General features: G+C 66.5%; 98 protein-coding genes, 1 tRNA gene and 4 pseudogenes (2 of these 103 cut by a window edge). 70 read left to right on the top strand and 33 right to left on the bottom strand.

Features of this window, described 5'->3' with window-relative positions; all coding sequences use genetic code 11:
• Positions 1 to 1317: the 3' portion of a DNA polymerase I gene (gene polA / locus RZR99_RS11460; protein WP_323119871.1), read on the top strand. The gene continues 1455 nt to the left of window position 1, outside the view; 1317 of the gene's 2772 nt are visible here — the last part of the coding sequence; the start codon falls outside the window, past its left edge; its stop codon occupies positions 1315 to 1317.
• Positions 1318 to 1580: 263 nt separating this feature from the next.
• Positions 1581 to 2921, top strand: a complete 1341-nt coding sequence (locus RZR99_RS11455; protein ID WP_323119870.1) for an NAD(P)/FAD-dependent oxidoreductase — start codon at positions 1581 to 1583, stop codon at positions 2919 to 2921.
• A 93-nt stretch (positions 2922 to 3014) separates the two neighbouring features.
• Here RZR99_RS11455 and RZR99_RS11450 read toward each other — a convergent pair whose 3' ends face one another.
• The 5 genes from RZR99_RS11450 to RZR99_RS11430 form a co-directional block, all read right to left on the bottom strand.
• Positions 3015 to 3257 (bottom strand): DUF4148 domain-containing protein, encoded by a 243-nt coding sequence (locus RZR99_RS11450; protein WP_323119869.1) that lies wholly within the window; start codon positions 3255 to 3257, stop codon positions 3015 to 3017.
• A gap of 123 nt (positions 3258 to 3380) precedes the next feature.
• A complete protein-coding gene (locus tag RZR99_RS11445) occupies positions 3381 to 3797 on the bottom strand; it encodes a hypothetical protein (protein ID WP_323119868.1) in 417 nt (138 codons plus the stop codon).
• Positions 3794 to 5593 (bottom strand): TadG family pilus assembly protein, encoded by a 1800-nt coding sequence (locus tag RZR99_RS11440; protein ID WP_323119867.1) that lies wholly within the window; start codon positions 5591 to 5593, stop codon positions 3794 to 3796. Before RZR99_RS11440 ends, RZR99_RS11445 begins: the two co-directional genes overlap by 4 nt.
• A 428-nt stretch (positions 5594 to 6021) precedes the next feature.
• Entirely contained in the window at positions 6022 to 6861 is an 840-nt protein-coding gene (locus RZR99_RS11435; RefSeq protein WP_323119866.1) for a hypothetical protein, read from the bottom strand.
• Positions 6862 to 7148: 287 nt separating this feature from the next.
• Positions 7149 to 7622 carry a PALP domain-containing protein gene (locus RZR99_RS11430; RefSeq protein ID WP_323119865.1) on the bottom strand — a complete coding sequence of 158 codons (474 nt, stop codon included), beginning with the start codon at positions 7620 to 7622 and terminating at the stop codon, positions 7149 to 7151.
• A 151-nt stretch (positions 7623 to 7773) separates the two neighbouring features.
• On the opposite strand from RZR99_RS11430, the gene RZR99_RS11425 reads away from it, so the two are divergent.
• Complete coding sequence (locus RZR99_RS11425) at positions 7774 to 8649, top strand: dienelactone hydrolase family protein (RefSeq protein WP_323119864.1); 876 nt, start codon at positions 7774 to 7776, stop codon at positions 8647 to 8649.
• A 33-nt stretch (positions 8650 to 8682) separates the two neighbouring features.
• Here RZR99_RS11425 and RZR99_RS11420 read toward each other — a convergent pair whose 3' ends face one another.
• Both RZR99_RS11420 and RZR99_RS11415 read right to left on the bottom strand, forming a co-directional pair.
• Entirely contained in the window at positions 8683 to 9552 is an 870-nt protein-coding gene (locus tag RZR99_RS11420; protein ID WP_323119863.1) for a sulfurtransferase, read from the bottom strand.
• Between the two features lie 104 nt (positions 9553 to 9656).
• On the bottom strand, positions 9657 to 10763 hold the full coding sequence (locus tag RZR99_RS11415; protein ID WP_323119862.1) for an aromatic ring-hydroxylating oxygenase subunit alpha: 1107 nt from the start codon (positions 10761 to 10763) through the stop codon (positions 9657 to 9659).
• 258 nt (positions 10764 to 11021) lie between these two features.
• Here RZR99_RS11415 and RZR99_RS11410 point away from each other — a divergent pair, with 258 nt between their 5' ends.
• From RZR99_RS11410 to folE2, 4 genes are all read left to right on the top strand, one after another.
• The gene (locus RZR99_RS11410; RefSeq protein ID WP_323119861.1) at positions 11022 to 11315 is read left to right on the top strand and encodes an exodeoxyribonuclease VII small subunit; all 294 of its coding nucleotides are present in this window, start codon (positions 11022 to 11024) and stop codon (positions 11313 to 11315) included.
• Entirely contained in the window at positions 11312 to 12196 is an 885-nt protein-coding gene (locus RZR99_RS11405; protein WP_323119860.1) for a polyprenyl synthetase family protein, read from the top strand. The genes RZR99_RS11410 and RZR99_RS11405 overlap by 4 nt, the downstream gene beginning before the upstream one ends.
• An 86-nt stretch (positions 12197 to 12282) precedes the next feature.
• A complete protein-coding gene (gene dxs / locus RZR99_RS11400) occupies positions 12283 to 14187 on the top strand; it encodes a 1-deoxy-D-xylulose-5-phosphate synthase (RefSeq protein ID WP_323119859.1) in 1905 nt (634 codons plus the stop codon).
• A 126-nt stretch (positions 14188 to 14313) separates the two neighbouring features.
• The gene (gene folE2 / locus RZR99_RS11395; RefSeq protein WP_323119858.1) at positions 14314 to 15123 is read left to right on the top strand and encodes a GTP cyclohydrolase FolE2; all 810 of its coding nucleotides are present in this window, start codon (positions 14314 to 14316) and stop codon (positions 15121 to 15123) included.
• A 96-nt stretch (positions 15124 to 15219) separates the two neighbouring features.
• Here the strand turns inward: folE2 and tsaD are convergent, their stop codons facing one another.
• Complete coding sequence (gene tsaD / locus RZR99_RS11390; protein ID WP_323119857.1) at positions 15220 to 16260, bottom strand: tRNA (adenosine(37)-N6)-threonylcarbamoyltransferase complex transferase subunit TsaD; 1041 nt, start codon at positions 16258 to 16260, stop codon at positions 15220 to 15222.
• A 129-nt stretch (positions 16261 to 16389) separates the two neighbouring features.
• On the opposite strand from tsaD, the gene RZR99_RS11385 reads away from it, so the two are divergent.
• From RZR99_RS11385 to RZR99_RS11355, 7 genes are all read left to right on the top strand, one after another.
• Complete coding sequence (locus RZR99_RS11385) at positions 16390 to 17607, top strand: BaiN/RdsA family NAD(P)/FAD-dependent oxidoreductase (protein ID WP_323119856.1); 1218 nt, start codon at positions 16390 to 16392, stop codon at positions 17605 to 17607.
• Between the two features lie 80 nt (positions 17608 to 17687).
• Complete coding sequence (gene rpsU / locus RZR99_RS11380; RefSeq protein ID WP_323119855.1) at positions 17688 to 17900, top strand: 30S ribosomal protein S21; 213 nt, start codon at positions 17688 to 17690, stop codon at positions 17898 to 17900.
• 164 nt (positions 17901 to 18064) lie between these two features.
• Positions 18065 to 18511 carry a GatB/YqeY domain-containing protein gene (locus RZR99_RS11375; protein WP_323119854.1) on the top strand — a complete coding sequence of 149 codons (447 nt, stop codon included), beginning with the start codon at positions 18065 to 18067 and terminating at the stop codon, positions 18509 to 18511.
• 76 nt (positions 18512 to 18587) lie between these two features.
• The gene (dnaG, locus tag RZR99_RS11370) at positions 18588 to 20468 is read left to right on the top strand and encodes a DNA primase (protein ID WP_323119853.1); all 1881 of its coding nucleotides are present in this window, start codon (positions 18588 to 18590) and stop codon (positions 20466 to 20468) included.
• Between the two features lie 79 nt (positions 20469 to 20547).
• Entirely contained in the window at positions 20548 to 22977 is a 2430-nt protein-coding gene (rpoD, locus tag RZR99_RS11365) for an RNA polymerase sigma factor RpoD (protein ID WP_323119852.1), read from the top strand.
• A gap of 125 nt (positions 22978 to 23102) precedes the next feature.
• Positions 23103 to 23178 (top strand) — tRNA-Ile (locus RZR99_RS11360).
• A gap of 930 nt (positions 23179 to 24108) precedes the next feature.
• Positions 24109 to 25164, top strand: a complete 1056-nt coding sequence (locus tag RZR99_RS11355) for a glycoside hydrolase family 18 protein (protein ID WP_323119851.1) — start codon at positions 24109 to 24111, stop codon at positions 25162 to 25164.
• Positions 25165 to 25406: 242 nt separating this feature from the next.
• On the opposite strand, the gene RZR99_RS11350 is transcribed toward RZR99_RS11355, so the two are convergent.
• Together RZR99_RS11350 and RZR99_RS11345 are read right to left on the bottom strand one after the other, a co-directional pair.
• Positions 25407 to 26048 (bottom strand): TetR/AcrR family transcriptional regulator, encoded by a 642-nt coding sequence (locus RZR99_RS11350; RefSeq protein ID WP_323119850.1) that lies wholly within the window; start codon positions 26046 to 26048, stop codon positions 25407 to 25409.
• Positions 26049 to 26112: 64 nt separating this feature from the next.
• Entirely contained in the window at positions 26113 to 26352 is a 240-nt protein-coding gene (locus RZR99_RS11345; RefSeq protein WP_323119849.1) for a hypothetical protein, read from the bottom strand.
• Positions 26353 to 26374: 22 nt separating this feature from the next.
• Here RZR99_RS11345 and RZR99_RS11340 point away from each other — a divergent pair, with 22 nt between their 5' ends.
• From RZR99_RS11340 to RZR99_RS11305, 8 genes are all read left to right on the top strand, one after another.
• On the top strand, positions 26375 to 27499 hold the full coding sequence (locus RZR99_RS11340; protein ID WP_323119961.1) for an acyl-CoA dehydrogenase family protein: 1125 nt from the start codon (positions 26375 to 26377) through the stop codon (positions 27497 to 27499).
• Between the two features lie 48 nt (positions 27500 to 27547).
• Positions 27548 to 28753, top strand: coding sequence for an acetyl-CoA C-acetyltransferase (locus RZR99_RS11335; RefSeq protein ID WP_323119848.1), 1206 nt, complete (start codon positions 27548 to 27550; stop codon positions 28751 to 28753).
• A 14-nt stretch (positions 28754 to 28767) separates the two neighbouring features.
• Complete coding sequence (locus RZR99_RS11330) at positions 28768 to 30918, top strand: 3-hydroxyacyl-CoA dehydrogenase NAD-binding domain-containing protein (protein ID WP_323119847.1); 2151 nt, start codon at positions 28768 to 28770, stop codon at positions 30916 to 30918.
• Positions 30915 to 31961 carry a CaiB/BaiF CoA transferase family protein gene (locus RZR99_RS11325; protein WP_323119846.1) on the top strand — a complete coding sequence of 349 codons (1047 nt, stop codon included), beginning with the start codon at positions 30915 to 30917 and terminating at the stop codon, positions 31959 to 31961. Before RZR99_RS11330 ends, RZR99_RS11325 begins: the two co-directional genes overlap by 4 nt.
• A gap of 32 nt (positions 31962 to 31993) precedes the next feature.
• Positions 31994 to 32311, top strand: coding sequence for an SCP2 sterol-binding domain-containing protein (locus tag RZR99_RS11320; protein ID WP_323119845.1), 318 nt, complete (start codon positions 31994 to 31996; stop codon positions 32309 to 32311).
• A 31-nt stretch (positions 32312 to 32342) separates the two neighbouring features.
• Positions 32343 to 32567: a hypothetical protein gene (locus RZR99_RS11315; RefSeq protein ID WP_323119844.1), complete on the top strand. Its 225-nt coding sequence runs from the start codon at positions 32343 to 32345 to the stop codon at positions 32565 to 32567.
• A 639-nt stretch (positions 32568 to 33206) separates the two neighbouring features.
• Positions 33207 to 33551, top strand: coding sequence for a hypothetical protein (locus tag RZR99_RS11310; protein ID WP_323119843.1), 345 nt, complete (start codon positions 33207 to 33209; stop codon positions 33549 to 33551).
• 655 nt (positions 33552 to 34206) lie between these two features.
• Positions 34207 to 34974, top strand: a complete 768-nt coding sequence (locus RZR99_RS11305) for a curculin (mannose-binding) lectin (RefSeq protein WP_323119842.1) — start codon at positions 34207 to 34209, stop codon at positions 34972 to 34974.
• Between the two features lie 546 nt (positions 34975 to 35520).
• Here the strand turns inward: RZR99_RS11305 and RZR99_RS11300 are convergent.
• Positions 35521 to 35781, bottom strand: a complete 261-nt coding sequence (locus RZR99_RS11300; RefSeq protein WP_323119960.1) for a hypothetical protein — start codon at positions 35779 to 35781, stop codon at positions 35521 to 35523.
• 74 nt (positions 35782 to 35855) lie between these two features.
• Positions 35856 to 37076 carry a lanthionine synthetase C family protein gene (locus RZR99_RS11295; RefSeq protein WP_323119841.1) on the bottom strand — a complete coding sequence of 407 codons (1221 nt, stop codon included), beginning with the start codon at positions 37074 to 37076 and terminating at the stop codon, positions 35856 to 35858.
• Between the two features lie 350 nt (positions 37077 to 37426).
• Between RZR99_RS11295 and RZR99_RS11290 the strand changes: the two genes are divergently transcribed.
• Genes RZR99_RS11290 through RZR99_RS11280 form a run of 3 tightly spaced genes read left to right on the top strand, consistent with a single transcriptional unit; the run spans position 37427 to position 40386 of the window.
• Positions 37427 to 38842 (top strand): purine-cytosine permease family protein, encoded by a 1416-nt coding sequence (locus RZR99_RS11290; RefSeq protein ID WP_323119840.1) that lies wholly within the window; start codon positions 37427 to 37429, stop codon positions 38840 to 38842.
• On the top strand, positions 38839 to 39738 hold the full coding sequence (locus RZR99_RS11285; protein ID WP_323119839.1) for an NAD-dependent protein deacetylase: 900 nt from the start codon (positions 38839 to 38841) through the stop codon (positions 39736 to 39738). The genes RZR99_RS11290 and RZR99_RS11285 overlap by 4 nt, the downstream gene beginning before the upstream one ends.
• 18 nt (positions 39739 to 39756) lie before the next feature.
• Positions 39757 to 40386 (top strand): DUF938 domain-containing protein, encoded by a 630-nt coding sequence (locus tag RZR99_RS11280; protein WP_323119838.1) that lies wholly within the window; start codon positions 39757 to 39759, stop codon positions 40384 to 40386.
• A gap of 11 nt (positions 40387 to 40397) precedes the next feature.
• Here the strand turns inward: RZR99_RS11280 and RZR99_RS11275 are convergent.
• Positions 40398 to 40494, bottom strand: a pseudogene (locus tag RZR99_RS11275) (6-phosphogluconate dehydrogenase); the annotation flags it as partial.
• Here RZR99_RS11275 and gndA point away from each other — a divergent pair.
• Positions 40483 to 41895, top strand: a complete 1413-nt coding sequence (gndA, locus tag RZR99_RS11270; RefSeq protein WP_323119837.1) for an NADP-dependent phosphogluconate dehydrogenase — start codon at positions 40483 to 40485, stop codon at positions 41893 to 41895. The pseudogene RZR99_RS11275 and the gene gndA overlap by 12 nt on opposite strands.
• A gap of 200 nt (positions 41896 to 42095) precedes the next feature.
• A complete protein-coding gene (locus tag RZR99_RS11265) occupies positions 42096 to 42425 on the top strand; it encodes a DUF4148 domain-containing protein (protein WP_323119836.1) in 330 nt (109 codons plus the stop codon).
• A gap of 302 nt (positions 42426 to 42727) precedes the next feature.
• On the opposite strand, the gene RZR99_RS11260 is transcribed toward RZR99_RS11265, so the two are convergent.
• Positions 42728 to 43048 carry a hypothetical protein gene (locus RZR99_RS11260; protein WP_323119835.1) on the bottom strand — a complete coding sequence of 107 codons (321 nt, stop codon included), beginning with the start codon at positions 43046 to 43048 and terminating at the stop codon, positions 42728 to 42730.
• A 551-nt stretch (positions 43049 to 43599) separates the two neighbouring features.
• On the opposite strand from RZR99_RS11260, the gene RZR99_RS11255 reads away from it, so the two are divergent.
• On the top strand, positions 43600 to 44331 hold the full coding sequence (locus RZR99_RS11255) for a peptidoglycan DD-metalloendopeptidase family protein (RefSeq protein WP_407655435.1): 732 nt from the start codon (positions 43600 to 43602) through the stop codon (positions 44329 to 44331).
• 33 nt (positions 44332 to 44364) lie between these two features.
• Here RZR99_RS11255 and RZR99_RS11250 read toward each other — a convergent pair whose 3' ends face one another.
• Positions 44365 to 45000: a Pr6Pr family membrane protein gene (locus RZR99_RS11250; RefSeq protein ID WP_323119834.1), complete on the bottom strand. Its 636-nt coding sequence runs from the start codon at positions 44998 to 45000 to the stop codon at positions 44365 to 44367.
• Positions 45001 to 45240: 240 nt separating this feature from the next.
• Here RZR99_RS11250 and RZR99_RS11245 point away from each other — a divergent pair, with 240 nt between their 5' ends.
• From RZR99_RS11245 to RZR99_RS11225, 5 genes are all read left to right on the top strand, one after another.
• Positions 45241 to 45774 carry a cytochrome b gene (locus tag RZR99_RS11245; protein WP_323119833.1) on the top strand — a complete coding sequence of 178 codons (534 nt, stop codon included), beginning with the start codon at positions 45241 to 45243 and terminating at the stop codon, positions 45772 to 45774.
• Positions 45775 to 45920: 146 nt separating this feature from the next.
• Entirely contained in the window at positions 45921 to 46280 is a 360-nt protein-coding gene (locus RZR99_RS11240) for a DUF2946 domain-containing protein (RefSeq protein ID WP_323119832.1), read from the top strand.
• A gap of 87 nt (positions 46281 to 46367) precedes the next feature.
• Complete coding sequence (locus RZR99_RS11235) at positions 46368 to 48512, top strand: TonB-dependent copper receptor (protein WP_323119831.1); 2145 nt, start codon at positions 46368 to 46370, stop codon at positions 48510 to 48512.
• Positions 48513 to 48732: 220 nt separating this feature from the next.
• Positions 48733 to 49827: an esterase/lipase family protein gene (locus RZR99_RS11230; RefSeq protein ID WP_323119830.1), complete on the top strand. Its 1095-nt coding sequence runs from the start codon at positions 48733 to 48735 to the stop codon at positions 49825 to 49827.
• 3 nt (positions 49828 to 49830) lie between these two features.
• Complete coding sequence (locus RZR99_RS11225) at positions 49831 to 50868, top strand: lipase secretion chaperone (RefSeq protein ID WP_323119829.1); 1038 nt, start codon at positions 49831 to 49833, stop codon at positions 50866 to 50868.
• A 32-nt stretch (positions 50869 to 50900) separates the two neighbouring features.
• On the opposite strand, the gene pdxR is transcribed toward RZR99_RS11225, so the two are convergent.
• On the bottom strand, positions 50901 to 52424 hold the full coding sequence (gene pdxR, locus RZR99_RS11220) for a MocR-like pyridoxine biosynthesis transcription factor PdxR (RefSeq protein ID WP_323119828.1): 1524 nt from the start codon (positions 52422 to 52424) through the stop codon (positions 50901 to 50903).
• Between the two features lie 107 nt (positions 52425 to 52531).
• On the opposite strand from pdxR, the gene RZR99_RS11215 reads away from it, so the two are divergent.
• The 4 genes from RZR99_RS11215 (at position 52532) to RZR99_RS11200 (ending at position 56944) form a co-directional block, all read left to right on the top strand.
• Complete coding sequence (locus RZR99_RS11215; protein ID WP_323119827.1) at positions 52532 to 53632, top strand: ABC transporter ATP-binding protein; 1101 nt, start codon at positions 52532 to 52534, stop codon at positions 53630 to 53632.
• 70 nt (positions 53633 to 53702) lie between these two features.
• Complete coding sequence (locus tag RZR99_RS11210; protein ID WP_323119826.1) at positions 53703 to 54749, top strand: ABC transporter substrate-binding protein; 1047 nt, start codon at positions 53703 to 53705, stop codon at positions 54747 to 54749.
• 67 nt (positions 54750 to 54816) lie between these two features.
• Entirely contained in the window at positions 54817 to 56076 is a 1260-nt protein-coding gene (locus RZR99_RS11205; protein ID WP_323119825.1) for an ABC transporter permease, read from the top strand.
• Positions 56077 to 56104: 28 nt separating this feature from the next.
• Complete coding sequence (locus tag RZR99_RS11200) at positions 56105 to 56944, top strand: ABC transporter permease (RefSeq protein ID WP_323119824.1); 840 nt, start codon at positions 56105 to 56107, stop codon at positions 56942 to 56944.
• A gap of 71 nt (positions 56945 to 57015) precedes the next feature.
• Here the strand turns inward: RZR99_RS11200 and RZR99_RS11195 are convergent, their stop codons facing one another.
• Positions 57016 to 58764, bottom strand: a complete 1749-nt coding sequence (locus RZR99_RS11195) for a S53 family peptidase (protein ID WP_323119823.1) — start codon at positions 58762 to 58764, stop codon at positions 57016 to 57018.
• A gap of 810 nt (positions 58765 to 59574) precedes the next feature.
• Between RZR99_RS11195 and RZR99_RS11190 the strand changes: the two genes are divergently transcribed.
• Both RZR99_RS11190 and RZR99_RS11185 read left to right on the top strand, forming a co-directional pair.
• Positions 59575 to 60981 carry an MFS transporter gene (locus RZR99_RS11190; protein WP_323119822.1) on the top strand — a complete coding sequence of 469 codons (1407 nt, stop codon included), beginning with the start codon at positions 59575 to 59577 and terminating at the stop codon, positions 60979 to 60981.
• 232 nt (positions 60982 to 61213) lie between these two features.
• Entirely contained in the window at positions 61214 to 61462 is a 249-nt protein-coding gene (locus RZR99_RS11185) for a hypothetical protein (protein ID WP_323119821.1), read from the top strand.
• Between the two features lie 185 nt (positions 61463 to 61647).
• Here RZR99_RS11185 and mdtD read toward each other — a convergent pair whose 3' ends face one another.
• From mdtD to RZR99_RS11150, 7 genes and pseudogenes are all read right to left on the bottom strand, one after another.
• Positions 61648 to 63057: a multidrug transporter subunit MdtD gene (mdtD, locus tag RZR99_RS11180; RefSeq protein ID WP_407655434.1), complete on the bottom strand. Its 1410-nt coding sequence runs from the start codon at positions 63055 to 63057 to the stop codon at positions 61648 to 61650.
• A gap of 222 nt (positions 63058 to 63279) precedes the next feature.
• A complete protein-coding gene (locus tag RZR99_RS11175; protein WP_323119819.1) occupies positions 63280 to 63852 on the bottom strand; it encodes a chloramphenicol phosphotransferase CPT family protein in 573 nt (190 codons plus the stop codon).
• Positions 63853 to 64152: 300 nt separating this feature from the next.
• Positions 64153 to 66870, bottom strand: a complete 2718-nt coding sequence (gene acnA / locus RZR99_RS11170; protein ID WP_323119818.1) for an aconitate hydratase AcnA — start codon at positions 66868 to 66870, stop codon at positions 64153 to 64155.
• 48 nt (positions 66871 to 66918) lie between these two features.
• Positions 66919 to 68370, bottom strand: coding sequence for a bifunctional 2-methylcitrate dehydratase/aconitate hydratase (locus tag RZR99_RS11165; RefSeq protein WP_323119817.1), 1452 nt, complete (start codon positions 68368 to 68370; stop codon positions 66919 to 66921).
• Positions 68371 to 68392: 22 nt separating this feature from the next.
• Entirely contained in the window at positions 68393 to 68902 is a 510-nt protein-coding gene (locus RZR99_RS11160; RefSeq protein WP_323119816.1) for a hypothetical protein, read from the bottom strand.
• A 376-nt stretch (positions 68903 to 69278) separates the two neighbouring features.
• A pseudogene (locus RZR99_RS11155) lies at positions 69279 to 70274 on the bottom strand (HpcH/HpaI aldolase/citrate lyase family protein); the annotation flags it as partial.
• 160 nt (positions 70275 to 70434) lie between these two features.
• A complete protein-coding gene (locus RZR99_RS11150; RefSeq protein ID WP_323119815.1) occupies positions 70435 to 71418 on the bottom strand; it encodes a malate dehydrogenase in 984 nt (327 codons plus the stop codon).
• Between the two features lie 297 nt (positions 71419 to 71715).
• On the opposite strand from RZR99_RS11150, the gene RZR99_RS11145 reads away from it, so the two are divergent.
• The 7 genes from RZR99_RS11145 to gltA all read left to right on the top strand — a co-directional run bounded on the left by RZR99_RS11145 (position 71716) and on the right by gltA (position 77743).
• On the top strand, positions 71716 to 72546 hold the full coding sequence (locus tag RZR99_RS11145; RefSeq protein WP_323119814.1) for a GntR family transcriptional regulator: 831 nt from the start codon (positions 71716 to 71718) through the stop codon (positions 72544 to 72546).
• Positions 72547 to 72710: 164 nt separating this feature from the next.
• Positions 72711 to 73127: a succinate dehydrogenase, cytochrome b556 subunit gene (gene sdhC, locus RZR99_RS11140; RefSeq protein WP_323119813.1), complete on the top strand. Its 417-nt coding sequence runs from the start codon at positions 72711 to 72713 to the stop codon at positions 73125 to 73127.
• Positions 73128 to 73131: 4 nt separating this feature from the next.
• Entirely contained in the window at positions 73132 to 73500 is a 369-nt protein-coding gene (gene sdhD, locus RZR99_RS11135) for a succinate dehydrogenase, hydrophobic membrane anchor protein (RefSeq protein WP_323119812.1), read from the top strand.
• A gap of 4 nt (positions 73501 to 73504) precedes the next feature.
• The gene (gene sdhA / locus RZR99_RS11130) at positions 73505 to 75280 is read left to right on the top strand and encodes a succinate dehydrogenase flavoprotein subunit (protein WP_323119811.1); all 1776 of its coding nucleotides are present in this window, start codon (positions 73505 to 73507) and stop codon (positions 75278 to 75280) included.
• Between the two features lie 24 nt (positions 75281 to 75304).
• Entirely contained in the window at positions 75305 to 76006 is a 702-nt protein-coding gene (locus tag RZR99_RS11125; protein WP_323119810.1) for a succinate dehydrogenase iron-sulfur subunit, read from the top strand.
• A 108-nt stretch (positions 76007 to 76114) separates the two neighbouring features.
• Positions 76115 to 76387, top strand: coding sequence for an FAD assembly factor SdhE (locus RZR99_RS11120; RefSeq protein ID WP_323119809.1), 273 nt, complete (start codon positions 76115 to 76117; stop codon positions 76385 to 76387).
• Positions 76388 to 76441: 54 nt separating this feature from the next.
• On the top strand, positions 76442 to 77743 hold the full coding sequence (gltA, locus tag RZR99_RS11115) for a citrate synthase (RefSeq protein ID WP_323119808.1): 1302 nt from the start codon (positions 76442 to 76444) through the stop codon (positions 77741 to 77743).
• 67 nt (positions 77744 to 77810) lie between these two features.
• On the opposite strand, the gene RZR99_RS11110 is transcribed toward gltA, so the two are convergent.
• Positions 77811 to 78785: an AraC family transcriptional regulator gene (locus tag RZR99_RS11110; RefSeq protein WP_323119807.1), complete on the bottom strand. Its 975-nt coding sequence runs from the start codon at positions 78783 to 78785 to the stop codon at positions 77811 to 77813.
• Positions 78786 to 78842: 57 nt separating this feature from the next.
• Here RZR99_RS11110 and RZR99_RS11105 point away from each other — a divergent pair.
• The 3 genes and pseudogenes from RZR99_RS11105 to RZR99_RS11095 all read left to right on the top strand — a co-directional run bounded on the left by RZR99_RS11105 (position 78843) and on the right by RZR99_RS11095 (position 81178).
• Positions 78843 to 79231, top strand: a pseudogene (locus RZR99_RS11105) (VOC family protein).
• A gap of 135 nt (positions 79232 to 79366) precedes the next feature.
• Positions 79367 to 79747 carry a VOC family protein gene (locus RZR99_RS11100; protein WP_323119806.1) on the top strand — a complete coding sequence of 127 codons (381 nt, stop codon included), beginning with the start codon at positions 79367 to 79369 and terminating at the stop codon, positions 79745 to 79747.
• Positions 79748 to 79915: 168 nt separating this feature from the next.
• Complete coding sequence (locus tag RZR99_RS11095) at positions 79916 to 81178, top strand: DUF1479 domain-containing protein (RefSeq protein ID WP_323119805.1); 1263 nt, start codon at positions 79916 to 79918, stop codon at positions 81176 to 81178.
• 263 nt (positions 81179 to 81441) lie between these two features.
• Here the strand turns inward: RZR99_RS11095 and RZR99_RS11090 are convergent, their stop codons facing one another.
• From RZR99_RS11090 to RZR99_RS11080, 3 genes are all read right to left on the bottom strand, one after another.
• Entirely contained in the window at positions 81442 to 81822 is a 381-nt protein-coding gene (locus tag RZR99_RS11090; RefSeq protein ID WP_323119804.1) for a copper resistance CopC family protein, read from the bottom strand.
• A 13-nt stretch (positions 81823 to 81835) separates the two neighbouring features.
• Entirely contained in the window at positions 81836 to 82729 is an 894-nt protein-coding gene (locus tag RZR99_RS11085) for a hypothetical protein (RefSeq protein WP_323119803.1), read from the bottom strand.
• Between the two features lie 98 nt (positions 82730 to 82827).
• The gene (locus tag RZR99_RS11080) at positions 82828 to 83211 is read right to left on the bottom strand and encodes a DUF2946 domain-containing protein (protein ID WP_323119802.1); all 384 of its coding nucleotides are present in this window, start codon (positions 83209 to 83211) and stop codon (positions 82828 to 82830) included.
• Positions 83212 to 83567: 356 nt separating this feature from the next.
• Here RZR99_RS11080 and leuC point away from each other — a divergent pair, with 356 nt between their 5' ends.
• The 4 genes from leuC to leuB all read left to right on the top strand — a co-directional run bounded on the left by leuC (position 83568) and on the right by leuB (position 87004).
• Positions 83568 to 84977: a 3-isopropylmalate dehydratase large subunit gene (gene leuC, locus RZR99_RS11075; RefSeq protein WP_323119801.1), complete on the top strand. Its 1410-nt coding sequence runs from the start codon at positions 83568 to 83570 to the stop codon at positions 84975 to 84977.
• A gap of 4 nt (positions 84978 to 84981) precedes the next feature.
• Positions 84982 to 85125: an entericidin A/B family lipoprotein gene (locus RZR99_RS11070; protein WP_407655433.1), complete on the top strand. Its 144-nt coding sequence runs from the start codon at positions 84982 to 84984 to the stop codon at positions 85123 to 85125.
• Positions 85126 to 85193: 68 nt separating this feature from the next.
• Entirely contained in the window at positions 85194 to 85844 is a 651-nt protein-coding gene (leuD, locus tag RZR99_RS11065; RefSeq protein WP_323119800.1) for a 3-isopropylmalate dehydratase small subunit, read from the top strand.
• A 92-nt stretch (positions 85845 to 85936) separates the two neighbouring features.
• Positions 85937 to 87004, top strand: a complete 1068-nt coding sequence (gene leuB / locus RZR99_RS11060; RefSeq protein WP_323119799.1) for a 3-isopropylmalate dehydrogenase — start codon at positions 85937 to 85939, stop codon at positions 87002 to 87004.
• A 145-nt stretch (positions 87005 to 87149) separates the two neighbouring features.
• Here leuB and RZR99_RS33315 read toward each other — a convergent pair.
• Positions 87150 to 87302 (bottom strand): annotated as a pseudogene (locus RZR99_RS33315) (3-isopropylmalate dehydrogenase); the annotation flags it as partial.
• Here RZR99_RS33315 and asd point away from each other — a divergent pair.
• On the top strand, positions 87301 to 88422 hold the full coding sequence (gene asd / locus RZR99_RS11055) for an aspartate-semialdehyde dehydrogenase (RefSeq protein ID WP_323119798.1): 1122 nt from the start codon (positions 87301 to 87303) through the stop codon (positions 88420 to 88422). The pseudogene RZR99_RS33315 and the gene asd overlap by 2 nt on opposite strands.
• A gap of 148 nt (positions 88423 to 88570) precedes the next feature.
• Here asd and flgE read toward each other — a convergent pair whose 3' ends face one another.
• Entirely contained in the window at positions 88571 to 89821 is a 1251-nt protein-coding gene (gene flgE / locus RZR99_RS11050; protein ID WP_323119797.1) for a flagellar hook protein FlgE, read from the bottom strand.
• A gap of 960 nt (positions 89822 to 90781) precedes the next feature.
• Here flgE and RZR99_RS11045 point away from each other — a divergent pair.
• From RZR99_RS11045 to RZR99_RS10985, 13 genes are all read left to right on the top strand, one after another.
• Positions 90782 to 92974, top strand: coding sequence for a FimV/HubP family polar landmark protein (locus RZR99_RS11045; RefSeq protein WP_323119796.1), 2193 nt, complete (start codon positions 90782 to 90784; stop codon positions 92972 to 92974).
• Positions 92974 to 93816, top strand: coding sequence for a tRNA pseudouridine(38-40) synthase TruA (truA, locus tag RZR99_RS11040; protein WP_323119795.1), 843 nt, complete (start codon positions 92974 to 92976; stop codon positions 93814 to 93816). Before RZR99_RS11045 ends, truA begins: the two co-directional genes overlap by 1 nt.
• An 8-nt stretch (positions 93817 to 93824) precedes the next feature.
• Positions 93825 to 94526 (top strand): phosphoribosylanthranilate isomerase, encoded by a 702-nt coding sequence (locus RZR99_RS11035; protein WP_323119957.1) that lies wholly within the window; start codon positions 93825 to 93827, stop codon positions 94524 to 94526.
• A gap of 67 nt (positions 94527 to 94593) precedes the next feature.
• The gene (gene trpB / locus RZR99_RS11030; protein WP_323119794.1) at positions 94594 to 95787 is read left to right on the top strand and encodes a tryptophan synthase subunit beta; all 1194 of its coding nucleotides are present in this window, start codon (positions 94594 to 94596) and stop codon (positions 95785 to 95787) included.
• 12 nt (positions 95788 to 95799) lie between these two features.
• Positions 95800 to 96651, top strand: coding sequence for a DNA-methyltransferase (locus tag RZR99_RS11025; RefSeq protein WP_323119793.1), 852 nt, complete (start codon positions 95800 to 95802; stop codon positions 96649 to 96651).
• A 46-nt stretch (positions 96652 to 96697) separates the two neighbouring features.
• Complete coding sequence (trpA, locus tag RZR99_RS11020) at positions 96698 to 97504, top strand: tryptophan synthase subunit alpha (RefSeq protein ID WP_323119792.1); 807 nt, start codon at positions 96698 to 96700, stop codon at positions 97502 to 97504.
• 77 nt (positions 97505 to 97581) lie between these two features.
• Positions 97582 to 98454 (top strand): acetyl-CoA carboxylase, carboxyltransferase subunit beta, encoded by an 873-nt coding sequence (gene accD / locus RZR99_RS11015; RefSeq protein WP_323119791.1) that lies wholly within the window; start codon positions 97582 to 97584, stop codon positions 98452 to 98454.
• Between the two features lie 97 nt (positions 98455 to 98551).
• Positions 98552 to 99862, top strand: a complete 1311-nt coding sequence (folC, locus tag RZR99_RS11010; protein ID WP_323119790.1) for a bifunctional tetrahydrofolate synthase/dihydrofolate synthase — start codon at positions 98552 to 98554, stop codon at positions 99860 to 99862.
• 27 nt (positions 99863 to 99889) lie between these two features.
• Positions 99890 to 100699: an SPOR domain-containing protein gene (locus RZR99_RS11005; RefSeq protein ID WP_323119789.1), complete on the top strand. Its 810-nt coding sequence runs from the start codon at positions 99890 to 99892 to the stop codon at positions 100697 to 100699.
• Between the two features lie 6 nt (positions 100700 to 100705).
• A complete protein-coding gene (locus tag RZR99_RS11000) occupies positions 100706 to 101200 on the top strand; it encodes a CvpA family protein (protein ID WP_323119788.1) in 495 nt (164 codons plus the stop codon).
• A gap of 56 nt (positions 101201 to 101256) precedes the next feature.
• Complete coding sequence (gene purF / locus RZR99_RS10995) at positions 101257 to 102789, top strand: amidophosphoribosyltransferase (RefSeq protein ID WP_323119787.1); 1533 nt, start codon at positions 101257 to 101259, stop codon at positions 102787 to 102789.
• A 240-nt stretch (positions 102790 to 103029) separates the two neighbouring features.
• The gene (locus tag RZR99_RS10990; RefSeq protein ID WP_323119786.1) at positions 103030 to 104220 is read left to right on the top strand and encodes an O-succinylhomoserine sulfhydrylase; all 1191 of its coding nucleotides are present in this window, start codon (positions 103030 to 103032) and stop codon (positions 104218 to 104220) included.
• A 68-nt stretch (positions 104221 to 104288) separates the two neighbouring features.
• The gene (locus RZR99_RS10985) at positions 104289 to 104669 is read left to right on the top strand and encodes a cupin domain-containing protein (RefSeq protein WP_323119785.1); all 381 of its coding nucleotides are present in this window, start codon (positions 104289 to 104291) and stop codon (positions 104667 to 104669) included.
• Here RZR99_RS10985 and RZR99_RS10980 read toward each other — a convergent pair.
• The 3 genes from RZR99_RS10980 to RZR99_RS10970 are packed head-to-tail and all read right to left on the bottom strand — an operon-like array spanning position 104666 to position 107785.
• The gene (locus RZR99_RS10980; RefSeq protein ID WP_323119784.1) at positions 104666 to 105667 is read right to left on the bottom strand and encodes an NAD-dependent epimerase/dehydratase family protein; all 1002 of its coding nucleotides are present in this window, start codon (positions 105665 to 105667) and stop codon (positions 104666 to 104668) included. The genes RZR99_RS10985 and RZR99_RS10980 overlap by 4 nt on opposite strands.
• On the bottom strand, positions 105654 to 106697 hold the full coding sequence (gene gmd, locus RZR99_RS10975; RefSeq protein WP_323119783.1) for a GDP-mannose 4,6-dehydratase: 1044 nt from the start codon (positions 106695 to 106697) through the stop codon (positions 105654 to 105656). Before gmd ends, RZR99_RS10980 begins: the two co-directional genes overlap by 14 nt.
• Before the next feature lie 29 nt (positions 106698 to 106726).
• Positions 106727 to 107785, bottom strand: coding sequence for an acyltransferase family protein (locus RZR99_RS10970; protein ID WP_323119782.1), 1059 nt, complete (start codon positions 107783 to 107785; stop codon positions 106727 to 106729).
• Positions 107786 to 108310: 525 nt separating this feature from the next.
• On the opposite strand from RZR99_RS10970, the gene RZR99_RS10965 reads away from it, so the two are divergent.
• The 3 genes in view from RZR99_RS10965 to RZR99_RS10955 are tightly spaced (at most 60 nt apart) and all read left to right on the top strand, a layout consistent with a single transcriptional unit that may run on beyond the window.
• Entirely contained in the window at positions 108311 to 110461 is a 2151-nt protein-coding gene (locus RZR99_RS10965) for a hypothetical protein (protein ID WP_323119956.1), read from the top strand.
• Positions 110462 to 110521: 60 nt separating this feature from the next.
• Positions 110522 to 111988, top strand: coding sequence for an oligosaccharide flippase family protein (locus RZR99_RS10960; protein ID WP_323119781.1), 1467 nt, complete (start codon positions 110522 to 110524; stop codon positions 111986 to 111988).
• Positions 111985 to 113330, top strand: partial view of a glycosyltransferase family 4 protein gene (locus RZR99_RS10955; RefSeq protein WP_323119780.1) — the 5' portion only. Its footprint extends 1117 nt past the window's final position; 1346 of the gene's 2463 nt are visible here — the first part of the coding sequence; it begins with the start codon at positions 111985 to 111987; its stop codon lies off the right edge, out of view. Before RZR99_RS10960 ends, RZR99_RS10955 begins: the two co-directional genes overlap by 4 nt.

Raw genomic sequence — 113330 nt, 5'->3', positions numbered from 1 at the left:
CTCGAGATCGCCGCCGAATACGCGGCGGAAGACGCCGACATCACGCTGCAGCTGCATCACGCGCTTTATCCGCAGATCGCGCGCGACCCGGGGCTCGAGTACGTGTATCGCGACATCGAGATGCCGGTATCGGTGGTCCTGCGCAAGATGGAGCGCACGGGCGTGCTGATCGACAGCGCGCGCCTCACCGCGCAGAGCCATGAGATCGCCGCGCGCCTGATCGAGCTTGAGCAGGGCGCGTACGAGCTGGCCGGCGGCGAATTCAATCTCGGCTCGCCGAAGCAGATCGGACAGATTTTCTTCGAGAAACTGCAACTGCCGGTCGTGAAGAAAACGCCGAGCGGCGCGCCGTCGACCGACGAAGAAGTGCTGCAGAAGCTCGCGGAGGATTATCCGCTGCCGAAGCTGCTGCTCGAATATCGCGGCCTGTCGAAGCTGAAGTCGACGTACACCGACAAACTGCCGCGGATGGTCAACGCGGACACGGGGCGCGTGCACACCAACTACGCACAGGCGGTGGCGGTCACGGGCCGGCTCGCGTCGAACGATCCGAACCTGCAGAACATTCCCGTGCGCACGGCCGAGGGCCGGCGCATCCGCGAGGCATTCGTCGCGTCGCCGGGCTGCAAGATCGTGTCGGCCGACTATTCGCAGATCGAGCTGCGCATCATGGCGCACATCTCGGGCGACGAATCGCTGCTGCGCGCGTTCGCCCAGGGCGAGGACATCCACCGCGCGACCGCCGCCGAGGTGTTCGGCGTGACGCCGCTCGAGGTCAGCGCCGACCAGCGGCGCATCGCGAAGGTGATCAACTTCGGGCTGATCTACGGGATGAGCGCGTTCGGCCTCGCGTCGAATCTCGGCATCACGCGCGACGCGGCGAAGCTCTATATCGACCGCTACTTCGCGCGTTATCCCGGCGTGGCCCGCTATATGGAAGACACCCGAGCCAGCGCGAAGGAAAAGGGTTACGTCGAAACCGTGTTCGGCCGGCGGCTGTGGCTGCCCGAGATCAACGGCGGCAACGGTCCGCGCCGTCAGGCGGCGGAGCGCGCGGCGATCAACGCGCCGATGCAGGGCACGGCAGCGGATCTGATCAAGCTGTCGATGATCGCGGTCGAGGGCTGGCTCGAAGCCGACCGGCTCGGTTCGCGGATGATCATGCAGGTGCACGATGAACTGGTGCTCGAAGTGCCGGACGCCGAACTATCGCTGGTTCGCAAGAAGCTGCCGGAAATGATGTGCGGCGTCGCGCAGCTGAAAGTGTCGCTCGTCGCCGAGGTCGGCGCGGGCGACAACTGGGAGGAAGCGCACTGATGCGACATGCCGGGTGCTGCCCGGCGGCGCGCGGCATATCGTCACGTGCATGGCACTTATGTATATTGGTTGCTTGTCGTCAAGGTGCCTGCTCCGGGACAATGCCGGTCAGCGCGCCATCGCGCCCGGGTGGTCGGCGCGCGGCGTCGGAACGGGCGCCGCGCGGCCTGTCGCTGTCCGAACCCGTTCGGACGTCGGCCTGAGGGGGCGATCTTCCGTTTCCCGGGGCCGACGGCAGTCTTGAATCGCATAGGGGGAATCGGATGCATCGCTTCATTATTGTCGGCGGCGGCGCGGGGGGGCTGGAACTGGCCACGCGCCTGGGCGACCGCTACGGCGCCAGCGGCAAGCGCGCCGCGCAGGCACAGGTCACGCTGGTCGACCGTTATCCGACGCATATCTGGAAGCCCCTGCTGCACGAAGTCGCGGCGGGCAGCATGGACCCGTTCACGCAGGAGCTCGAATACGCGGCGCAGGCGCGCTGGCACGGCTTCGAATTCCAGCAGGGCGAGCTGACTGCGCTCGACCGCTCGGCGAAGCGGATCACGCTCGGCCCCGTCAAGGACAGCGACGGCGAGGAACTGCTGCCGCAGCGAGAACTCGACTATGACACGCTCGTGATCGCGATCGGCAGCACCACGCATTTCTTCGGCGTGCAGGGCGCGCCGGAGAATGCGATTGCGCTCGATACCGTCGGCGAGGCGGAACGGTTCCGCAAGCGCCTGATCGCCGCGTGCATGCGCGCCGAGCATCAGGCGCCCGCCGAGCCGCAGCGCGACGCGGCCGGCCAGGCGGAGCCGCGCATCCAGGTGGCGATCGTCGGCGGCGGCGCGACGGGGGTCGAATTGTCGGCGGAATTGCGCAACACCGCGCAGGTGCTGTCCGCATACGGGCTGCACAAGCTCGATCCGCGCCACGATGTCGGCATCGTGCTGATCGAATCCGGGCCGCGCATCCTGCCCGCATTGCAGGATCGCGTCTCGACGGCCACCGCCGAATTACTCGAAAAGCTCGGCGTGCGCCTGATGCTGAACGAACGCGTCACCGAAGTGGCGCCGGGTGTCGTGCGCACGGCGAGCGGCAAGAGCGTGCGCGCCGATCTCACGGTGTGGGCGGCGGGCATCAAGGCGCCCGCCGTGTTGTCGCAGCTCGACGGGCTCTCGGTCAACAAGCTCGGCCAGCTGGAAGTGCGTCGCACGCTGCAGTCCGTGACCGACGACAACGTCTTCGCGCTCGGCGACTGCGCCGCGTGCGAATGGCCCGGCAACGAGCGCAACGTGCCGCCGCGCGCACAGGCGGCGCACCAGCAGGCCAGTTTTCTGCTGAAGGCGCTGGCGGCCCGGCTCGACAACCGGCCGCTGCCGGAATTCACCTACCGGGACTTCGGCTCCCTGGTGTCGCTCGGGCACTTCAGCGCGGTCGGCAACCTGATGGGCGGGTTGATCGGCGGCAACATGCTGATCGAAGGCCTGTTCGCGCGCTTCATGTACATGTCGCTGTACCGTCTGCATATCGCGGCGCTGCACGGCTATCCGCGCATGGTGCTCGATACCGTCGCGCACTGGCTGCGCCGCTCGACCCTGCCGCGGGTGAAACTGCACTGACGCCGCCGGCGGGCGCACCGGCGCCCGCCTCTGTCTCCCGCATCGCGGCGCCGCGGCCGGCGCCGATCGCATGCTCATCCCCGCTCATCTTTCTCATTGCTCCCGCAGCCACGACGGATTGGCCGCCTGCAGGATTTCGCGGTTGCGCGCGCGCGTCGCGGGGCTCGGCGGATAGTCGGTGTCCTTGGTCGGCAGGAAGCCGTCGCGATATGCCTGGATCAGTTCCCGCCGCACTTCCTCGCGGGTTTTGCCCGGCTCGGGCGCGTGCGTCGAAGCGAAGGACGAGGTGGCTGCGACAGCGGCAAGCAGCATGACGACTAGAGGGCGGACTTTCATGAGGACTCCAGGGTAGCGCGGCGTCGAACCATTTCGACGGCCGGTATCGCTATCCTGCCCGGCGCCCGGTGAGCGGACGCTGATCGGCGCATGACAATTTGGACACGCACCGCGTGCCGTCGGTCAGCGCACCGCGGGCCGCCGCACGATGACGCCGTACCAGCCGGGCCCGCGATAGGTTTCATAGCCGGGCGTTTCCGCGAACGACACGATGCTGCCGTCGCCGGCGTGGGAGAAGCCGCTCGTCCGCAGTGCGAAGCGTTCTTCGAGCACGCCCTGGCCGTCCGAACTCGCTATGACGCGAAACGACGCATCGACGATCAGGCAGCGGGTCCGCGTCCACTCGTCGTCGGTCAGCCGCACGCCTTTCACGACGGCCGCGGCTTGCGCGGTCCAGTCTACGGAAGATCGGGGAGCGGCGGGCGCGGACGGTGCCGCCGCCACCAAGGCGGTGCGGCGGCGCGTTCCCGCGCACCGTTCGACGGCATCGGCATCGGCATCGGCGCGGGCGGCGTGCTGCCCGCCGTCGGTGCCGGTCAATAGACGAGCTGCGACGCGCCGCAGGTCAGCGAGATGTCGTGGATCGTGCTTTCGCCGATCTGCACGCCGAGTACCTGCAGCAGCGGGTCGACCACGCCGTCGAGCCCGCCGAGCAGCGGCGGCAGGGCGGTGCCGAGGAATGCGCCGAGTGCCGACTCGACCGGCGTGAGCGGGAGACTCAGGCCGCCGAGCAACACGACCTGCGTTTGCTGGAGCGATGCGCCGAGCCCGTTGAGGGCATTGCCGAGCACGTTGCCGACGCCGTTCGAATTGGTGCTCTGGTAGCCGCCGGTGGTGCCATAGAAGGTCAGCGCCGGGGCGTCGGCGGCCGGCACGACCGCCGGGAACGCGGCCAGCGCGGTGATCTTCACGAGATTGACGATATTGACGAGCGTGGCGGGGGTCGAGCAACTGAACGCTTGCGAGCCGGACAGGTTGGCGGGCGCATTGCCGACACACAGATTCGCGATTCCGGTCTGCGCACCGATCACCGACGCGCAGGTCGAGGTCGATGCCGTGCACGTCGCCGATTGCAGCCATGCGGTTCCCGGCGCGACCTGCAGCGACAGCGGCAGATTGACCTGCACCGGTACGAGCGTGCCGAGCAGGCCGAGCGGCAGGCTGGCCGTGCCGAGTCCGATGCCCAGATAGAGTCGCACCTGGGCGGTGCTGGCGACGGTGCGCCAGGTCTTGGTCAACGGATCGATCCCGGCTTCGCCGACCGCGATCACGGGCGGCTGGATGATCTGCACCTGCAGGCTGCTGGTGAGCCCGGCGATGCTGAGGCCGCCCGCGATCGTCACGGCGGACTGCCCGTTCGCGATCTCGGCCGCGGCCATCAGCGCGTCGAACGGGCTGATCGTCGCGTTGAGCGCGGCCTGCGGATCGGACAGCCCGATCGACAGCAGGCCGGGCGTGCCCGTCGTGTTGTTGAGCGACACGCTCTGGCTGTTCGTGTAGTTCGCGTTGGCGATCGAGTTCATCGCGCTGATATCCGTCTGCACGTTGGCGTTGGCGACCGTTGTCGTCGACAGCGCGGTCGCCAGCCAGCCGGCGAGCGTCGGCACGGTGGCGTTCATGCTCAGCAGCTGGCTGACCGTGCCGGCCCCCGCGGCGGCCATCAGATCGCTGACCTTGATGTGCGCGGTTGCCAGCCCCTGGTACGACACCAGCGACAGGTTCAGATTCGTACCCAGCATCGCGTTGAGGAGCGAGTTGACGAGGCCGCCTTGCAGCTGCGCGAGCGTGGTCCCGATCGAGTAGACGCCGATATTGGTCGCCTGCGCGGTGCTGGTGGCCGTCACGGTGCGCTGCGGGCCGAAAAAATAATACGGCACGCTGCGCGTGACCGTCACCTGCACGGCGTTGAGCTGGGCGTCGTCACCCGCCGTATAGCTGGGGCTGGAGCTTGCGTAGAAGCTGGGGCCGCTGTTGTCCTTCAGATCCCAGCGTCCGCAGGTCGCGCTCAAGGTCTGGCCGGAAACCGTGCTGTCGAAGCCGTTCGCGAGCGCGACGGACTGCGCGATCGTCGGCGGCTGCACGCAACCGTCGTCCATCGTCTCGGCGGCCGCGAGCGCGGACATGTCGGCGACGCTCTGCAGCAGGCGGCGCTGGAAGAAGACGTTGCCGATATCGATCGCGCCGAGCATGACCATCACGATGCCGATCGTCAGCGCGGCCAGGATCGCGACCGAGCCGCGCTGACGCGTGCGCGAACGGATCGAACGGCGCGGCTCGGGATGCGCGGGCAACGGCGGAACGGGCCCATCGGGCAAATGACGGAGCAGCTTGTCCATTCCGGCCTCGTTAAGCATCAGCGTTGGCGCGATTCCCGGATCGGCGACGTGGCGGGCGGTCGCATCGATCGGGTGCATGGACGCATCCGATGCGGCGCCAGTGAAATACCGCGCGATTCGTGATGCGTCGTCATGCCTCGTAATGCATCGAAATAAGAACGAGGCAATGTGTTTAAAGCGTAGGGGATAGGCGCTTGATTGAATCATGTCGCGCTACGCGAATGTTTTGCAATCCGATGTTTTCCCTGTACGCAGCGTGGATGCGTGAAAACCCCGAAGGATGGACGTTTCGGATGTGCGGCTTGAACATTGGCATACAGCGGGAATACGGCTGTATGAATGTGACCGGAAGCGGTGAGCATTTAAGGCCGCGCTGATTTCGACCGTGGCTTGTCGCCGAAGTCGGGAGCGGGGTTTTGGCAATGTGTTTAATTCAATTCTTGGGGCTTACGCTGTATCGACGCCGTGGACGCATTCGCGCGATGCGTCGCCCGCGGCTCATGTCGATGTCGCCGATACTGGTGCGTTGAAGGTGCACGTGGCGTTCGTCGACGGGCGGCGATGGCGCGGCCTGCCGAAATCGGGTGCAGCCGCTTCACTCCCGACGCGCGCGCGCCGGCCGGCCGATGCGCGGTCCGAATCCCGAGAACTGGATCGCGCACAGCAGCGCGACGCTCGATAGATGCCGCGTATAGCTGCCGAGGTCCGGCTCGAACAGCATCGACACCGCGACATGGCCGACGACGACGCATGCGAGCAGGTCGCGCGCCGGATGCGCGTCGCGCGGCGGGCGGCGCCATACGGACGAAGATCTGCATTGCGATCTCTTTCGGTCCCGGCCAGAACGGGACGGGCAGATTGACGCGCACCACGGCGTACAGATAGTTCGTACAAAAGGCGGTGAACGAGTCCGGCGCGACCGGATTGTGGAAGCTCGTGCGCGCGCCGAATGGCGAGCTGTGCGCAAGGTAGTCCGCCGCCATGTCGCGCGGATGCAGCAGCAGGTAGTACGCTTCCTGCGGGAGCAGCACGAGCGCGATGGGCGCGGCGGCCCCGCGCCACGACGCGCACCGGAACGGGAAGGCGGTGCATGCGATCGCGAGGATCGGCGCGAAGTAACTGCGCACGAAGGCGGCGTAGCCGAGGTAGCGCACCGCGACCGCGACGAACGTGAACAGGGCGGAGCGACGCTGAGCAATACCGGCCAGCACGATCGCCATCAGCACGACGAGCGTGTCCTTGCTCGCGACGAACAGGTTGAAGAACACGCACGGCGCAAGGCCGCTCGACACCTGAGATGCATTGCGCTCAACTCGACCCGATCAATTTTCAATAACCGGGCCAGTGATTTAAATAGAGCGCCTGCTAAATGAGGCTTCGTTTATTTGGTACGAATACGAACGGAATGGGCGCGATTCGACGCCGAGGTGTTGCCGCAGGAAGGAAACGGGAATCGCGGCAGTCTTCGGACACTGGGGACGTGCGCAGGTGGCGTGATCCGGGGAGGCGCAAGTCGAGACATCCCGTGCCGGGGAGCCGAGCCTGGCGCGGGCGGCTATCGAAACGCCATCGCGACCTGTCGCGGCGTCGGCGTGGACGAGCGACGCCTGCCCCGGTCGATGCGCGTCACGGGCTGGAAAGGATGCGTCGCCGAGAGGCCACATGGTTTCTCGCAACCGGCCTGCGTTCGTTCTCTCGTATCCGCTCGGCATGTGCCGTTCGTCGATCGACTCCCGGGGCCGGGATCGATCGGTGCGCCTTCGATCCCGCCGCACCGGCGGAACGCCTCGAGCGGGTTTTTTCGTGCGAAGGGCTCGTACGAGAGATCGCCGTTGCATTCGTTTAGGCCCACGTCGGCGACGTATCGGCCGGGGCCGATTCGTTCGATCTCGCGGCGGACAAACCGGCGGATCCGTTCGTGCACGCGTTCGCATTCGGCGCAGGCATCGACAAAAATGGGGAAATCCCGGCCGGACGCTTCACCTCGCGACCCGACAAAAAGTTGACGCGGGCGCCGGTTCTTGTGCATCGTGTGCGGGTTCCGTCCGACTGGAACCGGCGGCGACGCTCCGCCATTCCCCGACATCGCGACAGCCGCGGCCGGGGGCGCCGCCGTCCGAACGAATCGATGCTACCGCCGCATGTGCCATGCGGCGGGCGTCACGCAGAGGAGTACTTCCATGTTGAAACCCGAGGTCGACAGTCTGGTCCCGCACGTTCCCTTCACCCGCAGGAAGTTCGTTCAGGCGGCGCTCGGCGGCAGTTTCGCGGCGGCCGTGCTGCCCGTGTCGGCGCAGACGGTCACGACCGACAGCACCGGGCTCGACGCCGGGACGGTCGAGATCCGCTCGGGCGATGCGAGCGTGCCTGCCTATCGTGCGCAGCCGGACGGCAAGACCAACCTGCCCGTCATCATCGTGATCCACGAGGTGTTCGGCGTGCATGCGCACATCGCGGATGTCTGCCGGCGCTTCGCGAAGCTCGGCTACCTGGCGATCGCGCCGAATCTGTATGCCCGGCAGGGCGACCCGTCCAAGTACCCTTCGATCCAGGGGCTGATTGATGGCGTGGTGAGCAAGGTGCCCGACCGGCAGGTGAGCGAGGATCTCGACGCGACGGTCGACTGGGCGGGCAGGAACGGCGGCGATCTGAGCCGGCTGGGCGTGACGGGATTCTGCTGGGGCGGCCGCCAGACCTGGCTGTTCGCCGAGCACAATCCGCACGTGCGGGCGGCGGTGGCCTGGTATGGCAAGGTCGTGGGCGACCAGACCGAGATGACGCCGTTCAATCCGGTCGATCACGCCGCGCAGCTGAAGGCGCCGGTGCTGGGCCTGTACGGAGCGAAGGACGACAGCATTCCGCAAAGCTCGCTCGCGCAGATGCGCACCCGCCTCGCCGACAGCGATACGAAGGCCGGCCGTGAATCGGAGATTCTCGTCTACCCCGACGCGGGGCACGCGTTCTTCGCCGACTACCGGCCGAGCTATGTGAAGTCCGACGCCGACGACGGCTGGACGCGCGCGCTTGCGTGGTTCAGGAAATACGGCGTCATGTGAGGATGCGCATGACGCCGTGATGCGGGCCGCCGGTTACGGATTCGGCCCGGTTGCGACCGGGCGGGCCGGGTCGGCGCACCATTCGCTCCAGGAGCCGCCGTAGAGGGCGGCGTCGTGCAGCCCGGCGATTTCCATCGCGAGCGCATTGTGGCAGGCGGTCACGCCCGAGCCGCATTGCAGGATCACCTGGTCGGACGGGGTGCTGCCGAGCAGCGCCGTGAAGGCGTCGCGCAGGTCGTGGCCGCTCTTGAAGCGGCCGTCGGCGGACAGATTGTCCTTGAAGCAATGATTGAGCGCGCCCGGGATGTGTCCGCCGACCGGGTCGATCGTTTCGTTTTCGCCGCGATAACGGTCGGCCGCGCGGGCGTCGATCACCACGCGCTCCTTCGTCGTCAGATTCGCGAGCACGGCCTGCACATCGACCACAGCCGCAAGCGGCGATTGGGCGCGGAAGGTGCCCGCGGCTGCCGCGGGGCGCTCCGGCGTCACCGCGTGCCCGGCGGCCTGCCAGGCTTGCAGCCCGCCGTCGAGCACCGCCACCGAATCGTGGCCGAGCCAGCGCAGCAGCCACCACAGGCGTGCGGCGTAGGCGCCGCCCTGTGCGTCGTAGGCAACGACCTGCTGATTCTGTCCGAGGCCGCTGGCGGCCAGCGAGGCCGCCAGCGCGTCGCGCGCGGGCAGCGGATGGCGGCCGTTCGTGCCGGTCTTGACGCCCGAGAGGTCGCGGTCGAGATGCAGGTAGTGCGCACCGGGGATGTGGTTTGCGGCATAAGCCTGTTCGCCCGCGTCGGGATTCGCGAGATCGAAGCGGCAATCGAAGACCAGCACGCTGCCCGGCGCGGCGGCGAGGCGCTCGGCGAGATTGTCGGCCGAGATGAGCGTGGTGTAGTGAGAGTGGGGCATGACGGCTCCTGATGGTGAAACGGGCCAGATGCTCTAAGTCTAAACAAAAAAAGACGGGCCGAAGCCCGTCTTTTCATTTCGATCCGGCACAGGACCGGTGTGGCTCAGAGCGCGCCGAGCTGGCGGCGCAGGAATTCGTGGAAGTGCTGCATGCCGTCTTCCATCGGGCTCTGATACGGGCCGACCTGCGATTCGCCGCGCTGCATCAGCGCGCGGCGCCCGGCGTCCATCCGCATCGCGATTTCGTCGTCCTCGACGGCCGTCTCCATATAGGCGGCGCGTTCGGCTTCGACGAATTCGCGCTCGAACAGTGCGATTTCCTCGGGGTAATAGAACTCGACGATGTTCGTCGTCTTCTGCGTGCCCTGCGGAATCAGCCATGACACCACCAGCACGTGCGGATACCACTCGATCATCAGGCCGGGGTAGTAGACCATCCAGATCGCGCCGAACTCCGGCGGCACGCCGTTGCGGAACCGCAGCACTTCGTCGTGCCATTTCTGGTACGTCGGGCTGCCCGGTTTCGCGAGCGCGTTGTGCACGCCGACCGTCTGCACGCTGTACCAGTCGCCGAACTCCCATTTGAGATCGTCGCAGGACACGAAGCTGCCGAGGCCGGGATGGAACGGCACGACGTGGTAATCCTCCAGATAGACCTCGATGAAGGTCTTCCAGTTGTAGTTGCACTCGTGAATCTCGACGTGATCGAACTGGTAGCTCGAGAAGTCGAAATGATGCCGGGTGCCGAGCAGCGCGAGATCCTGCGCGACGTCGCGGCCTTCCGTCTCGAACAGCAACCCTTGCCAGTTCTGCAACGGCGTCGCGTTGAGATTCAGGCAGGGCTTGTCGGGGAAATGCGGCGCGCCGAGCAGCTCGCCGTTCAGATCGTAGGTCCAGCGGTGCAGCGGGCACACGATGTTCTGGGTCTGCCCGCGACCGTTCAGCATGATCGCCTGGCGATGGCGGCATACGTTCGAGAGCAGCTCGATCTGCGAGGCCTGGTTGCGCACCAGCACGCGGCCCTCGTTTTCGGAAGGCAGCGCGAAGTAGTCCCCCGCCTCGGGCACCATCAATTCGTGCCCGATGTAACGAGGTCCTTTCCTGAAAAGGGTTTCGATTTCGCGCGCCAGCAGCGCCTCATCGAAATAAGCGGTGACTGGAAGCTGGCTATGGGCCGACTTCAACTGAAGCGAATCGCTCAGATTGGACATTCCCACTCCCGGTGAAAGCGTGAAAGCAGTGAACAACCCAACCATCGAAAAATCGATTTAGGGGAACCAGCGATTATACCCGGATCGGTATGCTTGGGGTGGGATAAGTACCTGATTTGGGTCAAAATTTCCCGGGCGCTTTGTCGCACCTCATGCGGGCGGCGCCCGGTCCGCGCCGCGCAACGCCAAGTCAGCAGGTCGGAAAATTCTCTTTTGCCGTAGAATGTCCGACTTGTTTTGAAATTTGACACTTCGTCCATGGCGAAAACCGCATCCAAGGGCGCCGCAACGTCCGACGCCGGCTCCGAAGCGCTGCCGGAAAACTATGAGACGGCGCTTGCGGAGCTGGAAGCACTGGTCGCCCGGATGGAGGGCGGCTCCCTGAGCCTGGAAGATTCGCTGACGGCCTACCGCCGGGGGGCGGTACTCGTTGCGTTTTGCCAACAACAACTGGAGAAGGTGGAGCAGCAAGTGCGCGTGCTGGACGGCGCCGCACTGAAGCCGCTATCCGCCGGAACAGCCGCCACGGACGGCGGAGACGACGATCTATGACATTCGAACAATGGACGCGCTCGGTACTCGATCGCGTCGAAGATGCACTGGGCCACTATTTGCCGGCCGACACTGTGGTACCCGCGCAACTCCATGAGGCGATGCGTTACGCCGTGCTGGGCGGCGGCAAACGGGTCCGTCCGCTGCTGTGCCATGCCGCGGGCGAACTGACGGGGGCGACCGACGCGGCGCTGAATGCCGCGGCTGCCGCACTCGAGATGATTCACGTCTACTCGCTCGTGCACGACGACATGCCGTGCATGGACGACGATGCGCTGCGCCGTGGCAAACCCACGGTACACGTCCAATATGACGAACCGACGGCGCTGCTGGTCGGCGACGCGTTGCAGTCGCAGGCGTTTGTCGCGCTGACCGATGCTGCGGCGCTGACGCCGGCCCGCCAGGCGGCGCTCGTGCGCGAGCTGGCGCTCGCGAGCGGTTCGATCGGCATGGCGGGCGGTCAGGCGATCGATCTGGCGAGTGTCGGCCACACGCTGACGCGCGAGCAGCTCGAGACGATGCACCGGATGAAGACGGGCGCACTGCTGCGCGCGGCGGTCCGGATGGGGGCGCTGGCCGGCGAGACGCCGTCCGACGACGCGATGCGCGCGCTCGATGCCTATGCGGCCGCGGTCGGCCTCGCGTTCCAGGTGGTGGACGACATCCTCGACGTGACCACCGATTCGGCGACGCTCGGCAAGACCGCGGGCAAGGACGCGAAGGACGGCAAGCCGACTTACGTGTCGATCATCGGCCTCGATGCGTCGCGCGAGCTTGCCGCACGACTGCGCGCCGACGCGCATGCCGCGCTAGAACCGTTCGGCGCGCGCGCGAAGCGCCTTGCCGAACTCGCCGACCTGGTGGTGAACCGGGTCAGCTGACGCGAAAGCCCGCCGCCGCGCGCCTTGCTACGGGGGTGCGCGCCGAAAAGTGCGGGCGCGTTTAGTTTTCCTACAATGGAACGACGATGTACGACTTGCTGAACACTATCGACGACCCGGCGGACCTGCGCCGCCTCGACCGTCGTCAACTGCATCCGCTCGCGGACGAGCTGCGGGCCTTCGTGCTCGACAGCGTGTCGAAGACGGGCGGCCATTTGTCGTCCAATCTCGGCACGGTCGAACTGACGATCGCGCTGCACTACGTATTCAATACGCCGAACGATCGCATCGTTTGGGATGTGGGTCATCAGACCTATCCGCACAAGATCCTCACCGGCCGACGCGACCAGATGCATTCGCTGCGCCAGCAGGACGGCATCTCGGGTTTCCCGCGCCGCTCGGAGTCGGAATACGACACCTTCGGCACCGCGCACTCGAGCACGTCGATCTCCGCCGCGCTCGGCATGGCGCTCGGCAGCAAGCTGCAGGGCGACGACCGCTTCTCGATCGCGGTGATCGGCGACGGCGCGATGACGGCCGGCATGGCGTTCGAGGCGATGAACAATGCGGGCGTCAGCGAAGACGCGAAGCTGCTCGTCATCCTGAACGACAATGACATGTCGATTTCGCCGCCCGTCGGCGCGCTGAACCGCCACCTCGCGCGGCTGATGTCGGGCCGTTTCTACGCGGCCGCGCGCGCCGGTGTCGAGCGCGTGCTGAGCGTCGCGCCGCCGATGCTGGAGCTGGCGCGCAAGCTCGAGGAGCACGCGAAGGGCATGGTCGTGCCGGCGACGCTGTTCGAGGAGTTCGGTTTCAACTACATCGGACCGATCGACGGTCACGATCTCGATTCGCTGATCCCGACGCTGCAGAACATCAAGGAACTGCGCGGGCCGCAATTCCTGCATGTCGTGACGAAGAAGGGGCAGGGCTACAAGCTCGCCGAGGCGGATCCGGTGCTCTATCACGGTCCTGGTAAGTTCAATCCGGCGGAAGGCATCAAGCCGTCGGCGACGCCCGCGAAGAAGACCTACACGCAGGTGTTCGGCGAATGGCTGTGCGATGCCGCGGAGCTGGATTCGAAAGTGGTCGGCATCACGCCGGCCATGCGCGAAGGGTCGGGGATGGTCGAGTTCGAGAAGCGTTTCCCGGATCGCTACTACGACGTCGGCATCGCCGAGCAGCACGCGGTGACGTTCGCGGGCGGTCTTGCGACGGAAGGGCTCAAGCCGGTTGTCGCGATCTACTCGACGTTCCTTCAGCGTGCGTACGACCAACTGATTCACGACGTGGCGTTGCAGAACCTGCCGGTCGTGTTCGCGATCGACCGCGCGGGCCTGGTCGGCGCCGACGGCGCGACCCATGCGGGCGCCTACGATCTCTCGTTCCTGCGCTGCATCCCGAACATGACGGTGATGGCCGCGTCCGACGAGAACGAGTGCCGCCAGATGCTGTACACGGCGCTGCAGCAGCCGAACCCGACCGCCGTCCGCTATCCGCGCGGCGCGGGCACGGGTGTGGCGACGGTCAAGGAAATGGCCGCGCTGCCGGTCGGCAAGGGCGAAGTGCGTCGTCGCAGCGCGCAGCCGGAAGGCAAGCGCGTCGCGATTCTCGCGTTCGGCACGATGGTCGCGCCGTCGCTCGTAGCGGCCGAGGAACTGGATGCCACCGTCGCGAACATGCGCTTCGTGAAGCCTGTCGATGCCGATCTCGTTCGCGAACTGGCCGAGACCCACGACGTGCTTGTCACGGTGGAAGAAGGCTGCGTGATGGGCGGCGCGGGTTCCGCCTGCGTGGAAGCCCTGATGGAGAGTGGGGTTATCCGCCCCGTACTACAATTGGGCCTCCCTGACCGCTTCATCGATCACGGTGATCCCGCCAAGCTGCTCTCGCAGTGCGGCCTCGACGGCGCGGGGATCGCGAAATCGATTCGCGAGCGCTTTCTGAGTCCGGCGGCCGGCGTAGCGAGCCAGGCCAAGCGGGTCGCGTAAGCGCCGTACGGCGGTTTCCCGGTGTTTCAGGAATGCATGGGCCTGCGGGCCCATGTTGCTTTTCCGGCATGCCGCGATACGCGGCGGCGCAGCGCTGCGATGTCCGGCTTTTAAGGATCGAACAAGATGAACCAGATGAATCCCGCCTTCGTGATGCCCGACGTGCAGAGCACGATCGATACCCGCCAGATTCCGATTCAGCGTGTCGGCGTCAAGGCGGTGCGACATCCGTTGACGGTGCGTACCGCGGACGGCGCAGTGCAGCCGAGCGTTGGTACCTGGAATCTCGATGTGCATCTGCCGGCCGACCAGAAGGGCACGCACATGTCGCGTTTCGTGGCACTTCTCGAAGAGAACAAGACGCCGCTGACCACCGACGCGTTCCGCGCGATGCTCGCGACGATGCTGAGCAAGCTGGAGGCCGAAGCGGGCCGCATCGAGGTGTCGTTTCCGTATTTCGTGAACAAGACGGCGCCCGTATCGGGCGTGCAGAGTCTGCTCGACTACGAGGTGACGCTCGGCGGCGATGTGCGCAACGGCGTGACGCGCCTGTTCCTGAAAGTCCTGGTGCCGGTAACGAGCCTGTGCCCGTGCTCGAAGAAGATCTCGCAGTACGGCGCGCACAATCAGCGTTCGCACGTGACGATCGATGCCGAGCTGAATGCCGACGTGCCGGTCGAAGATCTGATTCGGATTGCCGAGGAAGAGGCGTCGTGCGAGTTGTGGGGGCTGCTGAAGCGTCCGGACGAGAAGTTCGTGACCGAGCGCGCATACGAGAATCCGAAGTTCGTCGAGGATCTGGTGCGCGACGTCGCGCAGCGGCTCAATCAGGACGAGCGGATCGTCGCGTATGTGCTCGAAGCGGAGAATTTCGAGTCGATCCACAACCACAGTGCGTATGCGCTGATCGAGCGGGACAAGCGCCGGGCCGCATAAGAATCCGCGGGCGCCGGTTGGGCGACGTGAACGCAAAAGGCCTGTCCTGATGGACGGGCCTTTTGCTTTGCCGCGCGCACAACGCGTCCGATCGCCTCAACGGGCGAGCGATGCGAGATCCCAGCGCGGCTTCACGGTAAATGCGTAATCGTGATTCGCCTGGGCGGGCCAGCGGGCCAGCCTGAGCGCGCCCGCGAGCGCGATCATCGCGCCGTTGTCGGTGCATAGCGCGAGATCGGGGTAATGCACGTCGAAGCCGCGCTTGCGGGCCGCCGCCGACAGCGCATCGCGCAATTGCCGATTGGCGCCCACGCCGCCCGCGACCACCAGGCGTTTCAGCTTCGTCTGTTTCAGGGCGGCCAGCGATTTGGCGACGAGCACATCGACGGCGGCGTCGACGAAGCCGCGCGCCAGATCGGCCTTCGCCCGCTCGAATGCGGTGGGGTTCAGTTGCGCCGCTTCGAACTTCTTCATCTGCGTGAGGACCGCGGTCTTGAGGCCGCTGAAGCTGAAATCGAGATCGCCCGAATGCAGCATCGGCCGCGGCAGCACGACCGCGCCCGGCGTGCCGGTTTCCGCGAGCTTCGAGACTTCCGGCCCGCCCGGGTAGCCGAGGCCGAGCAGTTTGGCGGTCTTGTCGAAGGCTTCGCCCGCCGCGTCGTCGAGCGTTTCGCCGAGGGTTTCGTAGACGCCGACGTCGGTCACGCGCATCAATTGCGTATGGCCGCCCGACACCAGCAGCGCGACGAACGGGAAGGGCGGCGGCGCGGCGACGAGCAGCGGCGACAGCAGATGGCCTTCCAGATGGTGGATGCCGACCGTGGGCTTGTTCCACGCCATCGCGAGCGCGTTCGCGATGCTGGCGCCGACGAGCAGCGCGCCCGCGAGTCCGGGCCCCTGCGTGAACGCGACCGCGTCGATATCGTCGCGTCGGGCGCCGCTCGCGGCCAGTACCTCTTCCAGGAGCGGCAGCGCCCGGCGGATGTGGTCGCGTGACGCGAGTTCGGGCACGACGCCGCCGTATTCGCGGTGCATCGCGATCTGCGAATGGAGGGCGTGGGCGAGCAGGCCGCGCTCGGTGTCGTAGAGCGCAAGGCCGGTTTCGTCGCAGGAGCTTTCGATACCGAGAACGAGCATGATCTGGGGCCGGTGGCCGCACCCGCGTGGGGCGGCTCGGGAATCAACGTAACAGAAAAGTATAACAGCGCGGAGCATCGAGCCGCTTGCGCCCCGGCGGCGTGCGGCGACGCAGGTACAATCCGCGCCATGGAAAATTTCGATATCGCGGTGATCGGCGCGGGCGCGGCCGGCATGATGAGCGCCGCCGTCGCCGGTCAGCTCGGACGGCGGGTCGTGCTGCTCGACCACTCGCCCCGGCTTGCCGAGAAGATCCGGATCTCGGGCGGCGGACGCTGCAACTTCACCAATCTGTACGCCGGACCGGACAACTACCTGTCGTCGAATCCTCGCTTTTGCCGTTCGGCGCTCGCGCGCTATACGCCGCGCGATTTCATGGCGCTGCTCAAGCGCCACCGGGTGACTTGGCACGAGAAGCACAAGGGGCAGTTGTTTTGCGACCAGTCGAGCGATGCGGTCATCGACGTGCTGAAAAGCGAGTGCGACGCCGGCCGCATCGCGTGGCGGCGGCCGGTGACGGTCGATGCGGTGCGGCATGCGGACGCGGACGGCTTCACGCTCGACACCAGCGCCGGCCAGATCGGTGCGCGCTCGCTTGTCATCGCGACCGGCGGGCTGTCGATCCCGAAGATCGGGGCGACCGATTTCGCGTACCGCGTCGCGAAGCAGTTCGGCCACAAGCTGATCGATACGCGTCCGGCTCTCGTGCCGCTGACGTTCGCGAGCGACGACTGGGCGCCGTTCGCGGCGCTGTCCGGGGTCTCGCTCGAAGTGCGCGTGTCGACCGGCGCGAAAAAGGGCGGCGGTGAGTTCGTCGAGGATCTGCTGCTCACCCATCGCGGCCTGTCCGGGCCGGGCATCCTGCAGATTTCAAGCTACTGGCGCTCCGGCGACCCGATCCACGTGGATCTGCTGCCGCGACGCGATGCAGCCGATGAACTGATCCAGGCCAAGCCGGGCTCCAAGCGGCAAATCGGCACGCTGCTGTCCGAATGGGTGCCGGCGCGGCTCGCGCACGCCTGGCTCGATACCCACCGGATTGCCGCGGACGCCCGGCTGGCCGACTTGCCCGACAAGGCGCTGCGCCAGATCGGCGAAGCGCTGTCACGCTGGACGCTGACGCCGAACGGCACCGAGGGCTATCGCAAGGCCGAGGTGACGAAAGGCGGGGTGGATACGCGCGAGCTGTCGTCGGCGACGATGATGAGCGCGCGGGTGCCGGGTCTTTACTTCATCGGCGAGGCGGTGGACGTGACCGGCTGGCTCGGCGGCTATAACTTCCAATGGGCATGGGCGTCCGGCGTGGCCGCCGGACAGGCCGCGGCCGAGCATGCGCGCGGCCCTTGACGGGCTAGTGCGTTTGTGCAAAGGGTCTGCTATACTCAAAAACTTCCTCCGCAGTACTTTTACTTTTTACGTGACGGGTCATGACGATCATCCGCGTTAAAGAAAATGAGCCTTTCGAAGTGGCGATGCGCCGGTTCAAGCGCACGATCGAGAAGAACGGCCTGCTGACCGAACTGCGCGCACGCGAGTTTTACGAGAAGCCGACCGCGGAGCGCAAGAGAAAGAAGGCGGCGGCCGTGAAGCGCCATTACAAGCGCATTCGCAGTCAGACGCTGCCGAAGAAGATGTACTGAGCGTCGTCTGCGCCGCGCGGTTCGCCAGTCGGCGCACGGATGGTTCGCATGGCCATCGATGCCAAATTCGAGCAAACCCGCTTGAGGAAATAGTCCCAAGCGGGTTTTTGTGTTGATGCCCATCCGCTGGGTGTCGCCTTGATTTTTCCGTACTCGGGTGAGCGATGAGTTTAAAAGAACAGATCAGCGAAGACATGAAGACCGCGATGCGCGCGAAGGACAGCGAGCGGCTCGCGACGATCCGACTGCTGCTGGCCGCGATCAAGCAGCGCGAGGTCGACGAGCGCGTGACGCTCGACGACGCGGCCGTCACCGCGGTTATCGACAAGATGCTCAAGCAGCGCAAGGATTCGATCAGCCAGTTCCAGGCGGCCGGTCGCGACGATCTGGTCGCGAAGGAGCAGGCCGAGGTGGCGGTACTCGTCGGCTACATGCCGGCGCAGCTGTCGGACGCCGAGGTCGCGGCGCAGGTGCAGGCCGCCGTCGCGGAGACCGGCGCTGCCGGTCCGCAGGACATGGGCAAGGTGATGGGCGTGTTGAAAGGCAAGCTCGCCGGCAAGGCCGATATGACCGCAGTGTCCGCGCTCGTCAAGGCGGCGCTCTCGAAGTAACGCCGCCGGGCGGTGGCGCGGACGGCCCAGCCGGCCCGCGCGAAGCGCTCGCGGTTTATCCGATTCTGATTCCACGGTGATTCCGCACTCGTTCCTGCAGGATTTGCTGAACCGCGTCGATATTGTCGACGTGGTCGGTCGGTATGTGCAGCTCAAGAAGGGCGGCGCCAATTTCATGGGGCTATGCCCGTTCCATAACGAAAAAAGCCCGTCGTTCACCGTGAGCCCGACCAAGCAGTTCTATCACTGCTTCGGCTGCGGCGCCCACGGTACGGCGATCGGCTTCCTGATGGAACACGCCGGGCTGGCGTTCCCGGAGGCGGTGCAGGAACTGGCTCAATCGGTCGGCCTGACGGTTCCGCACGAGCCGTCGCCGTTGCGCGGTGTTGCCCCGGGCGGCGGCGGGGACGGCTATGCGCCGCCCGCCGCGTCGAAGGCGGTCACGACCGCGCTGTCGGACGTGATGCAGACCGCGTGCGACTACTACCGCAAGCAGCTGCGCGGCGCGACGAACGCCGTCCAGTATCTGAAACAGCGCGGCCTGACGGGCGAGATCGCGCTGCGCTTCGGATTGGGCTATGCGCCCGACGGCTGGCAGAGCCTGGAGGCGGCCTTCGACGACTACCGCAACGATGCGCTGGTCGACGCCGGCCTCGTGATCGTCAGCGAAAAGACCGATGCGCAGGGCGTCGCGCGCCGCTACGACCGGTTCCGTGAACGGATCATGTTCCCGATCCGCAACGTGAAGGGCCAGGTGATCGGTTTCGGCGGGCGCGTGCTGGGCAGCGGCGAGCCCAAGTATTTGAATTCGCCGGAAACACCCCTATTTAACAAGGGCAGCGAGCTGTACGGGTTGTTCGAGGCCCGGCTCGCGATTCGCGAGCAGAAGTACGCGCTCGTGGTGGAAGGGTATATGGACGTGGTGGCGCTCGCGCAGCTCGGGTTTCCGAACGCGGTCGCGACGCTCGGCACCGCGTGCACGCCGATTCACGTACAGAAGCTGCTGCGGCAGACGGACACGGTGATCTTCAGCTTCGACGGCGATGCGGCCGGCCGCCGGGCGGCGCGGCGCGCGCTCGAGGCCTGTCTGCCGCACGCGGCGGACAACCGGACGATCCGGTTCCTGTTTCTGCCGACGGAGCACGATCCGGACAGCTATGTGCGGGAATTTGGGGCCGAAGCGTTTTCCGAGCAGGTGCGGCGCGCGATGCCGCTGTCGCAGTTCATGCTGAACGAGGCGACGGCGGGCAAGGAGCTTGACCAGCCCGAGGGCCGGGCGAAGGCGCTGTTCGACGCGAAACCGCTGTTGCAGGCGCTGCCGGCGAATGCGCTGCGCGCGCAGATCATGCATATGTTCGCGGATCGCCTCGACATCCCGTTCGAGGAGGTCGCGACGCTGACCGAAGTGGATGCGCGGACGGCCGCGCCGGCCCGCCACGCGCCGGCCCGCAGCGATCGGCGCCGCGTGACGGACAACGAGAAGCGGGCGTTGCGCAACCTGGTGATGCATCCGCGGCTCGCCGCAGCGCTCGACGACGAGAGTTTCGATACGTTGCGGACCGTGCCGAGAAATGGGGAGCTATTCGACGAAGTGATCGCGCATGCCCGGGCGCTGGGCGATGCGGCGGAGTTCCGGCTTTTGTCGGATGTCCTACGCAATTCGGCTAACGCGGCCACCTACGACGAAATTTTCCGGGAAATTCTGGTCTATGATGAAAATGTCCGCGACTTGATGTTACAGAATCCGGAAGATGACGCAGACCAGGAAGGGCTGCGCGAGCGGGAACGGATCGCAGGGGAGGAGCTTCAGGCAGCGGTGCTCAAGATGCGCTATGACGCGTGCTGCGACAAGCTCGACCGTCTTTCCAGGCAGTCGACGCGTTCCCCAGAGGAACTGGCTGAACTCAAGGATTTGAATCAGCGACGAACCGACATGAAGCGGCGGCTCGGGCTGTAAACCGGGGAAAGGGCTACCCCAACGTGCTATAATATAAGGTTTTCAGCGGTTTGTTTTCTAAGCAGAGGCGAGAATCGCGATGGCAAAGACTACAGGCGGAAAAAAAGCAGCAGGCAAGGGCTCAACGGAGCCGACCACGAAGGTCACAGCGGCCAAATCTGCTTCTTCTTCCGTGAGGACGTCTTCAGCCAGTGCAGCGCCCTCTGCGAAGAAGAAAGCCGCGGCCGGCACTGCTCACGCTGCGCCGGCGCCGGCGGCCAAGGCATCACGGGCCGCCGCGAAGCCCGAATCCGGTCCGGCTGCGAAGCCGGCCGCGAAGCGGGCAAGTGCGAAAAGCGCAAGGGGAGCGGCTGCCGCGCCGGACGAATCGGCGGTCCGCACTACTCAAGCATCCACGGTTCAACCGGCTGTTGTCCAGCAGCCGCGAGTCGATTTAGCCGGTACGGCGAACTCCATGACGAAAAAGCTGAACGAAGTATCCGTCGATGACGACGCAAACCAGAGCGACGAGCAGCCGGCTGCGGCTGCCACGCCGGGCAAGGGCGAGAAAGCCAAGGCGCGAGATCGCCGCGCGAAGGAAAAGGCGCTGCTGAAGGAAGCGTTCGCGACGAGCCAGCCCGGCACCGCCGAGGAACTCGAAGAGCGTCGCTCGAAGCTGCGTGCGCTGATCAAGCTCGGCAAGGAGCGCGGCTTCCTGACGTACGCTGAAATCAACGACCACCTTCCGGACAACTTCACTGAAACGGAAGCGCTCGAAGGCATCATCGGCACGTTCAATGACATGGGCGTGGCGGTCTACGAGCAGGCGCCCGATGCGGAAACGCTGCTGCTGAACGACAACGCGCCCGCCGCATCGTCGGACGACGAGGTCGAGGAAGAGGCGGAAGTCGCGCTGTCGACGGTCGATTCCGAATTCGGCCGCACGACCGATCCTGTGCGGATGTACATGCGTGAAATGGGCACGGTCGAGCTGCTGACGCGCGAAGGCGAAATCGAGATCGCGAAGCGGATCGAGGACGGCCTGCGCCACATGGTGATGGCCATCTCCGCGTGCCCGACGACGATCGCCGACATCCTCGCGATGGCCGAGCGCGTGGCGAATGAAGAGATCCGCGTCGACGAACTGGTCGACGGCCTGATGGATCCGAACGCGCAGGACACCGATGCCGACGGCTTCTCCGCGAAGGAAGCGGAAGAAATCGAGAACGAGAGCGAAGCAACGGAAGAGGAAGCCGAAGAGGAAGAAGAGGACGACGACGGCGCGGCGCAAGCCACCGCCAACGCGGCCCAGCTCGAGGCGCTGAAGCGTGCATCGCTCGAGAAGTTCGCGCTGATCAGCGAATGGTTCGACAAGATGCGCCGCGCGTTCGAAAAGGAAGGTTACAAGTCGAAGTCCTACCTGAAGGCGCAGGAAACGATCCAGAACGAACTGATGACGATCCGCTTCACCGCGCGTACCGTCGAGCGTCTGTGCGACACGCTGCGCGCGCAGGTGGATGAAGTGCGCCAGGTGGAGCGTCAGATCCTGCACATCGTCGTCGACAAGTGCGGGATGCCGCGTTCGGAATTCATCGCGCGTTTCCCGGGCAGCGAGACGGATCTCGACTGGTCGGAGAAGATCGCGGCGGAAAGCCATCACTATGGTCCGATCCTTTCGCGCAACATCCCGGCGATCCGCGAACAGCAGCAGCGCCTGCTCGATCTGCAGGCGCGCGTGGTGCTGCCGCTCAAGGACCTGAAGGAAACCAACCGTCAGATGGCGGCGGGCGAACTGAAGGCGCGTCAGGCGAAGCGTGAGATGACCGAGGCGAACCTGCGTCTCGTGATCTCGATCGCGAAGAAGTATACGAACCGCGGCCTGCAGTTCCTGGATCTGATCCAGGAAGGCAACATCGGTTTGATGAAGGCGGTGGACAAGTTCGAATACCGTCGCGGCTACAAGTTCTCGACGTACGCGACGTGGTGGATCCGTCAGGCCATCACGCGTTCGATCGCGGACCAGGCGCGTACGATCCGGATTCCGGTTCACATGATCGAGACGATCAACAAGATGAACCGCATCTCGCGGCAGATCCTGCAGGAAACCGGTCTCGAGCCGGATCCGGCGACGCTTGCCGAGAAGATGGAGATGCCGGAGGACAAGATCCGCAAGATCATGAAGATCGCGAAGGAGCCGATCTCGATGGAAACGCCGATCGGTGACGACGACGATTCCCATCTGGGCGACTTCATCGAGGATTCGAACACCGTCGCGCCGGCCGATGCGGCGCTGCATGCCAGCATGCGCGATGTCGTGAAGGACGTGCTCGATTCGCTGACGCCGCGCGAGGCGAAGGTGCTGCGGATGCGTTTCGGTATCGAGATGAGCACCGATCACACGCTCGAAGAAGTCGGCAAGCAGTTCGACGTGACGCGTGAGCGGATCCGCCAGATCGAAGCGAAGGCACTGCGCAAGCTGCGCCATCCGAGCCGTTCGGACAAGCTGAAATCGTTCCTCGAAGGGAACTGATCGGCACGCTGTACGGCTTGACCGCCGCCGGGGACGCAAAAACCGGCGGCGTTTTTCCTCTCAGTTGTTACAATGCCGGCCCGGCTTTCATCACCGGGTCTTTTTTTGCATTGCGTTCTCTTGCAGGGCCTGTAGCTCAGGGGTTAGAGCAGTCGACTCATAATCGATTGGTCGTGGGTTCGAAACCCACCGGGCCCACCATCGATGCTTCTTTTGAATCAGCGACTCGTACTGATTCTCCGGCTTCCCATGCAATTCCCGGGGAAAAGCCGATTCGAAGCAAACCCTCTTTCCGGCTCGTTCGGCCTGCCGCCGATTTGCCGCGGGCATGCAGCGAAATTGCTCGGCCTCCGCCGAACAAGGCGGTAACTGAGCCGGCAGTCAGAATTGACGCCCGCCAATGGCTGTGTTTGGGTTGTCCGTTCCGCAGGGTAGGGATCATTGATCTTACCGAGCCTCTCTCGCACTCTGTCGTGCATACCGTTTATCGGCTTCCATTTTCCGCCTTGATTTTCTTCTCCATTGGAATGTATTGAACGAGTCGACCGGTTGTTGCGGCGGCTTGCGATGTTCCATGTCGCCGAAAGCGGATGCTGAGGAAAAGTCGTTCCGCTGCGGGTGAAGTGCTCATCCGGCTAAGCCAATCATCTGCATTGCTGCATGCACTGCAATGCATGAGCGAAGGGGCGGCAACGAGCGACCTGCTTCGCAAGATCGATGGGGTTATCTAATGGCGCCAACGAATCGTATTCAGTTTTCCGTTTTCCGCTCGCCGATTCGCATTCCATCGGTGATGCCCATTTAGATCGCCTATGCTGCTGATTCAGGTATGCACGATCTTCATCGTCTCTGCCTCGTTACCGCGTGTCCGAAGCGACTAACGAACGCACATGCAAAGTAGGGCACTCATGTCAGCGTGACACGGCACGCATCCTCCGTGGCATCTCTACGCATCCCGGCGCATCAACGTGTTCCTCACCGCCGTACCGATACAGCCGCACGCAGTAGGCACCACGTCATCCGGATTGAATCTTGTGTCAGCGAAATCGCGCCGCGGAGCTCGCGGCGCCGTACGCGTGCGGATGCAGCAACGATCGCACATAGTCGTTCCACTCTCTCACGGAGAATCGAATGAAATCGAAGATGATCGCAATGCTTGCCATTAGTGCTTCATGCGCCGCTTTCTCGGCGCACGTCACCGCGCAGCCGGGGGCGGCGGAAACGCGTTCGGCCCATGCCGATGCGGCACCATCCGGATTCATCTACAGCCCGTACTTCTACTCGGGCGACTACGATGGCGACCAACTCAACACGACCGTCACCGGCAGTTCCCAGATCTTGCTGAAAGTCATGCCCGCCAAACTGCAGGCCGTGACCTGGGCATTCGCTACCGGCAATTGCGGCAGCGAGGATTGGAGCGGCGTCTCGGCTTCCGCGTTCGCCAAGGCCAACGTGCAGAGCTTCGTCGATGCGGGCAAGCAATACATCGTGTCGACCGGGGGCGCCGGCGCGAGCTTCATCTGCAACTCGGACGCCAATTTCGCCAAGTTCATCAAGACCTATTACAGCGCGAATCTGCTGGGCATCGACTTCGACATCGAAAACGGCCAGAGCCAGAGCGACATCAACAATCTGGTCGCGCGGGTAGCGACGGCACAGGCGACCTACCCGAATCTGCGCTTCAGCTTCACGCTGGCGACCGAAGGCGGAAATGCCAGCCAGAGCCTTGGCGATACCGGCGTGATGGTGATGACCGCGATCCAGAATTACGGATTGAAGAACTATACGATCAACCTGATGACCATGGATTTCGCCGATTCGGGCCAGGAAGATGCGTCGCTGTGCACGCTCAACAGCAGCGGCACGTGCGACATGGGTCAATCCACCATAGCCGCAGTTGAAAACCTGCACAGCTATTGGAAGGTGCCATACAGCCAGATCGAAGTGACGCCGATGATCGGCGGCAACGACAGCATCGACGAAACGTTCACCTTGGCCGATGCCGTCACGGTGTCGAATTACGTGGTGTCGAAGAAACTGGCCGGCGTTCATTTCTGGGCGTTCTCGCGCGACCGGGATTGCGCGCCGGCGGGGTCCGACAACAACTCGTCCGACACCTGCAACAACTATGGCAAGGCCGGCACGCTGGGCTATACCAACCAGTTCATTTCCGCGCTGGGGTTGTGACGAAGTGATCCTGTGGCGGCGCGCGGTGCCGCATCCCCATTGCAGGAACAAACGCACGCGGCGCCGGCAGCGCAATGAACGCCACGCACCGTGCGGGCCCGACGCAGGCGATGGGTGACCGAAGAAGGAGAAGGGGCGTCGGCCAGAGCGGCGGCGTCCCCTCCCGCCGATAGGCGACAAGATCTGCACCCGCGCTATCGGGCGCATTCGCGCCCACGCCTCGCCGCGATCCATCCCGCCGCTCAATCCGCCGACATCGCCCGCCACAGCATGTTGAACATCTCATCGAACTGGTCGGTGAGCGGGCGCTTCTCCTGCCGGACGATATGCATCAATCCCACCCTGCCGAGAATGCCCATGAACACGTCCAGCAGCACCTTGCTGGAGACGCGGTTGTTCAGCACGCCGCGCCGCTGCCCGTCCTTGAGCACGCCAAGGAATGCATTCATCAATTCGGGGCTTTCGTAGATGCGGATGTTGCGATGCCGCGAGACGGGAACGGCCGTGACGAGCAGGAGTATCACGGCCGGATGCTTGTCGATGTAGTCGAGCAGAACCCAGCAGGTCTTGCGTAGCCGCTCGCGGGCGTCGTCGATGCCCTGCAGATGGTCGATCATGCGATCGGCGAGGCGCACCAGCATGACGTCGAGCATCGCATAGAGCAGCACTTGCTTGCTGCCGAAGTACTTGTAGATGGTCTGCAACGAGACATTGGCCGCTCTCGCCACTTCCTGCAGGCTCACCTCGTGGAAATCCCGGGTCGCGAACAGATCCAGCACGGCTTGCTCGAGACGCTTCAACGTGTCGGGCCGCATGGTGCGCAGCAGCGCACGGTGATCTTCGACGGTGGGGGCATGCTCGTTGGAGGTGTCGGGCAGGGGCATCGGCGGACTCGGGGCAGCGGGCTTACCGGCAGAATAACAGAGCTTACCGCGAGAACAATCATGCTTACCATTTTCCGCAGAAAGAGGCCGAATCGGGCTGTTTTTCTTGTTTTTCAGCATCATCCGGAACAGGATGTGTGGCGTTGAGATCGAGCTGTTTCCAGCAGATACAACCCGATTGTCCGCAACGGCTCACCCACCAGGCTTCGGTTTTTATCGAGCGGTAATTTGAATTACCGAAATGGCCGAAGGCACGGCGTCGAACCGTCCCCTGTTCCGAAAGCGAGGAAATCCCGGTGCCCATACAAACCTTCCCCCCGGCGTGGATGAACGACGAGCACCGCATGCTGCAAGAATCCGCCGCCCGGTTCTTCAAGGAGCAGTGGGTGCCGCGGGATGCCGGCTGGCGCGAACAGGGCGCGATGGACCGGGCGGCGTGGCGCGAGGCCGGCGGCCAGGGATTTCTGTGCGCGTCGGTGCCCGAACAGTACGGCGGCGGCGGCGGCGATTTCGGCCACGAGGCCGCGCTGATTCTCGCGCAAGGCGAAGCGGGTCTGGCGGGCTTCGGCGGCTCGCTGCATTCGGGGATCGTCGCTCAATACATCCTGCATTACGGCACCGATGCGCAGAAGCAGCGCTGGCTGCCGCGCATGGCGACGGGCGAGCTGATCGGCGCGATCGCGATGACCGAACCGGGCACCGGCTCCGATCTGCAGAGCCTGCGCACGCTCGCCGTCAACGAAGGCGGCCGCTATCGGATCAACGGCAGCAAGGTGTTCATCACCAACGGCCAACTGGCCAATCTCATCATCGTTGCGACCAAGACCGACAAGGACCAGGGCGCGAAGGGCATCTCGCTGGTGGTGATCGAGACCGACGGCGCGGACGGCTTTCGCCGCGGCCGCAATCTGGACAAGCTCGGCATGGAAGCACAGGACACCTCGGAGCTGTTCTTCGACGACGTGCGCATGCCGGCGGAGAACCTGCTCGGCAGCGAGGAGGGGCTGGGGTTCTTCCAGATGATGCAGGAGCTGCCGCAGGAACGCCTGATCATCGCGATGGCCGGCATTGCCGCGATGGAGGCGGCGATGCGGGAGACGCTGGCCTACGTCAAGGATCGCCAGGCGTTCGGCAAACCGGTCTTCGCGTTTCAGAACACGCGTTTCAAGCTGGCCGAATGCCAGGCCACGCTGCTGGCCGCGCGCGCCCTGACGGATGCGGCGATGGTCGCGCATCTGAAGGGCGAGCTGGGCGTCGATCGCGCCGCGCTGATCAAGTACTGGGTGACCGAGCAGCAGTTCAAGCTGGCGGACGAATGCCTGCAGCTGTTCGGCGGCTACGGCTACATGAAGGAATATCCGATCGCGCGCCTGTGGGCCGACTCGCGCTCGCAGCGCATCTACGGCGGCACCAACGAAATCATGAAAGAACTGGCGGCGCGCTTTCTGTAGAGCGGGCGCAGGTCTTCCGTACCGCTTCGATTTCATCAGGGAACACTCATGGCCGATGCTTATCTCTACGATGCCGTGCGCACGCCGCGCGGCAAGGGCAAGAAGGACGGCAGCCTGCACCAGGCCACGCCGGTCTGGCTGCTGAGCACGCTGCTGCATGCGCTGCGCGAGCGTAATGCGCTCGATACCGCACTGGTCGACGACGTCGTGCTCGGCTGCGTGACGCCCATCGGCGAGCAGGGCGCCGACATCGCGCGCACCGCCGTGCTCGACGCCGGCTGGGCCGAGAGCGTGGCGGGCGTGACGCTGTCGCGTTTTTGCGGATCGGGCCTCGAGGCGCTGAATCTGGCGACGGCCAAGATCGCCTCCGGGATGGAGGAGATGGTGGTGGCGGGCGGGGTCGAATCGATGAGCCGCTGGCCGATGGGCAGCGACGGCGGTGCGTGGTTCATGGACCCGCGCATCAATGCTTCGCTGGGCTTCGTGCCGCAAGGCATCAGCGCCGATCTGATCGCGACGCTGGAAGGCTTCAGCCGCCAGGATCTCGATGCGTTCGCGGCCGGATCGCATCAGCGCGCCGCGCGGGCCTGGGACGAAGGCCGTTTCGCGCGATCGGTCGTCGCCGTGCAGGATCTCAACGGCATGACGCTGCTGGCGCGGGACGAAACGATCCGCCCGGGCGCGTCGGTCGATTCGCTGGCGAAGCTGTCGCCGTCGTTCGAGATGATCGGGTCGATGGGCTTCGACGCCACCGCGCTGGATAAATACACGACCGTCGAAAAGATCCGGCATGCGCATCATGCGGGCAATGCGTCGGGCATCGTCGACGGCGCGGCGCTGCTGCTGGTCGGCAGCAAGGAAGCGGGCATCAAGGCGGGCCTGAAGCCGCGCGCGCGCGTGCGCATGGCGTCCGTCACCGGCTCGGAGCCCACCATCATGCTGACCGGACCGACGGCGGCGAGCCGCAAGGCGCTCGGCAAGCTCCGGATGACCGCGGCCGACATCGATCTCTGGGAAATCAACGAAGCCTTTGCCGTCGTGCCCCTCAAAACCGCGCGCGATCTGGGTCTGCCGCCGGACCGGGTGAACGTCAACGGCGGCGCGATCGCGATGGGGCATCCGCTCGGCGCCACCGGCGCGATCCTCGTCGGTACGGCCCTCGACGAACTCGAACGCACCGGCCGCGCTACCGCGTTGGCGACTCTGTGCATCGGCGCCGGCATGGGCATTGCCACCATCATCGAACGTGTGTGAGGAAGGTCGACGACATGAAGCAAGACAACGCGGTCAGGTTCGAGATTGACGCGGACGGCATCGGGCTGGTGACCTTCGACCAGCCGGATCGCGCGATGAATGTGCTCAACCCGTCGCTCGTCGAGCCGTTCGCGGCGATCGTCGAGCGGCTCGCGGAGGAGCCCGCGATCAAGGGGCTGGTCGTCACGTCGGCCAAGCCGGCTTTCGTGGCCGGCGCCGATATCGATCAGCTCGCCGCGATCCGGACGGCCGACGAAGCCTTCCATCTGTGCGAAATGCTCAAGCGCGTGTTCCGCCGGATGGAGACGTGCGGCAAGCCGGTGGTCGCGGCGCTCAACGGCACCGCGCTGGGCGGCGGCCTGGAACTTGCGCTCGCGTGCCATGCGCGCTTCGCACTGGACACCCCGGCACTGAGGCTGGGGGTGCCCGAGGTCAAGCTGGGTCTACTGCCCGGCGGCGGCGGGACACAGCGTTTGCCGCGCATGATCGGCATCCAGAAGAGTGTCGAGTTGATCACGCAGGGCACCGAGTTGCGGGCGGCCGACGCGAAGGCGATCGGCCTGGTCGACGATCTCGCCGCCGATCGCGACGCGCTGCTCGCGCAGGCGAGGGCATGGTGCGTCGCTCATCCGAAGGCGGTGCAGCCGTGGGACGCGCCGGGCTTTCGCATACCGGGCGGCGACAGCAAGCATCCGGGCGTGGTGCAGCTGCTCGCGATCGCGCCGTCGATCGCCAACGCCAAGGCGCACGGCAACTATCCGGCCGTCGGCCACATCATGTCGTGCCTGTTCGAAGGATGCCTGCTGGATTTCGACGCGGGCCTGCAGGTGGAGTCGCGCTACTTCGCGGCCTGCGTGATGTCGCAGGCATCGAAGAACATGATCGGCACGCTGTGGTATCAGCTCAACGCGATCAAGAAAGGGCATTCGCGTCCCGACGGTATCGCGCCGCGCAAGGTGCGCAAGCTCGGCATCCTCGGCGCCGGCATGATGGGGGCGGGCATCGCCTACGTGTCGGCCAAAGCCGGGATCGACGTGGTGTTGCTGGACACCACGCTCGAGCTGGCGGAGCACGGCAAGGCCTATTCGAAGGGGCTGCTCGACAAGGCCGTATCGCGGGGCAAGCGCACGGCGGAGCAACGCGATGCGCTGCTGGCCCGCATCACGCCGACCGCGCGTTACGAAGATCTGCAGGGCTGCGATCTGGTGATCGAGGCCGTGACCGAGGATCGCGGAGTCAAGGCGGCCTGCACGCGCCAATCCGAGACGGTGCTCGCTGCCGGCGCGGTGTTCGCGTCGAACACGTCGACCCTGCCGATCAGCGGACTTGCGAAGGCCAGCGTGCGTCCGGCCCGCTTCGTCGGCCTGCATTTCTTCTCGCCGGTGGACAAGATGCCGCTCGTCGAGATCATCGTCGGCGAGCAGACCTCGGATAGTACCCTCGCGCTCGGCTTCGATTTCGTGCTGCAGATCGGCAAGACGCCCATCGTGGTCAACGACAGCCGGGGGTTCTACACCTCGCGGGTATTCGCCACCTATGTGATGGAGGGGCTCGCGATGCTCGGCGAAGGCGTGCATCCGCGTTCGATCGAAGTGGCGGGCGTGAAGGCCGGCATGCCGATGCCGCCGCTGGCGCTGCAGGACGAAGTGTCGCTGAGCTTGTCGCTGCATGTCGCCGACCAGACCCGCAAGGATCTGGCGGACGAGGGCAAGGCGATTCCCGCGCACCCGGGCGAGGCCGTGCTGCGCCGGGTGGGCGGCGTCGAGGGCCGGCTCGGCAAGAAAGCGGGCAAGGGGCTGTACGACTACAACGGCAAGGACAAGACCTTGTGGCCGGAGTTGACGCGTCTTTATCCGACCGCGGTCGAACAGCCGCCGCAGCGGGAGTTGATCGACCGCTTGATGTTCGTGCAGGCGAACGAGGCCGCGCGCTGCTACGAGGAGAACGTCGTGCGGTCGGTCGCGGATGGCAACGTCGGTTCGATCTTCGGCTGGGGTTTCGCGCCGTTTCATGGCGGCGCGCTGCAGTTCATCAATGCGATGGGCGCCGAACGTTTCGTCGCGCGTTCGCGCGAGCTGGCGAAGCGGTACGGGGAGCGCTTCGCGCCCGCCGCGATCGTTGTCTCGATGGCGGCCGAGGGCAGGCGCTTCGAGGACCCCGCATGAGCGCGGCGGCGCGGACGGGCGGGGCGTTGTCCGGCCTGCTGGCCGGCCTGTGCGTCGTGGATCTGAGCCGCAATCTGCCGGGGCCGTTCTGCACACGGATGTTGGCCGATCTCGGCGCATCGATCGTCAAGGTCGAGCCGCCCGAGGGCGATCCGGCCCGGCCGCTCGGCCCGTTGTTCGATGCGTTGAATCACGGCAAGGACAGCCGCCGCATCGATTTCCGGCAGCCGGCCGACCTCGAGCGGCTGCGCGGCTGGCTGGCCGGCGCCGATGTGATGGTCGACAGCTTTCGTCCGGGCGTATTGGCGTCGCTGGGCCTCGATTTCGACAGCTTGAAGGCGTTGCGTCCGGGGCTCGTCATGGTGTCCATCACGGGCTACGGCCAGCAAGGCCCTTGGGCGCAACGTGCCGGTCACGATCTGAACTTCATGGCGATGTCCGGCGCGCTGGACCAGATGCGCGCGCCCACCGGCGAACTGGCGTTGCCCAATGTGCAATGGGGCGACATGTCGGGCGGCGGGGCGATGGCTTGCATCGCGATTCTGGCCGCGCTGTTCGATGCGCGGCGGCGCGGCGAAGGTCGCCACGTCGACGTCAGCATGACGCACGGCCTGCACGCGCACCTGATCATGCCCAACGCGAGCGCCGCGCTGCTGGGCCCGGCGCTGGGGCATGCGCCGGGCGCGGGCGAGGATCTGCTGAACGGCGGTTTGCCTTGCTACAACCTGTATGCGACGGCCGACGGCCGTCATCTGGCCGTGGGCGCGCTGGAATACAAGTTCTGGAAGGTGGCATGCGCAGTGTTCGAGCGGCCCGACTGGATCGACCGGCACTGGCAGCGCGGGCAGATGCCCGGCTCGCCGGAAAACGCCGCGCTGCGCCGCGACGTGGCCGCGCTGGTGGCGGCGCACCCGCTCGCGCGCTGGGCGGACCGCTTCGAGCCGGCCGATGCCTGCGTCACGCCGGTATTGACGCGGGAGGAAGCCAACGCCCACCCGCTGTTTGCTGGTGCGTCCGGCTCGCAGCCCTGGGCCGCGGTCTGATCGATTTCACCGACTTGGGAGGCATCGCTGGCATGACTGCATTCGAATTGCTCAATACCTTGCCCGCGGCCATCGATCCGCAGGCTACCGCCGGACTCGACCGCGTGCTGCAGTTCAATATCTCGCAGCCGGCCTATGTGTCGATTCGCGATGGTGCGTGCGAGGTGACGACGGGCACCGACGAAGCCGCCGATCTGACGCTGACGCTCAGCGACGACGATCTGGTGAGCTTGCTGACCGGCAAGCTCGACGGCATGACGGCGGCGATGAGCGGCCGCCTGAAGCTGAAAGGCGATCTGGCGCTCGCGCAGCAACTCAACCGCTATTTCGATTTCCGCCGGTTGACCTGATTCGGCGCCGGCGTCGGGCGGGAGCGACGATATGACGATACAAGGCGCGGATACGCTGCAGAAGCGCTTTCCGGAATGGGCGCGCGGCCGGCCTGACGGCATCTATCTGACGCAGTTGTACTCGGGCGGCCGGGTCGTCGCCTGCAACCGGGAGCAGGCGGGCGAGGAGGCGTGTCGCATGGCCGCGCATCCGTGGACGTTGCCGCGCCGCACAGCCGGATCGCGGTGCTCGGCGGGAACCGCGCGCCCTGGCTGATCGCCGATCTCGCGGTCGTGATATCGGCCATGAGATGGCAATAAGACATTTCCGGGAATCAGACGTTTGTCCAGCGTGGTACGAGACAAACCGGGTTGCACGGCCATTTACGGCGGTATTGAATTTCGCGTATGTCGCGACGCGAAAGCCGCATCCGGAAATTTCAATGAAAATCCGTTTTGAATGGATTCAATCGATCCGAGACGGATCACGCCCGTGCGAAGGAAAGCGTGCCTTTCGCCCGATTGACATCGGGTTCGGCGGTTCGCGATAATGCGCGACATTCCTCGCGGCCGGGCATTTCTCCCTGATCTGGCTGCATTTTCCAGCCTCGCCGCCTCCATTTCGTCCGTTTCCGTCGCCATGCCGCTCGTCAGGCCCGTGTCGACGCGGTGCCGGGGCGTGGTTGCGTTGCGCGAAGCGCAGGCGTCATACTGGCATCGATGGGGCCTCGCGCAGGCATCGACGACGGATGTCCCGTCGAAGGTGACACGTCGGTCGGCGGTGCCCAAGCGAGGGATCGCGCATCCGAATGAAGGACGGAACCGAGCGGATCCGCGATTTCGCCGCAGGGTTGATTCCCGCGCCCGCGCCCGCATGTGACGACGTTGAATAACGACAGCAGGCAGTCCGACAAACATGAACAAACCTGAATTTACCGAGCCCGACAGCGCGCGTCCGGATTTGCTGTGTTTTCTCGTGGCGATTGCGGCGGCATCGTACGCGCTGACTCAAGAGTGGCGGGTGGACCATCTGGTCGAATGCTGCCGTCAGTGGCTGCGCAAGAATGACCTGAACATGCATTGGCTCGACCGCGTTCGCATCGGCCAGCTTGCGCTGAAGATCGCCAGCGAGGATTTGCTGAATGCGGGCGTCGCGGTTCGGCTGTCGAGCGTGCAGGCGCTGTTCACCAATGAGATGGAGCTCAACGGCGCCAGCACGATGGTGCAGCGGATGATGGTGCTCTGTCACGACGCGCTCTGAGCGAGCGCGTCGAATGGGCGGGATGTCCGCTGCGGACCGGTTGAGTCCGATGCCGCGCGGCACGACGGGTGTCGCGGAAGCGGCCGACGTCGAAGGCATGCGGCATCCCGTCCGGCCCATCCGCGGCCGTCCGCCCATCAACTTGCGGACAAGTTATCGATAATTTCGCGGCGCGAGCCCATGGCCCGCCCCGCCGGGCACGATGTGTCCCGCCGTTGGCCGGCAGCGGCTCGACGCTCGCGCACGCAAATATTCACGGATGCGCAACGGCGCCAGCGCGCCCTCCGAACGGGTGCGTTTGCATTCACGAGATACGCTGCGTATCGGCTTTCAAATTTCCATTATCCAATTCGCAATGAAGTATCGCGTGCGCGGGTTCGATTCCAACGTTTGCGCCCATCGAGAACCGGTATTTCAAAGGATAGCGTCCACGCGGCATCCTTTATGCGGAAGCAGGTCATTGCATTAAATGGAATGGTCAGTTGAGTAATCGTTGACTTGATTTATTGAATTACGCCCCTGTAAGATGGCGCCGCGATGATTTTTCACGGTCGCATTTCAATTATCTATATCAATGTTTGGCCTAAACGGGGGCTGCATGAAGAAAGTAATCCTTCTTGTGTTGGGTGCTTTGCTGTTTCAATCGCCATTTGCGATGGCGAAGAGGCTTGAGCCGGGCGTGACGATGCTGGCCGGCCAATCGGTCTGTTCCGACAACAACCAGTATTGCCTGACGCTCCAGAAATCGGATGGGAACCTGGTGCTGTATACGGCCGGCGGCGCGGCCGTCTGGCAGGCGCAGACGAACGGCAAGGGCGTGACGCGCGCGGTCATGCAGCCGGACGGCAATTTCGTGCTGTATACGGACGATAATCGGCCGATCTGGGTGATCAAGACCGGACGCCCGAACTCGTTCCTGAATGTCCAGGATGACGGGAATATCGTGTTCTACTGGATGCGCCCGATCTGGGACACGAAGACCAGCGACGTGAAGAGCATGCAGTCGAACGAAGCGCGGATTCTCTATGCGAATACGAAGCTGACCGCCGGCGTCAGTTACACGACCGGCCAGTACTTCTTCATCCTGCAGGCGGACGGCAACCTGGTGCTCTACAAGAACGGCGCGCCGATCTGGAATAGCGGCACGGCGGGCAAGGGCGTCACGTCGGCGTGGATGCAGAACGACGGCAACTTCGTGCTCTACAACGATGCGGGCGTCGCGATCTGGAAAACCAATACGCAGGGCAACAACGGCGCCTTCTTCGCATTCCAGCCCGACGGCAATCTGGTCATCTACGTTCCCACGCCGAGCTGGGATCGGTTGGCCGGATACAACCATCCCGACTATCAGGATCATCGCGGCCCGGGACAAGGGTGGTGCATCGGCGCCTGCGGCGGCGCGATCATTTCGATTCCGTTCTGATACCGCGCCGAGCGCGGATTGACGGGTGCGGGGCTCGCCGGCGGTACGCGCGCCGGGCGTCCCGCATTCGACAGTCCGTCCATCGTTTCCTTTCGCTGCCGGATGGCGCGGTTGGCAGGCCCGCGGGCAATCCGGCCGCATCGGTATCGATCCGGACGGCGGCCGGGCGAGCTTGGGGCGAGCGCAACGCCGGATGTTCGCGGCGATAGGAGAGGGTGATCCGGCCGATGCCGTGCCGCGACGTTGTGTGCGCTGGCATACATAACGCCCGCCAAGTGCTTGTTCATCATGCCGACATCGCTGAGCATTGGCGCGCGCAAGGTCGATTGATCCTCGTGCTTTGCGATAACTCGCCCCGTCGACTCCCCCGAGCGGCGGGGTTTTTTTTCGGCACGTGGTGGTGTGGGGCGCAGCGACTTGAGCGGCCTCGATGATCCCGGCAGCCGAGACCGGGTGACGCGCGGCATCGCGAACCCGCGCGGCGATCTTGTCAGGCCGCTGCGTCGGCCAGGGCGGACATGCATTGCGCAGCGGTACCCGCCGGCATCATTCGCCGCTGCCGTACTCCGCTTCCTTCCGTTCGCGGCGCTCTTCGTTGCCGCGGCGCGCGCGCAGGCGCTGGCGCGACAGCACGGTAATCACTTCGCTGGTCGTTGCGTCGGCGGGCACTTCGTTGCGGATCACTTTGGGCACCATCGGCAGCCCGGCACGCTGCCGCTGAACGGCCTTGGCGATGGCCCTGCGGCACGTTTCTCCGTGGCAATCCCATTCGTCGCGGATTTTTTCGCAGTAACGGCATGTGTTCATGACGGACAGTCTAACTGCAATCTCGCGGGCCGGCTGCCGCCGCCCGCGCCGCAGCCCGGCCCCCATTCGAGGCGTTACCGCGCGGCGGCGCCATAGAAGACATCCAAGGTCGGGAACGAAGCCGTTCCCTGCACGCAATCCCACAGGAAGATCGCGAAGCCGGGGTCGCCGGTCCAAAGCGAGTAGCGCAACTGGCCATGCCGGCGTTGCGCCGCGTCGGTCTGCGCGATGCCGTGCATCGCGAACGCGCGTGCGCGGTCCAGCCAAGTGGCGTCGCCCGTGCGGCGATACAGCGCCAGAAACGCATATCCGTTGCCGCCGGTGCCGTGGCACAGATTCGATCCCTTCCGCAATGGACCGGCTGCCCAGATCGCTTCGCCCGCCGCCTGCAGCAGCGCGTCGAGTGATGCGTCGGGCATCTGCGCCAGGCAGATGACGAAGCCCGGCGCACCATGGCAGAACTGCATCAGCCACGCCGGCGCGCGATTGTCCTCCGGGTAGAGCATGACGGGCCAGTTGGCGTGCCCGCCTTCGCTGACGGCCGTGCGGCCGATCGTATTCACGATGCATGCGCGCCATTTTTCCCAGCTCGCGTCGTCCAGCAGGTGGCGCCCCGCGATCAGCGGCGCGGCGGTCGCGACGAAGCCGTGCACGCCGTCGAGGAAGGTGAATCGGCTGCCGTACAGATCTTGCCGCCAGTAGTGGCAGTGATGCTCCGGCGACCACAGCAACGCCGACCACAGCGTGTCCGCGGTGCGCCGGAACAGCTCCGCCCAGCGCGCGTCGCCATCGCGCTCGTGCAGGAACCGGGCGGCAAGCAGCGTGCCGGGCGACCCCCACATCAATTCCCGGGTCGGGTTGTTCAGATTGGCCTCGATCAACGTCGCGATGCGCTCGGCGAGCGCCGCCGACGGGTGCCGTCCGTAGTCGAGCATCAGGATCGGCGTGTCGCCCATCAGGTAGGACGAGATTGCCCGGTGGCCGGTATCCGCCTGCAGCCACGCCCGATTGCGGGATAGCAGCGGGGCGTAGTGAGGCCGAAGATCGGCGCCGGGCGATGCCGCGCCGGTCGACTCGAGATAGGCCAGCGCCCAGAACACTCCGCCGGCGCCGTGGTAGAGCGGCGTCAGGGTGGCGGTCGAGCCTTCGTCGTCCAGCGGATGAGCGGGCCAGTAGGTCTCGGGATCGAACTTCGCTCGGGTGTCGGCGACGATGCGCGCGATCGTCTGTCGGGCGATGCCCTCATCCCAGTCGATCTGGGTCAGTGCTTCATGGCGTGCGGAATCGAACAGCATCGGGGCCTTTAACCTTGGGTGACAAATGGCGCGATCGGAGCAACGGGGACGGATGTCATACTATCAGTCCATCGACGCGGCGGAGGCCGAAAGCGGAAGGCGGTTTGCGCACGCGGTGGCGCGTATCGCGGCTGTGGCCCGGATGGCGTCAGGATGGGCGCGGAGCGTTGTGCGGCCGTGTGCAGCGTGCCGTGGGCGCAGGGAGCCGACGCGGTGACAGCATGCCGGGCCGGCCTTCGCACGGTCCGGATCAGTGCGTGTAAACCCGGTCTCGACAAGAGTTGTCTATACAATTTGGCGCGGGTAGGGTGAGGACTTCGCTTCCGCTCCGAACCACGTCCATCGCCACCATGCCCGATACCTCCACCGCACCGCTGCGCGAGCGCCGCACCATCGACTACATTCCGGACCACGAGCGCCACGGCAAGCTGTCCAGCCAGTTCACGCTATGGCTCGGCGCGAATCTGCAGATCACCGCGATCGTGACGGGCGCGCTCGCCGTCGTGCTGGGCGGCGACGTGTTCTGGTCGCTGATCGGCCTCGCGCTCGGGCAGGTGCTCGGGGGTGCGGTGATGGCGCTGCACGGCGCGCAGGGGCCGCGGCTCGGTTTGCCGCAGATGATCTCGAGCCGCGTGCAGTTCGGCGTGTACGGCGCGGTGATCCCGCTCGTGCTGGTGTGTCTGATGTACGTCGGATTTTCGGCGAGCGGCACGGTGCTCGCCGGTCAGGCGCTCGCGCAGTTGCTCGGCGTCGCCGACGTGGCCGGCATCCTCGCGTTCATCTCGGTCGTCGTGGTGCTCGCGGTGTTCGGCTACCGGATGATCCATGCGCTCGGCCGCGTATCCAGCGTGGTCGGCATCGTGGCCTTCGTCTACATGTTCGGCCGCTTGCTGGCCGGTCACGACGTCGGCGCGCTGCTCGCGATCCGGCATTTCACGCTGACCGATTTTCTGCTGGCGATGTCGCTGTCCGCGTCGTGGCAGATCGCCTACGGGCCGTACGTGGCCGACTATTCGCGCTATCTGCCGCGCGAGACGCCCGCACACCGCACGTTCTGGGCGGTCGGCCTCGGGTCGGTGCTCGGCGCGCAGGCGTCGATGGTGTTCGGGGTGCTCGCGGCGGCGCTGGCGGGCAAGCAGTTCGCGGGGCACGAGGTGCAGTTCATCGTGAGCCTCGGCGCGAGCGGCGCGGCGGCGGCGCTGCTGTATTTCGCGATCGCGTTCGGCAAGCTGACGATCACGACGCTCAATGCATACGGCAGCGTGATGTCGGTGGCGACGATCGTGACGGGCTTTTCCGGGCGCAACCAGATCTCGCTGCGGGCGCGGACGGCCTACGTGCTGACCATGGTGGCCGCGGTCGCTTGGCTCGCGCTGGCGGGCCGCCATGCGTTCCTGAAAGAGTTCTCCGCGTTCATCCTGTTCCTGCTCGCATTCTTCACGCCGTGGAGCGCGATCAACCTCGTCGACTTCTACTGCGTCACGAAGGAGCGCTACGACGTGCCCGCGCTGTACGATCCGAACGGCCGCTACGGCCGCTGGAACAAGGCAGGGATTTCGATCTACGTGATCGGCGTGCTGGTGCAGATGCCGTTCATCGCGACGGGCTTCTACACCGGCCCGCTCGTCGACCTGCTCGGCGGCACCGACATCTCGTGGATCATCGGCCTCGTCGTGCCCGGCGTTCTGTATTATGTGGCGGCACGCAGGCAGACCGCGCATGTTCCGGAGCGGCTGATCCTGCCGGACGAGCCCTCGCTGCCATGACCGACCCCGACCCATCCCGCCACGCAACCGCCGCCATCGATCCCGCCGCGCTCGACGCATTGCACGCGTTCGTCGCGCGCCATCCGCGTCTGTTCGTTCTGACGGGCGCGGGCATCAGCACCGATTCCGGCATTCCGGGCTATCGCGACCGCGACGGCCGATGGATGCGCTCGCAACCGATCCAGCTGCACGAATTTCTCGGCTCCGAACCCGCGCGCCGGCGCTACTGGGCGCGCAGCATGCTCGGCTGGCCGGTGGTCGGCCGGGCGCGGCCGAACGCGTCGCATCTGGCGCTGGCGCGGCTGGAATCGGCGGGACGGGTGGCACGGCTCGTCACGCAGAATGTCGACGGCCTGCACCAGCGCGCGGGCAGCCGGGACGTGATCGAGCTGCACGGCGGCATCGACGGCGTGGCTTGTCTCGCGTGCGGCGCGCAGCATGCGCGCGCCGCGATCCAGCAGGTGCTCGAAGCGGAGAATCCGGCACTGCTCGACGTGCGGGCGGAGCCTGCGGCCGACGGCGATGCGCACCTGGAATGGGCCGCGCTCGACGTGTTCCGGGTGCCGGCCTGTCCGATCTGCGGCGGGACGCTGAAGCCGGCCGTGGTGTTCTTCGGCGAGAACGTGCCGCGCGAGCGCGTCGCGGCCGCCGCGCACGCGCTGGAAGAGGCGGACGCGATGCTGGTCGTCGGTTCGTCGCTGATGGTGTACTCCGGCTATCGCTTCTGCGTGTGGGCGGACCAGCAGCGCAAGCCGATCGCGGCGCTCAATCTCGGGCGGACGCGCGCCGATCCGCTGCTGGCGCTTAAGGTCGAGGCGTCGTGCGGCTCGGCGCTGGACGCGCTGGCCGGCCGCATCGGGCTCGCGTCGCACGGCGCTTGGCCGCTCGAATCCTAGCAACCCATTCGGATAGCCATGCCGACCGATGCTTCCCCGCGCCAATGGGCGCCCGCCGCGGAACGCAACCGCGAGCCGATTCTCGAGGTGCTGCGCGCCGTCCTGCCTGAACAGGGCACGGTGCTGGAAATCGCCAGCGGCACGGGGCAGCATGCGGTGCATTTCGCTGCGGCGCTGCCGCATCTCGACTGGCAGCCGACCGACGCCGATCCCGCCGCCCGTGCGTCGATCGCCGCCTGGGCCGACGAGGCCGCGCTGCCGAACCTGCGCGTGCCGCTGGCGCTCGATGTGCGCGCGCCGCGCTGGCCGCTCGACGCGGTCGAGGCGATCGTCTGCATCAACATGATCCACATCGCGCCGTGGCAGGCCGCCGAGGCATTGTTCGCGGGTGCTGCGCGGCTGCTCGGCGACGCGGGCGTGCTGGTCCTGTACGGCCCGTACCGGCGCGGCGGCGAGCATACGTCGCCGTCGAACGCGCAGTTCGACGCGCAACTGCGCGGACGCGATCCGGCGTGGGGCGTGCGCGATCTGGAGGCGGTCGTCGAACTGGGCCGGGCGGCGGGCTTGAGCATCGAAAAAATCGCGCAGATGCCCGCGAACAACCTGAGCGTGGTATTCCGCAAGGTCGCGCCGGCACGTGGCAAGTGAGCGCGAAGCAGCGCCGCCGGACAGTTTCCCTTATCCTTTCGCCTGTGCGCGCGGCTCCTGTGAGTCGCGCCCTGTTTTTATCCGGAGAATTGAATAATGGGCAAACAAGCAATCGGTGTGGTCGGACTGGCGGTGATGGGCCGCAATCTGGCCTTGAATATCGAAAGCCGTGGTTACGCGGTGTCGGTCTACAACCGCAGCCGCGAGAAAACCGATGAACTGATCGCCGAATTTCCCGACCGCCAGCTGGTGCCGACCTATACGCTCGAAGCGTTCGTCGCGTCGCTCGAGACCCCGCGCCGGATCCTGATGATGGTGAAGGCGGGCGAGCCGACCGATGCGACGATCGCATCGCTCAAGCCGCTGCTCGAGAAGGGCGACGTGCTGATCGACGGCGGCAACACGCATTTCACCGATACGATCCGCCGCAATCAGGAGCTTGCCCAGTCGGGGCTGCATTTCATCGGCACCGGCGTGTCGGGCGGTGAGGAAGGCGCGTTGCGCGGCCCGTCGATCATGCCCGGCGGCCAGCGCGATGCGTATGACCTGGTCGAGCCGATCCTCAAGCAGATCGCCGCGAAGGCGCCGTCGGACGGCGAGCCGTGCGTTGCGTACATGGGGCCGGACGGCGCGGGTCACTACGTGAAGATGGTGCACAACGGCATCGAGTACGGCGACATGCAACTGATCGCCGAAAGCTATGCGGTGCTGAAGCAGGTCGCGGGGCTGACGAACGAGGAACTCGGCAAGGTCTACACCGATTGGAACCAGGGCGAGCTCGACAGCTACCTGATGGAGATCACGTCGAAGATCTTCGACAAGAAGGACGACGAGACCGGCGAGTATCTGGTCGACGTGATCCTCGACCGCGCGGCCCAGAAGGGCACCGGCAAGTGGACCAGCCAGAATGCGCTCGATCTGGGCGTGCCGCTGCCGTTGATCACGGAGTCGGTGTTCGCGCGCGTGCTGTCGTCGCTGAAGGACCAGCGGGTCGCGGCCAGCCGGGTGCTGACCGGCCCGGCGCCGGCGCCGCTCGCGGGCGATCGCGCGGCATTCGTCGAAGCGGTGCGCCGCGCGCTGTACTTCAGCAAGGTGATTTCCTACGCGCAGGGCTTCGCGCAGCTCGACACGGCCTCGAAGGAATACGGCTGGAAGCTGGATCTCGGCACGATTGCGAAGATCTTCCGCGCGGGCTGCATCATCCGCGCGCGATTCCTGCAAAAGATCACCGACGCCTACGAGAAAAATCCGGCCCTGGCGAATCTGCTGCTCGATCCGTATTTCCAGGACATCGCCGCGAACTACCAGGCGGCACTGCGCGACGTGGTGATCGCCGCGGTGAAGGCCGGGGTGCCGGTGCCGGCGTTCGCGTCCGCGGTCGCGTACTTCGACAGCTACCGGTCGGCCCGTCTGCCCGCCAATCTCGTGCAGGCGCAGCGCGACTTCTTCGGTGCCCACACGTTCGAGCGTACCGACAAGCCGGGCAGCTTCCACGCCAACTGGTCGTAAGCGGTAGGCAGGCGGTAATTGTTGCGAATTCCTACGTTATAAGTAGGGTTGATACCGGCATTAAACGCAATTGTTATCGCCTGCGAAACAGTGTTTTCGCTGTTTCATGGTTTTCCCTAGGTGACCAACTGACTAGACTGTAGTCAATCGCTGCAGACAATCGTGTGTGCGGCGAAGCCAAAAAGTCACGGAGGTTCATCATGAAATCGCTTATCGCTGCTGTCGCTACTGCTGCCGTCCTCGCTGTTCCCGCCGTTGCGTTCGCTCAACAATCGAACGGCCCGTTGACCCGCGCCCAGGTGAAGGCCGAATTGGTGCAACTGCGCGCCGCGGGCTACAACCCCAACGGCGACCGCGTCAACTACCCGTCGGAAATCCAGGCTGCGCAAGCCCGCATCCAGCCGCAACAAAGCGTCGCGAACGCCGATACGAGCGGTTATGGCGCGCAACCCGCCGCCGCCGCCGAAGCCGGCGCACCGGCCAAGGTGAAGCGCATTGCCGACGGCGCCCCGATCTACAAGGGTCATTAATTGACGCGGCAGTCCCGTCGCTCCTGGCTCGCAAGGCCCACGCGACGATTCATTGACGTTCAAAACCCCATCAGCCCGCTGTTCCGTCGCCCGGAACGAGCGGGCTGATGCTTTTTTGGGGCGACCTGCATAGGGCGGCCTGCATAGGGCGGCCTGCATAGGGCGGCCTGCATAGGGCGGCCTGCATAGGGTGGCTTGCATAAGGCGGCCTGCTTCGGGGTGATCTGCGTGGAGCGCTCCGCCCGAGGGCTTATCAGGGCGACCCGTACAGGGCGGCGGCCGTCCGACGGCATTGGTCCGGATCAATGCAGCGGGCGCCGACGTCGGGCGATGTCGTTGAACAGCGCGTGACTGGGCTCGAGCGCGAGCAGCCAGGTCTCGTCGTATCCGCTCAGCACATCCAGCGCGTCGCGCAGGCGCTCGAGCGCCGTTACCGGCAATTCGACGCTCGCCTGTACGCCGCTCGACAGACGCGCCACGCTGGCCAATTGGACCAGCGCATCGGCGGCCTCGGCGACGTCCGTCGCATACACCAGGTGCGCGTTCAGCAATTCCACCAGCGTTTTCGAGCCGGCGAAATCCTCGCTGCTGATCTGGACGGAGAGAAACGTCGCGTTGTTCATCGTCAGGCTCCTGGCGGGAAAAATCCGGGTAGGGGGCGGGATCGCAACGGTCGCGATCTGGCACGACAATAGCCAGTATAGGCAAGGGTCGACGTGTTCCGTAATCCCGATCGAGCGGGTACTATCCGTCGGGCATGCAGCGTCCGAAACGGACCGTGCGATCATTCCGGCGGCCCTGGCGCCGCGGCTGGGCGCCCCGACGACGATCGATCGCAGGCGGACCTTCACCGCGCTGGCCGCCTCCGGCCTTGCCGGCACCGTCGGCCCCCGGGCCTGGCGGCGCGAGAATGATCTGCCTGGCCTCGCAGGTCGTGCGATGGCTGCGCTCCGGCCGTGCGATTGCCGACGCCAGCCCGGTGTGCCGCCGGGAAGCGCCTGTCCATCGAGAACGGACCGCGCCGCGTCGTTGTGCGGCGCAGCCGGAATCCTTGCGACTGAAACCGAACACGTCGTCCGCGGTCCGACAGGGACCCGGCCGACTCGGCCGGGGGCGGCGAGCGACCGGATGCGCGGGCTGGCCGTCGTGATGAAGCGAAACTAGGGAGGCATGCTTGAGAAGAACACGCTTCGCAGGAATTCCGCGCGCGAGCCAGATGGCGCGCGTGCTGTGCGTCGCCGTGGGCGCGGCGCTGGTCGGCGCCTGCACGATGACGCCGTGGACCGATTCATGGCAACCCGCCCGTTCGGCGCCGTCGTCCGGCACGACGGGCACGGCCGGCGTGCTGGCCGGCTACTACCGGGTGAATCCGGGCGATACGCTGGCGAGCATCGCGGCCGCCTTCGGGCAGCGTACGCAGGACGTCGCGAACTGGAACCACCTCGCGCCGACCGACATGGTGAAGCAAGGCCAGGTGCTGCGGGTCGCTCCGCCTCCGGCCGTCACGACGCTCGGCTCGCCGGTGCCGAGCGTGGCCACGCTGGCGTGGCCCGCGCAGGGCACGGTCACGACGAATTTCACGAGCGGCGGCAGCCGGGGCATCGTCATCGCCGCGCGCGGCAGCGACCGTACGGTGCGCGCGGCGGCGGCGGGCCGCGTCGTGTATGCCGGCTCGGGCGTCGCGGCATACGGGCCGCTGGTGATTCTCAAGCACGAGAACGGCCTGATCACCTCGTACGGCCATAACGGCAAGCTGCTGGTCAACGAGGGCGACGCCGTCAGCATGGGGCAGCCGGTGGCGGAGATGGCGACGGATGCGAGCGGCCGCTCGACATTCGAGTTCGAAGTGCGCCAGAACGGCAAGCCGGTGGATCCGCTGGCCTTTCTGCCGCGCAGCGGCGGTTGATGCCGCGCCGTCGGCCGCCGCGCGACGAACGGCTCACGCCTGTCCGGTCCGGATGGCCCGTTCGCGCGGGCGGTTGCCGAGCCAGACCACCAGCGCGGCGAACGCGATGCCGCCGAGCGTGATCGCGCCGCAATGCCAGACGACGTTCATGTAGCCGTGCGTGCGCGGATCGACGAACGGATACGGATACCAGTCGACGAGCGGCCCGCGCACGAGCGTATAGACGAGATACGCGATCGGAAAGGCCAGCCAGCGCAGTACGTGGCTGCCGCGCAGCCGGACGAGCGGGGCGACGTAGAGCCAGTCGAGCAGCACGACGACCGGCATGATCCGGTGCAGGATCCAGTTGGTATACGGCGGCGTCGTATGCAGGATCGAATCGGCGTGCGCGAGCAGGAGTTCGTAGACGATACCGGTGATGGACATGTACAGCACGGCCGCGCCGCGTGCCGATTCGAGGCGCGGCGCCGGCGGCCGTGCGATGAGCCAGGCGCCCGCCAGCAGTACGGCGGCGGCATACAGATTGCTCAACTGGGTGAAGTAGCTGAAGAAGTTGCTCAGGCGAAAACCCGGCGTATTCCATCGCAGCGAGAGGTTGTAGCCGGTCGCGGACAGGATCAGCGCGCAGCCCAGCAATCGGTAGGCGGTGACGAAGTGGGTCTTCTTCATGCGGCCTCCATGGCACGATGGGATGGCGCGGGGCCACGCGCGCGGCGCGCCCGGTACACGTTACGCGGAGCATAGCGCACTCGCTCTCGCCGGGCCGGTTTGCGACCGCCGGCTGCCGCGGCGGAACCCCCACGGGATGCGAGAACGCAGCACGCCGCGCCGCTGCAATCGCCGGATTGTTGCCGGCGGCGTATCGTATCCGCCTTGCCCCCGATACATGGAACAGAAAAGAGAAGCACGATGAGAAATATCCTCGCGAAGCGGGAGCGCTACAGCGCGCCCGCGATATTTTTTCACTGGGCGGTTTTCCTGCTGGTCGCGCTCGCGTATCTCGCGATCGAGATCCGGGGGCCGAAGGGCACCGACAGCCGGGTACTGTGGAGCAACGTGCATTACTGGGCCGGCACGCTGGTGCTCGGTCTGTCGGTGCTGCGCGTGATCTGGCGGCTCGTGAGCCGGGTGCCCGATCCGCTGCCGCAGCCGGCATGGCTTTCGATGCTGGCGAAGCTCGCGCATCTTGCGCTGTACGTGTTCATCATCGCGCAGCCGCTGCTCGGCATCATGTTCGTGAACATGGGCGGCAAGCCCGTCACGCTCGCATGGCTGAACGGGTCGTTCACGCTGTTCGGCCCGAACCCCGAACTGCGGCCGACGATCAAGGCCGCTCATCTGTTCATCGGCAACCTGTTCTATTACGTGATCGGCCTGCACGCGCTCGCCGCACTCTGGCATCACTTGATCAAACGGGATGCGACGCTGCGTCGCATGACCTAGGCGGTCCCGATGCCGTCCGGGCGGCGCCTGGTTGCTCGCGCAACCAGGCGCCGCCGCCACGTCGATCGGGCGGATTGACGCTATCCACGTGGGCAGCCTTTCGGTAACATTCCGGCTGCCTTACACGTTGCCGCCTATTCCCGTTGATGCTGTACCGCTTCCGCACACTGACTGCCTGGCTGGGCATGCTGACGATCTGGTTCGCGATCGCCGCGCCGCTCGTCTCGCAGGCGCGTGTGCGCGCCTCCGCGCTGCCCGATGCGGCGATATGCAGCGCGGAACATGGCGGCGCAACCCATGGCGGCGCCGCGCATCATGCGCTGCACCTCGATGCGTGCGGCTATTGCGGCTTCTTCGCGCACACGCCGGCGCTCGGCGGCGCGGCATCGGACTGGCGCGCCGCGGCGCCGCCGGATGCGGCCGAGGCGCCCGTTCGACTCGCGGCCGCGCCGAGGGCGGGCCGCTACCCGCGCGCGTATCCGCGCGCACCCCCTCAAGACGCCTGAACGCGTTTTCCGTCATTTCGTTCATGCAGCTCCTGTTTTCGTTCGATGTCCGCATCGCGCGCAGGGGCGTCTTTTGGGTGTCGATTCATGTATTCCAGTTCATTGCGGCCCACGCGCGCCGCCCGCACCGCGCATGCGCGCCGCTACCGCCGCCTGCTCGGCGTCACGATGCCCGCGCTCGCCGCCGGTGCGTTTCTTCACGTCGCGCCGGCGGCCGCTCAGTCCGGCGCGCGCGGGGCGGCCCACGACGACACGACGCTCGTCGAAGCGCCGGTGTCGCCCGCCATCGAGGTCGTGGCGTCGCCCGACGCGACACCGCTGGTCGTCGTCACCGATCCGAAAACCCCGCGCCAGCCGCTGCCCGCGAGCGACGGCGCCGATTATCTGAAAACCATTCCGGGCTTCGCGGCGATCCGCAGCGGCGGCACCAACGGCGACCTGGTGCTGCGCGGCATGTTCGGCTCGCGGCTGAACGTCGTCGCGAACGGCATGTCGACACTCGGCGCGTGCCCGGGCCGAATGGATGCGCCGACCTCCTACATCGCGCCGGAGAGCTACGACAAGGTGACGGTCATCAAGGGCCCGCAAACCGTGCTGTACGGTCCGGGCGCATCGGCGGGCACCGTGTTGTTCGAGCGCGTGACGCCGCGTTTCAAGACGGCCGGCATGCGCTTCGACGGCAGCCTCGTCGGCGGCTCGTTCGGGCGCAATGACCAGAACCTCGACGTCGCGGCCGGCACGCCGGATTTCTACGGCCGGGTGACGGCGAACCATGCGCACGCGCAGGACTACAAGGACGGCAACGGCAATACCGTGCCGTCGCAATGGGACAAATGGAATGCGGATGCCGCGTTCGGCTGGACGCCCGACGACCACACCCGCGTCGAACTGACGGCCGGCACCGGCGACGGTTATGCGCGCTACGCGGGACGCGGGATGGACGGCGCGCACTTCCGGCGCGAGACCTTCGGCCTGAAGTTCGACAAGCAGCATATCGGCGACGTGCTCGATCGCATCGAAGCGCAGGTGTATTACAACGAAGCCGATCACGTGATGGACAACTACACGCTGCGCAGCCCCGATCCGACCAGCAGCATGCCGATGCGGATGGCGTCCGAAGTGCGGCGCCGCACGCTGGGCGCGCGCGTGGCCGCCACGCTGCGCTTCGCGGACGACTTCAAGCTCGTGACGGGCGTGGACGCGCAGTCGAACCGGCTCGATTCGCGCTCGGCGATGGGACGGCAGGACTACGGCGACAAGCCGTGGAATCCGCAGGCGAACATGTGGAACGCGGGCGCGTTCGGCGAGCTGACCTGGTATGCGAGCGAAACGTCGCGCGTGATCGGCGGCGCCCGGATCGATTACGCGAGCGCGACCGATCGACGGGCGACGGCGAGCGCGATGATGATGCGGATGCCCAATCCCACCTTCGACGACGCGCGCGGCCGCGTGCTGCCGAGCGGCTTCGTCCGCTACGAACGCGATCTCGCGGTGTGGCCGGTGACGTGGTACGCGGGCGTCGGCCATACCGAACGCTTCCCCGATTACTGGGAGCTGTTCTCCGCGAAGCGCGGGCCGCTCGGCTCGGTGAACGCATTCACCGCGATCAGGCCGGAGAAGACGACGCAGCTGGATATCGGCGCGCAATACAAGACCGGCCGTCTCGACGCATGGATCTCCGCCTATGCCGGCTACGTGCAGGACTTCATCCTGTTCGACTACGCGGCCGGCATGATGGGCGCGACGACGCGGGCGACCAACGTGAACGCGCAGATCATGGGCGGCGAACTGGGGGCATCGTGGCGCCCGGCGGCGCCGTGGCGGTTCGACACGTCGCTCGCGTATGCGTGGGGCCGCAACGCGGACACCGGCGCGCCGCTGCCGCAAATGCCGCCGCTCGAGGCGCGAATCGGCATCGAGTACACGCGGGGCGCGTGGTCGGCGGGCGGGCTGTGGCGCGTGGTTGCGTCGCAGCATCGCTATGCACTGAATGAGGGCAACGTGGTCGGCAAGGACTTCGGCCCGAGCGCCGGTTTCGGGGTGCTGTCGCTGCACGCGCAGTACAAGGTGAACAAGGCCGTGCAGATCACCGTCGGCATCGACAACGTGCTCGACAAGGCTTATGCGGAGCACCTGAACCTCGCGGGCAACGCCGGCTTCGGCTATCCCGCGAACACGCCGCTGATGGAACCGGGACGGACCGCCTGGGTGCGCTTGAGCACAAAGCTCTGACGGGCCCGCATGCTAGCATCGCAGCGCAGCATGCGTGAGGGAAGGCGGCGCACCGCCCGGTGACGCCGCCTTCGTCAATGGATTAGAGAGCCGTGTCTAAACGACAGCGGGAATTCGTTAGTCGTGCTTCACTCCGTCAGTCGGCGCACGGGCGTTCGTTTTAATCGTCAAACAATGTCATGCCTGCCGGACTGAACGAGACCAATACACGGAGATGAAGATGGCCAGATCGATACGAGCAAGGGTGGTGGCAGGTGCGGTGGCGTGTGCGATGAGCACGGCGCCGATGGCGGGCGCGGTGGCGTTCCTGTCGCTGGCGGCGCCGCAGGCCGCGGTCGCGGCGACAGCCGCGACGGACAGCTACGCGGCGACCAAGTATCCGATCATCTTGGTACACGGTCTGACGGGCACCGACAAATACGTGGGCGTACTCGAGTACTGGTACGGCATCCAGGAAGACCTGCAGGCTCATGGCGCGACGGTCTATGTCGCGAATCTCTCCGGTTTCCAGAGCGATGACGGCCCGAACGGCCGCGGCGAACAGTTGCTCGCGTACGTGAAGCAGGTGCTCGCGGCGACGGGCGCCACCAAGGTGAATCTGGTCGGCCACAGCCAGGGCGGCCTGACGTCGCGCTATGTCGCGGCCGTCGCGCCGCAGCTCGTCGCGTCGGTCACGACGATCGGCACGCCGCATCGCGGCTCGGAGTTCGCGGACTTCGTCCAGGCGCTGCTGAAGCTCGATCCGACCGGCCTGTCGTCGTCGGTGCTGGCCGGGTTCGCCAATATCTTCGGGGTGCTGACGAACAGCACGCACAACACGAACCAGGATGCGATCGCCGCGCTCGGCGCGCTCGAAACGTCGCAGGCGGCGGTCTTCAACCAGAACTATCCGAGCGCGGGCCTCGGCGCGCCGGGATCGTGCCGCACGGGCGCCGCGACGGAAACGGTCGGCGGCAATACGCATCTGCTCTACTCGTGGGGCGGCACGGCGATCCAGCCGACGATTTCGCTGCTCGGCGTGACGGGCGCGACCGATACCAGCACGATTCCGCTCGTCGATCCCGCGAACGTACTCGATCCGTCGACGCTTGCGCTGTTCGCCACCGGCACGGTGATGATCAATCGCAACTCCGGCGCGAACGACGGGCTGGTGTCGCGCTGCAGCTCGCTGTACGGTCAGGTGATCAGCACGAGCTACAAATGGAATCATCTCGACGAAATCAATCAGTTGCTCGGCGTGCGCGGCGCGAATGCGGAAGATCCGGTCGCCGTGATTCGCGCGCACGCGAACCGGCTCAAGAATCAGGGCGTGTAATCCATGGCAGGTGAAGCAGGTCGGGGTCTGGCGCGCCGCGGCGCGCTCTATGCGGCGGCGGGGCTGTTGGCGGCGGGGGCGGCGTGGTATGTCGTCGGTGTATCGAAACCCCCCGCCGCGGCGCCGGCGAGCGATGGCGCCGGCGCCGTCACCGCCGGGCCGGCGCCGACGGCGGGCGCCGGCCCGGTGTCCGGCGTGGGCGCATTGCCCGCTTCGCTCGCCGGGTCCACGGCGCCGCGCCTGCCGCTCGATGCGCACGGCCATCTCGCGAAGGCGCGAGCCGTGCGCGATTTCTTCGATTACTGTCTGACCGCGCAAAGCGATCTGACGCCCGCGGCGCTCGATGCGCTCGTGAAGCGCGAGATCGCCGCGCAGCTCGACGGTACGGTCGCGCAGCCGGAAGCGCTCGATGTCTGGCAGCGCTACGGACGCTACCTTGCCGAGCTGTCGAAGCTGCCCGACGGCGGCGGCGTGCCCAACAAGCTCGATACCTCGGCGCTGCAGCTCGCGCTCGACGCGCGGATGTCGCTCGCGAGCCGCACGCTCGGCGACTGGGCCGAGCCGTTCTTCGGCGCGGAGCAGCAACAGCAACGCTACGATCTCGCCCGACTCAGGATCGTGCAGGATGCATCGCTGACGGATGCGCAGAAGACCGAGCGTCTCGCGGCGCTCGATCAGCAACTGCCGCCGGAAATCCGCGCGGAGCAGGCGCGGCTGAAACAGCAGCAGAATGCGGTCGCGCAGATCGCTCAACTGCAGAAGTCGGGCGCGACGCCCGACGAGATGCGCGCGCAGATCGCGCAGTCGCTCGGGCCGGAGGCGGCGCAGCGGGTCGCGCAAATGCAGAAGGACGACAACGCGTGGCAGGCGAAATACGACGACTACGCGGCTCAGCGCGCGCAGATCGATGCGCAGGGGCTGGCGCCGCAGGATCGCGACGCGCAGGTCGCGCAGTTGAGGCAGCGCTATTTCACCGAACCGGGTGAAGCGCTGCGCGCCGCGTCGCTCGATCGCGGCAGCGCCGCCACCCGCACGCAGTAGCGCGCGGCGGCGTCGCTGCCGCGCGTGGGCATTCAGGCCGCGCGGGTCGCGGCGCGCGGCAGGTGCGCTTCGATCGTGCGGGCAAGCGTATCGAACGCGGGTGCGATCCGTTCGTTTGGCACGCACGCGTAGCCGAGCAGCAGGCCCGCCCGCGCGGTCTCCGCCTGGCTGTAGTAGGTGGTGAGCGGCCGTACGATCACGCCCGCATCGAACGCCGCCTGCGTCACCGCGCGATCGTTGCTGCGCTCGGGCAAGCCCAGTACCAGATGCAGGCCCGCTTCGTCGCCCATGACCGGCAGCGCTTCGCCGAAGCGCGCGTGAATCGCGTCGATCAGCAACTGCCGCCGCTCGCCGTACAGCGCACGCATCCTGCGGACGTGCGACGTCAGGTAGCCGTCCATGATGAATTCCGCCAGCACCGCCTGCTGCATCAGCTGGCCTTCCCGATACAACTCCGACAGCCCGGTCCTGAACGTCTCGATCAGATGTTCGGGCACGACCATGTAGCCGAGCCGCAGCCCCGGGAACAGCATCTTGCCGAGACTGCCGACGTAGATCACGCGTCCGGCATCGTCGAGCCCCTGCAGCGACGCGAGCGGCCGGCTGCCGTAGCGGAATTCGCTGTCGTAGTCGTCCTCGATGATCCAGCATTGATGCTGTCGCGCATATTCGAGCAGCATCCGGCGCCGCGCGAGGCTCATCACCATGCCCAGCGGGTACTGGTGCGACGGCGTGACGAGCGCAAGACGCGGCGGCGACTGCATGTCCTGCGCGCGCGGCGCGAGACCTTCCTGGTCGACCGGCACCGGCGACAGCGCCAGTCCCGCGGCCTGCAGCACGCTGCGCACCCCCCAGTAGCACGGCTCTTCCACCCACGCGCGATCGCCCACGTCCGCGAGCAGGCGCACCGCGAGGTCAATCGACTGATGAATGCCGGTCGTGATGATGACCTGATCGGGCGAGCATTTGACGGAGCGGGCGACCCGCAGGTAGTCGGACAGCGCGCGCCGCAGCGGCCGGTAGCCGCCGCCCGGCGCGTAGGTCAGCAGATCCGGATTGGCCTCCTTCCACAAGCGCGCCTGCAGGCGGCTCCAGGTGCGCGCCGGAAATTCGGCGACGTCGGGCACGCCCGGCATGAATGCGCCCCATTGCCGGCGCGAAACCCCCGCATGCTCGATCAACTGGCGGCCACGCGCCGACAGGCTGCCGCGCTCGCCTTGCCGGGACGCGGCATCGCCGGCGACGCGTAGCGGGGCGGCGGTCTGCGCGAGCAGCGCGGCGGCGTCCGGGCGGGTGTCGGCGACGTAGGTGCCGCTGCCCGTCGTGGTCAGCACGTAACCCTCGGCGGTCAACTGGTCGTACACGTGCAGCACGGTGTTGCGCGCGATCGCGAGATCGGCGGCGAGCGTGCGCGAGCTGGGCAGCTTGGTGCCGGGCGCCAGTTCGCCCGTCAGGATCGCCTGCTGCATGAGCCGCAGCAACTGTCGGTACATCGGCTCGGCGGACCCGCGTTCCAGCCGCGCGGTCAGCCAGTCGGAGAGGATCACGGTGTCCAAAGTGGTTCTACCCGGAATATTGAAATGGCTCCCTATTGTAGAACCGTGTGCGGCTTATAGTGAATCGCATCTCGAAAATTGCTCGGCCAGGACAGGGGATTCGCACGATGGAAAACGATGAGGTGATCGTCAGCTTTCGCGGCGTGCGGAAGACGTATGACGGCGAGACGCTGGTCGTCAAGTCGCTCGACCTGGACATCCGGCGCGGGGAATTCCTGACCTTGCTCGGGCCGTCGGGTTCCGGCAAGACCACCTGCCTGATGATGCTCGCGGGCTTCGAGTTTCCGACCGGCGGCGAGATCCGCCTCGACGGCGAACTGCTCAATCACGTGCCGCCGCACAAGCGCAACATCGGCATGGTGTTCCAGAACTACGCGCTGTTTCCGCACCTGAGCGTCGAGCAGAACGTCGACTATCCGCTGTCGGTGCGCAGGCGGTCCGCCGCCGAACGCGCGGATCGCGTGGCGACGGCGCTGCGGATGGTGCAGATGGAGCGCTTCGCGAAGCGCTATCCGGCGCAGCTGTCGGGCGGCCAGCAGCAGCGGATCGCGCTTGCGCGCGCGCTCGTGTTCGAACCGAAGCTGGTGCTGATGGACGAGCCGCTGGGCGCGCTCGACAAGCAGTTGCGCGAACACATGCAGTACGAGCTGAAAGCGCTGCACGAGAAGCTCGGGCTGACCTTCGTCTATGTGACGCACGATCAGGGCGAGGCGCTCACGATGTCCGATCGCGTCGCGGTGTTCGACAAGGGCATCGTGCAGCAGCTCGATACCGTCGATCGGCTGTACGAATCGCCGTGCAACGAATTCGTCGCGAACTTCATCGGCGACAGCAACCGGCTGCGCGGCACCGTGGCGCGCGTCGACGGCGAATTCTGCGAGCTGCGCCTCGACGACGGCACGCGGCTCGTGGGCCGCAACGTCGGCAACGCGCAGGCGGGCGCGCGCGCGATCGCCTGCATCCGTCCCGAGCGGATGAGCGTCGCGGCGCGGCCGCGCGCGTCCGGCGGCGCGGCCGCCAATGCGTTGACCGGCGAAGCGCGCAGTCTGATCTATTTCGGCGATCACGTGCGGATGCGCTGCGCGCTGCCGGGGCAGGACGAATGCTTCGTCAAGGTGCCGCTGGGCACCGGCGCGCTCAACGCGTTTTCTCCGGGCGCGCCGGTCGCGCTCGAATTCGAACCCGAGCATCTGCGTATCTTCGCGTGAATGGATCGGGTCGCCCCGCCGTGCGCCGCGCGATAACAACCGCATCTTCTCCGTCACTAGAGGAATCACCATGAAGCCAGCATTCTTCACGCCGCGCCGTGCCGCCGTTGCGCTCGCGCTTGCCGCATTCGGATCGAGCGCGCTCGCCGCCGAGCTGACCGTCGTCAATTTCGGCGGCGCGAACGGCGACGCGCAGAAAGTCGCGTTCAACCAGCCGTTCGAGAAAACCACCGGCAACAAGGTCACGGCCGTCGAATACAACGGCGAGCAGGCCAAGGTGAAGGCGATGGTCGAGGCGAAGCACGTGAACTGGGACGTCGTCGAGGTCGAATCGGGCGACCTGAACCGCGGCTGCGACGAAGGGCTCTACGAGAAGCTCGACTGGTCGAAGATCGCGAAGAAGTCCGATCTGATTCCCGAGGCGCCGCAAACCTGCGGCGTCGGATTCTTCGTGTGGTCGACCGCGCTGGCGTACAACGCGGACAAACTGAAATCGGCGCCTGCGAGCTGGGCCGATTTCTGGGACGTGAAGAAATTCCCGGGCAAGCGCGGCATGCGCAAGGGCGCGCGCTACAACCTCGAATTCGCGTTGATGGCGGACGGCGTCGCGCCGAAGGACGTGTACAAGGTGCTCGGCACGAAAGCCGGCCAGGATCGCGCGTTCAAGAAGCTCGATCAGTTGAAGCCCAACATCCAGTGGTGGGAGGCGGGCGCGCAGCCGCCGCAATTCCTGGTCGCGGGCGACGTGACGATGTCGACCGCGTACAACGGACGGATCGACGCCGCGCAGAAGGAAGGCAAGAACCTCAAGGTGGTGTGGAACGGCAGCATCTACGACCTCGACTACTGGGCGATTCCGAAGGGCTCGCCGAACAAGGCGCTCGCGGAGCAGTACATCGCGTATTCGCTGACGCAGAAGCCGCAGCAGACCTATGCGCAGAACATCGCGTACGGCCCGTCGAACGTCGCGGCGATCAAGGCGCTCGATGCGAAGACGCTGGCCAATCTGCCGAACTCGCCGGCGAACGGCAAGAACGCGGTGCTGCAGGATATCGGTTTCTGGACCGATCACAGCGACGAACTGGAGCAGCGCTTCACCGCGTGGGCGACCAGGTAAAGGCGGCCCGGCCGCGCGATGCGAAGCCGGCCGCGACCGCCGCGGCCGGCGACAACCGTTGAAGACGATGACGACCGCCATTCAGTCGATGCACCCGATTCCCTCGCTGAAACGCGAGCTGAAAGCCGCCGAAGCCCGCAAGCGCGCGATGGCGCTGCTGCTGGTTGCGCCGCTCGCGGTGTTCCTGCTGCTGATCTTCGTGGTGCCGATCGGCGCGCTGCTGACGCGCGCGGTGCAGAACCCGGAGATCGCGGCGGCGCTGCCGCAGACAGTCGCGGCGCTGGCCGGCTGGGATCGTCGGGCGGCGCCCGCCGATGCGGCCTACGCGGCGCTCGCCGCCGACATGACCGCGGTGGCCGACAGCGATGCGATGGGCGCGCTGGCGCGGCGCCTCAACACCGAGATTCCCGGTTACCGCTCGCTGGTCGCCAAGACGGCGCGCGCGATGCCGCTCGCCGGCGACGCGCATGTCGCGCTCACGCCCGCGCAAACCCGCGCGAAGCTGCTCGATCTCGACGGGCGCTGGGGCGATCCGGCCTACTGGCAGGCGATCGCGAAGAACAGCGGCCGCTATTCGCCGTTCTATCTGCTCGCGTCGCTCGATCACAAGCAGGACGGCTTCGGCCGCATCGTGCGGGCCGACCCGGACCAGTCGATCTATCTGGCGATCTTCGGCCGCACGCTGCTGATCGGCTGCGCGGTCACGCTGTTCGCGCTCGCGCTCGGCTATCCGCTCGCGTACTGGATCTCGACGCTGCCGGAACGGCGCGCGAATCTCGCGATGATTCTCGTGCTGATTCCGTTCTGGACGTCGGTGCTGGTGCGGGTGGCCGCGTGGATCGTGCTGCTGCAGAACGAGGGGCTCGTCAATCGCGCGCTGATCGGCAGCGGGCTGATCGACCAGCCGCTGTCGCTGCTGTTCAACCGGGTCGGCGTCTACATCTCGATGACGCACATCCTGCTGCCGTTCATGATCCTGCCGCTCTACAGCGTGATGAAATCGATTCCGCCGACCTATCAGCGCGCGGCGGTGTCGCTGGGCAGCCATCCGTTCGCGGCGTTCTGGCGGGTGTACGTGCCGCAGACCTATCCGGGCGTCGGCGCGGGCGCGCTGCTGGTGTTCATCCTGGCGATCGGCTACTACATCACGCCCGCGCTGCTCGGCGGCCCGAACGATCAGATGGTGAGCTACTACGTCGCGTACTTCACGAACGTAACGATCAACTGGGGGATGGCCTGCGCGCTCGGCGGGCTGCTGCTGGCCGCGACGCTCGTGCTGTACGCGATCTACGGCCGCTTCACGCGATCGCAGCTGAGCCTCGGCTGAGGCCGCCGCGACGAATCGAGGATCGACCATGAAACTGCTTGCGAAACCGTTCTTTGCGCCGCACCAGTCGCTCGTCGAGCGCGTCTGGTACGTCGCGCTGCGCGTGCTTGTCGTGCTGACGCTGCTGTACCTGATCCTGCCCGTGCTCGCGATCGTCCCGCTGTCGTTTTCGTCGAGCACCTTCCTCGTGTACCCGATTCCGAGCTTCTCGATGCGCTGGTACGAGAACCTGATCGCGTCGGACGAATGGCGGATGGCGGCGAAGAACAGCTTCATCGTCGCGCCGGCGGCGACCGTGCTGGCCACGGTGCTCGGCACGCTGGCCGCGATCGGCCTCACCCACGCCGAGTTTCGCGGCAAGGGCGTGCTGATGGCGGTGCTGCTGTCGCCGATGATCGTGCCGGTGGTGGTGGTGGGCGTCGGCATGTACCTGTTCTTCGCGCCGCTCGGACTCGCGAATACCTATACCGGGCTGATCTGCGCGCACGCGGCGCTCGGCGTGCCGTTCGTGGTGACGACGGTGGCGGCGACGCTGCAGGGCTTCAATCAGAATCTGGTGCGGGCGAGCCTGTCGCTCGGCGCGCATCCGGTGACGACCTTCTTCCGCGTCACGCTGCCCGTGATCGCGCCCGGCGTGATGTCCGGCGCGCTGTTCGCATTCGCGACGTCGTTCGACGAAGTGGTGGTGACGCTGTTTCTCGCCGGCGCGGACCAGACGACGCTGCCGCGCCAGATGTTCACCGGCATTCGCGAGAACATCAGTCCGACGATCGCCGCGCTCGCGACGATCCTGATCATTTTTTCGACGAGCCTGCTGCTCGCGCTCGAATGGCTGCGCGGCCGCCACGCGAAGCGCGCGGTGCGGTGAGGCCGGCGCGGCGACTGCCGCGCGTGCGCCGTGCCACCGCGCGGCACGGCGCACGCGGCCTCACCGGCGGCTTACTTGAAGTTGCCTGCCTGGATCAGCTGATTGAGCTTCGCGATGTCGATGCTGCCCCATCCCGTCGGGTAATCCCAGCCCGGCCCGGCGTTATAGCCGTAGCCCTGGTAGCCGTTGTTGCCGGATACCACGTCGTAGCGCACCAGCGACGGAGTGGACGGAATCGTGTTGTAGAACGCCGCGGCGGGGAAGCCCACGCCCGTGCCGTTCGCGGACAGGATACGCGCCCAGAAGCCGGTGAACAGCGGCGCCGCGAGGCTGGTGCCGCCGATCTGCTGGATCTGGCCGTAGTTGTACACCAGCGCGCCCGTGCTCTGCGCGGCGTCGAACGAGACGTCCGGCAACTGACGGTTGCTGCCCGATTGCCACGACGGGTTCGGCGTGATCGTGCTGACGCCGCCGCCGGTTGACCATAGCTTGCCGTTGCCGTCGAGACCCTCGTTCCACACCGTTTCGCTCGAGAACGCATTGCTCGACGTCGTCAGCAGCGTCGTGCCGCCGATCGCGAGGACATGCGGCGACGAGGCGGGCCACGACACCGAGTAGTTCGAACCGTCCGGATAGCCGCGGTTGTTGCATTCGTACACGCCTTCGTCGCCCGACGAGACTGAGAACGTCTGGCCCTGCGCGACGGCCTGCGTGAAGATCTGTTCTTCCGCGTTGAGCGTGCCGTCCGCGTTCGCGTCGGTTTCGCACCAGCCGAGCGACACGTTGATCACCTTCGCGACGTTGTCCGACACGGCCTGGTTGAACGCCTGCGTGAGTCCGGTGTTGCCCGACGCGCCGGCATCGGCCATGTAGAAGATCAACTGGCCGACCTGGCCGCCCGCCGCGCCGACGATCGACTGGCTGTCGAGATCCCACTCGCCCTGGCCTTCCTGATCGTCACTGTAGTTGCCGCCGGAGCCGTTGGTCTGGATGGTCTGCGTGTTGACGGTCGCGTAGCCGTTCGCGCTCGTGAACTGCTGCAGATCCTGCAGCGCCTGCGATACGCCGCCGATCGTCATGATGCCGACCGTGGCGTTCGCGGCGGTCGGTACGCTGGTCGCGTCATAGAGCGCCGGGAATTCGGTCGGCGAGTGGCCGGTCGCCGTGCCCGCCGCGAGGGCCTTCGGTTTCGAGATCGCGCCGATCTTCAGGAGCGGCCGGGCGCCCGCCACGTTCTGCAGCCCGAGTACCGAGCCGACGATTGCGCCGAGCGCGCGCGGCACTTGTGCCGACGCCGCATTGGCGAAGCCCGAACGGCCCGCGTACTGGAAGTGGACGAGCGGCGTGTTGAACGCCGTCTTGACCGAGCCCGCCGTGCCGCGCGCGGACACGAGCTGGCGATTCGGCGAGACGGTGATGTCGATGAAGCCGCTCTTGCGCAGGTAGTCGGTGACGGCCTTCACCTGCGCATCCGTCGGCGCGTAGTTCGCGAGGAACTGAGCGCTCGTCAGGAAGTGCCGGTATTGCGCGCTGTGCGGATTGTTGACGTCGCGCGCCAGCGCCTGCAGTTGCGCTTCATTGCGCAGCTTGAGGCTGACGACGACGTGGGTGCTCGTGCCGGCGGCCAGTTCGGCGCTGGCCCGGTTGGTGCTGCTGGCCATCGCCTGGACCTGCGGGCTGGTCAGAAAGGCTTTCGTATGCGTATCGACCCAATCCGTCGCGCCGTGCGCCACGCCGGCGGCGACGACGAGCGGCCACGCGCAGGCAAGTCGCCTGCACAGCGGGGAGAGGGTAAGTGCAAATTTGGCGGTCCTGTTCATCGAGTGTCCTTTTAAGGAGTTGCGACGTTGTCGGGCCCGAGTCCTTGTGGGATCGCGAGCGTGCCAAGCGTATGCGAACGTCCGGAGCGCCGGTAGCTGTCACTGTTGACAGAAACATGCTGGTACGCGATGTCACTATCTGGGCACGTGCCGGGACGGGCGGGAACGGGGATTGCATCGTACTCGATCGGCCTCTGAAAATATGATTCGATATCCGAAATATGAGAGTCGATGCGTCGTTGACGCCACGACGCGATGCGTCGGCATATCGCGTTGCCGATGCGGCGATGGCCGCGCATTTTTCGTGTGGCGGGGCCGTCGTTGTCGCGCGGGTCGCGGGGTGGATCGATATCGAATGGCCGGGTCGCGATCATGCCGCATTGACCCGCACGCGCTGACGGATCGGCATTGCCGATGCGCGAGTCAGCCCATGTGCGCGAAAGGTTCGCGCACGACGATGCATCGAAACAGTTTGCGCGATGAGGCATCCGGCATGACGCGCGCACGCGCGGCCGGTGTCCTGCGAACGAAGCGCGGGCATCGCCGATCCGCGCGCTCGCGCGACACCGGGCATGGCGCCGCGGCAGCGCTCCTGCGCGACGTCGAGAACCGGCGAAGCTTTCGATTTGTCAGCACCCGCTTCCCTTGCGAGCGGTTTTTTCGCGGCTCTGCAACAATACGGGCACGGCGGCGTCTCGCCCGTGCAGGCGCGGGGGATCTCGCCGCGCCGTTCAACCCGCCATGCGCATCCGCCCGGACCGGTTGTCCCGTCCGGCCGCGAGGTGCGCAGGCTGCCAGCAGAGTCTCGTCTTGTCCGAAACCGCTTTCGCCGCCGACGCCACGACGCCGGCGTTCAACTGGCGTGCGATGGCCGCGATCATGCTCGCCGTCGCACTCGCGACGCTCGATACCGCGATCGCGAACACCGCGCTGCCCGCCATCGCCGCCGACCTGCATGCGGCGCCTGCCGCATCGGTCTGGATCATCAACGCATATCAGCTCGCGATGGTCGCGACGCTGCTGCCGCTCGCCGCGCTGGGCGACATCGTCGGCCACAAGCGCGTCTACATCGGCGGGCTGATCGTATTCACGCTGGCGTCGCTCGCGTGTTCGCTGGTCTCGACGCTGCCGATGCTGACTGCCGCGCGTGTCGTCCAGGGCCTCGGCGCGAGCGCGATCATGAGCGTGAATACCGCGCTGATCCGCTATCTGTATCCGCCGCACCGGCTCGGGCGCGGCGTCGGCCTCAACGCGCTGATCGTCGGCGTTTCGTTCGCCGTCGGCCCGACCGTCGCGTCGCTGATTCTGTCGGTCGCGGCGTGGCCCTGGCTGTTCGCGGTCAACGTTCCGCTCGGCGTGCTGGCGCTCGCGGTCGCGATTCCGTCGCTGCCGCAGACGGCGCGCGGCACTCACGGGTTCGATCCGCTGGCGGCGCTGTTCAACGTGATCACCTTCGCCGCGCTGATCTTCGCGCTCGGCGAGGCGGCGCAGCGCGGGCCGCTCGCCGTCTCGCTGGGCGCCGCGGCGCTGGCGGTCGGTTTCGGCCTGTTGCTGATGCGTCGCGAGGCGGGTCGCCCGGCGCCGATGTTGCCCATCGATCTGTTTCGCCGGCCGGTATTCGCGCTGTCGGCGGTGACGGCGGTCTGCGCGTTCGCCGCGCAGGGGCTGGCCTTCGTGTCGCTGCCGTTCTATTTCGAGGATGTGCTGCATCGCAGCGCGGTCGAGACCGGCTTCCTGATGACGCCGTGGTCGGCGATCGTCGCGCTGGCGGCGCCGATCGCGGGCCGGTTGTCCGACCGTTATCCGCCGGGCCTGCTCGGCGCGATCGGACTGGCGCTGCTCAGTGCCGGCATGGTGCTGCTCGCGGCGCTGCCGCCCTATCCGCACGTGCTCGATATCGGCTGGCGGATGGCGTTGTGCGGCGCGGGCTTCGGTTTCTTCCAGTCACCGAACCTGAAGGCGCTGATGGCGAGCGCGCCGCCCGAGCGCAGCGGCGGCGCGAGCGGCATCATCGCCACCGCCCGCCTGATCGGGCAGGCGACGGGGGCGGCGCTGGTCGCGCTGAGCTTCGGTATCGCGGGCCGCCACGGTCCGGGCCTGGCGCTCGCGGCCGGCGCGGCGTTCGCGGGGGCCGCGAGCGTCGCGAGCGGCTTGCGCCTGTTTGCGCCGTCGCATCGCTCGGGCGCAGCGGTCGCGTCCGGACAGGATCCCCGCTAGCGTGCCGTGCCGCTGTCGCCGGTCCGGGCGGATTCGTGCGCGACGCACCCGCACCGGACGGGTTGAGTCGTCCGGCGGAATATTGACGGCGGATGTTGCGAGCCGCGTGCGGATATTTGCAGAAATTGACGATTGAACGGCGCGGATGCGTCGGCGGGCGGGATGCGTCGTGCGTTATATCGGTGTCGCGCATCCGTGCGACACGACATGACGTTACTCCAGGGAGTGTCCCATGCAAAATTCAATCCGTGTCGCCGTGGCAGCCGGTTTGTTGTCGCTGTGCGGGATCGCCGCCGCCGCGCCGCAACCTCATATGGACGCCGCGCTCAACGCGCTCGAAAACGCGAAGCGCGAGATCCAGGTCGCCGATCAGGCGAACGATCACGGCGGTCACGCGGGCGCGGCCACCAAACTGATCGATCAGGCCATCCATGAGGTCAAGGAAGGCATTCGCTATCGCAACGAACACGGCGGGCAGTAAGCGAGGCCGCATCGTCGCCGCGCGAACGGGGGCGTTCGCGCGGCGGCGCATGAGCGGCGTGTCCGCGCGCTATCGAGGGTGCGTTGCGCGGCATTGGCGCGCGGGCCGGCAAGTGCTCCGCGTCCGCCGACGAGCCTCGACGGACGTGCTTCACGAAGACCCGAGAACCCTCGACAAGCCGTGCGTCATCGAAGGGTTTCACCGCTGCCCGCCGGCGACGGCTTCACGGAAGATGTCGCCGCCGGCGTTGCCTCGATCCGCCGGAAGATGGCCGCGGACGCCAGCGTGATCAAGCCGACGCACACGAAGCTCAGCCGGAAGCCCATCGTTGCCGAACCCCATTGCTCGGAGAACAGGCCGACCAGTGCGCCGCCGATCGATACGCCCAATCCCATCGCCAGCATCTGCACCATCGAGAAGAGGCTGTTGCCGCTGCCCGCGTCCGCGTGCGACAGCCCCTTCAACGTCACGCTGTTCATCGCCGCGAACTGCATGGAATTGGCCGCGCCGAACAGCGCCAGTACGGCAACCTCGACGGCGATCGGCGTGCCGCGCGAAATCAGGGCGAAGGCCACGATCGACCCGCCGACGATCAGCGTATTCACCAGCAGGAACGTGTCGTAACCGTAGCGGCGGATCAGCGGCGCGATCCAGCGTTTGACGAGCGCGCCCGCGAGCGCGGCGGGCAGCATCATCAAGCCGGAATGCAGCGGCGTGTAGCCGAGTTCGAGCTGCATCAGCAGGGGGACGAGAAACGGCACCGCGCTCGAGCCGATCCGGCACACCAGATTGCCGATCAGCCCGACGCTGAAATTCGGCTCGCGGAAGAGCGCGAGCCGAAACAGCGGATTGCGGCGGTGCCGCGCATAGGGCAGATAGGCGAGCGCGGCGCCGAGCGCGAGCACGAACAGCCCGGTGGACCACGCGGCGCGATGGGATTGAAAGGGGACGTCGACCGCCAGCGAAAACGCGATCATGCACAACGACAGCAGCGCGCAACCCACCAGGTCGAACGGCGGCGCGGCGGTGCCGGTCGCGCGCGGGAGATAGCGATGGACCGCGAACATCCCGACCGCGCCGATCGGCGCGTTGATCAGAAAGATCCAGTGCCAGGAAACCGCTTCGACCAGCCAGCCGCCGAGCGTCGGTCCGACGATCGGGCCGGCCTGTCCGGCGATCGTGATCAGCGCGAGCGCCGATACGTATTGCTCGCCGCTGACGCTGCGCAGCACGGCGAGCCGGCCGATCGGCAGCAGCATCGATCCGCCGACGCCCTGCAGGACGCGCGCGGTCACCAGCTGGCCGAGCGTGTGCGCGCTCGCGCAGCACAGCGAGCCGAGCACGAAGATCAGGATTGCCGCGAAATAGACGCGGCGCGTGCCGAACCGATCGGCGAGCCAGCCGGAAGCCGGTGTCAGCGTGGCCATGGTCAGCGTGTACGCGACGATCACCGGCTGCATCGCGAGCGGTTGCGCGCCCAGACTGCGCGCGATGGACGGCAGCGCGGTGTTGACGATCGTCGTGTCGAGCGCCTGCATGAAGAAGCCCGCGGCGACGATCCACAGCAGTGCGGTCTGGTTCGAATCCTTGCTCATCTGTAAGGTGCCTGGCGGAAGTGCTGCCGCGCGCAACGCCTGGGGCACGGCGGCGAATGTCGTGCGTGTCCGGCGCGGTTGCGCTCGACTAACGACATGATATTGCCGTCGCCATCAATCGGGAACCTTACCGAGACTGCCGTCGGCGTCCGAGGCGGCTGCCGGCGACGGAACGGTCATCCATGCCGGCAGTCGGGCCGTGCTTCGCATGGCGGGCCTTCTTCAATTCGACGAGAGAATGCGCTGTGCCAGCGCATGCATGACCTGTCGCGCGCATGCTTCCGGACTGGCCTCCCCGGTATCGACCGTCACGTCGTAGGTCATCCCGGCATGCACCTTGTCATACTGCCATCGGGCCAGTCCGATCGGCCGGTCGCCGCGCTGCCGTTCCCTTTCTTCGAGCACGTCGAGCGGGCAGTAGACGCCCACGACGAGCGGCTGGAATGGGGCGAGCAGGCGAGCGTATTCCTGCTTCTCGTCACCGAGCAGCACGTCGTCGACGATGAGAGGGTTTCCGGTCGCCGCCATCGCGACGACGGCGCTTCGCATGCCCCGCATGGTCCGTTGGGCGATCGGGCCGCTGCGTATCGATACGACGCGCCGACCGTCCTCGACCGACGATGCGAAGGTGAAGCCGTCCGGATCGTTCAGATAACGCGCCGGCAGCATGTCCAGGAACGCATCCATCCGGACGTGCAGGAACGGCTCCCGCGATGCGTTCTGTAGTGCGCGAGCCAGGGATGTCTTCCCGGCGCTGCCCGCGCCGTTGAGCAAGATGACCTTCGCGGCTTCCATCGTTATCGACCTGTCGGCTTTCGGGACCGAGCGGATGATAACCCGCCGGGGCGGCGCGGGCTTCGGCCGCGGGAGATCGGCGGGTTTCGCGCGGCAGGCCTCGGGGACATTGCCTCGGGTCGTGCGGAGCCTATGAGGGGGAGGGGGGATGCGAGGGCCTGCCGCCAGGCGGGAGCCTCTCTTGCCCCGGTTGTCGCTTCGAACGCCCGTGCGCGATAAAAAAAAGCCCGGCGGAGCCGGGCTTCAAATCGGCCGCGCACCGCCTTGCGGCGACACGCGGCACCTGCAAAAGCAGGGCGCTTACGCTGCGAGCAGCGAGCGCAGCACGAACGGCAGGATCCCGCCGTGCTTGTAGTAGTCGACTTCGATCGGCGTATCGATGCGCAGCAGCACCGGCACGCGCTTCGTTTCGCCGTTCTTGCGATGGATCACGAGCGTGACGTCCTGCTGCGGCTTGAAGTTGTCGCCGAGATCTTCGACGTCGTAGGTCTCGTCGCCGGTGATGCCGAGCGACTGGACGCTGTCCGAACCCTTGAACTGCAGCGGCAGGACGCCCATGCCGACCAGGTTCGAGCGATGGATACGCTCGAAGCTGCGGGCGATCACGGCCTTCACGCCGAGCAGCTGGGTACCCTTCGCCGCCCAGTCGCGCGACGAGCCCGTGCCGTACTCCTCGCCCGCGAACACGACGGTCGGGGTGTCGGCGCCGACGTATTTCATCGCGGCATCGTAGATCGACAGCTGTTCGCCGCTCGGCTGGTGGATCGTCAGGCCGCCTTCGACACGCGTGCCGTCCGCCTTCGCCGGGATCATCAGATTCTTGATCCGCACGTTCGCGAACGTGCCGCGCATCATCACGTCATGGTTGCCGCGGCGCGAGCCGTAGCTGTTGAAGTCGGCCTTCTGCACGCCGTTCTCCTTCAGCCACCGGCCTGCCGGCGAGTCTTCCTTGATCGAGCCTGCCGGGCTGATGTGGTCGGTCGTCACGGAATCGCCGAAGATGCCGAGCGCGCGCGCGCCCGTGACCGCGGCGATCGAGCCGGCCGGCTCCATCGAGAAATCGTTGCCGAAGAACGGCGGTTCCGCGATGTAGGTCGACTTCGGCCAGTCGTACACTTGGCCGGTCTCGCCTTCGATCTTGCTCCAGAGGTCGCCCTTCTTCGTCAGCTTCGCGTAGTTTTCCTCGAACTTCTTCGGATCCAGTGCGTACTTGAGCAGCGCATGGACTTCCTCGCTCGTCGGCCAGATGTCGCCGAGGTAGATGTCCTTGCCGCCACGGCCCTTGCCGACCGGCTCCGTCATCAGGTCGCGCGTGATGTTGCCGGCGATCGCGTAGGCGACCACCAGCGGGGGCGACGCCAGGAAGTTCGCGCGGATGTTCGGGTGGATCCGCGCTTCGAAGTTGCGGTTGCCCGACAGCACGGCGGCCGCGACGATGTCGTTCTTGGTGATCGCTTCGTTCAGCTCCGGCGTCAGATCGCCCGCGTTGCCGATACAGGTCGTGCAGCCGTATGCGGCCAGCTCGAAGCCCAGCTTCGACAGATAGGGCAGCAGGCCCGTCTTGGTCAGGTATTCGGTGACGATCCGCGATCCCGGCGCGAGCGACGTCTTGATGTGCGGCGCGACCGTCAGGCCCGCTTCCACGGCCTTCTTCGCCAGCAGGCCGGCGGCGAGCAGCACGCTCGGGTTCGACGTGTTCGTGCACGACGTGATCGCGGCGATCAGCACGTCGCCGTTCTTCACGTCGACGCCGTTGCTGGTCGTGTACTGAGCCGACAGGTCGGCCGACTTCTTCGCGAAACCGTTTTCAGCGACGGGCTTCGAGAACAGGTCGGTGAAGGTCGACTTCACGTTGCCGATCTCGATCCGGTCCTGCGGACGCTTCGGGCCCGCCAGCGACGGCGCGACGGACGAGAGGTCGAGCGTCAGCGTCTTCGTGTAATCGATGTCGCCGGCTTTCGGGATACCGAACAGATCCTGCGCCTTGAAGTAGTTTTCGAACGCGGCGATCTCGGCCTTCGTGCGGCCCGTGCCCTTGAAGTAGTCGATGGTCTTTTCGTCGACCGGGAAGAAGCCCATCGTCGCGCCGTACTCCGGCGCCATGTTCGCGATCGTCGCGCGGTCCGGCAGCGCGAGCGTCTTGGTGCCTTCGCCGAAGAACTCGACGAACTTGCCGACGACCTTCTCCTTGCGCAGCATCTCGGTGATGGTCAGCACCAGGTCGGTGGCCGTCACGCCTTCGCGCAGCTTGCCCTTCAGCTCGACGCCGACGACGTCCGGCGTGAGGAAGTACACCGGCTGGCCGAGCATGCCGGCTTCCGCCTCGATGCCGCCTACGCCCCAGCCCACCACGCCGATGCCGTTGATCATCGTCGTGTGGCTGTCCGTGCCGACCAGCGTGTCCGGGTAGTACACGGTGTCGCCGCTTTCGGTCTTCTTGTGCACGCCGCGCGCGAGGTATTCGAGGTTCACCTGGTGAACGATGCCCACGCCCGGCGGCACGACCTTGAACGTGTTGAACGCCTGCATGCCCCACTTCATGAACTGGTAGCGCTCGTTGTTGCGCTGGAATTCCAGCTTCATGTTCAGGTCGAGCGCATCCTTCTGGCGGAAGTAATCGATCTGCACCGAGTGATCGACGACGAGATCGACCGGGACCAGCGGTTCGATCTTCTTCGGGTTCTTGCCCGAGCGTTCGGCGACGCCGCGCATCGCGGCGATGTCGGCGAGCAGCGGCACGCCGGTGAAATCCTGCAGCACCACGCGCGACACGACGAACGGAATTTCGTCGACGCGCTTGCCGTTCGGCTGCCAGTTCGCGAGCTGTTCGATGTGCTCTTCAGTGATCTTCTTGCCGTCGTAGTTGCGCAGCACCGATTCGAGCACGATCCGGATCGACACCGGCAGGCGCTCGATCTTCGTCTTCAGTTCCTTGCCGAGCTTCGGCAGCGAGTAGAACTTGCCTTTGCCGGAACCGCTGTCGAATTCCTTGAGGGTTTTGTGGAGATTGTGGGCCATGGTATTTTCCTGGGGTTAAGGCGAGGAAAGAAACTCTGTATTTGACGGCTAGATCACGTACAGATCGACGTATTCATTGACCGGCATCGCTTCGAGCTTTACCTGATCCAGCGACACGTCGAGAATCGCTTGTTGCTGCCTGGGAGGGAAACGGCGCGCGAGGTTGGTCCTGAACTTCTCGACCAGGAGCGGTATCCCTTCCGTCCGGCGGCGCCGGTGGCCGAGCGGATACTCGACCACCACCTCCGCCAGCGTCGATCCGTCGTTCAGCTCGAGCGTCAAGGCGTTCGCGATCGAGCGTTTGTCCGGGTCGTGATAATCCTTCGTGAACTGCGCATCCTCGACGCAGGTCATCGTCGCGCGCAGCGCGTCGATGCGCGGGTCGCCCGCGACGTCGTCCTCGTAATCCGCGGCGGTGAGGCGGCCGTACAGCAGCGGCACCGCGATCATGTACTGGAGGCAGTGGTCGCGGTCGGCGGGGTTCGCGAGCGGCCCCCGCTTGTCGATGATCCGCAGCGCCGCTTCGTGCGTGCGGATCGCGACCCGCCGGATGTCGGCGGCCGACTTGCCCGCGGCGGCCAGTTGCGCATGCAGCGCGAGCGCGGCCTCGGCCGCGGTCTGCGCATGGAATTCGGCCGGGAAGGCGATCTTGAACAGCACGTTTTCCATCACGTAACTGTCATACGGGCGCTGGAAACGGAACGCGGCGCCGTCGAACAGCACGTCGTAGAACCCCCAGGTCGGGGCGGTCAGCACCGACGGATAGCCCATTTCGCCTGTTCTGGCGATCAGCGCGAGCCGCACCGCGCGCGACGTCGCGTCGCCCGCCGCCCACGATTTGCGCGAACCGGTGTTCGGCGCGTGACGGTAGGTGCGCAGCGCGTGGCCGTCGACGAACGCGAGCGACACCGCGTTGATCAGTTCGTCGCGGGTCAGGCCGAGCAACTGGCCGACCACGGCGGTGGACGCGAGCTTCACGAGCAGGACGTGATCGAGGCCGACCCGGTTGAACGAATTTTCGAGCGCGATGCAGCCCTGGATCTCGTGGGCCTTGATCATCGCGAGGAGCACGGCCTTCATCGCGAGCGGCGGCTTGCCCGCGGCGACGGCGGTGCGCGACAGCCAGTCGGCGGTCGCGAGGATGCCGCCCAGATTGTCGGACGGGTGGCCCCATTCGGCGGCCAGCCAGGTGTCGTTGAAGTCCAGCCAGCGGATCATGGCGCCGAGGCTGAATGCGGCCTGCACCGGATCGAGCTGCAACGACGTGCCGGGCACCCGCGCGCCGTTCGGTACCACCGTGCCGGGCACGATCGGCCCCAGCAGCTTGGTGCAGGCCGGATAGGACAGCGCCTCGAGTCCGCACCCGAGCGTATCGATCAGGCAGTGGCGCGCGGTTTCAAGCGCGAGCGCACTGTCGATCGGATGATTCAGGACGTAATCGACGATCCCGACCAGCACCTGGTCGGGATCGGGTCTTACGTTCCGGCGCGGAGCGGACATCGGGCTTCCTGGCGGCGCGGGCTTAGTTGCCCGGCTTCAGTTCGTTGGACTGGGTCGGCGCCGGCGTGCCTTCCGCGGCCATCTCGGCCGTCTTGCACTCGTCGGCGAGGCGGCTGTCGTCCTTGTCGCTGAACAGCATGCCCTTCGTCGGGATCACGACGAGCTTGAGGCCGCTGGCCGGATCGTAGAACACGTCCGCGCCGGTCGTGGTTGCCTGGCGGGGCAGCTTGTAGTTCTTGTTGGCCCAGTGGACCGTGACGATCTGGTCGCGCTTCATGTCGCCGGCCAGCTGATAGGACAGGCCTTCCTTGCACGACCACTTCACCGCGCCGTCCGGCATCGGATCGACCTTGGCTGCTGCTGCCGCTTGGGCTTTCTTGCTGCGCGGGATGATGCGCTTCTTCGGGGCGGGGCGCTTGGCCGTGGCCTTCTTCGCGGTGGTGGACGAAGCCTGGGCGAATGCGCTCGGCGCCGTGACCAGCATCGTGGCGGACAGCGCGCCGATGGCGGTGGCGATCAGCAGTTTCTTCATGGATTCAGAACCTTTCGATAATCAGTTAACAAGGGCAGGCGGGAATGAGCGCCTGCCGGGTTGAACTGCACGCGCCCCGGAAGCGCGCAGCGGCCGCTATTTTCTCCTATTTGGCCGGACTTACATCAAGTTTTCGGCCGTCTATCGCATGCGCACAACGCGCCGGCCGCCCGCGCGCGGGAGCGTGGCCCCGGCTCATGCGCGGGGCCCGTCCCGCCCGGGTTCCGCGCCGGCCGCGGCCGCGCCGAACAGCGGTGCGGCCGCGGCCGGCCGCGGCCGCACCGCTGTTCGGCGCGGCCGCGGCCGGCCGCGGCCGCACCGCTGTTCGGCGCGGCCGCGGCCGGCCGCGGCCGCACCGCTGTTCGGCGCGGCCGCGGCCGGCCGCGGCCGCGCCGAACAGCGGTGCGGCCGCGGCCGGCAGCGGCTGCCCGGCCGAGCGCGCGCGGCGCAGCACCGACCAGTAATAGCGGTAGCTCGCGCGGTCGTGCAACGTGTCGTCGTGGCGCGTCGGGCCCCAGTCGGCGGTCTGCGCGGCGAGCAGGATCTTGGCCGCGAGGGCGATTTCGTCGCCGCGCGGCGCGAATGCGTCGACGATTTCGCGGATCTGCGCCGGATGGATGCTCCACATCCGCGTATAGCCGAACTCGCTGCGCGCGCGGCGCGCGTCGTCCGCGGCGACCCGCATGTCGCGCACCTCGGTGGTCACGTTATGGGAGGGCGTCTTGCCGTGCGCATGGCAGGCCGCGGCGATCTCGAGCTTCGCGCGGCGAACCAGCGGGTGATCGAACTGGCCGGGCGAGCGCATCGCGCTGTCGGGGATCGCGCCGTGGTGGGCCGAGACGAAATCCATCAGACCGAAGCTCAGCGTGCCGACCGTGGGCAGCGCGGCGATCTGCGCCGCCTGCTGCAGCGCGCCATGGGTTTCGATCAGGACGTCGACCGGAATCGGCTGCGCGATGCCCAGTTCGCGGCGGGTGCCTTCGATGAACGCGCACATTTCGGCGGCGTCGGCCGCGCCGCCGGCTTTCGGGATCGTCAGGTAGGCCGGCGCGCGGGCCGCGCGCAGGATGATGCGGACGTCGTCGCGCCAGTGGGGATGGGCGAAATCGTGGATGCGCGCGCCGACTCGGCCGAAGCGGTTCGATGCGCTGCCCAGCATGGCCGCGACCTGTTGCGCATGCGCGGTTTCCTGGCCGACGGCGGCGCCGTCCTCGCAATCGAGCGTGATGTCGAAGACCGGGCCCAGCTCCGCCTGCAGCGCGAGCGATTTCAGCATCAGCTTCTCGCTGCCCGCGTAATGATCGCAGCAGGGCAGGATCGAGGGGGGCGAAGCGCCGTCGTAGAGCACTTCTGCGGGGGTGGGCGCGGACATCTTTCTGCGTCGGGATCTAGACCAGCGTGGAGAAAATCGGATTCGGGCGGGTTCTGGCCGGTGGGCAAAACACGCTCGGATCGGATTCCGGGCGAGGCCGGACCCGGTCCGGCCTGCTTGCCGGAACCCGCCGCGATGCGGCGAGGTCCGGTCTGCCGTATTACTTCAGCAGGTGGGCGACGCCGTCGCGCTCTTCGAGCAGTTCGGCCAGCGTGCCGTCCATCTTCTCGCGCGAGAACGCATCGATTTCGAGGCCTTCGACGCGCTTGTATTCGCCGTTTTCGCAGGTCACCGGCACGCCGTAGACGATGTCTTCGGGGATGCTGTACGAGCCGTCCGACGGGATGCCCATCGTGACCCACTTGCCGTTGGTGCCGAGCACCCAGTCACGCACGTGGTCGATCGCCGCGTTGGCCGCCGATGCCGCCGACGACAGGCCGCGCGCTTCGATGATCGCCGCGCCGCGCTTGCCGACGGTCGGGATGAACGTGTTGCGGTTCCATTCGTCGTCGCTGATCAGCTTCAGCAGCGATGCGCCTTCGACGGTCGCGAAGCGGAAGTCGGGGTACATCGTCGGCGAGTGGTTGCCCCACACGGCGAGCTTTTCGATCGACGCGACCGGCTTGCCGGCCTTCGCGGCGAGCTGCGACAGCGCGCGGTTGTGGTCGAGGCGCAGCATCGCGGTGAAATTCTTCTTCGGCAGGTCCGGCGCCGACTTCATCGCGATGTACGCGTTGGTGTTGGCCGGGTTGCCGACCACCAGGACCTTCACGTCGCGGCTCGCGACTTCGTTCAGCGCGGCGCCCTGAACCGTGAAGATTTCGGCGTTCGCCGACAGCAGATCCTTGCGCTCCATGCCTTTCGAGCGCGGACGGGCACCGACCAGCAGCGCGACGTCGGCATCCTTGAAGGCGACCTTCGGGTCGTCCGTGACCACGACGCCCGCGAGCAGCGGGAACGCGCAGTCATCCAGTTCCATCACGACGCCTTTGACGGCGGCTTGCGCTTGCGGGAGGTCGAGCAGTTGCAGGACGACCGGCTGATCCTTGCCGAGCAGGTCGCCGTTCGCGATGCGAAATAGCAGCGAATAAGCGATTTGACCTGCGGCGCCGGTGACGGCAACGCGCTTTGCGGGCTTAGCCATTGAAAATCTCCAGGACGATGAGCGTAGGACGCTAGGGAAAACGCCATTCTATGCGCGTTACACGTAGCGTTGCATTGAAGCTGGGCGGAGGAGTCGCGGTTGCATGCGCGGAACGCCCGAAGACAGGGCGCGGCGCGTGGCCCGGGACGCGCTTTGCAGCCCGCGAACCCTTGCTCGCCCCGGAGTTTAGGAGCGAGGCCGTTCAAAGTCAAACGGTATCTTATGTCTTATATAAGACAGATGTTTTGCGGGGAATGAACTGGACGGAAAACCCGGGTTTATGATGAAATGCGCGCCATGACATCGAACCAGGCGAGCACAGCGAATCCGGGCGGCGCGGCCGGCCAGGGCACGGCAGGCCAAGGCGCGGCCGGCGCCGGCCAGGCCGGCGGCGAAGCCGCGGCTTCGCCGTCGCCCACCTTCAGTCCGCTCTATCAGCAGATCAAGGCGCTGATCACGCAGAGCCTCGAAACCGGCGAATGGAAGCCGGGCGAGATCATCCCGAGCGAAGTGGAGCTGGCGGGCCGCTATAAGGTCAGCCAGGGTACCGTGCGCAAGGCGATCGACGAACTGGCGGCGGACAACCTGCTGGTGCGGCGCCAGGGCAAGGGTACCTTCGTTGCCACCCATAGTGAAGAGCGCGCGCAGTTCCGGTTTCTCCGGCTGCTCGCCGACGACGGCGCCGAGCATCCGCACGTGAGCCGCCTGCTGGAGTGCCGCCGGCTGCGCGCGCCGGCCGAGATCGCCCGCCAGCTGGACCTCAAGCCGGCCGATCCGGTCGTGCAGATGCGCCGGCTGCTCGAATTTGACAGCGAAGTGACAGTGCTCGACGAAATCTGGCTGCCGGGCGCGATGTTCCGCGGCCTGACCTTCGAGCGCCTGAGCGACTACAAGGGGCCGCTCTACGCGATGTTCGAGAGCGAGTTCGGCACCCGGATGATCCGCGCGACCGAGAAAGTCCGCGCGGTAGCCGCCGAACCGGCCGTGGCCGACCTGCTGGGCGTGCCGGCGGGGTTTCCGCTGTTGTCGGTCGAGCGCGTGTCCTATACCTATGGTGACCGGCCGGTCGAAGTGCGGCGGGGATGGTATGTCACAACCGGGTATTACTATCAGAACGACCTGAGCTGAACCGGGCACAAGATGAGGGCGGGCTGGCGTTCCCACGCGCCAAGCACGTTCCGGGCCGCCTTTGTTCCATGTCGCGCAATGATCCAGAGCGGACTTTCGCTGCAGCGCGATATAAAAAGGCGCTAAAATTACGGATTAGTGTGACAACATAGTAGGGGTCTAGCATGACTGAAGCAGTAAGAAAACCGAGGCCGGAGTATCGGAACATCGGCTTCGGCGACATAACGCTCAAGTACCGCCTGCCGCTAGCGGCCAAGGTCTCGATTCTCCACCGGGTTAGCGGTGCGCTGCTGTTCTTGTTCCTTCCGTTCCTGCTGTACCTCTTCGACCAGAGCCTGACGTCCGAACTCAGCTTCGAGGTCTTCAAGGCTTTCCTCTCCAACATCGTCGTCAAGCTCGTCGTCCTCGCGCTGTCGTGGGCCTTCCTGTTCCATTTCTGCGCGGGTATCCGTCACCTGCTGATGGACATGAACCACGACTCGGTCACTAAGGAAAGCGGCCAGCGCACCTCGGTGATCGTGCTCGTCATCTCGACGCTCCTCACGATCGCCGTGGCTCTCAAACTGTTCGGAGCATTCTAAGAAAATGGCAGCCCACAATCGAATCGGCTCGAAGCGCCTCGTCGTCGGCGCTCACTACGGCCTGCGCGACTGGCTCGCCCAGCGCGTCACCGGGACGATCATGGCGATCTACACCGTGATCCTGCTCGCGTGGTTCTTCACCGCGCGCGATTTCTCGTACGAAGGCTGGGCGTCGATCTTCGCGACGCAATGGATGAAGCTCGCGACCTTCGTCACGCTGCTCTCGCTCTTCTATCACGCGTGGGTCGGCATTCGCGACATCTGGATGGACTACGTGAAGCCCGTCGGTGTGCGCCTGCTGCTGCAATCGCTGACCATCGTCTGGCTGCTCGCGAGCGCGGGCTACGCCGCGCAGATTCTCTGGAGAGTTTAAAAGAATGGCTGCAATCAAAACTTCCCTGCCGCGTCGCAAGTTCGACGTGGTGATCGTCGGCGCGGGCGGCTCGGGGATGCGCGCGTCGCTGCAACTGTCGCGCGCGGGCCTCTCGGTGTGCGTGCTGTCGAAGGTGTTTCCCACCCGTTCGCATACGGTCGCCGCGCAAGGCGGGATCGGCGCGTCGCTCGGCAACATGAGCGAAGACAACTGGCACTACCACTTCTACGACACGATCAAGGGTTCCGACTGGCTCGGCGACCAGGACGCGATCGAGTTCATGTGCCGTGAAGCGCCGAACGCCGTGTACGAGCTGGAACACTTCGGCATGCCGTTCGACCGCAACGCCGACGGCACGATCTATCAGCGCCCGTTCGGCGGCCATACCGCGAACTACGGCGAAAAGCCGGTGCAGCGCGCCTGCGCGGCCGCGGACCGTACCGGTCACGCGCTGCTGCACACGCTGTATCAGCAAAACGTCCAGGCGAAGACGCAGTTCTTCGTCGAGTGGATGGCGCTCGACCTGATCCGCGACGCCGACGGCGACGTGCTGGGCGTCACCGCGCTCGAAATGGAAACGGGCGACGTCTACATCCTCGAAGGCAAGACCACGCTGTTCGCCACGGGCGGCGCGGGCCGGATCTTCGCGGCGTCGACCAACGCGTTCATCAATACGGGCGACGGCCTCGGCATGGCGGCCCGTTCGGGCATCGCGCTGCAGGACATGGAGTTCTGGCAATTCCACCCGACCGGCGTGGCCGGCGCGGGCGTGCTGATCACGGAAGGGGTGCGCGGCGAAGGCGGCATCCTGCGCAACGCGAACGGCGAGCGCTTCATGGAGCGCTATGCGCCGACGCTGAAGGATCTGGCGCCGCGCGATTTCGTGTCGCGCTCGATGGACCAGGAAATCAAGGAAGGCCGCGGCGTGGGTCCGAACAAGGACCACGTGCTGCTCGACCTGTCGCACATCGGCGCCGAGACGATCATGAAGCGTCTGCCGTCGATCCGCGAGATCGCACTCAAGTTCGCGAACGTCGACTGTATCAAGGAACCGATTCCCGTCGTGCCGACGATCCACTACCAGATGGGCGGCATCCCGACCAACATTCACGGTCAGGTGGTGGGCACGTCGCGCGGTCACGAGGAGCCGGTCAACGGCTTCTACGCGGTCGGCGAATGCTCGTGCGTGTCGGTGCACGGCGCGAACCGCCTCGGCACGAACTCGCTGCTCGATCTGGTGGTGTTCGGCCGCGCGGCCGGCAACCACATCGTCGAACATGTGAAGAACCAGCGCGACCACAAGCCGCTGCCGGCCGATGCGGCCGATTTCTCGCTCGCGCGCCTCGACAAGCTCGAGAAGTCCTCGTCGGGCGAGTACACGCAGGACATCGCGAACGATATCCGCGCGACGATGCAGAAGCACGCGGGCGTGTTCCGCACGTCGAAGCTGCTCGAGGAAGGCGTCGGGCAGATGCAGGGCCTCGCGGATCGCGCGGCCCACGTGCATCTGAAGGACAAGTCGAAGGTGTTCAACACCGCGCGCGTCGAAGCGCTCGAGCTGGCGAACCTGATCGAAGTCGCGCGCGCGACGATGGTCTCCGCCGAAGCCCGCAAGGAAAGCCGCGGCGCGCATGCGCATAGCGACTACGAGCATCGCGACGACGACAACTGGCTGCGCCACACGCTGTGGTTCAGCGAAGGCGACCGCCTCGACTACAAGCCCGTCCATATGAAACCGCTGACGGTCGAATCCGTCCCGCCGAAGGCGCGTACGTTCTAAGAAGCCGAGTCAAAGGAATCTGAAATGGCCAAACGCATTTTTGAAGTCTACCGCTACGATCCGGACAAGGACGCCGCGCCGCGCATGCAGACGTACGAGCTGGAGCTCGACCACGAACGCATGCTGCTCGACGCGCTGGTCAAGCTGAAGGCGGTGGATGAGACCCTGTCGTTCCGCCGTTCGTGCCGCGAAGGCGTGTGCGGCTCGGACGCGATGAACATCAACGGCAAGAACGGCCTCGCGTGCCTGACGAACCTGAACGATCTGCCGCAAAAGATCGTGCTGCGTCCGCTGCCGGGCCTGCCGGTCGTGCGCGACCTGATCTGCGACTTCACGCAGTTCTTCAACCAGTATCATTCGATCAAGCCGTATCTGATCAACGACGCGCCGCCGCCGGAGAAGGAGCGCCTGCAGTCGCCGGAAGAGCGCGACGAGCTCGACGGACTGTACGAGTGCATTCTGTGCGCGAGCTGCTCGACGTCGTGCCCGAGCTTCTGGTGGAATCCGGACAAGTTCGTCGGCCCCGCCGGCCTGCTGCAAGCCTATCGTTTCATCGCGGACAGCCGCGATCGCGCGACGGGCGAGCGTCTCGACAACCTGGAAGATCCGTACCGTCTGTTCCGCTGCCATACGATCATGAACTGCGTCGACGTGTGCCCGAAGGGGCTCAACCCGACGAAGGCGATCGGCAAGATCAAGGAATTGATGGTTCGTCGCACGGTTTGATATGACGATCCTCCTACTCGCTTCGCCGGCGGCTTCCCGAAAGGGCGGCGGTCCGGTTTCCCCGAGGGCGCTGTCCTCGGGGCGCGGGGCGGTCCGGCGCGTACCGACATGAACGATACGCCGCACCAGTCCGACCCGCACCGCCGCGCACGCCTTCGCTGGCGCGCGCGGCGCGGTCTGCTGGAGAACGATCTCATTTTCGAGCGTTTCTTCAGCCGACACGAGCATGACCTCACCGATGCCGACGTAGGCGCCCTGTCGCGCCTGCTCGATCTGAGCGACAACGACCTGATGGACTTGCTGCTTGCCCGCAAGGAACCAGAAGGCGACCTTGCCGGCCCGGAAATTTCCCGGCTGCTGGAGATGCTGCGCAACGCCTGACCGCGTTGCGCCCGTTATCGAATCCCGTTTCTATATTTCGATTGAGGATGTGCCATGACTCCGTCTGATGTAAAAGCCACGCTATCGTTCAGCGACAATTCGCCGAGCGTCGAAATGCCTATCTACAAGGGCACGATGGGCCCGGATGTGATCGACATCCGCAAGCTGTACGGCCAGACCGGCAAGTTCACGTATGACCCGGGCTTCATGTCGACGGCATCGTGCAACTCGGCAATCACGTACATCGACGGCGACAAGGGCGAGCTGCTGTACCGCGGCTACCCGATCGACAACCTCGCGCAGAACGCCGATTTCCTCGAAACCTGCTACCTGCTGCTGAAGGGCGAGCTGCCGAACGCGGCGCAGAAGAAGGAATTCGTGCACACCGTCACGCAGCATACGATGGTGCACGAGCAGATGCACTTCTTCTTCCGCGGCTTCCGTCGCGATGCGCATCCGATGGCGGTGCTGGTGGCGGCCGTGGGCGCGCTGTCGGCGTTCTATCACGATTCGCTCGACATCAACGAACCGCGTCACCGCGAAGTGTCGGCGATCCGCATGATCGCGAAGCTGCCGACGCTCGTCGCGATGGCGTACAAGTTCAGCATCGGCCAGCCGTTCGTTTATCCGAAGAACGAACTGTCGTACAGCGCGAACTTCATGCACATGATGTTCTCGAACCCGTGCGAAGAGTACAAGGTCAACGACGTGCTGGTGCGCGCGCTCGACCGGATCCTGATCCTGCACGCGGACCACGAGCAGAATGCGTCGACGTCGACCGTGCGTCTCGCCGGCTCGTCGGGCGCGAACCCGTTCGCGTGTATCGCGGCCGGCATCGCCTGTCTGTGGGGCCCGGCGCACGGCGGCGCGAACGAAGCCGCGCTCAACATGCTCGAGCAGATCGGTTCGGCCGACAACATCCCCGAATTCATCAAGCAGGTGAAGGACAAGAATTCGGGCGTGAAGCTGATGGGCTTCGGTCACCGCGTGTACAAGAACTACGATCCGCGTGCGAAGCTGATGCGCGAAACGTGCTACGAAGTGCTGAACGAACTGGGCCTGCACGACGATCCGCTGTTCAAGCTCGCGATGCAGCTCGAGAAGATCGCGCTGGAAGACGAATACTTCGTGTCGCGCAAGCTGTACCCGAACGTCGACTTCTATTCGGGCATCGTCCAGCGCGCGCTGGGTATCCCGACCTCGATGTTCACGTGCATTTTCGCGATGGCGCGTACGGTCGGCTGGATCGCGCAATGGAACGAAATGATTGCCGATCCGGAGCAAAAGATCGGTCGTCCGCGTCAGCTGTTCGTCGGCGAATCGCCGCGCGAAGCGAAGCCGATCTCGGCACGCTAAGCGTCTCCCGTTTCGTGCGCGGCCGGCCGCGCGCGAAACCGGTTCGCTCGGAAAACACCCCGACGGCTCAGGCCGCCGGGGTGTTTTTTTTGCGCGGTTTCGCGGCGGCGGTCGCGCGGTCGAGCGACGGCGGACGGGTGTCCGGATCGGCCGCATCGTCACCGTCGGGCGGGTGGCCGTGCGCCGCGAAAAACTGCCGGTAGGCGCGGGGCGTCATGCCGCGCGTTGCGAGGAACTGGCGGTTGAAGTTCGCGAGGTTCGGGAAGCCGGATCGCGCGGCGACGAGCGCGACCGGCCAGTCGGTCGCGGCCAGCTGGCGGGCCGCGTGCGCGATCCTCAGCCGTTGCAGATAGCGGCCGATGCTGGCGCCGACGTGCTGCGCGAAGCGGCGCTGCAGCGAACGTTCCGATAGATGGGCGACCGCCGCCAGTTCGGCGACGCGCAGCGGCTCGTGAAAACGGCGGTCGAGCAGGTCGAGCACGCGATCGAGTCGTTCGGCCTCCGGGATTTCGCCTGGATCGCTACCGCGATAGGCGGCGGGCGTGGCCAGTGGCGTCGCGGCGGCCTCCGCCAGTTCGGCGAGCGTGTCGAGGGCGGCGGCCAGCCGGGTGCGGGGTGCGCGATCGAGCAGGGCCGGCAGGCGGGCGCGCATCGCTTCGGCCGCGTGCCGGTCGAAGGCGAGCCCGGGCGCGGCCCGGCGCAGCAGCGTATGCAGGCCGGCGTACTCGGGACAGCAGTCGGCGAGATGGCGTGCCCAGTCTCCGCCGAACCAGACCACCAGAGCGATCTGCGGCGCGTCGGGATCGATGCGCGCGTTCGACGCCCAGGTATGCGGCAGATTCGGCGGGACGAGCACGAGATCGTCACCCGCGTAATCGGCGACATGATCGCCGACGAAGCGCCGGCCCCGGCTGTTGAGCGTCAGCGTCAGTTCGTATTCGGGATGGTGGTGCCATTCGAACGGAATCTGCGCGAGCTTGCGGTGATAGACCCGGATCGAACAATCGTCCGGGATGGCGACACGCTCGTATTGCGGTTTCATCGCGGCGCTACCGATGTGGCATCATCGCGCGGAAGCGGCGCGAGAGGAGCGATCCGGGTGTTTTCACATGTCTGCATAGGGGTTGGCGAGGTCGATCGGGCGTATGCGTTTTGTGCGCCGTTGATGGAGGCTTTGCAACGGACGCTCAAGTGTCGCGATGCCGACGGCTGGGCCGGCTGGCAGCCGCCGGATGCAATGCGTCCGCTGTTCCTGATATCGGCCGGCCGTTTGACGGCGCGGCCTTTGCGCCCGGCAACGGCCGGATGGTTGCGCCCGCGGCCTCGTCGCTGGGCGGGGCGACCGCCGCCGGGCGCTCGCGCTGGCGTTGGGCGGGCGCTGCGAAGGGCCGCCGGGATTGCCCGCACTACCGCCCGGATGACGACGGCGCGTATTGTCGCGATCCGGACGGCAACACGCTGTGCGTCTGCTGCCCTGAGCCTGCGTGACCGTGAGGACGCAATCGATCGCCCGGCCCGATTGCAGCGGCATGCGCACGTGCGGCCCCGCCCGCGCATGGCAGCGGCGGGCACCGATGCCGGCGCGCGGCCGGCGGAACCATTGACACAAGCAGGAGACATCCGATGCCGGTGACGGGATTCAGCCATTACAACCTGCGGGCGCCCCGCGAACTGCTCGATACGCTGTGCGCGTTCTATCGCGACATCGTCGGGCTGCGGGTCGGGCCGCGTCCGCCGTTTTCCAGCTTCGGTTACTGGCTTTACGCTGATACGCACGACATCCTCCATCTGACCGAAACCGCGCCCGGCGAAATACGCGCGGTTCATACGGCGACCACGTTCGATCACGTCGCGTTTGCCTGCACCGGCCTGGCCGACGTCGAAAGCGCGTTGGCCGCGCGAGCGGTCCGATACGACAGGAGCCAGGTGCCGGCCACCGGGCAGGTTCAGTTGTTCTTCAGCGATCCCGCCGGCAACGGCGTCGAGCTGAACTTCGTTCCCTAGCGGCTGGCCGCTGGCGGCGTGCCCGTCGGCGCCTCGCCGGCGAGCCATCGCGGACCCGCCGTTGCGCGATACGGCAGAATAGTATCGATATTTGGCGGCATACCATTTCTTTTCGTCGACGTCGGCGCCTACGCTGGCAGCACATTCGACGAACGAAGGAGACTTGGGATGCCGCTGCACATCGATGATTTGCCGACAGCGATTCGCACCGCCAAGACGGCGCTGCGCGCTGCGCTGCCGAATCGCGCGCAGGTGTTTCGCGACCTGGAAGGAGACATCGCCCGGCAGGTCGATGCGATCCGCCGCGATCGCGCGCACGGGGGCGACGCGGTGCCGGTGCTGCGTTTCCAGGACATCGTGTCGGACACGGTCGATCCGGCCTCGGTCGCGGCAATCCGGACGCGCGGCGCGTGCGTGATCCGGGGCGTGTTCGATGCGCATCGCGCGATCGGCTGGAACGACGAGATCGGCGCCTATGTCGACTCGAACGGACTGGACGACAAGCTCAGGCATCGGGCCGAGGATCGCTATTTCGGTACGCTTGCGTCGGCCAAGCCGCAGATCTACGGCATCTACTGGTCGAAGCCGCAGGTCGCCGCGCGCCAGTCCGCGGAACTGACGCGTGCGCGCGTCTTCCTGAACCGGCTCTGGAAAGCCGCCGGCGAAGGCCGCGTCCATTTCGATCCGGCGCAGGTGCCGGCCTATGCGGACAGGCTGCGCCGCCGTCCGCCCGGCTCGGCGTCGCTCGGCCTGTCGCCGCATGTCGACGGCGGGTCGGTCGAGCGCTGGCTGGGCACGAATTACCGGCAGGTCTACCGCCATGTGCTGACGGGTAACTGGCGCGCTTACGATCCGTTCGATGCGGCGTTCCGGCCGGAAGCCGAGGAGATCCCGTCGCCGGCGGTGTGCTCGATGTTCCGCACGTTCCAGGGCTGGACCGCGCTGACGCCGCAAGGCCCCGGCGACGGCACCCTGCAGTTGATTCCGATCGCGAACGCGATGGCTTATGTCGTGCTGCGCGCGCTGCAGGACGACGTGCCCGACGACGATCTGTGCGGTGCGCGGCCCGCCCGCGCATTGTCGATCCTGCCCGAATGGCATGCGCTGCTGCTCGACGCGCTGGTGCCGATTCCGCCCATGCAGCCGGGCGACGCGGTGTTCTGGCATAGCGACGTCGTCCATGCGGTCGAGGACGTGCATCGCGGCAACGGCTACAGCAACGTGATGTACATCCCGGCCGCGCCCGGGTGCGCGAAGAATGCCGCTTACTTGCGGCGCCAGTGGGCGAGTTTTCTGCGCGGCGAGAGTCCGCCGGATTTTCCGGCGGATCATTTCGAGACCGCCTTCGCCGGGCGGGCGCAGGCCGCGGATCTGAGTGCGCTCGGCCGTGCGCAGATGGGGGGTGACGGGGGGGAGCCGGAGCCGACCTGAGGCGGCGGGAAGACGTCAATCAGCGAGATCGATCAGGAGAACTTCGCTTTTGCGTGGGCGGTCCAGGTTGCGGGCAATGGATATCGCATCGTGTCGGACGCCCCCTCCGGCACGATGCGTGCCGTGTTTGAATGATGCAGCACGGCAGCACGGCAGCACGGCAGCACGGCAGCACGGCAGCACGGCAGCACGGCAGCACGCCGCCCGCTACCTGCCGCGTGCCGATACCATCTCGAAGACCCCGGCACGGAAGCCGGCTTCGCTTACTTCACGTCGAACGTATAGTCGCCATGGGTGCGATGTCCGTCCGACGCGACGGCGACCCAATGCACGGTGTAGTGTCCCGCCTGCAGCGCGGGCAACGCGACCGTCATCACGTCCGCCTGATGCGCATCGACCGCCGACTTGGCGGCATTGACCTGCGTGCCGGCGGCGTCGGTCACCGTCAGCGACGAGAACGCCGGCTCCAGCGGTCCGTCGAAGGCGATCCGCACCTGGGAGGGCGCGGCGACCGTCGCACCCGCGCCCGGCTCCTGTTTGCGTGGGAACACATGCGCGCATGCGGCGCCGGCGAACACCAGTCCGGCGACGAGCGCGGATGCGCCGGCGAGCGCCCGTTTCCAGCTCTTTCGATTTCCGTTCATCTTCACTCCCTGATTACTGAAACAGCGGTTTGCCGAGCGTGGTCGGTGCGACATCGTCGAAGAAAATGTGCGCCTGCAGGAGAATGCCCACGCGCGATCCGCTCGCGCGATTCACCGGAATCTGCGCTTCGATGCCGAGCTGGCCGTAGCGGTTGAGCCAGATGAAGCCCGGGTTGACCGTTCCGGTCGTTTGCCCCTGGCTGCGCGACAGCGGAATCTCCACCAGCGGAATGATGCTCGCGAGCGGTTGCGGCAGACCCAGGTCGCGCACATGCTGTTGCAGATACGGCAGGCTGTACTGGACGGTGACGCCGTAGTTGAACGCGTTGGGCTGCCCCGAGCCGGTGGTCAGCGCCGGCCCGGCCTCGCCGGTGATCGCGACCGGACGCAGGTAAGCCAGTGCGTCGGGCAGGTCGCCCATGCCCTTGCCGGCGTAGACGGTCGGCGAAAGGCTCGAGGCACTGTCGGCGATCGCCCGGCTCCCGGTGCCGCCCAGTTCGGCATTGACGCCGATGGAACTCATGAACTCGTGGGCGTCGTTCACGTAGAGCAGATACTTCAGCCCGACGCCGAAGTTGTCGAACCCGCGCGCCGTCGGATTGTTCTGCATCGTGTAGTTGCCGTTGACCGAGAACGCCAGGCGCGGCGTGATCAGCTTGTCGTATTCGACATTGAAGGTGTTGACGCTCTGATCGCCGCTGTCTCCGGGTATCCGGACGTGGCCGTACTGAAAGTCGGCTTCATCGCCGACGCCGGGGTCGTCGACCGCCATCGTCGACGGAAAGACGCGATCGCCCGCAATCGCGTGCGCGCCGGCGGAGGAGGGCAACAGCAGGGCGGCGGCGGTCGCGGCCGCGATCGTTGCCGCGAGCCGCGGCTTGCCGCCGCGTGTTGAAACGGGATGCATGCTGGATCCTTGAGTGAATTCGCTGGAATGCGATCGCGGCCGCCGAAGCGGGCGATTCGCTGCGATGCGGTGCGCGCGTCGCGTGCGTGGAGCGCGAATCAGGACAGCACGGGAGGCGCTCGCGGTTGCCCGGCGGCGCATGACGGGACGCGCCGGACCTGCCGGAACGGCGCGGCGATGCGGTATCGAAACACCTGCGTCGCGAGGCCGAAGGCGGGCAGGGCGTTCGGCAGCGCGGGCAGGTGCGCGAGCAGGTCGCAGTAACCGCAGGCCTGCCAGTGCGCCGCCAGCGCGTGAATGGTGTCGTCTCGCCCCGGCGCGCTGTCGGTCGACGCATGCGCGGAGCATAGCGACGCGGCCGGCGGCAAGGTGCGAGCGTGGCTCGCGGCGAGCGTTTCCGACACGGTCGGCGCGAGCGTCGCCATCAGGATTGCAAGCAATCCCAGCCAGCAGCCTATCTTCGGATGAAAACGCGCGAGCATGGGGCGGAGTCGGGAATGACCAGATCGTCATTGCGCGCGATTATGGCACGACGAATCGGGCGGGAGCAGGGCGCGCGCGTCTTGGCGGCGCCTGTCCGGGATAACCGGGCTCGCGCGATGCGAACGGGCCGTCGTCCGGCGCAACCGCGTGGCGGCGATCTCCGCGTGTCGAGTGCAAGGATCCGGCGCTCACGGTGGCGCGCCGCTGCCGGGTAACGCTGATACAGGTACTGAGACTACCAGCCAACTCCATGTTTTTAATCGGTTTTTTGGCTTCGCGACGAGAAAATGCCGGTGTCGCGTGGCATAATCGACCGCATCCGAACGGCTTGCAGTCACCACTACCCCGCATACCCATGGCACAGACTCTCTACGACAAATTGTGGAATTCGCACGTCGTCCATACCGAGGAAGACGGCACCACCTTGCTCTACATCGACCGGCAGCTGCTGCATGAAGTCACCAGCCCGCAGGCGTTCGAGGGCCTGAAACTCGCGCAGCGTCCGGTGTGGCGCATCAGCGCGAATCTCGCGGTGTCGGACCACAACGTGCCCACCACGGATCGCAGCCACGGCATCACCGATCCGGTCTCGAAGCTGCAGGTCGATACGCTCGACCAGAACTGCGACAGCTACGGCATCACCCAATTCAAGATGAACGACGTCCGCCAGGGCATCGTGCACATCATCGGGCCGGAGCAGGGCGCGACGCTGCCGGGCATGACGATCGTCTGCGGCGATTCGCATACGTCGACGCACGGCGCGTTCGGCGCGCTCGCGCACGGCATCGGCACGTCGGAAGTCGAACACGTGCTCGCCACGCAGACGCTGCTGCAAAAGAAGAGCAAGAACCTGCTGGTGCGAGTCGACGGACAGCTGCCGCGCGGCTGCACCGCGAAGGACATCGTGCTCGCGATCATCGGCAAGATCGGCACCGCGGGCGGCACCGGCTACGCGATCGAGTTCGGCGGCGCGGCGATCCGCGCGCTCACGATGGAAGGCCGGATGACCGTCTGCAACATGGCGATCGAGGCCGGCGCGCGCGCCGGCATGGTCGCCGTCGACGACACGACGATCGAGTACCTGAAGGGCCGTCCGTTCTCGCCGCAGGGCGTCGAATGGGATCAGGCCGTCGAGTACTGGCGCACCTTCCATTCCGACGAAGGGGCGAAGTTCGATCGGGTGGTCGAGCTGAACGCCGCCGAGATCGTGCCGCAGGTCACGTGGGGTACGTCGCCGGAAATGGTCACGTCGATCGACGGCCGGGTGCCCGATCCCGAGCGCGAGAAGGATCCGGTCAAGCGCGACGCGATCGAGCGCGCATTGAGCTACATGGCGCTCGAACCGAATACGCCGATCGCATCGATCAAGGTCGACAAGATCTTCATCGGTTCGTGCACGAACGCGCGCATCGAGGACATTCGCGCGGCCGCCTACGTCGTGAAGAAGCTGAATCGCCGGGTCTCGCCGAACGTGCGTCTCGCGATGGTGGTGCCGGGCTCGGGTCTCGTGAAGGCGCAAGCCGAACGCGAAGGCCTCGACAAGGTCTTCACGGACGCCGGCTTCGAATGGCGCGAACCGGGCTGCTCGATGTGCCTCGCGATGAACGCCGACCGGCTCGATCCGGGCGAGCGCTGCGCGTCGACGTCGAATCGCAATTTCGAAGGGCGTCAGGGCGCGGGCGGCCGCACCCACCTCGTGAGCCCGGCGATGGCGGCCGCGGCCGCCATCGAGGGCCATTTCGTCGACATCCGGAAGCTGGGGTAAGCGCGTGAAAGCATGGACATGGGCCCGGCTGCTGGCCGTGGCGACATTGGCGGGGCTCGCATTCGGGCTAGCCGGCTGTCATACGGTCGCGGGCATGGGCGAGGATCTGAGCGCCGCCGGTCACGCGATCAAGAAAGCGGCGGACTGACGCGTCGCGCCGACGCTCATTCGATTTCGCCGGCCCGTCGGGCCGGCCTCCAATCTGGTTGACGGATCATGGAAAAATTCACAGTGCATACCGGCGTCGTGGCGCCGCTCGATCGCGAGAACGTCGATACTGACGCGATCATCCCGAAGCAGTTCCTGAAATCGATCAAGCGCACGGGCTTCGGTCCGAACGCGTTCGACGAATGGCGCTATCTCGACCACGGCGAACCGGGCCAGGACAATTCGAAGCGTCCGCTGAACCCGGATTTCGTGCTGAACCAGCCGCGCTACCAGGGCGCGTCGGTGCTGCTCGCCCGCAAGAACTTCGGCTGCGGCAGCTCGCGCGAACATGCGCCCTGGGCGCTGCAGCAGTACGGCTTTCGCGCGATCATCGCGCCGAGCTTCGCGGACATCTTCTACAACAACTGCTTCAAGAACGGCCTGCTGCCGATCGTGCTGACCGAGCAGCAGGTCGATCACCTGTTCAACGAGACCTATGCGTTCAACGGCTTCCAGCTGACGATCGATCTCGATGCGCAGGTGGTGCGGGTGGCCGACGGCCGCGAATATCCGTTCGACGTCGCGGGGTTCCGCAAGTACTGCCTGCTGAACGGCTTCGACGACATCGGTCTCACGCTGCGCCACGCCGACAAGATCCGCCAGTTCGAAGCCGAGCGGATCGCGAAGCAGCCGTGGCTGAGCCACCGCGTGATCGGTTAAAGCCGGCGGCGTCCGGCGTCATCCCGGCTCGCGGCGCATGAAGGCGCGGCGGGCCGGCCAGACAGAATCCACAACCCATCCAGGAAATTCGCATGAAGATTGCAGTGCTGCCCGGCGACGGCATCGGTCCGGAGATCGTCAAGGAAGCGGTGAAGGTGTTGAACGCGCTCGACGAGACGTTCGAACTCGAGGAGGCGCCCGTCGGCGGCGCGGGCTATGAGGCGAAGGGGCATCCGCTGCCGGATTCGACGCTCGCGCTCGCGAAGGAAGCCGATGCGATCCTGTTCGGCGCCGTCGGCGACTGGAAATACGACTCGCTCGAGCGCGCGCTGCGCCCGGAGCAGGCGATCCTCGGCCTGCGCAAGCACCTGGAGCTGTTCGCGAACTTCCGCCCGGCGATCTGCTACCCGCAGCTCGTCGATGCATCGCCGCTGAAGCCCGAGCTGGTGTCGGGCCTCGACATCCTGATCGTGCGCGAACTGAACGGCGACATCTATTTCGGCGCGCCGCGCGGCATCCGTCAGGCACCGGACGGCCCGTTCGCGGGCGCCCGCGAAGGCTTCGACACGATGCGCTATTCGGAGCCGGAAGTGCGCCGCATCGCGCACGTCGCGTTCCAGGCCGCGCAGAAGCGCCAGAAGAAGCTGACCTCGGTCGACAAGGCGAACGTGCTCGAAACGTCGCAGCTGTGGAAGGACGTGATGATCGAGGTCGCCAAGGAGTATCCGGACGTCGAGCTGTCGCACATGTACGTCGACAACGCCGCGATGCAGCTCGCGAAGGCGCCGAAGTCGTTCGACGTCGTGGTGACGGGCAACATGTTCGGCGACATCCTGTCCGACGAGGCCGCGATGCTGACGGGCTCGATCGGCATGCTGCCGTCCGCGTCGCTCGACAAGAACAACAAGGGCCTGTACGAGCCGTCGCACGGCTCCGCGCCGGACATCGCGGGCAAGGGCATCGCCAATCCGCTCGCGACGATCCTGTCGCTCGCGATGTTGTTGCGCTATTCGCTGAATCGCGCCGAGCAGGCCGATCGCATCGAGCGCGCGGTGAAAAAGGTGCTCGAGCAGGGATATCGCACGGGCGACATCGCGACGCCGGGCGGCCGGAAGGTCGGCACGGCCGAAATGGGCGACGCGGTGCGGGCCGCGCTGTAAGCGGCCAGGGTCGCGGCCGGACGGCCCTGGAAACGGGGTCTGTTCGGTTTCACGCCGCCGTTGTGCGGCCAGTTAGGTTTGTGTAGACTCAAGCGATGGCGCTTTTTTCCCTGATCTCCCCGGTCCTGACACTGCACGGCAAAACTGCCCGTGCGGGTACGCGCGCCATCGCCATCAGCAAAACCATCACCACGAAAACGATCATTAAACGCTGATCGTCCGTCGTGCCCGCCTGTTTCCCCGCGCGGTCACGCGGGGGCGGAAATGGCGGGGAAGCTCCATTCAAAGGGTTAGTCATGAACGTAGGTCTCGTAGGTTGGCGCGGCATGGTCGGCAGCGTGCTGATGCAGCGCATGCAGGAAGAAGGCGATTTCGACCTGATCGAACCGGTGTTTTTCAGCACCAGCAACACGGGCGGCAAGGCGCCGTCGTTCGCGAAAAACGAGACCACGCTCAAAGATGCCACGGACATCGACGAACTGAAGAAGTGCGATGTCGTGATCACCTGCCAGGGCGGCGATTACACCAACGAGGTGTTTCCGAAGCTGCGCGCGGCGGGCTGGAACGGCTACTGGATCGATGCGGCGTCGTCGCTGCGGATGAAGGACGATGCGGTCATCATCCTCGACCCGGTCAACCTCGGCGTGATCAAGGATGCGCTCGTCAAGGGCACGAAGAACTTCATCGGCGGCAACTGCACGGTGAGCCTGATGCTGATGGCGCTGGGCGGCCTGTACCGCGAGAACCTGGTCGACTGGATGACGGCGATGACCTACCAGGCCGCGTCGGGCGCGGGCGCGCAGAACATGCGCGAGCTGCTGGCGCAGATGGGCGCGCTGAACGGCGCCGTGAAGGAGCAGCTTGCCGATCCGGCGTCGGCGATTCTCGATATCGACCGTCGCGTGCTGGCCACGATGAACAGCGATGCGATGCCGACGAGCCAGTTCGGCGTGCCGCTCGCCGGCTCGCTGATTCCGTGGATCGACAAGGATCTCGGCAACGGCATGTCGAAGGAAGAGTGGAAGGGCGGCGCGGAAACCAACAAGATCCTCGGCAAGCCGGCGATGGGCGAGCCGGGTTCGATTCCGGTCGACGGCCTGTGCGTGCGGATCGGCGCGATGCGCTGCCACTCGCAGGCGCTCACGATCAAGCTGAAGAAAGATGTGCCGCTCGATGAAATCAACGGCATTCTCGCGTCGGCGAACGACTGGGTGAAGGTCGTGCCGAACGAGCGCGAAGCATCGATTCGCGACCTGTCGCCCGCGGTGGTGACGGGTACGCTGTCGGTGCCGGTCGGCCGCCTGCGCAAGCTTGCGATGGGCGGCGAATACCTGTCGGCGTTCACGGTCGGCGACCAGCTGCTGTGGGGTGCCGCCGAGCCGCTGCGCCGGATGCTGCGCATCCTGCTCGACAAATAACACCGGGCGATCGCCGGGCCGTGACATGCACGGCCGGCAACGAACAGCGCCTCGCCGGGCCGTGACATGCACGGCCGGCAACGAACAGCGCCGCGCCGGCCGGGCGGGGCCCGGCCCGGCGCGGCGCTTTTGCATGGGCGCCGTTTGCTCAGCGCATGTTGATCAGGGTCTGGTCGACGGCCTGCTGGGTCTTGATCGTCTGTGCGTTGGCCTGGTAGTGCCGCTGCGCGGTGATCAGGTTCACCAGCTCGCTCGTCAGGTCGACATTCGAGTTCTCCAGCGCACCGCCGCGCAGCGTGCCGTGGTTGGTGCTGCCCGGCGCGGAGATCTGCGGCACGCCCGACTGCGCCGTCTCGATGTACTGGTTGCCGCCGATGTTCACCAGCCCGTTCGGATTGTTGAAGTTCGCGATCGCGATCATGCCGAGCGTCGAGGTTTTGCCGTTCGAGTAGTTGCCCGCCACCTTGCCGTCGGGACCGATCGTGAAGGTGGTCAGCGTGCCGCTCGCATAGCCGTCCTGCTCGAGATTGTTGACGCCGTTCTTGCCGCCGTACTGGGTCGTGCCGGCCAGATTGAGCGTGAGGTTCTGCGGGTTCGCGCCGCCCGTCGTGTTCGGGATCGAGAACGCGAACTGGCCCACCGTCGCGGTCGGCTGGCCGGTCGCGGCCGACGTCGTGCCGGTAATCTGGCCCGACGTGTTGAACGTGATCGTGCCGAGGTTGGTCGGCGTCTGGCCGGGCACGCCCGCGTACGCCTGCCAGGTGCCGGCGGGCGTTGCGCTCTTCACGAAGTACATGTTCACGGGCTGCGAGCCGCCCAGCGTGTCGTAGACCTGAACTTCCGACGACCAGTTGTACGACCCGTTGGTCTTGGGGTCGAACGGCGTGATCGACGGCACCTTGTCCTGCGAGTTGAGATTGAACTGGGCGGTGATCTTGGTGGTCGCGTTCGGCGCGATGTTGGTCGTCGGCGCCTGCAGCGGCACGGTCGTCGCGGTGTTGATGGTGCCGTTCGCGTTCGCGGCGTAGCCCATCAGGTTCATGCCCTGCGAGTTGACGAGGTAGCCGTTCTTGTCGCGCTGGAACGTGCCGTCGCGCGAGTAGGTGAGCGCGCCGTTGTTCGACATCTGGAAGAAGCCGTTGCCGTTGATTGCGACGTTCAGCGTGGAGTTGCTCGACGCGATCGTGCCCTGGCCGAACGACTGCTGCACCGACGACATCACCGTGCCGATGCCGATCTGGTTGTTGACGGACGATGCGACGGAATTCGCATACATGTCGGCAAAGTGGGCGCGGCTCTGCTTGAAGCCGACCGTATTCGCATTGGCGATGTTGTTGCCGATGGTGTCGAGACTGTTCGACGCCCCGGCCAAGCCGCTCAAACCCTGTTGATAGCCCATGTTCGGTCCCCGTAACGAGCGAGTGGATCAATGCAGTTGTGAAACTGCGTGGTAAAAAGCAATGGATCCCTGAGGCGTCAATGTCGACTCGCGCCGGATTGACGGATTGGTTCGCGGTGATTTTTGGCGTTATTAAAACAATGCCAATCCTTATTCGCTGGGGAGCGTACCGTCCGGTCATTCTTTCGTTTGTGTAATTTTGTGTAATGAGCGTCGATGCGAGCCGAAAGGCTCGGTACAGTGGCGCTTTGCGCTGCTGTTTGGGTGCTGGGATCCTTGCTGGGCGGGCTTGTTGGCGGTCTCGCGGGGTGTCGTTGGAATAGCGGGGAAAATTGCCTTCTTATCGGCGGATTGGAATTTATTTTCTGTATTAATCGGAATAATCGATTAATGAGAAAGTAATCCTGGCGTGATGATTTTATTTGCGGCGCGGCGGTGAAGATATTGAATGCCGGTGCCGAAATTTTCAGGTGAGCGCGCTGCCGGATGCGAGGCCGGCGCAGCGGATGGCTCGCTCGAGGCGGGGCCGACAGGTCGCCTCCGGCCGGGCGTACGCGCCGCAGCGGACGCGCATCGCGTGAGGTACGGCGTCGCGTGAGGTACGGCGGCGCGGCGTGGCGCGGTCGGCTGGCTTCGTCGCTGTGCTTTCGACATGCTCGCATCACGGATCGGGGCGCGGATACGAAGCCGGTTGACGATGCCGTTTCACGAGGCATACCCACAGGCTCGGCCCCGATCGATCGGATCGGAGCGCTTGTCGGTCGTCCGCCGCCGCCGCCGATCCGGCGCGGGCGATGATTTCGGTGAAATTGCCGACGGGTAAAGTAAACTGTGGGCTTACGACGCGTAGACAACCCCAAAAGCGTCGCGTGAATCGCGATGCTTTTTCTATTTGTGCTCCGAATTTTGTTCTCTTCCAAACGTGAACCAGGGCCGCGCATGGCCGCGGCAACAGAGCCGATGACGCTTCGATTTCTCTCTCTACCGGGCTTCGGCGTGGAGCGCCGCGCGCTTCGCGCGATTGCGCTGGCGGCCGCCGTGCTGGCGAGCGCGGCAGCCGTCTCCGCCGCGCACGCGGCCCCCGATGCAAGCGCGGCCGATGCCGCGCAGTCCGCGCCGTTGACGATCACGGTCAGCCCCGGACAGTCGCTGAACGACATCGCCGCGGCCGCCACGCAGTCGCGCGATCCCGGCGTGCTCGCCCGCACCGGGCGGGCGCTGTTCGAGGCCAATCCGCAGGCATTCATGAAGCGCGATCCGAGCCGGCTCAAGATCGGCGCGACGCTGACGGTGCCCGCACTCGATGCGACGGGCGCGGCGATCGTGCACGGTGCGTCGGGCGCCGCCGCCGCGAGCGCGGCGGCAAGCGGGCCGGTGGCGTCCGCCGCCGCTACGGTCGGCGCGGCATCGCATGCATCGGCGCCCGCATCGCATGCATCGCCCGTGAGCGGGGCGGCGGCGGTGTCGGCCGCATCCGCGACAAACGCGAGCGCCGCTGCGGTTTCCGCCGCGTCTGCCGCCGTCGGGCAAGGCGCGTCTTCGTCTCCGCTCGCGCAGCCCGCCGATGCGGTGCCGCCTGCCGCGTCCGTCAACGCACCGGCAGGCGCCAGCGGCCCGCATGTCTGGACGGGTTCGATCCAGGCCGCCCCCGCCGGGGCCAGCGACGCCGCGGCGGCCGCGCTGCTGGCGGGCGCCGCGCACGGCGCGCCGTCCGGTTCGACCGGGACGGGCGCGGCCGATGCGTCGCAGGCGCGCCCGTCGAGCCTGCAACAACTGCTCGCGCTGAAGAATCGTGTCCTGATGGAGTTGCAAAAGCACGGCATCGGCAAGCCCGCGCCGGACCGCGCGAATGTCGCGCCAACGGGAGACGCGCCGGGCGGTGTCGCGAAGCAGGGTACGGCGACGCCCGCCATTGCGGGTTTCGGTGCCGATTCGGCAGCGTTGGCGTCGAGCGCCAGTGCGGCGGCTCCGGCGCCCGCGCCGCAGGCGGTGCCGGCTCCGGCCGCCACACCGAAACCGGCCGCCGCGCCTGCCGCGCCGTTCAATCAAGGGGCGGCCATCGCGGTGGGCGCCGCTGTCGTCGCGCTGATCCTGGGTTTCGTGTTGCGCCGGCGCAAGAAACCCGATGCGGCAACCGACGCAGCCCAAGCACCGATGTCCGCCGCGCCGAACGATGCGCATGCCTCTGTTTCGGCGCAGCCGTCGCCGGATGCGTCGGTCGCGACTTCCGTAGCGGCGTCCGAATCCGATATCCCGCCCGAGCCGCTTGCCGCGAAGGCGCACGCAACCGGCGGGCTGTCGCTGCCGGACGCGCTATCCGAGACGCCGCTCCTGCCCGACGAGGTTCATGGCGTCGCCTCCCACGCGTCCGAACCGGCGGCGCGTATCGGAACGCCTCCGGAAACGGACACGCATCGCGCATCGCCGGCCGAACCGGTGGTTCCGCCGGCCACGCTGGTGTGGGACGACGAACCGCGAACCGTATCGGATCCGCAACCCGCCGCTCATCCTGCGGCCGTCGCGCCCGAACCCGCCGTGCCGCCGCACGCGGCGGCGCCGTCGACATCCGCCCCGTTCGCCGAATTTCCGCGAGACGCCATTTCCGCGCTCGACAGCCTCGACATGCCGCTGCCGCCGCGAGCGGCCGCCGACCACGACGACGCTTTCGCATCGCGGTCGCGGGCAGCGGAACCTTTTTCTGCCGATCCGGCAGAAAAAGCAACTAACGGTCCATCCCACCCGCCCCGGCCAAACGGGAGCGGCGTCGTGGACCGCACCGGCGCTCACCTGGACGACGGCGATCAGGATTTCGCGGAGTCGCCCATTCCGGATCACGGGCAGGGGGCGGGTCAATCCGCTCCGACCCTGGATCTGACGCGCTCGCCGGCGCCGCTGGGCGGTGCGCAGTTCGGCGCCTTGAATCTCGATTTCGACCTGGAGCTTCCGGCCGGCCCGAGCGCGACGCTGCCGGCATTCACGCCGGAAGCGCTGGCGAAGATCGCGCGCAACAAGCTCGAACTGGCGTCCGAGTATGTCGAACTGGGCGATCTCGCGGGCGCGCGGATGCTGGCGCAGGAAGTGATCGACGCCGATCACGCCGGCACCCGCGACGAAGCGCGTGCGCTGCTGGCGAAGCTGGCCGACATCTCGTGATGCGGATCGCGCTCGGCATCCAGTACGACGGCGCGGCGTTTTGCGGCTGGCAGTCGCAGCCGCACGGCAAGACGGTGCAGGACGCGCTCGAACGGGCGCTCGCCGAATTCGCGCAAACCACGCTGCATACCACCGTGGCGGGGCGCACCGATACGGGCGTGCACGGGCTCGGGCAGGTCGTGCATTTCGATACCACGCTCGACCGCACCGAATTCTCGTGGGTGCGCGGCACCAACGCATTCCTGCCGTCGACCGTGGCGGTGCAATGGGCACAGGCGATGCCGGAAACGTTCCACGCTCGCTTCGCTGCGTTCGAGCGCACCTACTACTACGTACTTTACGTGCACCCGGTACGTTCGCCCATGCTGGCGGGCCGCGCCGGCTGGGTGCACACGCCGCTCGACGTCGACGCGATGCGCGAGGCTGCCGCGTGCCTGATCGGCGAGCACGATTTCTCGGCGTTCCGTTCGTCCGAATGCCAGGCGAAAACGCCGGTCAAACACCTGTACCAGATCGACATCCGCCGCGATACGGCCGACGGCGCGGGCTTTCACCGCGACGGCAGCTTCATCCACTTCCGGTTCCGCGCGAACGCGTTCCTGCATCACATGGTGCGCAACCTGATGGGATGCCTGGTCGCGATCGGACGCGGCCGCTACCCGGCCGCGTGGCTCGCCGACGTGCTGGCGAGCCGCGATCGCGGTCAGGCCGCGCCGACCTTCATGCCCGAAGGCCTGTATCTGGCCCACGTCGGTTATCCGGCGGAATTCGCGGTACCGCCCGCGCAACTCGGCAGCGTGCCGTGGAGCGGGGTGTGGGCCGACCTGGACACTCCATCATGACCGAAACGATGATCGAACCCCGTGAACCGGAACAGCCCGCCGCCGCGCAATCCGTTGCGCGCCGCACCCGGATCAAGCTGTGCGGCCTGTCGCGCCCGGAGGATGTCGAGTACGCGGCGGAGTTGGGTGCCGATGCGATCGGCCTCGTGTTCTATCCGAAAAGCCCGCGCGCGGTCACGCTCGCGCAGGCTGCCGAGCTGGCTCGCGCCGTGCCGCCGTTCGTGTCGGTGGTCGGGCTGTTCGTCAATGCCGGCGCCGACGAGCTGGCGCGGGTCGCCGACGCGGTGCCGCTGTCGCTGCTGCAGTTCCACGGCGACGAGACGCCCGCGCAATGCGCGGAGCTGGCCCGCGCCGCTCGGCTGCCGTGGCTCAGGGCGCTGCGCGTCGGGGCCTCGACTCGATCCGCCGATTTGCTAGAATCGTCACTTCACTATTCGGCAGCCCGCGGCCTCCTGTTCGACACGCTCGTGGAGAACTACGGCGGCAGCGGCAAGGTATTCGATTGGTCACTTATTCCTGCAGAGCTCGCGCGTCGGGCCGTTTTGAGTGGTGGGTTGAACGCGCAAAACGTCGGTGATGCGATCCGTCAGCTGCGTCCGTTCGCGGTCGATGTCTCCAGCGGCATCGAAGTGCCGGGCGCAAAGGGCGTGAAGGATCACGTCCGCATGGCGGCGTTCGTGCGCGCGGTGCGCGCAGCGGACGCCGAGTGATGCCAGTCGATGCGAGCCGGGGCCGTCGCGCCCGAGCGCGCCGCATCGCCAAACCGAGAGTGACACCATGTACAACCTTCCTGATGATCGCGGCCATTTCGGCCCCTACGGCGGCGTGTTCGTCGCCGAAACGCTGATTCACGCGCTCGACGAGCTGCGTGCCGCGTATGAAAAATTCCAGCACGACCCCGAGTTCGTCGCCGAATACCAGCGCGAGCTGAAGCATTTCGTCGGCCGTCCGTCGCCGATCTACCACGCGCAGCGCTGGAGCGAAATGCTCGGCGGCGCGCAGATTTACCTGAAGCGCGAGGATCTGAACCACACCGGCGCGCACAAGGTGAACAACGTGATCGGGCAGGCGCTGCTCGCGAAGCGGATGGGCAAGAAGCGCGTGATCGCCGAGACGGGCGCGGGCCAGCACGGCGTCGCGACCGCGACGATCGCCGCGCGGTTCGGCATGGAGTGCGTCGTCTACATGGGCTCCGAGGACGTGCGCCGCCAGGCCGCGAACGTGTACCGGATGAAGCTGCTGGGCGCGACGGTGGTCCCCGTCGAATCCGGCTCGCGTACGCTGAAGGACGCGCTCAACGAGGCGATGCGCGACTGGGTCACGAACATCGAGAACACGTTCTACATCATCGGCACGGTCGCCGGCCCGCATCCGTACCCGATGATGGTGCGCGACTTCCAGCGCGTGATCGGCGACGAATGCAAGGTGCAGATGCCCGAACTCGCCGGCCGCCAGCCGGACGCGGTGATCGCCTGCGTGGGCGGGGGCTCGAACGCGATGGGCATCTTCTATCCGTATATCGACGACACGTCGGTGCAGCTGATCGGCGTCGAGGCGGCGGGCGACGGGCTCGACTCGGGCCGTCACGCGGCGTCGCTGATCGGCGGCAGCCCCGGCGTGCTGCACGGCAACCGCACCTACCTGCTGCAGGACGCCGACGGCCAGATCATCGAGACCCATTCGGTGTCGGCGGGCCTCGACTATCCGGGCGTCGGTCCCGAGCACGCGTGGCTCAAGGACAGCGGCCGCGCGCAGTACGTCCCGATCACCGACGACGAGGCGCTGAAGGCGTTCCACGACTGCTGCCGGATCGAGGGCATCATCCCGGCGCTCGAATCGAGCCACGCGATCGCGTACGGCGCGAAGCTCGCGCCGACCTTGCCGAAGGACAGGATCCTGCTGGTCAACCTGTCGGGCCGGGGCGACAAGGACATGCATACGGTCGCCGAGCGATCGGGCATGACGCTCTGACGCTTGGCTCCGATGCGCGACCTGATCGACGAACCCGCGGGCGGCGCGGCGAACGTGGCGGAAGCGGCGGCGCCTGCCGCTGCCGCGCCGCGCGCGCTGCCCGCCGGCATCGAGCTGCTGAACCGCGATTTCCTGTCCGATGCGGCGAACCTGGCGGATGCGTCGATCGACCTGATCGTCGCCGATCCGCCGTACGGGCTCGGCAAGGACTACGGCAACGATTCCGACATGCGCTCGGGCGACGAGCACCTCGCCTGGACCCGCGCATGGCTCGAGATCGCGATTCCGAAGCTCAAGCCGAGCGGTTCGCTGTACGTGTTCTGCACGTGGCAGTACGCGCCCGAGATCTTCAGTTTTCTGAAGACCCGGCTCACGATGATCAACGAGATCATCTGGGACCGGCGCGTACCGAGCATGGGCGGCACGACGCGCCGCTTCACGTCGGTGCACGACAACATCGGGTTTTTCGCGGTATCGAAGGGCTATTACTTCGATCTCGATCCGGTCCGCATCCCCTACGACGCCGATACGAAGAAGGCCCGTTCGCGCAAGCTCTTCGAGGGCAGCAAGTGGCTCGAGATGGGCTACAACCCGAAGGACGTCTGGTCGGTCTCGCGCCTGCACCGGCAGCACGCGGAGCGTGTCGACCATCCGACCCAGAAGCCGCTGGAAATCGTCGAGCGGATGGTGCTCGCGAGCTGCCCGCCGGGCGGCCGCGTGCTCGATCCGTTCATGGGCAGCGGCACGACCGCGGTGGCGTGCGCGCGGCAGGGGCGCGACTTCATCGGCTATGAAATCAACGAAAGCTATTGCGCGATCGCGCGCGAGCGCGTGAACGCGCTCGTCGCGCCGACGGGCGCCTGACGGCGGCCCCGCGCACCGATCGCGCACGATTCCAGGAATTTTTGCCATGTCCCGTATCCAGAACACTTTCGCAGCACTCGCCGCACAGGGCCGCAAAGGCCTGATCCCGTTCATCACCGCGGGCGACCCCGATCCGGCGAAAACGGTCGACTTCATGCACGCGCTTGCCGCGGGCGGCGCCGACGTGATCGAACTCGGCGTGCCGTTTTCCGATCCGATGGCGGACGGCCCCGTGATCCAGCGCTCGTCGGAACGCGCGCTCGCGCGCGGCGTGACGCTGACCAGCGTGCTCGCCGACGTGCGGCGTTTTCGCGAACGCGACGACCGGACTCCGGTCGTGCTGATGGGTTATGCGAACCCGATCGAACGCATGGGCGAGGACGCGTTCGCCGCGCAGGCGAAGGCGGCCGGCGTCGACGGCGTGCTGGTGGTCGACTATCCGCCCGAGGAAGCGGCCGGATTCGCCGCGAAGATGCGCGCCGCGGGTATCGACCCGATTTTCCTGCTCGCGCCGACGTCGACCGATGAGCGCATCGTGGAAGTCGGCAAGGTGGCGAGCGGCTATGTGTATTACGTGTCGCTGAAAGGGGTGACCGGCGCCGGAAATCTGGATGTTTCGAGTATTGCGGGTAAAATCCCGGCCATCAAGTCGCGCGTGCCGGTTCCGGTGGGCGTCGGCTTCGGTATCCGCGACGCCGCCACGGCGCGCGCGGTGGCCGAAGTGTCGGACGCCGTCGTGATCGGCAGCCGCCTCGTGCAGCTGCTCGAAGACGCGCCGCCGGAAGGCGCCGTCGCCGCGCTGCAGGGGTTCATCGCCGAGCTGCGCGCCGCGCTCGACGGCCCGGCCGCGTAAGCGCCAGGCCGCGACCATTACTGACTGAGGGACCGGGCGTTCGCCGCCCGGCCTGCTACGGAACAGGAAACCATACGATGAGCTGGCTCGACAAACTGCTGCCGCCGAAGATCAAGCAGACCGACCCGAAAAACCGCAAGGGCATTCCCGAAGGCCTGTGGGTCAAGTGCCCGTCCTGCGAGGCGGTGCTGTATCGCAGCGACGTGGAAGCGAATCTGCATGTCTGCCCGAAGTGCGACCATCACATGCGCATCGGCGCGCGCGAGCGCCTCGACGCGCTGCTGGATCCGGAAGGCCGCTACGAGATCGGTCAGGAGGTCCTGACCGTCGACACGCTGAAATTCAAGGACAGCCGCAAGTATCCGGACCGTCTGAAGGACGCGATGGAGGACACCGGCGAGACCGACGCGATGGTCGTGATGGGCGGGGCGATCCACACGCTGCCCGTCGTGACGGCTTGCTTCGAGTTCTCGTTCATGGGCGGGTCGATGGGCTCGGTCGTCGGCGAGCGTTTCGTGCGCGGCGCGCGGAACGCGCTCGAGCAGCAGGTGCCGTTCATCTGCTTCACCGCTTCGGGCGGCGCGCGGATGCAGGAAAGCCTGCTGTCCCTGATGCAGATGTCGAAGACCACCGCGATGCTGACCCGTCTGTCGGAGGCCAAGCTGCCGTTCATCTCGGTGCTGACCGATCCGACCATGGGCGGCGTGTCGGCGAGCTTCGCGTTCCTCGGCGACGTCGTGATCGCCGAGCCGAAGGCGCTGATCGGCTTCGCCGGCGCGCGCGTGATCGAGCAGACCGTGCGCGAGAAGCTGCCGGAGGGCTTCCAGCGCGCCGAGTTCCTGCTGAAGACGGGCGCGGTCGACATGATCGTCGACCGTCGCCGTCTGCGCGAGGAAATCGCCCAGTTGCTGGCGCTGCTGCAGCGCCAGCCGGCGGACGCGCTGGCCTGACCCCAGGCGCCCCGGCAATGCCGCGCGTCGCCCGGCCTGAGCGCCGGGCGGCGCGCTTCGTTTTTGGTGTAACGGATTTGATTCGCGGTTGGATTCGATGAGCACTTTTCCCACTCTCGACGCGTGGCTTTCCCATCTGGAAAGCGCGCATCCCGTCGGCATCGACATGGGCCTGACCCGCATCGGCCAGGTGAAGGACGCGCTGCCGCTGGTGTTCGACTGTCCGGTGATCACGGTCGGCGGCACCAACGGCAAGGGCTCGACCTGCGCGTTCCTCGAGACCATTCTCGTCAGGGCCGGCTACAAGGTCGGCTGCCATACGTCGCCGCACCTGCTCGAATTCAACGAGCGCGCGCGCGTGAACGGGGAGGTGGTCGCCGACGCCGACCTGCTGCCGCACTTCGAGGCGGTCGAGGCGGCGCGCTTGAGCCTGCCGGAGCCCGTATCGCTCACGTACTTCGAATTCACCACGCTCGCGATCATGCATCTGTTCGCATCGCGCGGGCTCGACGCGGTGATCCTCGAAGTCGGTCTGGGCGGCCGGCTCGACGCGGTCAACATCGTCGACGCGGATTGCGCGATCGTCACCAGCATCGACCTCGATCACGTCGAATACCTGGGCGACACGCGCGAGAAGATCGCATTCGAGAAAGCCGGCATCTTCCGCTCGGGCAAGCCCGCGATCTGCGGCGATCCGGCCGTGCCGGCGACGCTCGTCGACCATGCGGAGGCGATCGGCGCGGACCTGTGGCTGGTCGGGCGCGATTTCCGCTACGAAGCGCAACCGGGCAACGAACGGCAGCAATGGAGCTATCTGGGGCGCGAGAAGCGCTATCCGGCGCTCGCCTATCCGGCGCTGCGCGGCGCCAATCAGCTGATCAACGCGTCGGCCGCGCTCGCGGCGCTCGAGGCGCTGCGCGCCCGGCTGCCGGTGTCGGCGCAGGACATCCGGCTCGGCCTCGCGAACGTCGAACTGCCGGGCCGCTTCCAGGTCCTGCCGGGCCAGCCGGCGATCGTGCTCGACGTCGCGCACAACCCGCACGCGGCCGCGGTGCTCGGGCAGAATCTCGGCAACATGGGCTTTTTCCCGTACACCTACGCGGTGTTCGGCGCGATGCGCGACAAGGACATCGCGGGCGTGCTGAAGCACCTGGCGGGCGAGATCGACCACTGGTGCGTGACCGACCTGCCGCTGCCGCGCGCGGCGTCGGCCGCCGAGCTGGAAACGGCGTTGCGCGAGGCGGGCGTCGACGAAGGCGCGGACAGCAGCGTCACGCGCTACGCCAGTCCCGCCGAAGCATTTCGCGACGCACTAAAAAGGGCGTCCGACAATGATAGAATCGTGGTTTTCGGTAGTTTCCATACGGTAGCGGGCGTGATGGCCTATCGTAAATCGCAGCAACACTGACTGACGGGTAGCTCGGACCAGCCATACATGGGAATTTTCTCGTTCGGCAAAAAAGATGACGACGCGCCGCCCCGGCGCGGCTCACGAACCGGTTCTTCCCGGAGCGTTCGCAGCGAACGCGTGGAGCGGCGGCCTCGCCGCACGGAGCGGCCCGACACGGACGCGCTCCTTCTCGATCCGACCCTTCCTGAAAAGCAGCGTGCGCGCCGGCGGCTCGTCGGCGCGATCGCGCTGGTGATCGCGGCGGTGATCGTGCTGCCGATGGTGCTCGACTCGCATCCGAAGCCCGTCACCGACGACATCGCGATCGATATTCCGAACCGGCCGGCGCATCCGGCCGCGGCGCGCGACGACGACGCCGCCGACGTGCAGGCGGGCGTCGCCCGCGACGAGCCCCCGGCCTCCGATGCGACCGCCGCCGACATGGCGCCCGCCGCGCCGGCCGCCGCGAAGAATCCCAAGGACACCAGGACGGCCGCCGTCGCGCCGGCAAAACCGGCGCCGTCGGCGCCGGTCGCGAACGCCGCGCCAAAGCCGGCTCCCTCGACTTCCCAGGCGCCGTCGGCCGTTGCGACGGCCGCCGACAGCGGCGATGCGTCGTCGCCCGCGTCGCCGCCGGGTGCGCGCTTCGCGGTGCAACTCGGCGCGTTCCAGGACGATGCGACCGCGCGCGCATGGGCGACCAAGCTGAAAGCGGCGGGCGTGCCCGCCTACGTCGAGCATCGCAAGCAGGCTGACGGCAGCGCCGCCGCACTGTTGCGCGCGGGGCCGTTCGCCGATCGCGCGGCGGCCTCGGCGGCCATCGCGAAGGTGCGCGACGCGGGGCTGACCCAGTAACGCGCGATGCTGACTGCTTTCGATTACGCGGTATTGCTGGTGATTGGCCTGTCCGCGATGCGGGGTGCGTGGCGGGGCTTCGTATCCGAGATTTTCGGGCTGATCGGCTGGATTGCGGCTTTTTTGATTGCTTGCCGCTACGTTGGGCTCGTGGTGCCCTATATTCCAGCTAACTGGCCCGGCGGCGCGCTGACCCAGTGGGTGGTCGCCTTCGGACTCGTGGTGATCGCCGTGGTGCTGGTGGCGGGCGTGGCGAACGCGCTGCTGTCGCGGATCGCTCAGGCGACGGGCCTGGGCGGCGTCGACCGCTCGCTCGGCCTCATGTTCGGCCTCGTCCGGGGTGTGCTGCTGGTGCTGCTGCTGGTCGCGGCGGCCGGGCTGACCGAATTGCCGAAACAGGATTTCTGGCGCAACGCGATGTTGCGCCCCTTCGCCGAGCAGGGCGTGCGCGAGCTGAAACCGCTGCTGCCCGACGGGCTTGCTGCGTACATCCATCTCTGATCCGATGGCGCAGGCGGCCGGGCCGAACCGATTTTTGTATCCTTGAAGGACATGCCATGTGCGGCATCGTAGGCTTTATCTCTCAATCCCCGGTCAATCAGCTGATCTATGACAGCCTGCTGCTGCTGCAGCATCGCGGTCAGGACGCGGCGGGCATCGCGACGGCGGACGGCAGCAACTTCCACATGTACAAGGCGAACGGCATGGTGCGCGACGTGTTCCGCACGCGCAACATGCGCAGCTTGCCGGGTACGGCGGGCATCGGCCAGGTGCGGTATCCGACGGCCGGCTCGGCGACGAGCGAGGCGGAGGCGCAGCCGTTCTACGTGAATGCGCCGTTCGGCATCGTGTTGTCGCACAACGGTAACCTGACGAACTGGAAGCAGCTGAAGGACGAGATGTTCCGCATCGACCGCCGGCACATCAATACCAATTCCGACAGCGAAGTGCTGCTCAACGTGCTCGCGCACGAGCTGCAACTGTCCAGCTCCGGCCTGCAGCTCGACCCGGCCGCGGTGTTCAAGGCGGTGTCCGGCGTGCATCGGCGGGTGCGCGGCTCGTATGCGATCGTGTCGATGATCGCCGGCTACGGGCTGCTCGCGTTCCGCGATCCGTTCGGCATCCGCCCGCTGTGCCTCGGCAAGCAGGAAACGGCGCAGGGCACCGAGTGGATGGTGGCGTCGGAATCGGTGGCGGTCGAAGGCATCGGCTTCGAGTTCGTGCGCGACGTGCAGCCGGGCGAAGCGATCTTCATCGACATCGAAGGCAATTTCCATAGCCTGCAGTGCGCGGAGCATCCGAGCCTCAATCCGTGCATGTTCGAATATGTGTATCTGGCCCGCCCGGATTCGTGCCTCGACGGCGTGCCCGTCTACAACGTGCGCCTGCGGATGGGCGATTACCTGGCCGAGAAGATCAAGCGCGAACTGCCGAACGTGCAGATCGACGTCGTGATGCCGATTCCCGACTCGTCGCGGCCGGCCGCGATGCAGGTGGCGGCGAAGCTCGGCGTCGAGTATCGCGAGGGCTTCTTCAAGAACCGCTACGTCGGCCGGACCTTCATCATGCCGGGCCAGGCGGTGCGCAAGAAGTCGGTGCGCCAGAAGCTCAATGCGATGAGCATCGAGTTCAAGGACAAGAACGTGCTGATCGTCGACGATTCGATCGTGCGCGGCACTACGTCGCACGAAATCGTGCAGATGGCCCGCGATGCGGGCGCGAAGTCGGTGATCTTCGCGTCGGCCGCGCCGCCCGTGAAATTCCCGAACGTCTACGGCATCGACATGCCGACGCGCGGCGAGCTGGTCGCGCACGGCCGCAGCGACGAGGAAGTCGCGAAGATCATCGGCGCCGATTACCTGATCTATCAGGACGTCGGCGATCTGCGCCGCGCGGTGCGCGACATCAATCCGGCGCTCGATCATTTCGAGGCGTCGTGCTTCGACGGCGACTACATCACGGGCGATATCACCCCCGAGTATCTCGACAGCGTCGAGCGCGCGCGCCTCACGCCCGCTTCGCAGGCCGATCGCGATACCAACGGCGACGTCGCCCGCTCGCAGATGAACCTGCAGCTGTCGGTCGAATGAGCGGCGGGCACGCAGTTGAGCAGGCGTGATACGATGGTGCCTTGCGTCGATTTGATATCAGCTTGCGGACGCGGGGCAACCCGAAACAGCTAAAGCGAAGGCCGGCGCAGCATGCCGTCCCGAGTTGAGCGCTGTTGCACCGCACCCGAAGCCCGCTGATGCCGACGCATAAGCGGGCTTTTTGTTGGTCCTCGCCCATGCCGTGCACGGCGGGGACGATTGAACACGGATGAACGGAACATGGACGACTCACTCAATTTCGACACGCTGGCCGTACGCTCGGGCACGCTGCGCAGCGAATTCAACGAGCACTCGGAAGCGCTGTTCCTGACCTCGAGCTTCTGCTTTTCGAGCGCGGCCGAGGCGGCCGAGCGCTTCAAGAATTCCGAGGACTACTACACCTACTCGCGCTTCACGAATCCGACCGTGACGATGTTCCAGGATCGGCTCGCGGCGCTCGAAGGCGGCGAGGCGTGCATCGCCACCGCGTCGGGGATGGCGGCCATCATGTCGGTGGTGATGTCGGCGCTGCAGGCGGGCGACCATCTGGTCAGCTCGCGCAGCCTGTTCGGTTCGACGCTCGGGATGTTCTCGCAGATCTTCAACAAGTTCGGCATTACCACGACGTTCGTCGATCCGACCGACCTGGGCGCGTGGCAGGAGGCGGTCCGGCCGGAGACGAAGATGTTCTTCCTCGAAACGCCGTCGAACCCGCTCACCGAGATCGCCGATATCGAAGCGATCGGCCGGATCGCGAAGGCGTCGAACGCGCTGTTCGTCGTCGACAACTGTTTTTGCAGCCCGGCGCTGCAGCAGCCGCTCAAGCTCGGCGCGGACGTGGTGATGCATTCGGCCACCAAGTTTCTCGACGGCCAGGGCCGCGTGCTCGGCGGTGCGCTGGTCGGCTCGAAGCAGTTCCTGATGGAAAAGGTGTTCCCGTTCGTGCGCAGCGCCGGGCCGACGCTGTCCGCGTTCAACGCATGGGTGCTGCTGAAGGGCATGGAAACGCTGTCGCTGCGGGTCGAGCGGCAATCGGCGAGCGCGCTCGAGATCGCCCGCTGGCTGGAGCGGCATCCGGCCGTCAGCCGGGTGTTCTATCCGGGCCTCGAATCGCATCCGCAGCACGCGCTCGCGCAGCGCCAGCAGAAGGCCGGCGGCGCGATCGTGTCGTTCGAGCTGAAGGGCGACACGCCCGACGCGCAGCGCGCGAACGCGTGGCGCGTGATCGACGGCACGAAGGTCGTGTCGATCACCGGCAATCTCGGCGACACCCGCACGACGATCACGCACCCGGCCACGACGACGCACGGCCGCGTCACGCCCGAGGCACGCGCGGCGGCGGGCATTTCGGAGGGGCTGATCCGGCTCGCGGTGGGCCTCGAGCATCCCGACGATATCCGCAACGATCTCGCGCACGGTTTGCAGGACTGAGCGCGGCCGGCGCGGTTGCGCCGCCGCGATCAGGATGACGCATCGAGTCGCACCCAAGGAGAGTCCCCATGTTGCAGGCCGGTACCCGCATCAATTTCGCAGCGGCGCTGCAGGACGTGACCGAGTACTGGTCGCCGCGCGTCGTCGGGCGCGTGAACGACCAGTACGTGAAGGTCGCGAAGCTGAAAGGCGAGTTTACGTGGCACAAGCACGCGGACGAGGATGAGCTGTTCTATGTCGTCTACGGCCGTCTGCGCATCCAGATCGAAGGGCGGGACGACATCGTGCTGAACCCCGGCGATTTCTGCGTCGTGCCGAGGAATACGATGCACAACCCGGTGGCGGACGAGGAGTGCGGGATCGCGCTGATCGAAACCGTCACGACGCTGCATACGGGCGAGACGGTCACCCCGCTCACCAAAAGCATCGACGCGCAGCTGAGCGGCTAGGGCCCGCGCAAGCCCGGGATCGGCGGCATGAGCGGATCCTGACGCCCCGCGCCGGCCGGCGACATATTGCGCATCGCATCGAACATCCAGCGCAGCGTGGCGTCGAGCGGCGTGAGCGGCTGCGGGCCGATCGCGCCGCGCAGCTTCTCCCGCGAGCCCACCAGCCGTTTCACTTCGTTGCCCCGCACGAAGCGCGGATCGACGCTGACGTCGATCACGTAGCCGGCGATCCGGGCGAGCATCGCCAGCACTTCCTTCAGCGAATGCGCGTGCTCCGAGCAGACGTTGAACGTCTCCCCGGCCGGCGCGCGTTCGAGCAGGCGAACGTATGCGTCCGCCACGTCGCGGACATCCGAGAAATCCCGGCTGACGTCGAGATTGCCCAGTGCGATGCGCGGCTTGCCGCGCGCATAGTGGGACACGAGCTTCGGCAGCAGATAGGCGTCGCTCTGGCCGACCCCCGTGTAGTTGAACGGACGCGCGATCACGATCGGCAGTTCGGCGAGCCAGAGCCGCGCGGCGTACTCCATCGCCAGCTTGCTGACCGCGTAGTCGTTGGCGGGCTGCGGCGGCACGCTTTCGTCGAGCACCGGGTGCCGCGCATTGCCGTAGATGTTGGCGCTGCTCGCGAGCAGCACCGTGCGCGGCCGGTCGTCGAGGCCGGCCAGCGCGGCAAGCAGGTTGCGGGTGCCGACCACGTTGACGAGGTAGATGTCGCGCGGGTTGCCTTGCGCGACGTGCGCGGACGCGGCGAGATGCACGACCGCGTGCGGCCGTGCGTCGGCGGTCGCGGCGCCCAGCGAATCGACGTCGAGCAGATCGGCGGGGATGCAGGTGTAGCGCCGCAGCAGCGGATCGTCGCGCGTGTCGGCGCCGGGCGCCACGGTGCCCCACACGTCGTAGCCGGCGGTTTCGAGCCGCTGCGCGAGATGGCGGCCGGTGAAGCCCGCCAGGCCGGTGACGAACGCGCGGCGCCGGCCGTCGTCAAAAGGTTTCATGCCGCTGATTCCGGGTCAGGTCGGCTTCCACCATCATCTGGCAAAGCTGCTCGAGCGTGGTACGCGGCTGCCAGCCGAGCCGGTCGCGCGCCTTGTCCGCGCAGCCGATCAGCAGGTCGACTTCCGCCGGCCGGTAGAACTTCGGGTTCACTTCGACGAGCACGTTGCCCGTCGCGGCGTCGAGCCCGCGCTCCCGCTCGCCCTTGCCGGTCCATTCGAGCTGATAGCCGGCGGCCGAGAAGGCCATCGTCACGAAGTCTCGTACCGTTTCCGTGCGCTGGGTGGCGAGCACGTAGGTATCGGGGATGTCGGCCTGCAGCATGCGCCACATGCCTTCCACATATTCGGACGCGAAGCCCCAGTCGCGTTTCGCATCGAGGTTGCCGAGCTCCAGTTTGGCCGCCTGGCCGAGCCGGATCTTCGCGACGGTGTCCGTGATCTTGCGCGTCACGAACTCGCGGCCGCGCAGCGGCGATTCGTGATTGAACAGGATCCCGCTGCAGCCGAACAGGCCATACGATTCGCGGTAGTTGACCGTCATCCAGTGCGCGTACAGCTTCGCGACGCCGTACGGGCTGCGCGGATAGAACGCGGTGCTTTCGGTTTGCGGGATCGCCTGTACCTTGCCGAACATTTCCGACGTGGACGCCTGGTAGAAACGTGTCCGCGGGCTCACGACACGGATCGCCTCGAGCAGGTTCAGCGCGCCGAGGCCCGTGACGTCGGCCGTCGTCTTCGGCTGGTCGAACGACACGCCGACGAAACTCTGCGCGGCGAGGTTGTACAGCTCGTCCGCCTGCGCGGACGCAAGCAGGCGCAGGCTCGAGCCGGCGTCGGTCAGGTCGTGCTCGACCAGCGTCAGGTTCGGATGGGAGGAGATGCCCAACTCGTCGATCCGCCAGAAATTCACGGAGCTGGTGCGCCGGTAGGTGCCGATCACCTGATAGTCCTTGTCCAGCAGCAGCTTCGTCAGGTATGCGCCGTCCTGACCTGAAATGCCGGTGATGATCGCCTTGCGTGCTTGGGCCATAGTGGTTTCCTGGTCGAACGATGGATCGGTCATGCGGGTGAGCGGGCGGCGCGCGCGAGCGCCGGCCGCGCCGCGCCGCGCGTCAGGCGCCGCTCGAAGCCGTACCAGGTCGCGCTCGCGCAGGCGAGGGTGATCGCGAACGCGAGCGCGGCGCTCAGGTAGCGGTTCAGGTGCAGCGGCCACAGCGCGTACAGCACGCTCAGGTGGATCAGGTAGATCGTGTAGCTGACCGTACCGATGTAGACGAGCGCGGGGTGCGTCAGCACCCGCTGCACCATGCCGCGTCCGCGCAGCGCGATGACGACGAGCGACGTGCAGAGCAGCAGCGAGACGCTGTACAGCGCGGCATTCGACAGCGGCGTGTTGGCCGCGCGGAATCGCGGGTACGACAGATGCAGCCACGCGAGGATCGCGAGCGCGATGCAGGCGCCCGCCACGGCGATGCCGTGGAACGGCTCGAGCGCGCGGCGGTCGCGCCGCAGCGCGACGGCCAGCAGCGCGCCCGCCGCGAGCAGGTCCATGCGGAACGGCGTCAGGTAATAGATCGGCCAGAACGAGTCGAACCAGGGCGTGGCGAGCGCGCGCAGCAGCGGCGCGGCGACGATCAGGGCGGCGGCGATCCACGCGAGCGTTCGCTCGGAGCACCACAGCACGACGAACGGCCAGAAGATGTAGAACTGCTCCTCGACCGCGAGCGACCACAGCACGTTGAGGCTGTCGTGCCCGATGCCGCCGAGCGACAGGCCGATATTGGTCGAGAAGAACGCGTACCAGGGCCAGTGATGCAGCCACGCGGCGCCGAACAGCAGCGACGACACCGCGAGCAGCAGCACATAGGGCGGCAGGATCCGGCGCGCGCGGCGCGCGTAGAAGTGGCCGAAGTACGACTGCCCGCGCGCCTTGCGCTCGAGCAGGATGCCGGTGATCAGCAGGCCGCTCAACACGAAGAACAGATCGACGCCCATCCACAGCGGGGCTTTCAGCGCGTGCTGGAAGAACACCGCGAGCACGGCGAGCGCGCGCAGGCCGTCGAGCTGCACGATGCGGCCGGCGTGGGACAGGGTGGCGGAGCGCGTATCGCTGTTCATCCTCGGGTTCCGTCTGGTGGGCGCCGGCGCGCGCTACGCCGTGCGCTCGCGTCATCCGGTCGGGATACAGGCGCCGATATGAATGGGATATCGGACCGAAATCGATTCTAGGGAAAAGAAATCGGCAAAAAAACGCGAATGGCCGGCCGCGCGATTGACGGCGAAATAATGCGCAGTCCGCGATGCCGGGCGGCATGCGCCGATCGCGGCGCGCCTTATGGGGTGCGAGAGCGGCACTTTCTACCCGAGCGCAGGGCGTATCGGTCGAAGTTGCCCGTAAAAAAAGAATTTAATTCGACCGCCGCGCTGGGTTTCGCTTTGAAATAGCCAACAATATTTCCAAATTTCTTGTGAATATTTTTGCTTGTAACCTGCCCCTCGTCGTTTGAAATCCATTTGGCGATGCCGGATGGCGGCGATCCGTCGGGCCAGGATGCCGGCCCGCGCGTGCGGGGCGGCGCGCATTGCCCGGCGGCCGACTGTTACGAGTGGAGAGGCGCATTGCGACGTTCGATACTGGCGGGACTGGCGGTGTGCGCGGCCGTGCTGGCGAGCGGCGCGGCAGCGGAAACCGTGCTGCCCGCGACGACGTCGTGGATCGGCAACACCTACGGCTACGGCGACGGCACGTGGGTCCAGATCGACATCCGCGCGATCGCGGTGACGCCTGCCGGCAAGGTCTATACGAACGCGCCGTGGGACGAGAGCGGCGCGGAGGCGAGCGTCTACCAGGACGGCCGGATGCTCGGCTTCGCGGGCGGCACGCATGGCTGGGGCAACACCGGCGGCAGCGCCGTCGCGGTGAACGGCCGCTACGCCTACGTTGCGATCGCGGTCGGCAATGAGAAAGGCCGGCTGGTCGGCGCCGGGATCTGGCCGGCGAAAGGGCAGCAGTGGTACGGCATCTCGCGCCGCGCGCTCGGCGACCTGCGCGAAGCCGCGCCGTTTCGCAGCGCGAAGGCGGCCGATCCCCGCGCGCGGCTGGCGGCCAGTTTCCTGACGGTCAACGAAGTGCCCGTCGATACGCGGGCGGAGGTCGCGGGCCTCGCGGCGAGCGACAAGCTGCTCTATGCGACCGATCCGGCCCACGACAGCGTCGGCGTGTACGACGCGGAAACGATGGAACGAAAAACGGCGTGGGGCGCGCGCGAGCCGGGGCGGATCGCGCTCGCGGGCGACGGCACGCTGTGGCTGCTCACCGAGACGCTGACCGGTCCCGCGCGACTCGCGCACATGCGCGCCGACGGCCAGAAGATCGACGATGCGCCCGCGCTGCCGGACGGCGCCGACGCGGTCGATGTGGCCGTCGACGCGAAAGGCCGCGTGCTGGTCGCCGACAACGGTCCGCGCCAGCAGATCCTGATCTATGCGAAATCCGGCGACGGCTATGCGTTGAGCGGCACGCTCGGCGAGCGCGGCGGGATTTTCTCGGGCACGCCGGGCCGGCCCGGCCCGCAGCGCTTCAACGGCCTGACGGGTGTCGGCGTGGATCGCGCCGGCAATATCTATGTCGCGACGAACGGGATCGGGCCGCGCCACGACACGATCGGCGCGGGGCTCGGCGCGGTGCTCGAGAGCTATGCGCCCGACGGCCGGCTGCGCTGGCAGGTGCAGGGCCTGTTGTTCGTCGACGGCGCGTGGATGGACCCGGCGCGGCCGAACAGCGTCTATACCGGCAACAAACGCTTCGACCTGGATCTCTCGCAGCCGCCGGGCAAGGAGTGGAAGTACGCGGGCTTCCTGTCGAACCGCTTCAAGTACCCGGACGATCCGGTGTTCCATACCGATCAATGGCCGGGCCTGCCGATGGCGCGCAGGCTCGACGGCCGGACCTTCCTGTACCTGACCGACATGTATGCGGATCACCTGAAGATCTATCGCTTCGACCCGAAGCGAGACGGCGAGACGGCGATCCCATCGGGCCTGCTCGCGGGCCGCGCCCGGCCGGTCGACAAGGTGCCGAACCGGCCGCCCGGCGGCGACTGGATCTGGCGCGACGCGAACGGCAACGGCCGCTTCGAAGACGGCGAGTTCGACATGAACACGACCGGCCGGGGCATGGCGGGCGGGTGGGGCTGGTGGGTCGACACGGCGGGCGACATCTGGCGCGCGAGCGAGGTGCGCGGCATCAACCGGTTCCGGTTCGGCGGCCTCGACAAGGCGGGCAACCCGGTCTACTCGTATGCGAAGCTGACCCAGTACCCGATGCCCGCGCCGTTCACCGCGCTGCGTCGCGCGCTGTACGAGCCGGCGACGGATACGCTGTACGTGACCGGCTACACCGCCGACGCGCCGCCCGTGCCCGGTATTTCGAAGGAGGTCGGGCGCGTGCTCGTGCGCTTCGACAAATGGTCGACCGGCGCGCCCGTCGCGCGCTACACGGCGATGCTGCCGTGGCAGCCGGGCGCGAAGCCGATTCTGACGCTCGCCAGCCTCACGGTGGAGGGCCGCTATCTGTTCGCGGTCGAGCCGGTCGGCACCGTGCACGTGTACGACAAGGACAACGGCAAGGAGTTGGGCGTGATCAAGCCGGGCCCGGAAGTGGGCCGGGCGTCCGGCTGGGTCGACGTGCCGTTCGGCATCAGCGCGTACCGGCGCGACAACGGCGAATACCTGGTGTTCGTCGAGGAGGACGCGCGGGGCAAGGTACTGATGTATCGCTGGAGGCCCGCATGAGCCGGCCCGTCCCGACGGCGGCGCGCTTCGCCGCCCACGCGCGCTCGGGATGCCGACGTCATGGATAAAGGCATCCTGAAGAACGTCGCGATCAATTTCTTCGGGCTGATCCTGCCGACCTTCGTCTCGCTCGTGACGGTGCCCGCGTATATCAAGGCGCTCGGCGTCGAGCGCTACGGCGTGGTGAGTCTCGTCTGGACGCTGATCGGCTATTTCGGGATTCTCGATCTCGGGATGAGCATGGCGGCGCAGAACCATATCTCGAAGGCGCTCGCGGGCGGCGACGACGGGCAAAGCGCGCGGGTGTTCTGGAGCGCGTTCTGGCTCAACCTCGCGACCGGCATCGCGGGCGGGCTGCTGATCTATTTCGGCGCGTTCGTCTACACCGCGTATTTCACGAAGGCATCGGCCGAATTGCAGCACGAGGTGTATCTCGCGCTGCCTTGGCTCGCGCTCGCGATTCCGCTCGCCAACGTGTCGTGGGTGTTCGCGGGCGCGATCAACGGCGCGGAACGGTTCGGCGTGTTCAACACCAACCAGACGATCGGCACCTTCCTGTTCCAGCTGCTGCCGCTGTTCGCCGCGTGGCTCGTCGCGCCGACCTTGCAGGTGGTGCTCGCGGCGGCCGTCGGCGCGCGCCTGATCGCGGCGCTGATGCTCGGCCACGCGAGCATCCGGGTGCTCGGCATCCGGCGGATCGAGCCGCCGCAGCTGGGGGTCGCGAAGGGACTGTTCAACTTCGGCGGCTGGATGCTGATCGCGAGCACCGCCAGCATGATCGCCGACACGCTCGACCGCGTGATGCTCGGCGCGGGGCTCGGCGCGAAGTACGTGACGTACTACACGGTGCCGCAGAACCTCGTCACGCGCCTGAACATGCTGCCGAACGCGCTGGTGCGCACGCTGTTTCCGCGCCTGTCGGCGCTCGGACGCGACCATGCCGACACGCTGGCGCGGCAGTCGCTCGAATTCCTGAACGGCGTGTTCACGCCGGTCGCGATCGTGGCGATCTTCGCGCTCGGGCCGTTCCTCGCGCTGTGGGTCGGCAAGGATCTGGCCGCGCTGTCGTCGCCGGTCGGTCGGGTGCTCGTCATCAGCGTGTGGCTGGTCGGGCAGGCGAGCGTCACGCGGATCCTGATCCAGTCGCAGGTCAATCCCGCCCGGGCGGCCTGCGCCGGGCTGGTCCAGATGCCGTTCTTCGTCGCCGCGCTGTGGTACGGCATCCATCACTTCGGGCTGATCGGCGCGGCGGCCGTGGTGGCCGTGCGCGCGCTGGTCGACTACGGCGTGCTGCTGTACCTGTCGGCGATCCGCATGCGGCCGATCGTGCTCGACATGGCCGCGCACCTCGCCTTCCTGCTCGCAAGCCTGTTTCTCGCGCATGCGCTGCCCGGCCTGGCGACGGCGCTCGCGCTGTGCGCGGTCGTGGTGGCGCTGAATGTCGGCTGGTCGATCACGATGACGCCCGGGCTGCGCGCGCTGGCGCGCAGCGCGCTGCTGCGTCTGTATCCGAGGAAAAGCGTATGAACCGCGATCTCGCAGAGCCTGTCGTGCTGACGTCCGTCGCGGACGCGACGCTTCCGGCGCTGCCGGCGAGCCTCGCGCAGGCCCGTGCGCAGGCGGCCGGCCGGCCGTTGCGCGTCGCGATCGTGCACGACTGGCTGGTGACCTACGCGGGCGCCGAGCGCGTGCTCGAACAGATCGTCGCGTGCTTTCCGGACGCGGACCTGTTCAGCCTGGTCGATTTCCTCGATGACCGGACCTTCCTGCGCGGCAAGCGCGTGACGACGTCGTTCATCCAGAAGCTGCCGTTCGCGCGCGCCCGCTACCGCAGCTATCTGCCGCTGATGCCGCTCGCGATCGAGCAGCTCGACGTGTCGGCCTACGATCTCGTGATCTCCAGCAGCCATGCGGTGGCGAAGGGCGTGCTGACCGGGCCGGATCAGGTGCACGTGAGCTATGTGCATTCGCCGATCCGCTACGCGTGGGATCTGCAGCATCAATATCTCGCGCAGTCGCAGCTGACGCACGGCCTCAAGTCGTTCGCCGCGCGCGCGATCCTGCATTACATCCGGACCTGGGATATCCGGACTTCGAATTCCGTCGACCGCTTCGTCGCGAATTCGGCGTTCATCGCGCGGCGCATCAGGAAGGTGTATCAGCGCGAGGCGGCCGTGATCTTTCCGCCGGTGGACGTCGACGCGTTCTCGCTCAACGCCGCGAAGGAGGACTTCTATCTGACCGCGTCGCGGATGGTGCCGTACAAGAAGATCGACCTGATCGTCGAGGCGTTCGCGCAGATGCCCGAGCGGCGACTGGTCGTGATCGGCGACGGGCCCGATATGCGGAAGATCCGCGAGAAGGCCGGCGCGAATGTGGAGATCATGGGCTACCAGCCGTTCGCGGTGCTGCACGACCGGATGCGCCGCGCGAAGGCGTTCGTGTTCGCGGCCGAGGAGGACTTCGGCATTTCGGTGGTGGAGGCGCAGGCGTGCGGCACGCCGGTGATCGCGTACGGCAAGGGCGGCGCGCTCGAGACGGTGCGCGATGCGGCCACGCAGCCGCAACCGACCGGCCTGTTCTTCGACGCGCAGGACGTGCGCTCGATCGTCGCCGCCGTCGATCAGTTCGAGCGTTCGCCGCGGCAGTTCGATCCGGCCGATTGTCGCGCGAACGCGCAGCGGTTTTCCGTCGCGGATTTCCGGCGGCGCTTTGTCGAACACGTCGAGACGGTGCTGCCGGGTGCGCAGGCTCGGTCGCGGTGCGCGGCGGCGCCGGACGGATCGGGTGTCGGAGCGGAGGCGCCGGCCGTTCGGCGGCGGGTGAAGACCGTCGTGCTGGACCAGAGCGGGGTGCTGGGCGGCGCGGA

This window comes from Burkholderia alba (assembly GCF_034721475.1).
Classification (GTDB): domain Bacteria; phylum Pseudomonadota; class Gammaproteobacteria; order Burkholderiales; family Burkholderiaceae; genus Burkholderia; species Burkholderia alba.
The sequence above is the reverse complement of the archived record's forward strand: the minus strand, read 5'-3'. Positions and strand labels throughout refer to the sequence as shown.

Excerpts from the sequence above, each read along its gene's own strand:
- RZR99_RS11455 (WP_323119870.1), top strand. The coding sequence starts at position 1,581 with ATGCATCGCTTCATTATTGTCGGCGGCGGCGCGGGGGGGCTGGAACTG.
- RZR99_RS11450 (WP_323119869.1), bottom strand. The coding sequence starts at position 3,257 with ATGAAAGTCCGCCCTCTAGTCGTCATGCTGCTTGCCGCTGTCGCAGCC.
- RZR99_RS11440 (WP_323119867.1), bottom strand. The coding sequence starts at position 5,593 with ATGGACAAGCTGCTCCGTCATTTGCCCGATGGGCCCGTTCCGCCGTTG.
- RZR99_RS11430 (WP_323119865.1), bottom strand. The coding sequence starts at position 7,622 with ATGCACAAGAACCGGCGCCCGCGTCAACTTTTTGTCGGGTCGCGAGGT.
- RZR99_RS11425 (WP_323119864.1), top strand. The coding sequence starts at position 7,774 with ATGTTGAAACCCGAGGTCGACAGTCTGGTCCCGCACGTTCCCTTCACC.
- RZR99_RS11420 (WP_323119863.1), bottom strand. The coding sequence starts at position 9,552 with ATGCCCCACTCTCACTACACCACGCTCATCTCGGCCGACAATCTCGCC.
- RZR99_RS11415 (WP_323119862.1), bottom strand. The coding sequence starts at position 10,763 with ATGTCCAATCTGAGCGATTCGCTTCAGTTGAAGTCGGCCCATAGCCAG.
- RZR99_RS11410 (WP_323119861.1), top strand. The coding sequence starts at position 11,022 with ATGGCGAAAACCGCATCCAAGGGCGCCGCAACGTCCGACGCCGGCTCC.
- RZR99_RS11405 (WP_323119860.1), top strand. The coding sequence starts at position 11,312 with ATGACATTCGAACAATGGACGCGCTCGGTACTCGATCGCGTCGAAGAT.
- dxs (WP_323119859.1), top strand. The coding sequence starts at position 12,283 with ATGTACGACTTGCTGAACACTATCGACGACCCGGCGGACCTGCGCCGC.
- folE2 (WP_323119858.1), top strand. The coding sequence starts at position 14,314 with ATGAACCAGATGAATCCCGCCTTCGTGATGCCCGACGTGCAGAGCACG.
- tsaD (WP_323119857.1), bottom strand. The coding sequence starts at position 16,260 with ATGCTCGTTCTCGGTATCGAAAGCTCCTGCGACGAAACCGGCCTTGCG.
- RZR99_RS11385 (WP_323119856.1), top strand. The coding sequence starts at position 16,390 with ATGGAAAATTTCGATATCGCGGTGATCGGCGCGGGCGCGGCCGGCATG.
- rpsU (WP_323119855.1), top strand. The coding sequence starts at position 17,688 with ATGACGATCATCCGCGTTAAAGAAAATGAGCCTTTCGAAGTGGCGATG.
- RZR99_RS11375 (WP_323119854.1), top strand. The coding sequence starts at position 18,065 with ATGAGTTTAAAAGAACAGATCAGCGAAGACATGAAGACCGCGATGCGC.
- rpoD (WP_323119852.1), top strand. The coding sequence starts at position 20,548 with ATGGCAAAGACTACAGGCGGAAAAAAAGCAGCAGGCAAGGGCTCAACG.
- RZR99_RS11355 (WP_323119851.1), top strand. The coding sequence starts at position 24,109 with ATGAAATCGAAGATGATCGCAATGCTTGCCATTAGTGCTTCATGCGCC.
- RZR99_RS11350 (WP_323119850.1), bottom strand. The coding sequence starts at position 26,048 with ATGCCCCTGCCCGACACCTCCAACGAGCATGCCCCCACCGTCGAAGAT.
- RZR99_RS11345 (WP_323119849.1), bottom strand. The coding sequence starts at position 26,352 with ATGGGCACCGGGATTTCCTCGCTTTCGGAACAGGGGACGGTTCGACGC.
- RZR99_RS11340 (WP_323119961.1), top strand. The coding sequence starts at position 26,375 with ATGAACGACGAGCACCGCATGCTGCAAGAATCCGCCGCCCGGTTCTTC.
- RZR99_RS11335 (WP_323119848.1), top strand. The coding sequence starts at position 27,548 with ATGGCCGATGCTTATCTCTACGATGCCGTGCGCACGCCGCGCGGCAAG.
- RZR99_RS11330 (WP_323119847.1), top strand. The coding sequence starts at position 28,768 with ATGAAGCAAGACAACGCGGTCAGGTTCGAGATTGACGCGGACGGCATC.
- RZR99_RS11325 (WP_323119846.1), top strand. The coding sequence starts at position 30,915 with ATGAGCGCGGCGGCGCGGACGGGCGGGGCGTTGTCCGGCCTGCTGGCC.
- RZR99_RS11320 (WP_323119845.1), top strand. The coding sequence starts at position 31,994 with ATGACTGCATTCGAATTGCTCAATACCTTGCCCGCGGCCATCGATCCG.
- RZR99_RS11315 (WP_323119844.1), top strand. The coding sequence starts at position 32,343 with ATGACGATACAAGGCGCGGATACGCTGCAGAAGCGCTTTCCGGAATGG.
- RZR99_RS11310 (WP_323119843.1), top strand. The coding sequence starts at position 33,207 with ATGAACAAACCTGAATTTACCGAGCCCGACAGCGCGCGTCCGGATTTG.
- RZR99_RS11305 (WP_323119842.1), top strand. The coding sequence starts at position 34,207 with ATGGCGAAGAGGCTTGAGCCGGGCGTGACGATGCTGGCCGGCCAATCG.
- RZR99_RS11300 (WP_323119960.1), bottom strand. The coding sequence starts at position 35,781 with ATGAACACATGCCGTTACTGCGAAAAAATCCGCGACGAATGGGATTGC.
- RZR99_RS11295 (WP_323119841.1), bottom strand. The coding sequence starts at position 37,076 with ATGCTGTTCGATTCCGCACGCCATGAAGCACTGACCCAGATCGACTGG.
- RZR99_RS11290 (WP_323119840.1), top strand. The coding sequence starts at position 37,427 with ATGCCCGATACCTCCACCGCACCGCTGCGCGAGCGCCGCACCATCGAC.
- RZR99_RS11285 (WP_323119839.1), top strand. The coding sequence starts at position 38,839 with ATGACCGACCCCGACCCATCCCGCCACGCAACCGCCGCCATCGATCCC.
- RZR99_RS11280 (WP_323119838.1), top strand. The coding sequence starts at position 39,757 with ATGCCGACCGATGCTTCCCCGCGCCAATGGGCGCCCGCCGCGGAACGC.
- gndA (WP_323119837.1), top strand. The coding sequence starts at position 40,483 with ATGGGCAAACAAGCAATCGGTGTGGTCGGACTGGCGGTGATGGGCCGC.
- RZR99_RS11265 (WP_323119836.1), top strand. The coding sequence starts at position 42,096 with ATGAAATCGCTTATCGCTGCTGTCGCTACTGCTGCCGTCCTCGCTGTT.
- RZR99_RS11260 (WP_323119835.1), bottom strand. The coding sequence starts at position 43,048 with ATGAACAACGCGACGTTTCTCTCCGTCCAGATCAGCAGCGAGGATTTC.
- RZR99_RS11250 (WP_323119834.1), bottom strand. The coding sequence starts at position 45,000 with ATGAAGAAGACCCACTTCGTCACCGCCTACCGATTGCTGGGCTGCGCG.
- RZR99_RS11245 (WP_323119833.1), top strand. The coding sequence starts at position 45,241 with ATGAGAAATATCCTCGCGAAGCGGGAGCGCTACAGCGCGCCCGCGATA.
- RZR99_RS11240 (WP_323119832.1), top strand. The coding sequence starts at position 45,921 with ATGCTGTACCGCTTCCGCACACTGACTGCCTGGCTGGGCATGCTGACG.
- RZR99_RS11235 (WP_323119831.1), top strand. The coding sequence starts at position 46,368 with ATGTATTCCAGTTCATTGCGGCCCACGCGCGCCGCCCGCACCGCGCAT.
- RZR99_RS11230 (WP_323119830.1), top strand. The coding sequence starts at position 48,733 with ATGGCCAGATCGATACGAGCAAGGGTGGTGGCAGGTGCGGTGGCGTGT.
- RZR99_RS11225 (WP_323119829.1), top strand. The coding sequence starts at position 49,831 with ATGGCAGGTGAAGCAGGTCGGGGTCTGGCGCGCCGCGGCGCGCTCTAT.
- RZR99_RS11215 (WP_323119827.1), top strand. The coding sequence starts at position 52,532 with ATGGAAAACGATGAGGTGATCGTCAGCTTTCGCGGCGTGCGGAAGACG.
- RZR99_RS11210 (WP_323119826.1), top strand. The coding sequence starts at position 53,703 with ATGAAGCCAGCATTCTTCACGCCGCGCCGTGCCGCCGTTGCGCTCGCG.
- RZR99_RS11205 (WP_323119825.1), top strand. The coding sequence starts at position 54,817 with ATGACGACCGCCATTCAGTCGATGCACCCGATTCCCTCGCTGAAACGC.
- RZR99_RS11200 (WP_323119824.1), top strand. The coding sequence starts at position 56,105 with ATGAAACTGCTTGCGAAACCGTTCTTTGCGCCGCACCAGTCGCTCGTC.
- RZR99_RS11195 (WP_323119823.1), bottom strand. The coding sequence starts at position 58,764 with ATGAACAGGACCGCCAAATTTGCACTTACCCTCTCCCCGCTGTGCAGG.
- RZR99_RS11185 (WP_323119821.1), top strand. The coding sequence starts at position 61,214 with ATGCAAAATTCAATCCGTGTCGCCGTGGCAGCCGGTTTGTTGTCGCTG.
- mdtD (WP_407655434.1), bottom strand. The coding sequence starts at position 63,057 with ATGAGCAAGGATTCGAACCAGACCGCACTGCTGTGGATCGTCGCCGCG.
- RZR99_RS11175 (WP_323119819.1), bottom strand. The coding sequence starts at position 63,852 with ATGGAAGCCGCGAAGGTCATCTTGCTCAACGGCGCGGGCAGCGCCGGG.
- acnA (WP_323119818.1), bottom strand. The coding sequence starts at position 66,870 with ATGGCCCACAATCTCCACAAAACCCTCAAGGAATTCGACAGCGGTTCC.
- RZR99_RS11165 (WP_323119817.1), bottom strand. The coding sequence starts at position 68,370 with ATGTCCGCTCCGCGCCGGAACGTAAGACCCGATCCCGACCAGGTGCTG.
- RZR99_RS11160 (WP_323119816.1), bottom strand. The coding sequence starts at position 68,902 with ATGAAGAAACTGCTGATCGCCACCGCCATCGGCGCGCTGTCCGCCACG.
- RZR99_RS11150 (WP_323119815.1), bottom strand. The coding sequence starts at position 71,418 with ATGGCTAAGCCCGCAAAGCGCGTTGCCGTCACCGGCGCCGCAGGTCAA.
- RZR99_RS11145 (WP_323119814.1), top strand. The coding sequence starts at position 71,716 with ATGACATCGAACCAGGCGAGCACAGCGAATCCGGGCGGCGCGGCCGGC.
- sdhC (WP_323119813.1), top strand. The coding sequence starts at position 72,711 with ATGACTGAAGCAGTAAGAAAACCGAGGCCGGAGTATCGGAACATCGGC.
- sdhD (WP_323119812.1), top strand. The coding sequence starts at position 73,132 with ATGGCAGCCCACAATCGAATCGGCTCGAAGCGCCTCGTCGTCGGCGCT.
- sdhA (WP_323119811.1), top strand. The coding sequence starts at position 73,505 with ATGGCTGCAATCAAAACTTCCCTGCCGCGTCGCAAGTTCGACGTGGTG.
- RZR99_RS11125 (WP_323119810.1), top strand. The coding sequence starts at position 75,305 with ATGGCCAAACGCATTTTTGAAGTCTACCGCTACGATCCGGACAAGGAC.
- RZR99_RS11120 (WP_323119809.1), top strand. The coding sequence starts at position 76,115 with ATGAACGATACGCCGCACCAGTCCGACCCGCACCGCCGCGCACGCCTT.
- gltA (WP_323119808.1), top strand. The coding sequence starts at position 76,442 with ATGACTCCGTCTGATGTAAAAGCCACGCTATCGTTCAGCGACAATTCG.
- RZR99_RS11110 (WP_323119807.1), bottom strand. The coding sequence starts at position 78,785 with ATGAAACCGCAATACGAGCGTGTCGCCATCCCGGACGATTGTTCGATC.
- RZR99_RS11100 (WP_323119806.1), top strand. The coding sequence starts at position 79,367 with ATGCCGGTGACGGGATTCAGCCATTACAACCTGCGGGCGCCCCGCGAA.
- RZR99_RS11095 (WP_323119805.1), top strand. The coding sequence starts at position 79,916 with ATGCCGCTGCACATCGATGATTTGCCGACAGCGATTCGCACCGCCAAG.
- RZR99_RS11090 (WP_323119804.1), bottom strand. The coding sequence starts at position 81,822 with ATGAACGGAAATCGAAAGAGCTGGAAACGGGCGCTCGCCGGCGCATCC.
- RZR99_RS11085 (WP_323119803.1), bottom strand. The coding sequence starts at position 82,729 with ATGCATCCCGTTTCAACACGCGGCGGCAAGCCGCGGCTCGCGGCAACG.
- RZR99_RS11080 (WP_323119802.1), bottom strand. The coding sequence starts at position 83,211 with ATGCTCGCGCGTTTTCATCCGAAGATAGGCTGCTGGCTGGGATTGCTT.
- leuC (WP_323119801.1), top strand. The coding sequence starts at position 83,568 with ATGGCACAGACTCTCTACGACAAATTGTGGAATTCGCACGTCGTCCAT.
- leuD (WP_323119800.1), top strand. The coding sequence starts at position 85,194 with ATGGAAAAATTCACAGTGCATACCGGCGTCGTGGCGCCGCTCGATCGC.
- leuB (WP_323119799.1), top strand. The coding sequence starts at position 85,937 with ATGAAGATTGCAGTGCTGCCCGGCGACGGCATCGGTCCGGAGATCGTC.
- asd (WP_323119798.1), top strand. The coding sequence starts at position 87,301 with ATGAACGTAGGTCTCGTAGGTTGGCGCGGCATGGTCGGCAGCGTGCTG.
- flgE (WP_323119797.1), bottom strand. The coding sequence starts at position 89,821 with ATGGGCTATCAACAGGGTTTGAGCGGCTTGGCCGGGGCGTCGAACAGT.
- RZR99_RS11045 (WP_323119796.1), top strand. The coding sequence starts at position 90,782 with ATGACGCTTCGATTTCTCTCTCTACCGGGCTTCGGCGTGGAGCGCCGC.
- truA (WP_323119795.1), top strand. The coding sequence starts at position 92,974 with ATGCGGATCGCGCTCGGCATCCAGTACGACGGCGCGGCGTTTTGCGGC.
- RZR99_RS11035 (WP_323119957.1), top strand. The coding sequence starts at position 93,825 with ATGATCGAACCCCGTGAACCGGAACAGCCCGCCGCCGCGCAATCCGTT.
- trpB (WP_323119794.1), top strand. The coding sequence starts at position 94,594 with ATGTACAACCTTCCTGATGATCGCGGCCATTTCGGCCCCTACGGCGGC.
- RZR99_RS11025 (WP_323119793.1), top strand. The coding sequence starts at position 95,800 with ATGCGCGACCTGATCGACGAACCCGCGGGCGGCGCGGCGAACGTGGCG.
- trpA (WP_323119792.1), top strand. The coding sequence starts at position 96,698 with ATGTCCCGTATCCAGAACACTTTCGCAGCACTCGCCGCACAGGGCCGC.
- accD (WP_323119791.1), top strand. The coding sequence starts at position 97,582 with ATGAGCTGGCTCGACAAACTGCTGCCGCCGAAGATCAAGCAGACCGAC.
- folC (WP_323119790.1), top strand. The coding sequence starts at position 98,552 with ATGAGCACTTTTCCCACTCTCGACGCGTGGCTTTCCCATCTGGAAAGC.
- RZR99_RS11005 (WP_323119789.1), top strand. The coding sequence starts at position 99,890 with ATGGGAATTTTCTCGTTCGGCAAAAAAGATGACGACGCGCCGCCCCGG.
- RZR99_RS11000 (WP_323119788.1), top strand. The coding sequence starts at position 100,706 with ATGCTGACTGCTTTCGATTACGCGGTATTGCTGGTGATTGGCCTGTCC.
- purF (WP_323119787.1), top strand. The coding sequence starts at position 101,257 with ATGTGCGGCATCGTAGGCTTTATCTCTCAATCCCCGGTCAATCAGCTG.
- RZR99_RS10990 (WP_323119786.1), top strand. The coding sequence starts at position 103,030 with ATGGACGACTCACTCAATTTCGACACGCTGGCCGTACGCTCGGGCACG.
- RZR99_RS10985 (WP_323119785.1), top strand. The coding sequence starts at position 104,289 with ATGTTGCAGGCCGGTACCCGCATCAATTTCGCAGCGGCGCTGCAGGAC.
- RZR99_RS10980 (WP_323119784.1), bottom strand. The coding sequence starts at position 105,667 with ATGAAACCTTTTGACGACGGCCGGCGCCGCGCGTTCGTCACCGGCCTG.
- gmd (WP_323119783.1), bottom strand. The coding sequence starts at position 106,697 with ATGGCCCAAGCACGCAAGGCGATCATCACCGGCATTTCAGGTCAGGAC.
- RZR99_RS10970 (WP_323119782.1), bottom strand. The coding sequence starts at position 107,785 with ATGAACAGCGATACGCGCTCCGCCACCCTGTCCCACGCCGGCCGCATC.
- RZR99_RS10960 (WP_323119781.1), top strand. The coding sequence starts at position 110,522 with ATGGATAAAGGCATCCTGAAGAACGTCGCGATCAATTTCTTCGGGCTG.